107 protein-coding genes, 1 tRNA gene, 1 other RNA gene and 1 pseudogene (2 of these 110 only partly in view) are annotated in these 113464 nt (G+C 65.4%); 73 read left to right on the top strand and 37 right to left on the bottom strand.

What is annotated here, in order from left to right:
- Both AN401_RS16865 and AN401_RS16860 read left to right on the top strand, forming a co-directional pair.
- Positions 1-161 carry the 3' portion of an 8-oxoguanine deaminase gene (locus tag AN401_RS16865; protein WP_096779978.1) on the top strand. It extends 1183 nt beyond the left edge of the window, so only the last 161 of its 1344 coding nucleotides appear in the window; the start codon falls outside the window, past its left edge; it ends in the stop codon at positions 159-161.
- Between the two features lie 100 nt (positions 162-261).
- The gene (locus AN401_RS16860; protein ID WP_094040903.1) at positions 262-966 is read left to right on the top strand and encodes a phosphatase PAP2 family protein; all 705 of its coding nucleotides are present in this window, start codon (positions 262-264) and stop codon (positions 964-966) included.
- On the opposite strand, the gene AN401_RS16855 is transcribed toward AN401_RS16860, so the two are convergent.
- Complete coding sequence (locus tag AN401_RS16855; RefSeq protein WP_094040900.1) at positions 963-2147, bottom strand: CinA family nicotinamide mononucleotide deamidase-related protein; 1185 nt, start codon at positions 2145-2147, stop codon at positions 963-965. The two genes, AN401_RS16860 and AN401_RS16855, sit on opposite strands and share 4 nt — an antisense overlap.
- A 142-nt stretch (positions 2148-2289) precedes the next feature.
- On the opposite strand from AN401_RS16855, the gene metA reads away from it, so the two are divergent.
- A complete protein-coding gene (metA, locus tag AN401_RS16850) occupies positions 2290-3243 on the top strand; it encodes a homoserine O-acetyltransferase MetA (protein ID WP_094040899.1) in 954 nt (317 codons plus the stop codon).
- Between the two features lie 30 nt (positions 3244-3273).
- Here the strand turns inward: metA and AN401_RS16845 are convergent, their stop codons facing one another.
- Complete coding sequence (locus AN401_RS16845) at positions 3274-4563, bottom strand: cation:proton antiporter (RefSeq protein ID WP_094040898.1); 1290 nt, start codon at positions 4561-4563, stop codon at positions 3274-3276.
- Positions 4564-4805: 242 nt separating this feature from the next.
- Between AN401_RS16845 and metH the strand changes: the two genes are divergently transcribed.
- Both metH and AN401_RS16835 read left to right on the top strand, forming a co-directional pair.
- Positions 4806-8486: a methionine synthase gene (gene metH, locus AN401_RS16840; protein ID WP_094040897.1), complete on the top strand. Its 3681-nt coding sequence runs from the start codon at positions 4806-4808 to the stop codon at positions 8484-8486.
- 224 nt (positions 8487-8710) lie between these two features.
- Positions 8711-9946 (top strand): serine hydrolase, encoded by a 1236-nt coding sequence (locus AN401_RS16835; RefSeq protein ID WP_094040896.1) that lies wholly within the window; start codon positions 8711-8713, stop codon positions 9944-9946.
- Between the two features lie 608 nt (positions 9947-10554).
- On the opposite strand, the gene AN401_RS16830 is transcribed toward AN401_RS16835, so the two are convergent.
- Together AN401_RS16830 and AN401_RS16825 are read right to left on the bottom strand one after the other, a co-directional pair.
- Positions 10555-10866 (bottom strand): NGG1p interacting factor NIF3, encoded by a 312-nt coding sequence (locus AN401_RS16830; protein ID WP_094040895.1) that lies wholly within the window; start codon positions 10864-10866, stop codon positions 10555-10557.
- A 17-nt stretch (positions 10867-10883) separates the two neighbouring features.
- Positions 10884-11450, bottom strand: coding sequence for a PhnA domain-containing protein (locus tag AN401_RS16825; RefSeq protein WP_096779977.1), 567 nt, complete (start codon positions 11448-11450; stop codon positions 10884-10886).
- Between the two features lie 131 nt (positions 11451-11581).
- Here AN401_RS16825 and AN401_RS16820 point away from each other — a divergent pair, with 131 nt between their 5' ends.
- From AN401_RS16820 to AN401_RS16805, 4 genes are read left to right on the top strand one after another with little or no spacing between them, the layout of a single operon-like run.
- Positions 11582-12691, top strand: coding sequence for an MlaE family ABC transporter permease (locus AN401_RS16820; protein WP_096779976.1), 1110 nt, complete (start codon positions 11582-11584; stop codon positions 12689-12691).
- Positions 12688-13464, top strand: a complete 777-nt coding sequence (locus AN401_RS16815) for an ABC transporter ATP-binding protein (RefSeq protein ID WP_094041443.1) — start codon at positions 12688-12690, stop codon at positions 13462-13464. The genes AN401_RS16820 and AN401_RS16815 overlap by 4 nt, the downstream gene beginning before the upstream one ends.
- A gap of 2 nt (positions 13465-13466) precedes the next feature.
- The gene (locus AN401_RS16810) at positions 13467-14381 is read left to right on the top strand and encodes an MlaD family protein (protein WP_096779975.1); all 915 of its coding nucleotides are present in this window, start codon (positions 13467-13469) and stop codon (positions 14379-14381) included.
- The gene (locus AN401_RS16805) at positions 14378-14980 is read left to right on the top strand and encodes an ABC-type transport auxiliary lipoprotein family protein (protein WP_096779974.1); all 603 of its coding nucleotides are present in this window, start codon (positions 14378-14380) and stop codon (positions 14978-14980) included. Before AN401_RS16810 ends, AN401_RS16805 begins: the two co-directional genes overlap by 4 nt.
- Positions 14981-14987: 7 nt before the next feature.
- On the opposite strand, the gene AN401_RS16800 is transcribed toward AN401_RS16805, so the two are convergent.
- Both AN401_RS16800 and AN401_RS16795 read right to left on the bottom strand, forming a co-directional pair.
- Positions 14988-15926, bottom strand: a complete 939-nt coding sequence (locus AN401_RS16800; protein WP_096779973.1) for a PA2778 family cysteine peptidase — start codon at positions 15924-15926, stop codon at positions 14988-14990.
- Positions 15926-16321, bottom strand: a complete 396-nt coding sequence (locus AN401_RS16795) for a PA2779 family protein (protein ID WP_198401757.1) — start codon at positions 16319-16321, stop codon at positions 15926-15928. The genes AN401_RS16800 and AN401_RS16795 overlap by 1 nt, the downstream gene beginning before the upstream one ends.
- A gap of 279 nt (positions 16322-16600) precedes the next feature.
- Between AN401_RS16795 and AN401_RS16790 the strand changes: the two genes are divergently transcribed.
- From AN401_RS16790 to AN401_RS16780, 3 genes are read left to right on the top strand one after another with little or no spacing between them, the layout of a single operon-like run.
- Complete coding sequence (locus AN401_RS16790; RefSeq protein ID WP_096779972.1) at positions 16601-17275, top strand: ABC transporter ATP-binding protein; 675 nt, start codon at positions 16601-16603, stop codon at positions 17273-17275.
- Positions 17262-18065 (top strand): ABC transporter permease, encoded by an 804-nt coding sequence (locus AN401_RS16785; protein WP_096779971.1) that lies wholly within the window; start codon positions 17262-17264, stop codon positions 18063-18065. The genes AN401_RS16790 and AN401_RS16785 overlap by 14 nt, the downstream gene beginning before the upstream one ends.
- Positions 18066-18068: 3 nt before the next feature.
- Positions 18069-18839, top strand: a complete 771-nt coding sequence (locus AN401_RS16780; protein WP_096779970.1) for a glutaminyl-peptide cyclotransferase — start codon at positions 18069-18071, stop codon at positions 18837-18839.
- On the opposite strand, the gene AN401_RS16775 is transcribed toward AN401_RS16780, so the two are convergent.
- Together AN401_RS16775 and uvrA are read right to left on the bottom strand one after the other, a co-directional pair.
- Complete coding sequence (locus tag AN401_RS16775; RefSeq protein ID WP_096779969.1) at positions 18821-20539, bottom strand: PglL family O-oligosaccharyltransferase; 1719 nt, start codon at positions 20537-20539, stop codon at positions 18821-18823. The two genes, AN401_RS16780 and AN401_RS16775, sit on opposite strands and share 19 nt — an antisense overlap.
- Before the next feature lie 41 nt (positions 20540-20580).
- On the bottom strand, positions 20581-23409 hold the full coding sequence (gene uvrA, locus AN401_RS16770) for an excinuclease ABC subunit UvrA (protein WP_096779968.1): 2829 nt from the start codon (positions 23407-23409) through the stop codon (positions 20581-20583).
- A 145-nt stretch (positions 23410-23554) separates the two neighbouring features.
- Here uvrA and AN401_RS16765 point away from each other — a divergent pair, with 145 nt between their 5' ends.
- From AN401_RS16765 to AN401_RS16755, 3 genes are all read left to right on the top strand, one after another.
- Complete coding sequence (locus AN401_RS16765; protein WP_094040634.1) at positions 23555-24928, top strand: MFS transporter; 1374 nt, start codon at positions 23555-23557, stop codon at positions 24926-24928.
- Positions 24929-24942: 14 nt separating this feature from the next.
- Positions 24943-25533 carry a single-stranded DNA-binding protein gene (gene ssb / locus AN401_RS16760; protein WP_094040633.1) on the top strand — a complete coding sequence of 197 codons (591 nt, stop codon included), beginning with the start codon at positions 24943-24945 and terminating at the stop codon, positions 25531-25533.
- Positions 25534-25745: 212 nt separating this feature from the next.
- A complete protein-coding gene (locus AN401_RS16755) occupies positions 25746-27659 on the top strand; it encodes an EAL domain-containing protein (RefSeq protein WP_094040632.1) in 1914 nt (637 codons plus the stop codon).
- On the opposite strand, the gene AN401_RS16750 is transcribed toward AN401_RS16755, so the two are convergent.
- Entirely contained in the window at positions 27654-28565 is a 912-nt protein-coding gene (locus AN401_RS16750) for a 1-aminocyclopropane-1-carboxylate deaminase/D-cysteine desulfhydrase (RefSeq protein WP_094040631.1), read from the bottom strand. The two genes, AN401_RS16755 and AN401_RS16750, sit on opposite strands and share 6 nt — an antisense overlap.
- 181 nt (positions 28566-28746) lie before the next feature.
- On the opposite strand from AN401_RS16750, the gene AN401_RS16745 reads away from it, so the two are divergent.
- The 9 genes from AN401_RS16745 to AN401_RS16705 all read left to right on the top strand — a co-directional run bounded on the left by AN401_RS16745 (position 28747) and on the right by AN401_RS16705 (position 39657).
- The gene (locus AN401_RS16745; protein ID WP_094040630.1) at positions 28747-29790 is read left to right on the top strand and encodes a rod shape-determining protein; all 1044 of its coding nucleotides are present in this window, start codon (positions 28747-28749) and stop codon (positions 29788-29790) included.
- A 36-nt stretch (positions 29791-29826) separates the two neighbouring features.
- The gene (mreC, locus tag AN401_RS16740) at positions 29827-30699 is read left to right on the top strand and encodes a rod shape-determining protein MreC (protein ID WP_096779967.1); all 873 of its coding nucleotides are present in this window, start codon (positions 29827-29829) and stop codon (positions 30697-30699) included.
- Entirely contained in the window at positions 30696-31184 is a 489-nt protein-coding gene (mreD, locus tag AN401_RS16735; protein ID WP_094040628.1) for a rod shape-determining protein MreD, read from the top strand. The genes mreC and mreD overlap by 4 nt, the downstream gene beginning before the upstream one ends.
- Positions 31185-31186: 2 nt before the next feature.
- Positions 31187-31762, top strand: a complete 576-nt coding sequence (locus AN401_RS16730; RefSeq protein ID WP_094040627.1) for a Maf family protein — start codon at positions 31187-31189, stop codon at positions 31760-31762.
- 69 nt (positions 31763-31831) lie between these two features.
- Positions 31832-33301, top strand: coding sequence for a ribonuclease G (gene rng, locus AN401_RS16725; protein WP_094040626.1), 1470 nt, complete (start codon positions 31832-31834; stop codon positions 33299-33301).
- Positions 33301-37059, top strand: coding sequence for a YhdP family protein (locus AN401_RS16720; RefSeq protein ID WP_096779966.1), 3759 nt, complete (start codon positions 33301-33303; stop codon positions 37057-37059). Before rng ends, AN401_RS16720 begins: the two co-directional genes overlap by 1 nt.
- Before the next feature lie 20 nt (positions 37060-37079).
- Positions 37080-37907: a carbon-nitrogen hydrolase family protein gene (locus tag AN401_RS16715; RefSeq protein WP_096780397.1), complete on the top strand. Its 828-nt coding sequence runs from the start codon at positions 37080-37082 to the stop codon at positions 37905-37907.
- Positions 37904-39349 (top strand): metalloprotease TldD, encoded by a 1446-nt coding sequence (gene tldD, locus AN401_RS16710; protein WP_094039218.1) that lies wholly within the window; start codon positions 37904-37906, stop codon positions 39347-39349. Before AN401_RS16715 ends, tldD begins: the two co-directional genes overlap by 4 nt.
- 116 nt (positions 39350-39465) lie before the next feature.
- The gene (locus AN401_RS16705; RefSeq protein WP_142995587.1) at positions 39466-39657 is read left to right on the top strand and encodes a hypothetical protein; all 192 of its coding nucleotides are present in this window, start codon (positions 39466-39468) and stop codon (positions 39655-39657) included.
- Between the two features lie 54 nt (positions 39658-39711).
- Here AN401_RS16705 and yjgA read toward each other — a convergent pair whose 3' ends face one another.
- Positions 39712-40233 (bottom strand): ribosome biogenesis factor YjgA, encoded by a 522-nt coding sequence (gene yjgA / locus AN401_RS16700; protein ID WP_094039216.1) that lies wholly within the window; start codon positions 40231-40233, stop codon positions 39712-39714.
- A 102-nt stretch (positions 40234-40335) separates the two neighbouring features.
- Between yjgA and pmbA the strand changes: the two genes are divergently transcribed.
- A complete protein-coding gene (gene pmbA / locus AN401_RS16695) occupies positions 40336-41676 on the top strand; it encodes a metalloprotease PmbA (RefSeq protein WP_094039215.1) in 1341 nt (446 codons plus the stop codon).
- Between the two features lie 350 nt (positions 41677-42026).
- Here pmbA and mgtE read toward each other — a convergent pair whose 3' ends face one another.
- From mgtE to AN401_RS16640, 11 genes are read right to left on the bottom strand one after another with little or no spacing between them, the layout of a single operon-like run.
- On the bottom strand, positions 42027-43388 hold the full coding sequence (gene mgtE / locus AN401_RS16690; protein WP_094039214.1) for a magnesium transporter: 1362 nt from the start codon (positions 43386-43388) through the stop codon (positions 42027-42029).
- Positions 43389-43417: 29 nt separating this feature from the next.
- Complete coding sequence (locus AN401_RS16685; protein ID WP_094039213.1) at positions 43418-43693, bottom strand: HPr family phosphocarrier protein; 276 nt, start codon at positions 43691-43693, stop codon at positions 43418-43420.
- Positions 43680-44546: an RNase adapter RapZ gene (gene rapZ / locus AN401_RS16680; RefSeq protein ID WP_094039212.1), complete on the bottom strand. Its 867-nt coding sequence runs from the start codon at positions 44544-44546 to the stop codon at positions 43680-43682. Before rapZ ends, AN401_RS16685 begins: the two co-directional genes overlap by 14 nt.
- A gap of 11 nt (positions 44547-44557) precedes the next feature.
- A complete protein-coding gene (ptsN, locus tag AN401_RS16675; protein ID WP_094039211.1) occupies positions 44558-45004 on the bottom strand; it encodes a PTS IIA-like nitrogen regulatory protein PtsN in 447 nt (148 codons plus the stop codon).
- Between the two features lie 2 nt (positions 45005-45006).
- Positions 45007-45294, bottom strand: coding sequence for a ribosome hibernation promoting factor (gene hpf / locus AN401_RS16670; RefSeq protein ID WP_094039210.1), 288 nt, complete (start codon positions 45292-45294; stop codon positions 45007-45009).
- Positions 45295-45318: 24 nt separating this feature from the next.
- Entirely contained in the window at positions 45319-46752 is a 1434-nt protein-coding gene (locus AN401_RS16665; RefSeq protein ID WP_094039209.1) for an RNA polymerase factor sigma-54, read from the bottom strand.
- 52 nt (positions 46753-46804) lie between these two features.
- On the bottom strand, positions 46805-47530 hold the full coding sequence (gene lptB, locus AN401_RS16660) for an LPS export ABC transporter ATP-binding protein (protein ID WP_094039208.1): 726 nt from the start codon (positions 47528-47530) through the stop codon (positions 46805-46807).
- Between the two features lie 3 nt (positions 47531-47533).
- The gene (gene lptA, locus AN401_RS16655; RefSeq protein ID WP_232513340.1) at positions 47534-48028 is read right to left on the bottom strand and encodes a lipopolysaccharide transport periplasmic protein LptA; all 495 of its coding nucleotides are present in this window, start codon (positions 48026-48028) and stop codon (positions 47534-47536) included.
- Position 48029: 1 nt separating this feature from the next.
- A complete protein-coding gene (lptC, locus tag AN401_RS16650) occupies positions 48030-48578 on the bottom strand; it encodes an LPS export ABC transporter periplasmic protein LptC (RefSeq protein WP_096779965.1) in 549 nt (182 codons plus the stop codon).
- On the bottom strand, positions 48575-49129 hold the full coding sequence (kdsC, locus tag AN401_RS16645) for a 3-deoxy-manno-octulosonate-8-phosphatase KdsC (RefSeq protein ID WP_408645777.1): 555 nt from the start codon (positions 49127-49129) through the stop codon (positions 48575-48577). Before kdsC ends, lptC begins: the two co-directional genes overlap by 4 nt.
- Complete coding sequence (locus AN401_RS16640; protein ID WP_096779963.1) at positions 49126-50100, bottom strand: KpsF/GutQ family sugar-phosphate isomerase; 975 nt, start codon at positions 50098-50100, stop codon at positions 49126-49128. Before AN401_RS16640 ends, kdsC begins: the two co-directional genes overlap by 4 nt.
- Positions 50101-50303: 203 nt before the next feature.
- Here AN401_RS16640 and mlaF point away from each other — a divergent pair, with 203 nt between their 5' ends.
- From mlaF to murA, 7 genes are read left to right on the top strand one after another with little or no spacing between them, the layout of a single operon-like run.
- Positions 50304-51101 carry a phospholipid ABC transporter ATP-binding protein MlaF gene (gene mlaF / locus AN401_RS16635; protein ID WP_094039203.1) on the top strand — a complete coding sequence of 266 codons (798 nt, stop codon included), beginning with the start codon at positions 50304-50306 and terminating at the stop codon, positions 51099-51101.
- The gene (gene mlaE, locus AN401_RS16630; RefSeq protein ID WP_094039202.1) at positions 51095-51874 is read left to right on the top strand and encodes a lipid asymmetry maintenance ABC transporter permease subunit MlaE; all 780 of its coding nucleotides are present in this window, start codon (positions 51095-51097) and stop codon (positions 51872-51874) included. The genes mlaF and mlaE overlap by 7 nt, the downstream gene beginning before the upstream one ends.
- A gap of 6 nt (positions 51875-51880) precedes the next feature.
- Positions 51881-52354, top strand: coding sequence for an outer membrane lipid asymmetry maintenance protein MlaD (gene mlaD / locus AN401_RS16625; protein WP_094039201.1), 474 nt, complete (start codon positions 51881-51883; stop codon positions 52352-52354).
- 24 nt (positions 52355-52378) lie between these two features.
- Positions 52379-53020 carry a phospholipid-binding protein MlaC gene (gene mlaC, locus AN401_RS16620; protein WP_176442021.1) on the top strand — a complete coding sequence of 214 codons (642 nt, stop codon included), beginning with the start codon at positions 52379-52381 and terminating at the stop codon, positions 53018-53020.
- Entirely contained in the window at positions 53017-53301 is a 285-nt protein-coding gene (locus tag AN401_RS16615) for an STAS domain-containing protein (RefSeq protein WP_096779962.1), read from the top strand. The genes mlaC and AN401_RS16615 overlap by 4 nt, the downstream gene beginning before the upstream one ends.
- A complete protein-coding gene (locus AN401_RS16610; protein ID WP_094039198.1) occupies positions 53288-53548 on the top strand; it encodes a BolA family protein in 261 nt (86 codons plus the stop codon). Before AN401_RS16615 ends, AN401_RS16610 begins: the two co-directional genes overlap by 14 nt.
- Positions 53549-53561: 13 nt before the next feature.
- The gene (murA, locus tag AN401_RS16605) at positions 53562-54821 is read left to right on the top strand and encodes a UDP-N-acetylglucosamine 1-carboxyvinyltransferase (RefSeq protein ID WP_096779961.1); all 1260 of its coding nucleotides are present in this window, start codon (positions 53562-53564) and stop codon (positions 54819-54821) included.
- Between the two features lie 519 nt (positions 54822-55340).
- Here the strand turns inward: murA and degS are convergent.
- Complete coding sequence (gene degS, locus AN401_RS16600; RefSeq protein ID WP_096779960.1) at positions 55341-56438, bottom strand: outer membrane-stress sensor serine endopeptidase DegS; 1098 nt, start codon at positions 56436-56438, stop codon at positions 55341-55343.
- Positions 56439-56533: 95 nt separating this feature from the next.
- Complete coding sequence (locus tag AN401_RS16595) at positions 56534-57892, bottom strand: DegQ family serine endoprotease (RefSeq protein ID WP_094039195.1); 1359 nt, start codon at positions 57890-57892, stop codon at positions 56534-56536.
- 208 nt (positions 57893-58100) lie between these two features.
- On the opposite strand from AN401_RS16595, the gene zapE reads away from it, so the two are divergent.
- The 8 genes from zapE to AN401_RS16555 all read left to right on the top strand — a co-directional run bounded on the left by zapE (position 58101) and on the right by AN401_RS16555 (position 64279).
- A complete protein-coding gene (gene zapE, locus AN401_RS16590) occupies positions 58101-59195 on the top strand; it encodes a cell division protein ZapE (protein WP_096779959.1) in 1095 nt (364 codons plus the stop codon).
- Positions 59196-59449: 254 nt separating this feature from the next.
- A complete protein-coding gene (gene rplM, locus AN401_RS16585; RefSeq protein ID WP_094039193.1) occupies positions 59450-59878 on the top strand; it encodes a 50S ribosomal protein L13 in 429 nt (142 codons plus the stop codon).
- A gap of 15 nt (positions 59879-59893) precedes the next feature.
- Positions 59894-60286, top strand: a complete 393-nt coding sequence (gene rpsI / locus AN401_RS16580; protein WP_094039192.1) for a 30S ribosomal protein S9 — start codon at positions 59894-59896, stop codon at positions 60284-60286.
- Positions 60287-60573: 287 nt separating this feature from the next.
- Complete coding sequence (gene petA, locus AN401_RS16575) at positions 60574-61164, top strand: ubiquinol-cytochrome c reductase iron-sulfur subunit (RefSeq protein WP_094039191.1); 591 nt, start codon at positions 60574-60576, stop codon at positions 61162-61164.
- Positions 61165-61166: 2 nt separating this feature from the next.
- Positions 61167-62384 carry a cytochrome b gene (locus AN401_RS16570; RefSeq protein ID WP_094039190.1) on the top strand — a complete coding sequence of 406 codons (1218 nt, stop codon included), beginning with the start codon at positions 61167-61169 and terminating at the stop codon, positions 62382-62384.
- Entirely contained in the window at positions 62381-63115 is a 735-nt protein-coding gene (locus AN401_RS16565; protein WP_094039189.1) for a cytochrome c1, read from the top strand. Before AN401_RS16570 ends, AN401_RS16565 begins: the two co-directional genes overlap by 4 nt.
- An 88-nt stretch (positions 63116-63203) precedes the next feature.
- The gene (sspA, locus tag AN401_RS16560) at positions 63204-63833 is read left to right on the top strand and encodes a stringent starvation protein SspA (RefSeq protein ID WP_094039188.1); all 630 of its coding nucleotides are present in this window, start codon (positions 63204-63206) and stop codon (positions 63831-63833) included.
- An 11-nt stretch (positions 63834-63844) separates the two neighbouring features.
- Entirely contained in the window at positions 63845-64279 is a 435-nt protein-coding gene (locus tag AN401_RS16555) for a ClpXP protease specificity-enhancing factor (RefSeq protein ID WP_198401915.1), read from the top strand.
- Positions 64280-64322: 43 nt separating this feature from the next.
- Here the strand turns inward: AN401_RS16555 and dolP are convergent, their stop codons facing one another.
- The 4 genes from dolP to AN401_RS16535 are packed head-to-tail and all read right to left on the bottom strand — an operon-like array spanning position 64323 to position 67567.
- Entirely contained in the window at positions 64323-64901 is a 579-nt protein-coding gene (gene dolP / locus AN401_RS16550) for a division/outer membrane stress-associated lipid-binding lipoprotein (protein WP_096779957.1), read from the bottom strand.
- A gap of 2 nt (positions 64902-64903) precedes the next feature.
- Positions 64904-65494, bottom strand: coding sequence for a D-sedoheptulose-7-phosphate isomerase (locus AN401_RS16545; RefSeq protein ID WP_094039185.1), 591 nt, complete (start codon positions 65492-65494; stop codon positions 64904-64906).
- An 8-nt stretch (positions 65495-65502) separates the two neighbouring features.
- Positions 65503-65868, bottom strand: coding sequence for a YraN family protein (locus AN401_RS16540; RefSeq protein WP_096779956.1), 366 nt, complete (start codon positions 65866-65868; stop codon positions 65503-65505).
- The gene (locus AN401_RS16535; protein WP_157772298.1) at positions 65840-67567 is read right to left on the bottom strand and encodes a penicillin-binding protein activator; all 1728 of its coding nucleotides are present in this window, start codon (positions 67565-67567) and stop codon (positions 65840-65842) included. The genes AN401_RS16540 and AN401_RS16535 overlap by 29 nt, the downstream gene beginning before the upstream one ends.
- Positions 67568-67738: 171 nt before the next feature.
- Between AN401_RS16535 and rsmI the strand changes: the two genes are divergently transcribed.
- From rsmI to rraB, 23 genes are all read left to right on the top strand, one after another.
- Positions 67739-68578: a 16S rRNA (cytidine(1402)-2'-O)-methyltransferase gene (gene rsmI / locus AN401_RS16530; protein WP_094039182.1), complete on the top strand. Its 840-nt coding sequence runs from the start codon at positions 67739-67741 to the stop codon at positions 68576-68578.
- 42 nt (positions 68579-68620) lie between these two features.
- Positions 68621-69006: RNase P RNA component class A (rnpB, locus tag AN401_RS16525), an RNA gene on the top strand.
- Between the two features lie 235 nt (positions 69007-69241).
- Positions 69242-69700, top strand: coding sequence for a division/cell wall cluster transcriptional repressor MraZ (gene mraZ, locus AN401_RS16520; RefSeq protein ID WP_094039181.1), 459 nt, complete (start codon positions 69242-69244; stop codon positions 69698-69700).
- Positions 69701-70645, top strand: coding sequence for a 16S rRNA (cytosine(1402)-N(4))-methyltransferase RsmH (rsmH, locus tag AN401_RS16515; protein ID WP_096779954.1), 945 nt, complete (start codon positions 69701-69703; stop codon positions 70643-70645).
- Positions 70642-70956: a cell division protein FtsL gene (gene ftsL / locus AN401_RS16510; protein WP_176442019.1), complete on the top strand. Its 315-nt coding sequence runs from the start codon at positions 70642-70644 to the stop codon at positions 70954-70956. The genes rsmH and ftsL overlap by 4 nt, the downstream gene beginning before the upstream one ends.
- Positions 70957-70958: 2 nt before the next feature.
- Positions 70959-72704 carry a penicillin-binding transpeptidase domain-containing protein gene (locus AN401_RS16505; protein WP_096780396.1) on the top strand — a complete coding sequence of 582 codons (1746 nt, stop codon included), beginning with the start codon at positions 70959-70961 and terminating at the stop codon, positions 72702-72704.
- A complete protein-coding gene (gene murE, locus AN401_RS16500) occupies positions 72688-74160 on the top strand; it encodes a UDP-N-acetylmuramoyl-L-alanyl-D-glutamate--2,6-diaminopimelate ligase (protein WP_096779953.1) in 1473 nt (490 codons plus the stop codon). Before AN401_RS16505 ends, murE begins: the two co-directional genes overlap by 17 nt.
- Complete coding sequence (locus AN401_RS16495; protein WP_096779952.1) at positions 74157-75497, top strand: UDP-N-acetylmuramoyl-tripeptide--D-alanyl-D-alanine ligase; 1341 nt, start codon at positions 74157-74159, stop codon at positions 75495-75497. Before murE ends, AN401_RS16495 begins: the two co-directional genes overlap by 4 nt.
- Positions 75491-76573 (top strand): phospho-N-acetylmuramoyl-pentapeptide-transferase, encoded by a 1083-nt coding sequence (gene mraY, locus AN401_RS16490; protein WP_094039177.1) that lies wholly within the window; start codon positions 75491-75493, stop codon positions 76571-76573. The genes AN401_RS16495 and mraY overlap by 7 nt, the downstream gene beginning before the upstream one ends.
- Positions 76574-76576: 3 nt before the next feature.
- On the top strand, positions 76577-77875 hold the full coding sequence (gene murD / locus AN401_RS16485) for a UDP-N-acetylmuramoyl-L-alanine--D-glutamate ligase (protein ID WP_096780395.1): 1299 nt from the start codon (positions 76577-76579) through the stop codon (positions 77873-77875).
- Positions 77872-79047 carry a cell division protein FtsW gene (gene ftsW, locus AN401_RS16480; RefSeq protein ID WP_094039176.1) on the top strand — a complete coding sequence of 392 codons (1176 nt, stop codon included), beginning with the start codon at positions 77872-77874 and terminating at the stop codon, positions 79045-79047. Before murD ends, ftsW begins: the two co-directional genes overlap by 4 nt.
- Complete coding sequence (gene murG / locus AN401_RS16475; protein WP_096779951.1) at positions 79044-80117, top strand: undecaprenyldiphospho-muramoylpentapeptide beta-N-acetylglucosaminyltransferase; 1074 nt, start codon at positions 79044-79046, stop codon at positions 80115-80117. Before ftsW ends, murG begins: the two co-directional genes overlap by 4 nt.
- Before the next feature lie 15 nt (positions 80118-80132).
- Positions 80133-81596, top strand: coding sequence for a UDP-N-acetylmuramate--L-alanine ligase (murC, locus tag AN401_RS16470; protein WP_096779950.1), 1464 nt, complete (start codon positions 80133-80135; stop codon positions 81594-81596).
- Positions 81593-82510 (top strand): D-alanine--D-alanine ligase, encoded by a 918-nt coding sequence (locus AN401_RS16465; protein WP_096779949.1) that lies wholly within the window; start codon positions 81593-81595, stop codon positions 82508-82510. Before murC ends, AN401_RS16465 begins: the two co-directional genes overlap by 4 nt.
- Position 82511: 1 nt before the next feature.
- Positions 82512-83279 (top strand): cell division protein FtsQ/DivIB, encoded by a 768-nt coding sequence (locus AN401_RS16460; protein WP_096779948.1) that lies wholly within the window; start codon positions 82512-82514, stop codon positions 83277-83279.
- Positions 83239-84495 (top strand): cell division protein FtsA, encoded by a 1257-nt coding sequence (ftsA, locus tag AN401_RS16455; protein ID WP_094040301.1) that lies wholly within the window; start codon positions 83239-83241, stop codon positions 84493-84495. Before AN401_RS16460 ends, ftsA begins: the two co-directional genes overlap by 41 nt.
- Before the next feature lie 42 nt (positions 84496-84537).
- Positions 84538-85677, top strand: coding sequence for a cell division protein FtsZ (gene ftsZ, locus AN401_RS16450; RefSeq protein WP_094040302.1), 1140 nt, complete (start codon positions 84538-84540; stop codon positions 85675-85677).
- Between the two features lie 97 nt (positions 85678-85774).
- On the top strand, positions 85775-86698 hold the full coding sequence (gene lpxC, locus AN401_RS16445) for a UDP-3-O-acyl-N-acetylglucosamine deacetylase (RefSeq protein WP_094040303.1): 924 nt from the start codon (positions 85775-85777) through the stop codon (positions 86696-86698).
- 65 nt (positions 86699-86763) lie between these two features.
- Positions 86764-87612 carry a M23 family metallopeptidase gene (locus AN401_RS16440; protein ID WP_096779947.1) on the top strand — a complete coding sequence of 283 codons (849 nt, stop codon included), beginning with the start codon at positions 86764-86766 and terminating at the stop codon, positions 87610-87612.
- A 54-nt stretch (positions 87613-87666) separates the two neighbouring features.
- The gene (secA, locus tag AN401_RS16435; protein ID WP_096779946.1) at positions 87667-90408 is read left to right on the top strand and encodes a preprotein translocase subunit SecA; all 2742 of its coding nucleotides are present in this window, start codon (positions 87667-87669) and stop codon (positions 90406-90408) included.
- A 164-nt stretch (positions 90409-90572) separates the two neighbouring features.
- Positions 90573-92240, top strand: a complete 1668-nt coding sequence (locus AN401_RS16430; RefSeq protein WP_094040306.1) for a methyl-accepting chemotaxis protein — start codon at positions 90573-90575, stop codon at positions 92238-92240.
- A 116-nt stretch (positions 92241-92356) separates the two neighbouring features.
- Positions 92357-93076, top strand: a complete 720-nt coding sequence (locus AN401_RS16425; protein ID WP_094040307.1) for a 1-acylglycerol-3-phosphate O-acyltransferase — start codon at positions 92357-92359, stop codon at positions 93074-93076.
- A gap of 159 nt (positions 93077-93235) precedes the next feature.
- On the top strand, positions 93236-93580 hold the full coding sequence (gene rraB / locus AN401_RS16420; RefSeq protein ID WP_094040308.1) for a ribonuclease E inhibitor RraB: 345 nt from the start codon (positions 93236-93238) through the stop codon (positions 93578-93580).
- Here the strand turns inward: rraB and AN401_RS16415 are convergent, their stop codons facing one another.
- A complete protein-coding gene (locus AN401_RS16415) occupies positions 93581-94105 on the bottom strand; it encodes a GNAT family N-acetyltransferase (protein ID WP_096779945.1) in 525 nt (174 codons plus the stop codon).
- Between the two features lie 140 nt (positions 94106-94245).
- Here AN401_RS16415 and AN401_RS16410 point away from each other — a divergent pair, with 140 nt between their 5' ends.
- Both AN401_RS16410 and AN401_RS16405 read left to right on the top strand, forming a co-directional pair.
- The gene (locus tag AN401_RS16410) at positions 94246-96513 is read left to right on the top strand and encodes a DUF6351 family protein (protein ID WP_096779944.1); all 2268 of its coding nucleotides are present in this window, start codon (positions 94246-94248) and stop codon (positions 96511-96513) included.
- Positions 96514-96545: 32 nt separating this feature from the next.
- Positions 96546-96953, top strand: a complete 408-nt coding sequence (locus tag AN401_RS16405; RefSeq protein ID WP_094040311.1) for a hypothetical protein — start codon at positions 96546-96548, stop codon at positions 96951-96953.
- A gap of 2 nt (positions 96954-96955) precedes the next feature.
- Here AN401_RS16405 and AN401_RS16400 read toward each other — a convergent pair whose 3' ends face one another.
- Positions 96956-97768, bottom strand: a complete 813-nt coding sequence (locus AN401_RS16400; protein ID WP_094040312.1) for a helix-turn-helix domain-containing protein — start codon at positions 97766-97768, stop codon at positions 96956-96958.
- Between the two features lie 353 nt (positions 97769-98121).
- On the opposite strand from AN401_RS16400, the gene AN401_RS16395 reads away from it, so the two are divergent.
- From AN401_RS16395 to ada, 4 genes are all read left to right on the top strand, one after another.
- A complete protein-coding gene (locus AN401_RS16395; protein ID WP_096779943.1) occupies positions 98122-99519 on the top strand; it encodes an aspartate ammonia-lyase in 1398 nt (465 codons plus the stop codon).
- A 1-nt stretch (position 99520) separates the two neighbouring features.
- Positions 99521-100531 (top strand): type I asparaginase, encoded by a 1011-nt coding sequence (locus AN401_RS16390; protein ID WP_094040314.1) that lies wholly within the window; start codon positions 99521-99523, stop codon positions 100529-100531.
- A gap of 125 nt (positions 100532-100656) precedes the next feature.
- Positions 100657-100884 (top strand): glycine zipper 2TM domain-containing protein, encoded by a 228-nt coding sequence (locus tag AN401_RS16385; protein WP_198401756.1) that lies wholly within the window; start codon positions 100657-100659, stop codon positions 100882-100884.
- 142 nt (positions 100885-101026) lie between these two features.
- A complete protein-coding gene (ada, locus tag AN401_RS16380; protein WP_096779942.1) occupies positions 101027-102109 on the top strand; it encodes a bifunctional DNA-binding transcriptional regulator/O6-methylguanine-DNA methyltransferase Ada in 1083 nt (360 codons plus the stop codon).
- A 4-nt stretch (positions 102110-102113) separates the two neighbouring features.
- On the opposite strand, the gene AN401_RS16375 is transcribed toward ada, so the two are convergent.
- The 7 genes and pseudogenes from AN401_RS16375 to pepA form a co-directional block, all read right to left on the bottom strand.
- The gene (locus tag AN401_RS16375; RefSeq protein ID WP_096779941.1) at positions 102114-102662 is read right to left on the bottom strand and encodes a CAP domain-containing protein; all 549 of its coding nucleotides are present in this window, start codon (positions 102660-102662) and stop codon (positions 102114-102116) included.
- A 75-nt stretch (positions 102663-102737) separates the two neighbouring features.
- Positions 102738-103178: an OmpA family protein gene (locus AN401_RS20210; RefSeq protein WP_232513468.1), complete on the bottom strand. Its 441-nt coding sequence runs from the start codon at positions 103176-103178 to the stop codon at positions 102738-102740.
- The gene (locus tag AN401_RS16365) at positions 103084-104451 is read right to left on the bottom strand and encodes a diguanylate cyclase domain-containing protein (RefSeq protein ID WP_096779939.1); all 1368 of its coding nucleotides are present in this window, start codon (positions 104449-104451) and stop codon (positions 103084-103086) included. Before AN401_RS16365 ends, AN401_RS20210 begins: the two co-directional genes overlap by 95 nt.
- A 3-nt stretch (positions 104452-104454) precedes the next feature.
- Positions 104455-104984, bottom strand: a pseudogene (locus AN401_RS16360) (YfiR family protein).
- A 147-nt stretch (positions 104985-105131) separates the two neighbouring features.
- A complete protein-coding gene (locus AN401_RS16355; protein ID WP_096779938.1) occupies positions 105132-107984 on the bottom strand; it encodes a valine--tRNA ligase in 2853 nt (950 codons plus the stop codon).
- A 4-nt stretch (positions 107985-107988) separates the two neighbouring features.
- On the bottom strand, positions 107989-108435 hold the full coding sequence (locus AN401_RS16350) for a DNA polymerase III subunit chi (protein WP_094040154.1): 447 nt from the start codon (positions 108433-108435) through the stop codon (positions 107989-107991).
- Between the two features lie 2 nt (positions 108436-108437).
- Entirely contained in the window at positions 108438-109949 is a 1512-nt protein-coding gene (gene pepA, locus AN401_RS16345; protein ID WP_096779937.1) for a leucyl aminopeptidase, read from the bottom strand.
- 154 nt (positions 109950-110103) lie between these two features.
- On the opposite strand from pepA, the gene lptF reads away from it, so the two are divergent.
- A complete protein-coding gene (lptF, locus tag AN401_RS16340) occupies positions 110104-111219 on the top strand; it encodes an LPS export ABC transporter permease LptF (RefSeq protein WP_198401755.1) in 1116 nt (371 codons plus the stop codon).
- Positions 111219-112289 (top strand): LPS export ABC transporter permease LptG, encoded by a 1071-nt coding sequence (gene lptG, locus AN401_RS16335; RefSeq protein ID WP_094040157.1) that lies wholly within the window; start codon positions 111219-111221, stop codon positions 112287-112289. The genes lptF and lptG overlap by 1 nt, the downstream gene beginning before the upstream one ends.
- A gap of 90 nt (positions 112290-112379) precedes the next feature.
- On the opposite strand, the gene AN401_RS16330 is transcribed toward lptG, so the two are convergent.
- Complete coding sequence (locus tag AN401_RS16330) at positions 112380-112874, bottom strand: RDD family protein (RefSeq protein ID WP_094040158.1); 495 nt, start codon at positions 112872-112874, stop codon at positions 112380-112382.
- Positions 112875-113052: 178 nt separating this feature from the next.
- Here AN401_RS16330 and AN401_RS16325 point away from each other — a divergent pair.
- Together AN401_RS16325 and rlmD are read left to right on the top strand one after the other, a co-directional pair.
- A tRNA-Leu gene (locus tag AN401_RS16325) sits at positions 113053-113137 on the top strand.
- 76 nt (positions 113138-113213) lie between these two features.
- Positions 113214-113464, top strand: the 5' portion of a protein-coding gene (gene rlmD, locus AN401_RS16320) for a 23S rRNA (uracil(1939)-C(5))-methyltransferase RlmD (RefSeq protein WP_096779935.1). The gene runs 1087 nt beyond the window's last position; only the first 251 of its 1338 coding nucleotides appear in the window; its start codon is at positions 113214-113216; the stop codon falls past the right edge of the window.

Here is a 113464-nt window from a genome sequence, read left to right as displayed (position 1 = left end):
GTGCCGGCGATCCCCTGGCGGCCCTGGTGCTCTGCGGTGCCCGGCAGGCGGACAGGGTCATGGTCGCGGGCCGCTGGCGGGTGACCGATGGCGCCATCTGCGGTCTCGATCTCGAGGCGCTCAAGGCGCGGCAACGGGAACTGTCGGTGTTGCTGCGTTAACCATAAGGGGGCCAGTGGTGCCCCCTTTTCCGTGATCCGACCTGCAATTCTCTTCCCCATCTGGTATAAACGGCCCCATTTAATGGAGGGCGATATCACCATGCAATGGGATCTCAAAGGCTGGGCGGCGCTGCACGCCCTGGCGCTGTTACTGTTTTTTTCCTGGTTTCTCGGCTACTGGCAGGGGCTGGACGAAGGGGTGTTCTGGCTGTTCAACGGCTGGCTGGTGACGGTGCCCGGCTGGGCGGAATTCGTGGCCTTCGTCAACCAGCGCTGGATCGACGGCGCCGTGGCCCTGCTGATGGCCCTGTTCGTGTTCCGCCACGCCTGGACGGTGTCCGGCCGGGAACGGGCCCGCATCTGCTGCCTGCTGTTGATCATGGCCGGCTGCTTTTCCATCCAGGCGGCGGCGGGCAAGGCCCTGCCCATCGAGCGTCCCAGCCCGACCCTGGTATACGAACAGGCGGAACGAGTCAGCCAACTGGTGCCGCATATCAAGGCCAAGGACGCCTCGGGCGACTCCTTCCCCAGCGACCACGGCATCGGCTTTGCCACCTTCCTGCTGTTCGCCGTCTACCAGTTCCCCCGCCGCTATCTCTATGTGGTGGTGCCCCTGGTGCTGGCCCTGGCCATGCCGAGGGTGATGTCGGGGGCCCACTGGCTGACCGACTTCCTCTGCGGTTCCGTGCCCCTGGCCCTGATCACCGCTGCCTGGCTGTTCCATACCCCCCTGGCCCGCAGGGTGATCGAGCTGGCCACGGGCCTGGTCGAGGGGCTGCTGCGGCGCCTGCGCCTGATCGGCTAGGACGCGGAAGCCAGGACAAGCCGCTCGCTGCAGGGCAGGATATCGTAGTCGATCATCACCTCCTGGCCCTGCAGGTGGCGGCGCAGCATGTCGAGCGCCACAAAGGCCAGCAGGCGGCGGCGGGAGAGGGGATCGCGGAAATGCAGTTTCAGGGTCTGCACCTGGCAACTCTGCTCGGTGAGCAGGGCCACCGGTACGCCCTCGGGCCCTTCCGCGCCCACGGCCAGTGCCAGGGGACGGGCACTGCGCTGCAGCCAGAGACCCAGATCCTCGGCGTTGTCGGGCAGGCCGCTCAGGTAATGGCCCTCGAATTCGGCGGTGATGGTGCTGATGGTATCCGTCAGCCGGCCGCCGCTGGCCTCTTCGAACAGGGTCAGCTCCTGCTTATGCAGCAGGGGGCCCAGGCTGGTGGCGAAGTTCAGTTCGTCCCGGGCCACCAGGTGGGCGCCCACCTCTGCCAGTAACTGGGCTTCCGCCGCGGCGATGGCGGCGACGTCGTCCCGCTCGATGATCAGCTTGAGCTCTATGGTCGGCAGGTTGGCCCGGTAGCCGAGGGTGATGCCGGACGGCCAGGACTGGTTGTCGAGGCGGTCGCTCAGGCCTGATTCGGACAGGCCGAACAGGAAGAAGCGGCGCACCTGGTTGCTGCCCCGGCCACCGAACTGACGTTGCATACGGGGCAGGATTTCCTCTTCCACCATTTTCTTCAGCTCGGAGGGGACGCCCGGGGTAAAGATAAAGGTGGCCCTGTTGAGCCTGACGGCGAAGCCGCAGGCGGTGCCGATGGGGTTATCCACCAGCTCGGCGCCCCGGGGCAGCATGGCCTGCTTGATATTGCTTTTGGGCATGGCCCTGTTGCGGCTGGCGTACTTCTGTTCCATCACCGCCAGCCAGTGCTCGTTCAGCTCCAGGGGAACGCCGGCGGCGGCGGCCATGGCTTCGGCGCTGATGTCGTCCGAGGTCGGGCCCAGGCCGCCGTTGACGATCACCAGATCGGCCTCATGGCTGCGTTGCTCGAACAGCGCCACCAGATCGGCCTTGTCATCCCCCAGGGTAAAGCGGCGCCTCACCTGCCAGCCCTGCTCCAGCAGGCGCTGGGACAGCCAGGCCGCGTTGGTATCCACTATCAGCCCGGTCAGTACTTCGTCGCCGGTACTCACCAGCTCAATCACAGGTTCCATATCGTTGTCCTCGAGATGCCTTGACGGGATTCTAACGCAACTTCCATTTCCGGCCCACGGCAGGGATGACAAGCACCGCTGCTTTGTTGTAGATTTCTAGATGTCTAGACTTTCTTACCGATACTGTGCATGGAGTGAGCAAATGCCCATCAGAATTCCGGATCGCCTGCCTGCGGCCAACGTCCTGACTCAGGAAAATATCTTCGTGATGACGGAAACCCGTGCGGTCAACCAGGATATCCGCCCGATGCGGGTGCTGTTGCTCAACCTGATGCCGAAAAAGATAGAAACCGAAAACCAGCTGCTGCGCATGCTGTCCAACTCGCCGTTGCAGATAGGGGTGGACCTGCTGCGCATCGACGACAGGCCCTCCAAGAACACGCCCCAATCCCACCTGGAGCATTTCTACTACGATTTCGAGCAGGTGAAGGACGAGTTCTACGACGGCCTCATCATCACCGGTGCCCCCCTGGGCCTGACCGACTTCTGCGACGTGGTCTACTGGGACAAGATCGAACAGATAGTGGCGTGGGCCAAGAGCCACGTCACCTCCACCCTCTTCCTGTGCTGGGCGGCCCAGGCCGGCCTCAAGATCCTCTACGGCCTGGACAAGCAGACCCGGCTGGAGAAACTGTCCGGGGTTTACGAGCACCAGAACCTGGCCCAGTTCGAGCCCCTGGTGCGCGGTTTCGACGATGCCTTCCTGGCACCCCACTCCCGTTATGCGGATTTCCCCCTGGATCTGATCCGGGAGAAGACCAACCTCAAGATACTGGCCGGCTCGGAGCAGGTGGGGGTCTACCTGGCAGTGAGCCCGGATCGGCGCCAGGTGTTCGTCACCGGCCACCCGGAGTACGACGCCGATACCCTGCATCAGGAATACATGCGCGATCTGAGCGCCGGCATCGAGCCGAAGATGCCGGAGAATTACTACCCCGGTAACAATCCGGACAACGCGCCTCGGGCCACCTGGCGCAGCCATGGCCACCTGCTGTTTTCCAACTGGCTCAACTACCACGTCTACCAGCTGACGCCCTACGATCTGAGCACCCTGAGCGCGGCCGGCGATACCCTGACCAAAGACTGGGAAGAATAACCGGGGGGCGATTCGCCCCCTTGCCGTCCCTTATTCGATGGGAAAACCGGCCTTTTCCGCCGCCTTGGCCTTGTTGATCATGGGGGTGATGGTCATGCCCTGAACGATGATCGAGAAGATGACGATGGCATAGGTCATCATCAGGATCAGATCCCGCAGCTCCACCTGGCCGCTGCTGCCGAGCTTGACCCCGGCGGGGATGGACAGCGCCATCGCCAGGGACAGGCCGCCGCGCAGGCCGCCCCAGGTGAGGATGCGCACCGAATACTTGTTGTAGGCCCGGAAACGGCGAAAGCCCAGGTAGGGCAGGGCCACGCTGGTGAAGCGCCCGGCCAGCACCAGGGGAATGGACAGCAGCACCAGTATCCAGGCCTGCCAGTGGAATTCCACCAGCAGCATGGCCAGGCCGATCAGCAGGAACAGCAGGGCGTTGAGGAATTCGTCCAGCAGGTGCCAGAAGTGATCCAGGTGTTTCCGGCTCTGCTCGGAAAAGCCGGTATAGCGGGTCCAGTTGCCGATCATGATGCCGGCCACCACCATGGCCAGCGCGCCGGACACCCCCAGCACGTTGGCCAGGGCGAAGCCGGCGGTGGGCACGCACAGGGTCATCAGCAGTTCCATGGAGCCGTCGTCGGTGGCGCTGATCATGATGTGGGACATCAGTCCGAGCAGGGCGCCGAACAGGATGCCGCCGATGGCCTCGTGGGTGAACAGGGCCATCACGGAGCCGAAGCTGGCCTCGTTGCCGCTGAAGGCCACGGCGAAGATGGTCAGGAAAATGACCAGGCCGATGCCGTCGTTGAACAGGGACTCCCCCTCTATCTGGATGGCGATCTGCTCCGGCGCCCCCAGCTTTTTCACGATGGCCAAGACGGCGATGGGGTCGGTGGGGGAGATCAGGGCGCCGAACAGCAGGCAGTAGATAAAAGGCAGGGGGATGGTCGCCACATAGGCCAGCAGCCAGAGGCCCACGGCCACCACCAGGGTGGAGATCAGCACGCCCACTATCACCAGGATGGAGATTTCCCACTTCTGGCTCTTCAGCGCCGGCAGGTTGATGCCCAGGCCGCCGGCGAACAGCAGAAAGCCGAGGATGCCCTGCAGCAGGAACTCGCCGAAGTCCACCGTCTTGACCACTTCTACCGCGTGTTGCTGCAACTCGGGCCAGGTGGTTTTGCCCAGGATCAGCATCAGGATGGAGATGCCTAGGGCTCCCGAGGTGATGGCGATGGTGGTCTGGATTTTCATGATGTATTGATTGACGAAGGCGATGGTAATCGCCATGGCCGCCAAAAAACACAGGGTGTAATAGACACTCATAGAGGCACTTCCGATCGTTATTTTTAGGGTTGCAAGCTGGGTTGGCCGGTCTGCGCCGGCTGCCCCTAGTTTGCCTAAGCGCACCCGTTTTCCCTAGTGAAAACTGTGGTTAAATTACGTCTTTCCCGAAAATACCGGGGCGCTCCTTGCGGTCGGCCTTGTAGATGGCTGGATTTCCAACCGCCGGTTTTGTGGTAGCATGGGGGCCGCATACAGGAATCAGGTTGTTACAGGAGTCAGCAGTGTCCAGATCCCCGGTTTTTTCCCAGCTCGAACAGGCCCTGGCCGAACGGATCCTCATCATCGACGGGGGCATGGGCACCATGATCCAGTCCTACCGGCTGGACGAGGCCGCCTACCGGGGTGAGCGCTTCGCCGACTGGCCCTCGGATCTCAAGGGCAACAACGACCTGCTGGTACTGACCCAGCCGGAGATCATCGGCCAAATCCACAGCGATTACTTCGCCGCCGGTGCCGACATCATCGAAACCAACACCTTCAACGCCACCACCATCGCCATGGCCGACTACCAGATGGAAAGCCTGGCGGCGGAGATCAACCTGGAGGCGGCGCGGCTGGCGCGCCGGGTAGCGGACGAGTGGACCGCGAAAGAGCCGCACAAGCCGCGCTTCGTGGCCGGGGTACTGGGTCCGACCAACAGAACCGCCTCCATTTCGCCGGACGTGAACGACGCGGGCAAGCGCAACGTCACCTTCGACCAGCTTGTCGAAGCCTACACCGAAGCGGCCCAGGCCCTGATCGACGGCGGTGCCGATCTGCTGATGATCGAGACCATCTTCGACACCCTCAACGCCAAGGCGGCGGTGTTCGCCATCGAGGGGCTGTTCGACCAGATGGGCGTGCGCCTGCCGGTGATGATCTCCGGTACCATTACCGACGCCTCCGGCCGTACCCTGTCGGGCCAGACCACCGAGGCCTTCTACCACTCCCTGCGCCATGCCGAGCCGCTGTCTTTCGGCCTCAACTGCGCCCTGGGGCCGGACGAGCTGCGCCAGTACGTGGCCGAGCTGTCCCGGGTGTGCGAGACCTACGTGTCGGCCCACCCCAACGCCGGCCTGCCCAACGCCTTCGGTGAATACGATCTGGACGCCGCCGAGATGGCCGGCCATATCCGCGAATGGGCCGAGAGCGGTTTCCTCAACCTGGTGGGCGGCTGCTGCGGCTCCACCCCCGAGCATATCCGCGCCATGGCCGAGGCGGTGGCCGGCATCAAGCCGCGCGCCCTGCCCGAACTGCCGGTGGCCTGCCGGCTGTCCGGCCTGGAGCCGGTGCTGATCACCCCCGAGAGTATCTTCGTCAACGTGGGCGAACGCACCAACGTCACCGGCTCGGCCATGTTCAAGCGGCTGATCAAGGAAGAGCAGTACGACAAGGCGCTGGAGGTGGCGCTGCAGCAGGTGGAGAACGGCGCCCAGATCATCGACATCAACATGGACGAGGGCATGCTCGACGCCGAGGCCTGCATGACCCGCTTCCTCAACCTGATCGCCGGGGAGCCGGACATCGCCCGGGTGCCGATCATGATCGACTCCTCCAAGTGGGAGGTGATCGAGGCCGGCCTCAAGTGCATTCAGGGCAAGGGCATCGTCAACTCCATTTCCATGAAGGAAGGGGAAGAGAAATTTATCGAGCAGGCCCGGCTGGTGCGCCGCTACGGCGCCGCCGTCATCGTGATGGCGTTCGACGAGGTGGGCCAGGCCGATACCCGGGCACGCAAGTTCGAGATCTGCGAACGCGCCTACCGGGTGCTGGTGGACAAGGTCGGCTTCCCGCCGGAAGACATCATCTTCGACCCCAACATCTTCGCCGTGGCCACTGGCATCGACGAGCACAACAACTACGCGGTGGACTTTATCGAGGCGGTGAAGGACATCAAGGATAACCTGCCCCACGCCATGATCTCCGGCGGCGTGTCCAACGTGTCCTTCTCCTTCCGCGGCAACGACGCGGTGCGCGAGGCCATCCACGCGGTGTTCCTGTACCACGCCATCAAGAACGGCATGGACATGGGCATCGTCAACGCCGGCCAGCTCGCCATCTACGAAGACATCGAGCCCGAGCTCAAGGCCAGGGTGGAGGCGGTGGTGCTCAACAGCCACGACGGCGCCACCGAGGAACTGCTGGAGATCGCCGAGCGCTACCGGGGCAGCGGTGGCCAGCAGGCGGACGCCCGGGATCTGGAATGGCGCAGCTGGCCGGTGAACAAACGGCTGGAGCATGCCCTGGTGAAGGGACTGACCGACTTTATCGAGGACGACACCGAAGAGGCCCGCCAGCAGGCGGCGCGCCCGCTGGAGGTGATCGAAGGCCCGCTGATGGACGGCATGAACGTGGTCGGCGATCTGTTCGGCGAGGGCAAGATGTTCCTGCCCCAGGTGGTCAAGTCGGCCCGGGTGATGAAGCGGGCGGTGGCCTACCTGCAGCCCTATATCGAGGCGGGCAAGGAGGCGGGCCAGAGCAACGGCAAGGTGGTGATGGCCACGGTCAAGGGCGACGTGCACGACATCGGCAAGAACATCGTCGGGGTGGTGTTGCAGTGCAACAACTTCGAGGTGGTCGACCTCGGGGTCATGGTGCCCTGCGAGACCATCCTCAAGACCGCCCGGGAAACCAACGCCGACATGATCGGCCTGTCCGGCCTGATCACCCCGTCGCTGGACGAGATGGTGCACGTGGCCAAGGAGATGCAGCGCCAGGGCTTCAAGATCCCGCTGCTGATCGGCGGCGCCACCACCTCCAAGGCCCATACCGCGGTGAAGATAGAGCAGAACTACGACGAGCCGGTGGTCTACGTGGCCAACGCCTCCCGTGCCGTGGGTGTGGTGCAGACCCTGCTGAGCGCGGAAAACAAACCCGCCTTCGTCGAGCGGCTCAAGCAGGAATACGAGGTGGTGCGGGATCAGCACGCCCGCAAGAAACCCCGCACCCAGCCGGTGACCCTGGCCGAGGCCAGGGCCAACAAGGTGGCCATCGACTGGCAGGCCTATACCCCGCCGGTGCCGGCCAAACCGGGCATCCACGAATTCCGTGACGTGCCCATCTCGGTACTGCGGGAGTACATCGACTGGACTCCCTTCTTCCTCACCTGGTCGCTGGCGGGCAAGTTCCCCCGCATCCTCGAGGACGAGATAGTGGGCGAGGAGGCCAAGCGGCTGTTCGCCGACGCCAACGCCCTGCTCGACCGGCTGGCGGCGGACGGCGAGCTGCGCTGTGCCGGCGTCATGGGATTGTTCCCGGCCAACAGCGTGGAGGACGACGTCGAGGTCTACACCGACGAGTCCCGCAGCCAGGTGCTGCATACCCTGCGCTTCCTGCGCCAGCAGACCGAGAAGAAAGACGGCTTCCCCAACTACTGCCTGGCCGATTTCGTGGCCCCCAAGGGCACCAAACCCGACTATATCGGCGCCTTCGCGGTGACCGGCGGCATCGGCGAGGACGACATCATCCGCCGTTACAAGGAAGCCCATGACGACTACAACGCCATCATGGCCAGCGCCGTGGCCGACCGGCTGGCGGAAGCCTTCGCCGAATACATGCACCTGCTGGTGCGCCGGGAATACTGGGGCTATGACCCGGACGAGGCGCTCAGCAACGACGAGCTGATCCGCGAGAAATACCGGGGCATCCGCCCGGCACCCGGCTACCCGGCCTGCCCGGAGCACACCGAGAAGGGCACCCTGTGGCAGCTGCTGGACGTGGAAGAGCGCATCGGCATGAAGCTGACCGAATCCTTCGCCATGTGGCCGGGGGCGGCGGTGTCGGGCTGGTATTTCTCCTATCCGGACACCCGCTACTTCGCGGTGGCCCGGATCCAGGAGGATCAGCTGCTCGACTACGCTGCCCGCAAGGGCATGAGCCGGGTCGAGGCCGAGAAGTGGCTGGCGCCCAACCTGAGCGACTAAGGGAGCGGAAAAAGGCGCCTGCGGGCGCCTTTATGCTAAATATTGTACCGGACCGACTCCCCGCCGGTGGCGGCGACGTGTATGCTTGTAATAATAATGAAGACCATCGAGGGACCGGTGTCTTGCCTGGCCTTTGTCGATGGGATCTGCGGGAAAGGCTGGACAGAATTCGGGCGATAACGTAGCTTCTGCCGGCTTTGTTCAATCTCTGGGAGGAGCCCTCCATGTTTGCCGTAAGAAACGCCGGAAAAGCGGGATTTCTGTTCCTGGCCGTTTTGCTGTTGTACTCCCTGTTCAACCAGGCGCAGGCCAATCCGCGCTACGCCTCCATCGTGCTCGACGCGGACAGCGGCGAGGTGCTGCATGCCTCCAATGCGGATGCGACCCGCTATCCTGCCTCGCTGACCAAGATGATGACCCTGTACATGCTGTTCGAGTCGATGGAAAAGGGGCTCATGACCCTGGATACCGCCATGCCGGTATCGGCCCACGCCGCCTCCATGCCCCAGACCAACATCTCGCTCAAGGCGGGGGACAGGCTCAAGGTGAGGGATGCCATTCCGGCGCTGATAGTGCGTTCCGCCAACGACGTGGCATCGGTGGTGGCCGAGGCGCTGGGGGGCACCGAGCGCGCTTTTGGCGCCATGATGACGGAAAAGGCGAAGGCGATGAAGATGACCTCGACCACCTTCCGCAACGCCTCTGGCCTGCCCGACGCGGGGCAGACCACGACCGCCCGGGATCTGGCGATACTGTCGGTGCGGCTGATGAAGGATTTTCCCCAGTATTATCACTACTTTTCCACCCAGTCCTTTACCTACAAGGGCCGGACCTATACCAGCCATAACCGCATGATCCGCAATTACGCCGGGGTCGACGGCATGAAGACCGGCTTTATCCGCGCTTCCGGCTTCAACGTGGCCACGTCCGCGGTCAAGGATGGCCGGCGTCTGATCGGGGTGGTGATGGGCGGGCAGACCGCCCAGTCGCGGGACGCCCACATGGCCTCGCTGCTGGATCGGGGGTTCGAGCGGGCCACCCAGCTCGCCAAGGCCTCGCCCGAGGCAACCAGGCCGGCCGCCAACCTGGTGGTCAGTACCGACACGGTACGCCAGGTCGTACGGCAGGAGCAGCCGGTAACGCGGGCGCCGGCGGTGCTGCAGCGCACCTCCCAGACCTTCCCGGTCGAGCAGACCATGATCACCGATGAACTCGGTTGGGCGGTACAGATCGGCTCCTTCCGGGTGCCGGAGCAGGCCCGGGAAAGGGCGTCCGATGCGGCCCGCCGATTGGCCGACGTGGAGCTGGCCCAGATCGCGGTGAGCGAGGTGGAGATCAGCAACCGCAAGTTGTTCCGGGCCCGGCTGGTGGGGTTGCAGGAAGGCCAGGCCAAAAGCGCCTGCCAGCGCCTGTCCCGCCAGGGCATGGATTGCCTGGTGGTCCGCCTGAGCGGCAGTTGACACAAGGCCGGCCCGTCGCCCCGACACGGGGGCGGGCCGTTAACCTTCGGAGACAAGCGAAGCGCCTCCGTCAGGGGTACAAAGAAAAAGGGGCAACATCATGTTGCCCCTTTTCCTGTCGTCTTGACGGTTCAGTCCCTAAACCCAATTGCTCCCTGCAATCCCTGACTTCACCTTAATCCTTAAGGTCATCCTCTTCCCGATCCGTCGGTGTGTCCTGTTGGTCGTCCTGACCGCGTGCCATCCTGACCCGCTTTGCCATCTCCATCCGGGGAGGTGTCCCTTGCCGCATCCTGCGGAGTTCCTGTCGCCTTTCCTGGCGGCCCGTCATCCTGACCGGCTTCCTCGCTCCTTGCGGGAGGCATAATAGCCCAACGGCGGCACCGCTCAAGGCGGCAAACCTGACCCCATCTGGGCCGAATAGGCGAGGGTTGAAGTCAATGCATTGATATATATAAATAAAATTACCGTGCTGCGACCTTTCTTGCGGGCAGAAAGCGTTTTTTCTGTCGTGGCCTTGAGAGATCTCTTACAAGGCGACGGGGTTATTCGCCAGCAGCGCCTGGCCGGCCTGGTGGCGCAGCAGCCAGGAGGCCGCCGCTACCGGATCAGAGGTCGGCCAGGGGCCAGGCGTCGAAGGCGGGCTCTTCGTAGGGGTGGGCGGCGCGCAGGGCGGCGACGGCCGCCCGGATCAGCCGGTCTTCGCACACCAGCTCGACCCTGACCTCGGCCACCCGCTCCAGCTCGCCGGGCTGGCCGAGAAAGGGGTTGGCCCCGGCCAGGGGACGGAACTGGCCCTGCCCCCGGGTTTCGAAGCAGCACTCCGCGTAGTCGCCGATCCGGCCGGCACCGGTGGCGAATACCGCCGCCTTGACCGGTTCCAGGTGGGATTCGGGCACGAAGAACACCAGCTTGTACATGGCTAGCTCCCGGCTGCTCAGGCCTTTTTCAGGAATTTGGCCACCAGCACGATTTGCACGCCGTTGACCTTGCCTTCGATATGCTCCGGATTATTGGTCAGGCTGATGTTCTTGACCAGGGTGCCGCGCTTGGCGGTGAAGCCCGCGCCCTTGACCTCGAGATCCTTGATCAGGGTGACCGCATCGCCGGCCTGCAGCCGGGTGCCGTTGCTGTCGAGGGTCGGCTCGCCGTCGTCTTCCTCCGCGGCCAGGCCGGCCTCGGCCCATTGCTGCACTTCCGGCTCCAGGTAGAGCATGTCCAGCAGATCCCGGGCCCAGACCTCGCTGGACAGCTTTTTCAGGGTGCGCCAGGCCAGTACCTGCACCGCCGGCACCGGGCTCCACATGCTGTCGTTGAGGCAGCGCCAGTGGTTGTGATCCTGGGGGCTGTCCAGCTCGCCCTGGCAGCGGGCGCACAGCAGGGCGCAGTGATCGGCACTGTCGGCGGCCCTGGGGGCGACCGCCAGCAGGCTCAGGACATCGCTGGCGCCGCACAGTTCACAACGGTCGCCGCTGCGTTCCCGCAGTTGTTGTTCTATGGTCATGGTTCTGGCTCTTGTGGCAATGAAAGGGGGCGCAGATTCTAGCATAAAACCGGGCTCCGGTTGTGGTTATCCATGGAATGGCAGACAATGCAGCTTCGTATGAGTTTATTTTTCGGGCAGGCCCGGACGAGATGACAGCCCCCCTGATCCTGGAAGCCGATCCAATACCCCGTGTCCGTTTGCACGGGGACTGGACCCTGGCCCGCTACCGGCAACTGAGCCAGCTGCGGTTGGCCGCGGAGACGACACCGGCGCAACTCGATGCCGCCGGCCTCACCGCCCTGGACACCGCCGGGGCCGCCCAACTGGTACGGCTGCTGGGGGCGGAGCAACTCGGCCGACTGCTCCCCGACGCCAGTGGACTGTCGGACGAGCGCCGGGCCCTGCTGCGGGCGGTGGCCGAGGCCATGGCCGGCCGGGAGCCGCCGCCGGGGCCGGTGCGCCGCTGGAGCGACGGCCTGGTCCGGCTGGGTGCCCTGGTGGCCGGCGCCGGGCGGCAAGGGCTGCAGCTGCTCGGCTTTATGGGGCTGACCCTGAGCACCCTGATGGTGCTGTTGCCCAGGCCGGGCCGCTGGCGGCCGACCGCCCTGGTGGCCCAGATGCACCAATGCGGCCTCAACGCCGTGCCCATCGTCGCCCTGCTGACCTTCCTGGTGGGGGCCGTGGTGGCCTTTCTCGGCGCCACCGTGCTGGCCAACTTCGGTGCCACCATCTATACGGTGGATCTGGTGGCCTATTCCTTCCTGCGCGAGTTCGGGGTACTGCTTACCGCCATCCTGCTGGCGGGGCGTACCGCCAGCGCCTTCACCGCCCAGATCGGCGCCATGAAGGTCAACGAGGAGCTGGACGCCCTGCGCGCCCAGGGGCTGGATCCGGTGGAGCTACTGGTGTTGCCCCGGCTGCTGGCGCTGCTGCTCACCCTGCCGCTGCTGACCTTTATCGCCATGCTGTCGGGCATGGTGGGCGGTGCCCTGGTGGCCCTGGTCTCCCTCGATATCTCCCTGGCCCAGTACCTGGCCATAGTGCACGAGGTACCGGTGCGGCACCTGCTGGTGGGACTGGGCAAGGCGCCGCTGTTCGCCCTGCTGATCGCCCTGATCGGCTGCCTGGAGGGCTTCAAGGTCGGCGGCAGCGCCCAGTCGGTGGGCGAGCACACCACCTCCAGCGTGGTGCAGTCCATCTTCGTGGTGATACTGCTGGACGCCATCGCCGCCCTCTTCCTGATGGAGATGGGCTGGTGAGCCGGGAGACGGTGATCCGCATCCGCGGCCTGGACAACCGCTTCGGGGAGCAGGTGGTGCACCAGGGGCTGGATCTGGACGTCTACCGGGGCGAGATCCTGGGAGTGGTGGGCGGCTCGGGTACCGGCAAGTCGGTGCTGCTGCGCTCCATCGTCGGCCTGCGCCGGCCCAGCGGGGGGAAGGTGCGGCTGCTGGGGCAGGATCTGCTCGCCCTGCCGGAACGGGAACGGGCCCGGCTGGAGCGGCGCCTGGGGGTACTGTTCCAGAACGGCGCCCTGTTCTCCTCCCTGACGGTGACCGAGAACATCGCCCTGCCGCTGATCGAGCACGCCGGCCTGCCCCGGCCGGAGGCGCAGTATCTGGCCGAGGTCAAGCTGGCCCTGGCCGGCCTGCCGGCCGGAACGGGGGAGCGCTATCCGGCCCAGCTGTCCGGCGGCATGGTCAAGCGGGCGGCCCTGGCCCGGGCGCTGGCGCTGGATCCGGATATCCTGTTCCTGGACGAGCCCACCGCCGGCCTGGACCCGATCGCGGCGGCTGCCTTCGATCGCCTGCTGCTGACCCTGAGGGACGCCCTCGGACTGACGGTGTTCCTGGTCACCCACGATCTCGACACCCTCTACACCAGTTGCGACCGGGTGGCGGTGCTGGCCCGGCGGAAAGTGCTGGTGGCGGATCGACTGGACGCGGTGGCCGCCACCGATGACGACTGGATCCGCGACTATTTTCACGGCCCGCGCGGACGCGCCGCCCGGGCCGCGCAACGGAAGGAGTGACCATGGAAACCCGGGCCCATCATGTACTGATCGGGGTCTTTACCCTGGCGGTGGCCGCGGCCGTGCTGCTGTTCGCGCTCTGGCTGGCCAAGGCCGGCGGCGAGCGGGATGCCCGCCGCTACGATATCCTGTTCCGGGAGCCGGTGTCCGGTCTGTCGGTGGGCAGCGCCGTGCAGTACAGCGGCATCCGGGTGGGGGAGGTGGAACGCCTGACCCTGGATCCGGACGATCCCCGCCAGGTCTGGGCCCGGGTGCGCATCGCCGGCGATGCGCCGGTCAAGACCGACACCCGCGCCCGCCTGGCCCTGACCAACATCACCGGCGCCGCCCACATCGAGCTAAGCCAGGGTTCGCCGGAAAGCCCGCTGCTGGCCCGGGACGACGAGATCCCGGTGATCGTCGCCGAGCCTTCGCCCCTGGCCCGACTGCGGCTCAACAGCGAAGAGCTGCTGCTCGCCATCACCACCCTGGTGGACAACGCCAACCGTATGCTGTCGGAGGACAACGCCCGCCATCTGGGCCGGGTGCTGGCCAACCTGGACGCCACCACCAGCACCCTGGCGGCCCAGCAGGACAGCCTGGCCGCCGGCCTGCAAAGCCTCGCCGCCGCCGGCGACCAACTGCAGCGACTGTTGGCCCGGCTCGATGCCCAGGCCGGCCGCCACGGCGAGCCCATGCTGGCCAGCGCCGCCGCCGCCCTGGCCAACCTGGAGCGGACGAGCCGCCGGCTGGACGCCCTGCTGGCCGACAACCGGCCGGCCCTGGACGGGGGCCTGCAGGGCCTGGCCGAGCTGGGACCGGCCATCCAGGAACTGCGCCGCACCCTGGCCACCCTGGGCGACATCGCCCGCCGGCTGGAGCAGGATCCCGCCGGCTACCTGCTCGGCCGCGACGACATCGAGGAGTTCAAGCCATGATCCGGGTCCTGTTTTGCCTATCGTTGTCCATCCTGCTGGTGGCCTGCAGTGTATTGCCCGAGCCCACTCCCGTGGCCCTGTACCGGCTGCCTCCGCCCGGCCAACCCCCGGCGGCCGAAGTCCGGAAAGGAACTCAGCTGGCGGCGCTGCGCTTGGCCCAGCCCGCCGCCACCGATGCCCTGGGCGGCAACCGCCTGCTGGTGCTGACCGCGGACCACCGTTACCAGGCCTATCCCCGGGCCCGCTGGGCCGCACCCATGCCGCTGCTGTGGCGGGACTGGCTGCTGGATGCCTTCTGGCGCGACGGCCGGGTGGCCCGGCTCAGCAGTGACGGCGACGGCCTGCAGGCCAGGCTGGAGCTGGGCGGGGTGCTGCGCGCCCTGAACGTGGAGATGCGGGAGGGAGGTCCGGTGGCGGTGATCCGCTACGACGCCCGGCTGGTGGACACCGGCAGCCGGCGGATCCTGGCCAGCCGGCGGTTCGAGGCCCAGGCGCCGATGGCCGGCCCTGCCGAGGCGGAGGCGGTGGCCGCCCTGGGCCGGGCGGCGGATCGCCTGGCGAGGGAACTGATCGACTGGAGCCTGGCAGCAGCCCCTTGATGGACCCTTACTCGGACGGCAGCGCCGCCAGGGCCTGCCGGGCCCGGGCCTGGAAGGGGCCTTCCAGCGCGACGGCCCGGGTCAGGGCCGCGGCGGCGTCCCGCGGCCGGCCCAGGGCGGCCTGGAGTAATCCCAGGTTGAGCCAGGCCGCGGCCAGTTGCGGATCCTGCCGGGTCGCCTGGCGGAAGGCCGCGATGGCGGCATCGTTGTCTCCGCCGCCGTGGTGGGCGTTGCCCAGGGCGAACCAGCCCTGGGCATGGCCGGGCCAGCGGGCCGTCAGCGCCTGCCAGGCCGGCAGGGCGGCCTCGGCGCCGGCCACCTGTTCGAAGGCGGCGATGCTCTCCGCCGCCTGGGCCGGCGACAGGGTTGCCGGCAAGGTGCCGGGCGGCAGGGCGACCATGGCCCAGCGGCCGCTGCGGGCCCAGGTGGCATCGAACCGGCCCATGGCGATGGCTTGCCGGGCCTGCTCGCCGCTGTGGTGGATCAGCAGCTGCCGCTCCCGGTCGTAGCCGGTGACCACGGCGTAATGCCACAGGGGCCAGGCGGGCAGGGACAGGTTCTGCAGCACCACCACCGGGTGGCCGGCGGCCAGTTCGCCGAGCAGGCCGTCGAAGCCGCCCGGCAGGGGGTAGGCGATACGGCCATGGCGCCGCGCTGCGGCCAGCATTTCCGGTTGCACGCTGCCCTGGCGTCCGGGCAGGAACAGCTGGGGGATCAGCTCGTCGATCCCGACCGGCACGCCGCTGGCGTTCAGCACCATGGCGAGGGAGGCGGGACCGCACTGGTAGTCGCGCTGGCCGTGGAAGGGCACGCCGCCGACGTGGGCGCTGGCCGGCAAGGTCTGGGCGGCCCCGGGAGAGAGCGCCGGGGTGCCGGCGCAACCGGTCAGCAGCAACAGCAGAACGCCCGCCAGGCGGGCGTTCCAACGGCACAGGGGCGCTGTCATCAGCGGGTGAAGGGGAAGACCTTGGTCAGCCCCAGCAGGTCGGTGACCAGCAGTATGATAAAGACGGTGAGCAGGGCCCCGACCACGGCGTTGGCCCCGGCCGGCATGCTGTCCAGCCGTTCCGCCATCTGGCGGACTTCACTGTCCGACAGGGCAGCGACCCGGGCTTCCACTTCGGCCGGCTCCACGCCCAGCCCAACCAACTGGTCGCGCACCTCGGTGCGGGCCAGCAGCTCGCGGATCCGCTCGCGGTCGGCGTTGACCTGCTCGGTGGCCAGCAACTGCTGGGTGGAGACCAGGGCGACCGGCTGGGCCTGGACCGTCAGCGGCATGCTGCCCATGACCAGCGAAAGGATCAGGACGGGGTTAATGATTCGGCAGCTTCGTTGCATCATGGGTGTTCTCCTTGAAGGTAGCGAGACCGGGCGCGGCCGGGCGGAAGGGCCGTCCGGGCTCCATGCCGTCTCTCGATCAGTAGTATAGTCATAGCGGATGAGGCGGATTCTGATGAATACACTTTGGAAAGCAAGAGGAAGCCGGTGCCGGGAAGCGGTGGCCAATCCGGCCGCAGGCCCCATGCCAGGCGGGTTGTCGGGGAGTGGGAGCCGGTTTCTGGTCGGGTGCGGTTGCGACAGCAATGGACCCATGGCGGTGAATGGCGGGAGGAAACCTCGATGAACAAGGAACGGGAGGCGCCCCCGGCCAGACGGAACGAGGCGGGTACTTGCCCGGCGGCGGAAACGCCGGCACCGCTGCGCTTGGCCGAACTGGTGGTCGGCGAGCTGGCGCCGGTGTCCCTGACGGTGGCCCCCGGCGAGATCCTCTGCCTGTCCGGTCCCTCCGGCTCGGGCAAGAGCCGGCTGCTCAGGGCCATTGCCGACCTGGATGCCCACGGCGGCGAGATCTGGCTGGGGGAGCTGTGCCAGTCCCGGGTGAAGGGGCATTGCTGGCGGGGTTGGGTGATGCTGGTGCCCGCCGACAGCCAGTGGTGGGGGGAGCGGGTGGGGGACCACCTGGGCCGGGGGCTGGACGGCCAGGGCGAGGCGCTGGGCTTTCCGGCCGGGGTGGAGGACTGGCAGGTGAGCCGGCTGTCGTCCGGCGAAAAGCAGCGACTGGCCCTGCTGCGGGCCTGGTCCCGGCAGCCCCGGGCGCTGTTGCTCGACGAGCCCACCGCCAATCTGGATCCCCAACTGACCGGCAAGACCGAGGCCTGGATCCGCCATTGGGCCAGGCAGGCCGGCTTGCCGGTGATCTGGATCAGCCACGATCCGGGCCAGATCGCCCGGGTGGCGGATCGCCACTACCGGATCCACGACAACCGGCTGGAGAGAGACCATGGGAGTGATTGAACTGAGCTGGTGGCAACTGGCCCTGGCCGCACTGATGATAGTGGCCCTGGCCGCCTGTACCTTCGCCGCCCGGCTGGAAGTGGGACGCAGCCTGCTGGTGGCCGCCCTGCGCACCGTGCTGCAACTGGCCCTGATCGGCCTGGTGCTGGAGGTCCTGTTCGCCACCTCGGCGCTGCACTGGGTGGCGCTGATGGCCACCGCCATGCTGCTGATCGCCGGGCGGGAGGTGATGGCCCGGCAGAAACGGCGGCTGACCGGTGGCTGGAGCTTCGGCATCGGCACCCTGGCCATGCTGCTGTCGTCGTTCACGGTGACGGTGCTGTCCCTGACCCTGATCATCGGGCCCGATCCCTGGTATACCCCCCAGTACGCCATTCCCCTGCTGGGCATGATGCTCGGCAATACCATGACCGGGGTGGCGCTCAGCCTGGACCGGCTGACCGAAGGGGTCTGGCGTCAGCGGGCCCTGATCGAGGGCCGGCTGATGCTGGGCCAGTGCTGGCAGGAGGCGGTGGGGGATCTGCGGCGGGACGCCATGCGCGGCGGCCTGATCCCCACCATCAACGGCATGGCGGCGGCCGGCGTGGTCAGCCTGCCGGGCATGATGACCGGCCAGATACTGGCTGGCAGCCCGCCGGCGGTGGCGGTGAAATACCAGATACTGGTGATGTTCGCCATCACCGCCGCCACCGGCTTCGGCACCCTGCTGGCGGTAACCCTGGCCAGTCGCCGGCTGTTCGACGAGCGCGAGCGGCTGCGCCTCGACCGGCTGGCGCAGCCGAGGGGATAAGGGATGAAGGCGTTGCTGCTGTTGCTGTTCGTCCTGCTCGGCTGGGGACGGGGCCAGGCCGAACCGGTCGAGCGGCTGGAGGTCGAGGTGCTGGCGGTGTTGCCCCGTGCTGCCGATGCCTTTACCCAGGGGCTGCTGTGGCACCGGGGGCGCCTGTACGAGAGCACGGGGCGTTATGGTCACTCCGGCCTGCGGGAACTGGACCCGCACAGCGGCGAGGTGCGGCGGCGGGTGGATCTCGCCGACGGCCTGTTCGGCGAGGGACTGGCCCTGGTGGAGGATCGGCTGATCCAGTTGACCTGGCGCGAGGGGCTGGCGCTGATCTGGCGGCGGGACGACTTCGCCCTGGTGGCGGCCCATCACTACCAGGGCGAGGGCTGGGGCCTCTGTTACGACGGTGAGGTGTTGTGGATGAGCGACGGCTCGGCCTCGCTGCAGCGCCGGGACGCCGGCGACTTCACCCTGCTGGGACGGTTGGCGGTGACCCTGGACGGTGAGCCCCAATACCGGCTCAACGAGCTGGCCTGCGTGGGGGAGCATGTCTATGCCAACATCTGGCACGACCACCACATACTGCGTATCCACAAGGCGAGCGGCCGGGTCGACGCGGTGATCGACGCCTCCGCCCTGCTGCCCCTGAGTGAGCGGCCGGCGGACAGGGAGGCGGTGCTGAACGGCATCGCCTGGGATCCCGGGCAGGGGGTCTTTTATCTCACCGGCAAGCTCTGGCCCAGGTTGTTCAGGGTGCGTTTCGTTCACTCCTCCCCGGATTGAGCCCCTTCATCCAGTGAGCGTAATGCCTGGCTGATATTGTCTTCCCGCAGCAGGGGCTCCATGGGGTAGTAATGGCGGGCCAGTTGCAGCAACTGCTCGGCTTCCTGCTCCCGTTCCAGCCGGTTCAGGGCCAGCACCATGTTGTAGTAGATATTGGCCCTGGGCGTGTGGCGCACGAACTCCTGGCCCCAGTCCAGGTAGGCCTGCAGCGCCTGGTTGTCCTGCTGGGCCGTGCCCACCGTCAGCCGCAGCGACATGGCGTTGAATTCCAGCCGGGTCAGCCAGGCCATGGGGTTGCTGGCGGCCAGCAGCAGCGCCGGCTCCTTGGCGCCGCCGCGTTCGTACTGGGTCACCACCCGGGCGGTCTGCAGCCCGGTGAGCATGAAGGGCACCACCAGCGCCGGCAGCAGCAGGGCGGCGAAGCGGGCCAGCAGCCGGGGCCGGTAGGGCCTTTGTTCGGCTTCCCCCAGCCACAGATCCGCCCAGTAGAGCAGCAACAGCAGGCCGATCCAGTGGGCCAGGGAGTGGTAGAAGGGATATTCGGTCTGGCTGTGCAGGGCGATGGGCCATACCAGGGACGTCAGGGCCAGGGCCTGGCGCCAGGGGGCCCGCACCAGCAACCGCAGGAACATCAGCGCCACCAGCAGCATGGCCAGCACCGGCAACAGGCCGCCTTCCACCCCCCAGTACAGCAGCTCGTTATGGGGGTGGTCCAGGTTGGGCTCCATCGGCGGCAGGGTCGACAGCAGTTCCCGCTGGGCATTGTAAAACTCCATGAACTGGCGCTCGAAGTCCCCGTAGCCGACCCCGGTCCAGGGATGCTGGGCGATAAGCCACAGGCTCTGCAGCCAGTAATGCCGGCGCACGCCCGGGTTGGTATAGACCTCGAGGCCGCGCTGCGCCCCGTCCACCAGCGCCAGGGACAGGAGGCCGAGCGCCAGGCCCAGGGCGGTGAGGGCCAGCAGCCCCAGGCAGGTCTTCCGATCCTTCTGCCAGGCCAGGGGCAGCAACAGCAGCACGCCCACCAGGCCGCCGAGCTGGCCGACCCGGGATTGCAGCACCAGCAGCAGCAGGGCGGTACCGGCGATCACGGCGCCCAGCCAGAGCTGCCGTACCGGCGGGTGCGATCGCCTGTCCTCCAGCCAGAGGTACCAGGCCAGCACCAGGCCGGTGGCCATGAAGCTGGCCATGACGTTGGGCTGCTGGAAGATGCCGTAGGGCCGGTTGCGCTCGGTGTTGTAGCCGATCCAGTTGCCCGGGGTCAGCAGGTAGTACTGCACCAGGCCGAGCAGCAGCTCCAGGCTGACCGCCGCCAGCAGCAGGTACAACAGGCGCCAGCGGGCGGCCTGGTCGAAGCGGCACTGCAGCAGGGCAAACCAGAACAGCAGGCCGCCGGCCAGGCCGGCCAGGCGGGGCAGGGCATGATCGGCCAGCGCCTGGCCGGGGTAGAGCAGGGGCACCAGCAGCAGCAGGAAGGCCAGCCAGCACCACAGATGGAAGCGGCTGTAGTGCACCGCCTGGTTGAGGGTCAACTGCCACAGGCCGAGCCCCGTCATCAGGGCCACGAAGATCCAGCCGACCATGTTGAAGGGCAGATAGAGACCGGCCCCGCCGGGGTTGTGCATGAAGAAGTGCATGCCGCCCAGCATCCAGGCGGCGAAACACCAGAACCAGAGGTAGGGTAACGAGAGACGGGTCATCCTTGACTCCTTGTCCGCCGCCCCGGAGGAACGGCCTGTGGCTATCGCCCTTTCAGCATAGGCCGTAAAAACCGGGCGGTGTGGGATGATTCATGCCCGGCCACCTGCTCCGGGGTGCCGGCGACCAGTATCTGGCCGCCGCCGCTGCCGCCCTCGGGGCCCAGATCCACTATCCAGTCGGCGGTCTTGATCACGTCCAGGTTGTGCTCGATGATCACCACCGTATTGCCGTGATCCCGCAGCCGGTGCAGCACCTGCAGCAGCAGCTGGATGTCGTGGAAATGCAGGCCGGTGGTGGGTTCGTCCAGGATGTAGAGGGTCTGGCCGGTGTCGCGCTTGGACAGCTCCCGGGCCAGCTTGACCCGCTGGGCCTCGCCGCCGGACAGGGTGGTAGCCGACTGGCCCAGGCGGATATAGGACAGGCCCACGTCCATCAGGGTCTGCAGCTTGCGGGCGATGGCCGGCACCGGGGCGAAGAAGTCGCAGGCCTCCTCCACCGTCATCTCCAGCACCTCGTGGATGCTCTTGCCCTTGTAGCGGATTTCCAGGGTTTCCCGGTTGTAGCGCTTGCCCTTGCACACATCGCAGGGCACGTAGACGTCGGGCAGGAAGTGCATCTCTACCTTGATCACCCCGTCGCCCTGGCAGGCCTCGCAACGGCCGCCCTTGACGTTGAACGAGAAGCGGCCCGGCTTGTAGCCGCGGGAACGGGCCTCCTGGGTGCCGGAAAACAGCTCGCGGATGGGGGTGAAGATGCCGGTGTAGGTGGCCGGGTTGGAGCGGGGGGTACGGCCGATCGGGCTCTGATCGATGTCCACCACCTTGTCCAGCCGGTCCAGGCCGAGGATCTCCCGGTAGGGGGCCGGCTGGCTGACGGTGGCCTTGTTCAGCTCCCGGTGGGCCAGCGGGAACAGGGTGTCGTTGATCAGGGTCGACTTGCCCGAGCCGGACACCCCGGTGACGCAGGTCATCAGCCCCAGCGGCAGTTTGAGGTCGACGTTTTTCAGGTTGTTGCCCCGGGCGCCCTTGAGTTCCAGCCAGTGCTCGCCCGGCGGGGTGCGCCGTTCGGGCACGGCGATCCGTTCCCGCCCCGACAGGTAGGCGCCGGTGAGCGAATCCGGGTTGGCCATCACCTCGGCCGGGGTGCCCTGGGCCACGATTTGGCCGCCGTGCACCCCGGCGCCGGGGCCGATGTCCAGCACATGGTCGGCGGCGCGGATGGCGTCCTCGTCGTGTTCCACCACGATCACGGTGTTGCCCAGATCGCGCAGGTGGGTGAGGGTGGCCAGCAAGCGCTCGTTGTCGCGCTGGTGCAGGCCGATGCTGGGCTCGTCGAGCACGTACATCACCCCCACCAGGCCGGCGCCGATCTGGCTGGCCAGGCGGATGCGCTGGGCCTCGCCCCCGGACAGGGTCTCGGCGCTGCGCGACAGGCTGAGGTAGTTGAGCCCCACGTTGACCAGGAAGCCGAGCCGCTCCACGATTTCCTTGAAGATCTTGTCGGCGATCTGCGCCTTCTGGCCGGTCAGTTCCATGCGGGTGAAGAAGGCGTGGGCCTCGCCGATGGCCATGTCGGTGACCTGGGGCAGGTTGTGGTCGGCCACGAACACGTGCCGCGCCCCTTCCTTCAGCCGGGTGCCCTGGCAACTGGGGCAGGCGCGGTTGGTCTGGTACTTGGCCAGTTCCTCGCGCACCGAGTTGGACTCGGTTTCCCGGTAGCGCCGCTCCATGTTGTGCAGTATGCCCTCGAAGGGGTGCTTGCGCACCAGCACGTCGCCCCTGTCGTTCATGTACTTGAACTCGATGCTGGTGCGGCCCGAGCCGTACAGCACCGCCTTCTGGATGTCTTTCGGCAGTTGCTCGAAGGGCTGCTCCAGATCGAAGCCGTAGTGGTCCGCCAGGGACTTGAGCATCTGGTAATAGTAGTAGCTGCGCCTGTCCCAGCCACGGATGGCGCCGCCCGCCAGGCTCAGCTCCGGGTTGCTGATCACCTTGTCCGGGTCGAAGATTTGCTGCACCCCCAGGCCGTCGCAGCTTTCGCAGGCGCCCGCCGGGTTGTTGAAGGAGAAGATGCGCGGCTCCAGCTCGGCGATGGAATAACCGCACTCGGGGCAGGCGAAGTTGGCGGAGAACACCAGGGGGGGCTCGTCCGGCTCGTCCATGGCCACCACCGAGGCGATGCCGCCGGACAGCTCCAGTGCGGCTTCGAAGGACTCCGCCAGCCGCAGTTGCAGATCCTCGCGCACCTTGAAGCGATCCACCACCACTTCGATGGTGTGTTTCTTCTGCAGCTCCAGGGTGGGCGGATCCGACAGATCGCACACCTCGCCGTCGATACGGGCGCGGATGAAGCCCTGGGCTGCCAGGTTGTCGAGCAGCTTGCTGTGTTCGCCCTTGCGGTTGCGTACCACCGGCGCCAGCAGCATCAGCCGCTTGCCCTCGGGCTGTTCCAGCACCTTGTCCACCATCTGGCTGATGGTCTGGGCGGCGAGCGGCAGGGCGTGGCTGGGGCAGCGGGGCTCGCCCACCCGGGCGAACAGCAGCCGCAGGTAGTCGTAGATTTCGGTGATGGTGCCCACGGTGGAGCGCGGGTTGTGGGAGGTGGACTTCTGCTCGATGGAGATGGCCGGCGACAGCCCCTCGATATGGTCCACGTCCGGCTTTTCCATCAGCGAGAGGAACTGGCGGGCGTAGGCGGACAGGGACTCCACATAGCGGCGCTGGCCCTCGGCGTAGAGGGTATCGAAGGCGAGGGAGGACTTGCCCGAGCCGGACAGGCCGGTGATCACGATGAGTTTGTCCCGGGGCAGTTCCAGGTTGATGTTCTTCAGGTTGTGGGTGCGGGCTCCGCGGACTTCGATGTTATCCATCTGCAGCTTGACCTCGGTGTAAATTCGACCGGCTAGTATGGCACTGGATGAATAGACAGCCAAGGGGACGATAGGGATTAATCTTGACAGTGCCTCCGTGCTAAACTAGCCGCCTTTTGAGCAAATTGATGGCGGAAGGATATTCATGAGCGACGAGCAAGGCTTCAGCCCCGAGGAGCGGCGGGCCTCGTTTACCCTGGCGGGCATTTTCGGCATGCGGATGCTGGGGTTGTTTATGATCATGCCGGTATTTGCGCTCTACGGTCAGGATCTGATCGGCTTCTCGCCGTTGTGGGTCGGCCTGGTCATCGGCGCCTACGGCCTGACCCAGGCGCTGCTGCAGATCCCCGCCGGCTGGCTGTCGGACCGCATCGGCCGCCGGCCGGTGATCTACGCCGGCCTGGCGCTGTTCGCCCTGGGCTCGGTGGTGGCGGCCCTGTCCGACTCCGTCTACGGCGTGGCCATCGGCCGGGTGCTGCAGGGCAGCGGCGCCATCGCCGGCGCCATACTGGCGCTGGCCGCCGACATCACCCGGGAGGAGCACCGCACCAAGGCGATGGCCATCATCGGGGTGTGCATCGGTATCTCCTTCGCCCTGGCCATGGTGGCCGGCCCCCTGCTGGCGGCCTGGTTCGGCCTGCCCGGGGTGTTCTGGACCACGGCGCTGCTGGCGCTGCTGGGCATGCTGATGGTGCATTTCCTGCTGCCGGCCTCGGCCAGCAAGGGGCAGATCCGCGACGTGACCGCCGCCCCCGAGTTGTTCGGCCGGCTGCTGAAGGACAAACAGCTGCTGCGGCTCGACTTCGGCATCCTGCTGCTGCACCTGACGCTCACCGCCGTGTTCGTGGCCTTTCCGCTGACCCTGCTCGACGCCGGCCTGGCGGCGGAGCGGCACTGGTGGCTGTACCTGCCGACCCTGTTGCTGTCCTTCCTGCTGATCATCCCCTTCCTGATCCTGGGTGCCCGGCGCAACCTGAACAAGCAGCTGTTCCAGGCCTCCATCCTGGTGATGATGGTGGCCCTGGTGCTGATGGCGGTGGGCCAGGGCCAGCTGTGGCTGCTGGCCCTGGCCATGCTGCTCTACTTCACCGCCTTCAACTTTATGGAGGCCTCGCTGCCGGCCTTTTTGTCGATGCTGGCGCCGGCGGGGGCCAAGGGCACCGCCATGGGTATCTATTCCACCAGCCAGTTCTTCGGCGCCTTTCTCGGCGGCGTGCTGGGCGGCGTCCTGTTCCAGCAGCTGGGCGGTGGTGGCGTCTTCCTGCTGGTGGCCTTCAGCATGGCGTTCTGGTTCTGGCTGGCGGCGGGCATGGTCAATGTCAGTCAGGTGCGGTCTCATATCCTGCCCATCGGTGTTAATATAGAAAACAAGGATGCCCGCGAGCTGCTGTTGCAGCGGCTGATGGCCCTGCCTGGCGTGCATGAAGCCCTGATTATCCCCGAGGAAGGGGCCGCCTACCTCAAGGTGGACGGGAAAATTTTTGAACTGGATCAGGCCCGGCGCCTGATCAACTTGTGAGTACGGAGCGAGTTATGGCCAATAGAGGCATCAATAAAGTCATACTGATCGGCCACCTGGGCCAGGATCCCGAGGTGCGCTACATGCCCAACGGCAACGCCGTGGCCAACATCACCCTGGCCACCAGCGAGACCTGGCGCGACAAGCAGACCGGCGAACAGAAGGAGCGTACCGAGTGGCACCGGGTGGTGTTCTTCGGCAAGCTGGCGGAGATCGCCGGCGAATACCTGCGCAAGGGTTCCCAGGTCTACGTGGAAGGCCGGCTGCAGACCCGCAAGTGGCAGGATCAGGGCGGCCAGGATCGCTACACCACCGAAGTGGTGGTGGACATGGGCGGCGTGATGCAGATGCTGGGCGGACGCCCCCAGGGTGGTGGCCAGGGTGGCCAGGGGGGATGGAACCAGGGCGGGCAGCCCGCCGGTGGCCAGTACGGCGCCGGCCAGCAGGGCGGCCAGGGCAACTGGGGCCAACAGGGTGGTCAGCCCCAGGGCGCCCCTCAGGGCCAGCCCTATGCTCAACAGGGCCAACCGGCCAGCAAGCCCCAGAGCCAGCCGCCGGTGTACAACGAGCCGCCGATGGACTTCGACGACGATATCCCGTTCTAGGATCTCGGCACCGTCGCGATAGTGTTTTCAAGGCCCTGTACATGCAGGGCTTTTTATCGCCTGCTTGCGCCAGCTGGTGGCATAATGCCTCCTGGTTTCCGACCGGCACCACTATAATGAGATGCGCCTGTTGTATCCATGCCCCCGAGTCTGCGATAACAACGACATAATAAGGAAAAACCGGGAGCCTCCGGCTTTATCAGGGATCAGGAATGAAATTTACCAGTCAGTTTATTGCCACTATCACTCTGTGCGTGCTGGCGGCCGTGCTGATGGTGCTGGTGGGGGCCGGGATCAGCTTCTACCAGATGGGCTCCGCCTATCAGCAGCGGCAGGTGGACGCCGTGGTCCGGCTGGTCGACGAAGGCTGGCGGGCCGGCACCGAACAGCAGGACAGCATAGACCGCTGGCTGCCGGCCCTGCTCGACGTCAACGACATCATCGACTTCTCGGTGCTGGATGGCCAGCGTATCCTCTACCGTTACCAGGCGGAGAGCCGGCTGTCGGCCAGTGAACTGTCCCTGGAATACCGCCGAAACCTGATGGCGCATCCGGATCTCAGTGTGCGCCTGGTGCTGCGTCCCCCTTTCTACGATATCGATCACTCCCTGGCGGCGGTCTCCGGGCTGACCGCCGCCATCCTGCTGGTGTTCGTCGGGCTGCTGTTCAGCCTGCGCTGGTTCCGCCGCCAGCTGCGTGGCGCCGAGCTGCTCGATCTGCGCGGCCAGCTGATCCTGGACGGCAAGCTCGGACTGCTGCAGCACAATCCCCAGGAGGAGTGGCCACACCATGCCAGCCAGGCCCTGGACAAGCTGCTGCGGGAGTTGAAGGATGCGGGCAAGGAACGCAGCCGGTTCGACACCTTTATCCGCGCCAATGTGTTCGTGGACAAGAAGATCCGCATCGGCAACCGGGTGTTCTTCGACAACCGCCTGGATGCCGCCCTCAACGATCCGGCCAGCCATTCGGGGGCTCTGCTGCTGGTGGAGTTGCAGGATCTGGAATACATCAACTACAACCTGGGCTACGAGCGGGGCGACGAGCTGCTGTCGTCCGCCTCCGTCTACCTGGGGCACCTGATCCGCCGTTACCCGGGCGCCCTGCAGGCCCGCTATACCGGCAACACCTTCGCCCTGCTGTTTCCCAACCTGGTGGAGAGCGAGGCGCTGGAGGCGGCGCGCCAGGTGATGAAGCTGCTGCAGCGCCTGCACTGGCCCGACGACATCCGCGAGCCGGCGCTCTTTATCGGCGGCGTCTGCTTCCGCTATGGCGAACCCCTGAACCAGGTGGAGGAAGAGGCCGAACTGGCCCTGCGCAGCGCCGCCCTGCAGGGCGGCGACGGTTACTTCATGTATTACAAGGGCGTCACCGAGGAGAACAGCGGCAAGGGCACGGTGCGCTGGCGCACCCTGCTCGGCCGCCAGCTGGAGCAGGATCTGATCCGGCTGGATCGGCAGGGCATCTACACCGGGGAGCAGCCGGAGCCGGTGATCCACGAACTGCTGGCCCGCATCCACGATGAGCAGGGCCGGGAGCTGTCGGCCGGGCACTTCATTCCCATGGCGGAAAAATGCGGCCTGCTGCAGGAGCTGGACAGGGCCATCATGCTGCGCTGCCTGACCCTGTTGCAGGAGGGCGATCGACGCTCCACCCTGGCGGTGAACATCTCCGCCGCCAGCCTGCTCAACCGGGGTTTTCATCGCTGGCTGATCTTCGAGCTGATCCAGTTGCCCAAGTCCCAGCTGTCCGAGCTGGTGATCGAGCTGTCGGAAGCCCAGGTCAGCCGCCACTTCCAGGCGCTGATCAAGCCGCTGCGGGCGCTCAAGGCCCTGGGCTGCCGGCTGGCGGTGGATCACGCGGGCCAGGACGTGGTCAGTACCCAGTACATCAGGGACTACGAGCTGGACTACCTCAAGCTGCATCCCAGCCTGGTGCGCGATATCGACCACAAACCGGTCAACCAGATGGCGGTGCGCAGCCTGGTGGGCAACTGTGCCGGGGGCCGTACCCGGGTGATAGCGGTGGGGGTGGAAACCCAGGCCGAGTGGGAATGCCTGCACCAGTTGGGCGCCTACGCCGGCCAGGGCTATTACTTCGCCCGCCCGGAGCGGTTCGAGCTGCTATAGGCCGCCGCGCGCGCCCTGCAGGCCGCCGGTGTGTAGAAAAATCAGGGAGCTGCCGGAGGGATAGCAGCCGGCTTCGATATCCCGGAACAGCCCCAGCATGGCCTTGCCGCTGTACACCGGCTCCAGGGGAACCGCCAGCGCGGTGGCCAGCTCAAGGATACGCCGTCTGTCCTCGGCCGGGCATTTGGCGTAGCCGCCGCCGTGATGCTCCAGCCGCAGTCGCCAGCCGGCGTCCGCCAGTGCCGCCGGACAGAGGTCGCCGATCGTTTCCGCCAGCCAGCCGGCCCCTTTCAGCACCGCGTAGCCGGTGAGCCGGGTGCCCGCTGGTCGGGCTTCGATCAGCCCCGCCAGGGTGCCGCCGCTGGCCACCGGCAGTATCAGTTCGTCCGCCGCCGGCAGTTCCCGCCACAGCTCCGCCACCCCCGGCAGTGCCAGTCCGGTGCTGCCACCTTCGGGGATCAGGTAGTGGCCCGGGTAGTCGGCAGCCAGGGTCGCCAGCCAGTCCGGGTCCTGGCGGCGGCGATAGTCCTGCCGGCTGACGAAGCGCAGCGCCATCCCCCAGGCGGCGGCATCGCTCAGGGTCGGGTTGGCGGCACTGGCCGGCTCGCCGCGCACTATCCCCACAGTGGGCAGGCCGAGCTCCCGGCCGGCGGCGGCCAGGGCGTGCAGGTGGTTGGACCAGGCGCCGCCGAAACTGAGCAGGCCCGTCGCCCGCTCCGTCAGCGCCTGGCGCAGCACATATTTGAGCTTGCGCCATTTGTTGCCGGAAAGGCGCGGGTGCAACAGATCATCCCGCTTGATCGATAGCCGGATCCCGTGCCGCCGCAGCAGGGGATGGTGGAGTGGCTGCAGGGGCGAGGACGTCGCCCCGAGGTACAGCCGTTGCCAGGCGTGAAGATCCGACACTGAATGGACGATAAAAAATAAAACTGGGGATGATGGGCAAGTGTAAGGAACTTATCACTTTATTGAAACTCATATCCGCCGGTGGGCGGCTTTGGCCAAGGTTGCGCCTTGCTAGGAACAGGCCGCATTGGTAAAGTTAGCCGAATTTTCCGGTTTCTCAATCCAGGATCCCCTTCAGCATATGTTCAAGAAGCTCAGAGGCATGTTCTCCAACGATCTGTCGATCGATCTGGGAACGGCCAACACCCTCATCTACGTCAAAGATCAGGGCATTGTCCTGAACGAGCCCTCGGTCGTAGCCATCCGCCAGGAAAGATCCGGTTCGGCGCAAAGCGTCGCTGCCGTCGGCCACGCCGCCAAGCAGATGCTGGGGCGGACCCCTGGCAACATCGCCGCCATCCGTCCGATGAAAGACGGCGTCATCGCCGACTTCTATGTTACCGAGAAGATGCTGCAGCACTTTATCAAGCAGGTGCATGACAACAACTTCTTCCGCCCCAGCCCGCGGGTACTGGTGTGCGTGCCCTGCGGTTCCACCCAGGTAGAGCGCCGGGCGATCAAGGAATCCGCCCTGGGCGCCGGCGCCCGGGAGGTCTACCTGATCGACGAACCCATGGCCGCGGCCATCGGCGCCGGCCTGCCGGTGTCCGAGGCCACCGGCTCCATGGTGGTCGACATCGGCGGCGGCACCACCGAGGTGGCCATCATCTCCCTTAACGGCGTGGTTTATTCCCAGTCGGTGCGCATCGGCGGTGATCGCTTCGACGAGTCCATCATCAACTATGTGCGCCGCAACTACGGCTCCCTGATCGGGGAAGCCACCGCCGAACGCATCAAGCACGAAGTCGGCTCTGCCTACCCGGGCGACGAGGTGCTGGAGATCGAAGTCCGTGGCCGCAACCTGGCCGAGGGCGTGCCGCGCAGCTTCACCCTCAACTCCAACGAGATCCTGGAAGCCCTGCAGGAGCCGCTGACCGGCATCGTCAGCGCCGTCATGGTGGCCCTGGAGCAGTCTCCGCCCGAGCTGGCCTCCGACATCTCCGAACGGGGCATGGTGCTCACCGGCGGTGGCGCCCTGCTGCGGGATCTGGATCGCCTGCTGATGGAAGAAACCGGCATTCCTGTCGTCGTGGCCGATGATCCCATGACCTGCGTGGCCCGGGGGGGCGGCAAGGCGCTGGAAATGATCGACATGCACGGCGGGGATCTGTTCCATTACGATTGATGACAAGGCCGGCGCCGCCGGCCTGCCTGTCCGCCTATGAAACCGATTTTCGGCCGTGGTCCTTCCTTGCCCATCCGCCTGGCGCTGGCGGTGGTGGCCTCGTTGGCGCTGATCGTCGCCGACAGCCGCTATGCCAGCTTCAACGAGGTCAAGGTCTACCTCAATTCCCTGGTCAGCCCGCTGCAGTACATGGCCAACAGCCCCCGTATCCTGCTCGATTCCGCTTCCACCCAGCTGATGTCGCGCCAGGCGCTGCTGGCGCACTCCCAGCGGATGGAGCAGGAGCTGTTCCTGCTGCGGGACGATCTGCTGCGCCTGCGCCACCTGGAGCAGGAAAACCAGCGGCTGCGCGATCTGCTGGGTTCCCCGGTGCGCTACGACACCCGCCGCATGGTGGCGGAGATCATGGCGGTGGACACGGATCCCTTCTCCCACCAGGTGGTGATCGACAAGGGCAGCCTGCAGGGGGTGTTCGAAGGCCAGCCGGTGCTCAACGAGCAGGGCGTGGTGGGCCAGGTGATTTCCGTGGGCAAGACCACCAGCCGGGTGCTGCTGATCACCGACATCAGCCACGGCATACCGGTGCGGGTGGCGCGCAACGACATCCGGGCCATCGCCAGCGGCAGCGGCCAGCTCGACAGCCTGCGGCTGCACAACATCACCCGCAACACCGATATCCGGGAGGGGGACGTGCTGCTCAGCTCCGGCCTGGCCGGGCGTTTTCCGGAGGGCTATCCGGTGGGGCGGGTCAGCCGGGTGGGCTATGAGGAAGGCCAGCCCTTCGCCGATATCCGGGTACAGCCCTTCGCCGCCCTGGACCGGGTACGCTACCTGCTGCTGCTGTGGCCCGCGCCCAGGGTGATCGATGTGGACGAGGGCCTGGTGCAGACCGAGGAATCCCGCTCATGACCGCCTTTTCCTTCAGGGGACGGCTGGTGATCTGCACCAGCCTGCTGCTGGCGCTGATGCTGTCCATCCTGCCGTTGCCGGAGCTGATCGCCCCCTTCCGCCCCGACTGGCTGCTGGTGACCCTGATCTACTGGAGCATCGCCCTGCCGCACCGGGCCAATGTCGGCACCGCCTTCTTCACCGGCCTGCTGCTGGATTTGCTGCTCGGCTCGGTGCTTGGGGTGCACGCCCTGGCGCTGGTGATCCCCGTCTACCTGGCCGCCTCCCAGTTCCAGCGCATGCGCAACTATTCGGTGTGGCAGCAGGCCTTCGTGGTCGGCGCCCTGGCCATGCTCAACAAGCTGCTGATCTTCTGGGCCGCCTACATGAACCGGGAGATCCAGCTCGATTACCATTACTTCTGGTCCATCGTCAGCAGCATGGTGTTCTGGCCCTGGATCTTCCTGCTGCTGCGCAAGTGCCGGCGGCAGTTCGCCCTGAGCTGAAGATGGAACCGCTTTTCTACCTCGCCTCCGCCTCGCCCCGCCGCCGGGAGCTGCTGGCCTTGCTGGAGCAGCCCTTCGAACTGGTGCTGCCCGACGTCGAGGAGCGCCGCCGGCCCGGTGAAACCGCCGTCGACTACGTCCAGCGCCTGGCCCGGGACAAGGCGCAGGCCGGTGCCGCCCTGGCGCCCCGGCCGTTGCCGGTGCTGGCCGGCGACACCATAGTGGTGGTGGACGGCGAGGTGCTGGAAAAACCCGAGGGCAGGGCGCATGGCCTGGCCATGCTGCGCCGCCTGTCCGGCCGCAGTCACCAGGTGATGACCGCCATGGCCCTGGCCTGGAACGGGCGCTGCGAGGGGGTGCTGGTCACCACCGAGGTGACGTTCCGGCCGATGACGGAGGCGGAGATGGCACGCTACTGGGACAGCGGCGAGCCGGCGGACAAGGCCGGCGGTTACGGCATCCAGGGCCTGGGCGGCCGCTTCGTGGCGCGCATCGACGGCAGTTACAGCGCCGTGGTGGGCTTGCCATTGGTGGAAACCGAGGCCCTGCTGCGTTCTTGCGGCGTTTTGTCGGCCTGATCCCCACTGCGGCCGCCTGTTCTGTGGTAGCTTAAGGCTATTCCCACTTTCTCCATTGGCGGAGTTTTCATGTCTGCAGAACTGATTATCAATATGACCCCCGCGGAAACCCGGGTGGCGCTGGTGGAAAACGGTATCCTGCAGGAAGTGCACGTGGAACGCCAGGCAAGGCGCGGCATCGTCGGCAACATCTACAAGGGCAAGGTCAGCCGGGTGTTGCCCGGCATGCAGGCCGCCTTTGTCGATATCGGCGGCGAACGGGCGGCCTTCCTGCACGCCTCCGACATCGTGCCCCACACCGAGTGCGTGGACACCAAGGAGCAGGCCCACTTCCAGGCCGGCAACATCGCCGAGCTGGTGCGCCAGGGCCAGGACATCATGGTACAGGTGGTTAAGGATCCGCTCGGAACAAAAGGCGCCCGCCTGACCACCGACATCACCCTGCCGTCCCGCTACCTGGTGTTCATGCCCGGCAGCGCCTATGTGGGGGTGTCCCAGCGCATCGACTCGGAGCAGGAGCGGGAGCGGCTCAAGGCACTGGCGGCCAGCTACGTGGACGAGCTGGGCGGCTTTATCATCCGCACCGCCGCCGAGGGCATCGGCGAGTCGGAGCTGGCCCAGGACGCGGCCTTCCTCAAGCGGCTGTGGCGCAAGATCCTGGAGCGGCGCGGCAAGTACCCGTCCTGCTCCATGCTGTACGAGGATCTGGGGCTGGCATTCCGCATCGTGCGCGACTTCGTCGGCACCGAGCTGGACCGGATCCGCGTCGACTCCCGCGCCACCTGCGAGTCGCTCAGGGCCTTCGTCGACGAGTTCGTGCCCGAGCTGTCCGGCAAGATCGAGTACTACCAGGGCGAGGCGCCCATCTTCGATCTCTACGACGTGGAGAACGAGATCCAGCGCGCCCTGGACCGCAAGGTGGAGCTCAAGTCCGGCGGCTACCTGATCATCGACCAGACCGAGGCCATGACCACGGTGGACATCAACACCGGCGCCTTCGTCGGCCACCGCAACCTGGAAGAGACCATCTTCAACACCAATATCGAGGCCACCCAGGCCATCGCCCGCCAGCTGCGGCTGCGCAACCTGGGTGGCATCATCATCATCGACTTCATCGACATGTACGACGAGGATCACAAGCGCCGGGTGCTGCACAGCCTGGAGCTGGCCCTGAGCAAGGACAGGGCCAAGACCAACGTCAACGGCTTCTCCCAGCTCGGGCTGGTGGAGATGACCCGCAAGCGCACCCGGGAAAGCCTGGAGCATGTGCTGTGCGGCGAGTGCCCCGAGTGCCACGGCCGCGGGCGGGTGAAGACGGTGGAGACGGTGAGCTACGAGATACTGCGCGAGATAACGAGGGTCAACAAGGCCTATGACGCCGACAAGTTCGTGGTCTACGCCTCCAGCGCCGTGGCCAGCGCCCTGCAGGAGGACGAAACCCACATGCTGGCGGAACTGGAGGTGTTTATCGGCAAGCAGGTCAAGGTGAGCAGCGAGCCCCTTTACAACCAGGAACAGTTCGACGTGGTGATGATGTAGTGATCAGGCGGAGTCTAAGCTGGGCCTGGTTGGGCCTGGCGGCGTGCGCCGTGGTGCTGGCCCTGCTGGTGACCCTGCTGCGCTTCGGCTCCCCCTGGCTGGCGGCCTGGCAACAGCAGTGGCTGAACCGGCTGCTGAGCGAGCAGCAGCTGACCCTGGAGGTAGGGCGGCTGGGATTGTCCTGGCAGGACTACGGCCCGCTGCTGGTGGTCGACGAGGTCAGCCTGCACCGGGCCGAGGGGCCGGCCATTACCCTGCGCCGCGCCCTGGTGGATCTGCACCTGTGGCAGAGCCTGCATCAGTGGCGGCCGGTGCTGAACGAACTGACCCTGGAAGGGCTGCGCCTGCCGCTGGAGCCGGCTGCCGGCGCCGCCAGCGACGGTGATACCGATCTGGCCTTTCTGCGCCGCCTGGCGCTGGAAGGGGTAGAACGCTTTTCCCTGCAGGACGCCCTGCTGGTGTTCGGCACCCCCGAGCAGGATCTGCTCGAACTGCACATTCCCGAGTTGCGCTGGCACAACAGCCCCGGCCTGCACCAGGGCCAGGGCCGGCTCGGCTTCGGGCCCGAACCGCACCAGCAATTCAGCCTCAAGGGACGCTTCGAAGGGGCTCCCGAACAGTTGGACGGCGGCTTCTACCTGCTGGCGGATCGGGTGGACGCGGCCGCCACCATCGCCCGCATCCGTCCCGACGACGACGATATCGGCGCCGAGCTGTCCTTCGAGCTCTGGCTGGACTGGCGCCGGGGCGCGCTCGATGCCGGCCTGCTCCGCCTGGGCCAGAGCCGGCTGCACTGGGGCGAGGATCACCAGGTGGCCATCGACGGCGGCCGGGTGCAGTGGCAGCCGGCCGAGGGCGGCTGGCAACTGGCCAGCGAAGGCATCGACATCAGCGTGGACGGCGAACCCTGGCCCAGTTGGCGAATACAGCTGGATCGGCAGGATGACAGGGTGCATGGCTACCTGGATCGGCTGACCTTCACCGACCTGGCGCTGCTGGCCCAGTGGGGCGAAAGTTTCTGGCCCGGCGCCGCCCGCCAGTTGGCGGGCATCGCGCCCGAGGGCGAGCTGTCCGGTCTCTATTTTTCGTCCCGGCCGGACGGCAGCGACTGGCAGGTGCGCGGCGAACTGAACGAGGTCAGCACTCAGGCCTTCCAGTGGGTGCCCCGTACCCGGGGGTTGCAGGGCGACTTCCTGGTGACGCCGGCGCGGGGCCGGCTGAGGCTGCGCCAGCAGAACGCCGCCGATTGGGTGTACCAGTCGGCGTTCCGGGCGCCCTGGCCCATGCAGCGGCTGGATACCGAACTGCACTGGCAGCGCCAGCCCCAGGGCTGGCTGCTGTGGAGCGACCGGGTGCAACTGGAGACCCGCGACGTGGCCCTGCAGGGGTGGTTCAGCCTGCAGTGGCCGGAGCAGGGGGCGCCCCTGCTCAGCGCCTCGGCGGAGGTGGATCTGGCCCGGGCGGAGCAGGCCTTCGGCTATTTTCCCGAGCCCCTGATGGGCACCCCGCTGGTGGACTATTTGCAAGGCGCCATCCGGGCGGGCCGGGCGGAGCGGGCCGAGGTGCTCTGGTATGGCCGGCTGGACGGTTTCCCCTATGCGGACGGCAGCGGCCTGTTCCAGGCCCGGGTGCCCCTGCGCGAGGCCGAGTTCCGTTTCGACCCCGGCTGGCGTCCCCTGACCGATCTCAGCCTGGATCTGCTGTTTGAGAACGACGGTCTCTATATGACCGGCCCCGCCGGCAAGCTGGGCGAGGTGGACGCCGCCGATATCGAGGCCCGTATCGCCCCCCTGAGCAAGGCCGCCAGCCTGCGGCTCAGCGCCGGCATCCGGGGCGAGGGGCAGGCGGTGACCCATTACCTGCAGCAGTCGCCCCTGGCCGGCTCCGTGGGCCAGACCCTGCAACGGGTGCGGGTGTCGGGACCGCTGGCCGGGCGTCTGGCCCTCGATATTCCCCTCAGCGGTGGCCAGGTCGGCGTGGACGGCCGGGTCGACTTCGACCGCAACAGCGTCGACATCATCCCGCTGTCGCTGCCCTTGCGCCAGGTTCGCGGCCGGCTGGACTTCGATGCTCGCCAGACCCGCTTCGAGGGGCTTGAGGCGGAGTGGGCCGGCCAGCCGCTGACGCTGGATTACCTGGGCGAGGTCAGTGAGGACGGCTACCAGGTCGGACTGGCGCTGCGCGGTCGGGCCCTGAGCCGGGAGCTGGCCCGGCGTTACCCGCCATTGCAGGCACTGGGGGGCGAAACCGACTGGCGGGGTCGCCTGACCCTGGCCCTGCCCGAAACGGGCCGATTTTCCTATCGTTTTGAGGCGGACAGCCAACTGGACGGGCTGGCGAGCGACCTGCCCGCGCCCCTGGCCAAGGCGGCCACCGAGTCCCGGCCAGCCCGGCTGAAGGTGGATGGCGATGCCGGCCGGGCGGAACTCGAACTCGCCCTGGGCGACGACATCCGCGCCCAGGGCGAGCTGAGGTTCGAGCCCGAGGAAATCCGGGTTTCCCGGCTGTGGCTGTCGGCCGGGGGCGCCGAGTCTTCCGCCCCCCGGGCACCCCTCGATGTCGCCCTGCGCCTGCCCGAGCTGCCCCTGGACGACTGGCTGTCCCTGCTGGCGGCGGACTGGCAGCCGCAGGGGAACGGCGCTCCTGTCGGGCTGCGCTGGCCGGAACGTTACCGGCTGGCGGCGCAGGCCACCGAGGCCCGGCTCTGGCGCCAGCCTTTCAACCAGCTCGGCCTGTTGCTCGAGCCCGACGGCCAGGGACGCCGGCGCCTGAGCGTCCGGGCCGAGCAGGCCGAAGGCGAGGTGTGGTGGGGCGGTGAAGGCCCGGTCCGGGCCGAGCTGGCACGGTTGTGGCTGAACCCGGCGCCAGGTGACGAGCGGCTGGGCCGGCAGGCCGACGGCATCAGCCCGGGACAACTGCCGGCGCTCGAGGTCGACTGCCGGGACTGCCGCTGGCGCGAGTTGGCCCTGGGCCGGCTGAGCTTCCGGCTCGAGCCTCTGTCCGGGCAGAACGGGGTGCAGTTGCACGAGCTGAGCCTGGAGGGCCCGCTGTTGCAGGCCAGTGCCCATGGCCAGTGGCTGCAGCACCAGAGCGGTAACCTGAGCCGGCTGGAATGGCAGGGGGCGACGCCCTCCCTGCAGCGGCTGTGGCAGGGGCTGGGCCTGGACTCCCCCTTCAGCGAGACCCGGGCCAGCCTGGCTGGGCAACTGCGCTGGCTGGATCTGCCCTGGCGCCCGGACCGGGCCAGCCTGAGCGGCAGCCTTCAGGCCGAGACCGGGGCCGGGGTATTGACCGAACTGAGCGACAAGGGGGCCGGCCTGCTGTCGGTGCTCAGCATGGAGTCGGTGCTGCGCCGGCTGCGCCTGGATTTCCGCGATGTGTTCGAGCAGGGATTCTACTTCGATCGCATCAGTGCCAGCGCCGAGCTGCGGGACGGGGTGCTGCACAACGAGGATTTGCTGCTGAACGGGGCGGCCGGCGATTTGCGTGGCCGGGGGCGGGTCGACCTGGTGGCGGAGGAGCTGGACTACCGGCTCGATTTCACCCCCAACCTGACCGGCAACCTGCCGGTGCTGGCGGCCTTCGCGGTCACCCCCGTCACCGGTCTTTACGTCTTTGCCCTGTCCAAGGTGCTGGGTCCCGTGGTAGATGTATTCACTCGTATCCGTTATCGGGTCAGCGGTTCCCTGGCCCAGCCGCAAATCCAGGAGCTGGGACGGGAGCAGGAGCGCATGGAGCTGCCTGGCAATGGCGAATAATGAAGAATAAGGAGAACACCATGGAACTGGTGGCGATACAATTGAATGCCGGTCCCGAGTGGCCGGCCAACCAGGCCAGGCTGGAAACACTGCTGCGGCAACTGCCGCCGAGCCGCCCGCTCCTGGTGCAACTGCCGGAAAACGCCGTGGTGTTCGGCGGTCGGAAAGCGGCCTGGCAAGTGGCGGAACCCCTGGGCGCGGGGCCGGTGCAGGAGACCTTTTCCCGCTGGGCCCGTGAGCTGGGGATCTGGCTGGTGGTGGGCTCCATACCGACCCGGATCGAGGGCAGCGACAAGCTGCACTCCACCAGCCTGGTCTATAACGATAAAGGGGAGCGGGTGGGCCACTACCACAAGGTGCACCTGTTCGACGTGGAGGTGGCCGATGGCCACGGCCGTTATCAGGAGTCGGCCACCTATGCCTCCGGCGATGCGCTGTGCCTGATCGACAGCCCCTTCGGCCGCCTGGGGCTGTCCATCTGCTATGATGTGCGCTTTCCCGAGTTGTACCGGGCCCTGCGCGAACAGGGCGCCGAGATCCTGATGGTGCCCGCGGCCTTTACCCGGGTCACCGGCCAGGCCCACTGGCTGCCCCTGCTGCAGGCCAGGGCCATCGAGAACCAGTGCTATGTGCTGGCGGCGGCCCAGTACGGGGAGCACAGCGGCGGCCGCCAGACCTGGGGGCACTCCCTGATCCTGGACCCCTGGGGGGAAATCCAGGCCTGCCTGCCCAAGGGCGAAGGACTGATCGTCGCCCCCCTGGACCCGCAGCGGCTGGCCAGGATCCGCAGCCAGATGCCGGTGGCCCAACATGCCCGCCTGAGCGCGGTTTGGAGAAACAAAGCATGAGTATTGAACAGATCAACCGCAACCTGCTGGCCCCCAACGACCTGGACATGGCTCTGCTGGATGCCCAGCTGGCTCGTTTGTGCAGGCACCAGATCGACTTTGCCGATCTTTACTTCCAGAACAGTGTGCACGAGTCCTGGGTGCTGGAAGACGGCATCGTCAAGGACGGCAGCTACAACATCGAGCAAGGCGTGGGAGTCAGGGCCGTCAGCGGCGAGAAGACCGGGTTTGCCTATTCGGACGAGCTGACCGCCGCCGCCCTGAGCCAGGCGGTGAGTGCCGCCCGCGGCATCGCCGAGCACGGTGGCGACGGTCGTTTCCAGATTGGCCGGGAGCAGCCGGTGACGGCCCGCTACCTGGGGCTCAATCCCCTCGACAGCCTGGGGCGGGAGCAGAAGATCGCCCTGTTGCAGCAGATGGACGCCTTCGCCCGCAGCCTGGATCCGGCGGTGACCCAGGTGATCGCCTCCATCTCGGGGGTCTACGAGGAGATACTGGTGCTGGCCACCGACGGCACCCTGGCCACGGATCTGCGGCCCCTGGTGCGGCTCAACTGCTCGGTGCTGGCGGAGCGCAACGGCCGGCGGGAGCGGGGTGGCAGCGGTGGCGGCGGCCGGGTCGGCTACGACTATTTTCTGGAGGAGGTGGACGGCCAGCCCCGCGCCCTGGGCTATGTGAAGGAGGCGGTGCGCCAGGCTCTGGTCAACCTGGAGGCGGTGGACGCCCCCGCCGGCACCATGCCGGTGGTGCTGGGCGCCGGCTGGCCCGGGGTGCTGCTGCACGAGGCGGTGGGCCACGGCCTGGAAGGGGACTTCAACCGCAAGGGCTCCTCCGCCTATGCCGGCCGCATCGGGGAGCGGGTGGCATCACCGCTGTGCACCATAGTGGACGACGGCACCCTGGCCAACCGGCGGGGCTCGCTCTCCATCGACGACGAGGGCACCGCCAGCGGCTACAACGTGCTGATCGAGAACGGCATCCTCAAGGGCTACATGCAGGACAAGCTCAACGCCCGGCTGATGAAGATGGCGCCCACCGGCAACGGCCGGCGCGAATCCTATGCCCACCTGCCGATGCCGCGCATGACCAACACCTACATGCTGCCCGGCGAGACACCACCGGAAGAGATCATCAAGAGCGTGAAAAAGGGTATCTATGCGCCCAATTTCGGCGGCGGCCAGGTCGACATCACCTCCGGGCGCTTCGTGTTCTCCGCCTCTGAAGCCTATCTGATCGAGGACGGCAAACTGACCGCCCCGATCAAGGGCGCGACCCTGATCGGCAACGGCCCCGAGGCCATGAGCCAGGTGTCCATGGTGGGCAATGATCTGGCCCTGGATACCGGGGTTGGCGTCTGCGGCAAGGACGGCCAGAGCGTGCCGGTGGGGGTGGGACAGCCGACCCTCAAGCTGGACCGGATGACCGTCGGGGGCACCCAGTAACCGGGCCGGTTAATTGTTAACCAGTGGTGAAAAGCCTTTTTCTGTGCGATTCGGGCGGGGGCAAGGGTCTAATCATTGTTGCCGCAGGTGCGGCAGCGGAATGGGAGGCCATAAAGATGAAAACCTTGCTATCGATAGCCTTTGCCTCTGTTCTTGGGTTGATGTTGATGCCGGCGCAGGCCGGAGTAGTGCTGGATATGCAGCAGCCCGTAGTGCAGGAAATGGCAACAAGGGGCGACGGTGTAGATAACCGTGAATGTGCAATACAGAAACGAATGGGTAAAAAACCGGCGGATATGTGTTTCTAGGCGCTGATGTTACCCGGTAACGTTCAACGGGAGCCGCGGCTCCCGTTGTGTTGTTCAGGGTTCCAGCTGCTGCTTGAGGTACTGGAACAGTTCCCGGTAGGCCTTGGGCGGTAGCCCGGCGGCCAGTTCCTTCCGGCCCTGGCGTGCCAGCTGGCGCAGTTTCTGCCTATCCAGCTCCCGGTATTCCGCCAGCAGGGCATCCACGCCCTTGTCCCCTTCCTTGATCAGCCGGTCCCGCCACAGCTCCAGCTTGTGGAAATGGGCATTGGCCACGGCGCTCTTGTGGTCGAAGGCGGCCAGGGCCTCCTGAATGGCGGACACGTCCCGGCTGCGCATCAGCTTGCCGATAAACTGCAGGTGCCGGCGCAGGGCTTCCCGCTTATTGCCGAGCCTGTGTGCCAGGGCGATGGCGTCCTGCAGTTCTTCGTCCAGGGGTACCTTGGCCAGCTCGCTGGGTTTGAGTTTAACCAGGGACTCGCCCAGTTGCTGCAGGGCGTGGCTTTCCCGCTTCATTTCGCTCTTGCTGACCCATTCGATCTCGTCGTCGTGATCGGGGTGCTCGTCGTGGTGGCGCATGGCGTTTCCGTTTCAACAAAGATTTACATATATAGTACCAGCTTCTCCCAAGGGGCGCAGGGGTCTGTTATGCTAACTCCAAACAGAGCCAGCGATTTCATTATGACCCCCGAAGAGATTCAAACCGAACAGAGCCAGCTCGAACTGGCGGTAGAGCAAGCCCTGGATGCGGCCAAGCGGCTCGGGGCCGAGTCGGCGGAAGTATCCATCAGCAAGCAGACCGGCCTGTCGGTCAATACCCGCAACGGCGAGCTGGAAAACATCGAGTTCAACAAGGACGGCGCCCTCGGCATCGCCGTTTACCGGGGCGGCCGCAAGGGCTCGGCCTCCACTTCGGACCTGCGTCCCGACGCCATCGCCCGCACCGTGGCGGCGGCCCTGGATATCTCCCGCTACACCACGGCCGATCCCTTCGCCGGCATCGCCGAGGCCGCGGAACTGGCCTGGGACGCTCCGGAGCTGGCGCTGTGCTTTCCCCATCCCCTGGAACCGGCGGACGGCATCGAGCTGGCGCTGCGCTGCGAGCAGCATGCCCTGGGTCGGGACAGCCGCATCAAGCAGTCGGACGGCGCCAGTTTTTCCAGCAACCTCGGCATCAAGGTGTACGGCAACAGCCATGGCTTCGTCAAAGGCTATGCGGGCAGCCGCTTCGGCCTGAGCTGCGTGCTGATCGGCGAGCAGGACGGCGACATGCAGCGCGAGTACGGCTACACCTCGGCGCGCAGCTTCGAGGATCTCTGGACCCCGGAACGGGTGGCGGACGAGGCGGTCAGCCGCACCCTGGGCCGCCTGGGCGGGCGCAAAATCGGCACCACCCAGGCGCCGGTGCTGTTCCATCCGGACGTGGCCTCGGGCCTGTTCGGCCACCTGGTGATGGGGATCAGCGGCGGCAACCTTTACCGCAAGTCCTCCTTTTTGCTCGATGCCCTGGGCACTCGCATCTTCCCGGACTGGCTCGACATCCACGAGCAGCCGCACCTGGACAAGGGCCTGGCCAGTGCTCCCTTCGACAACGAGGGCGTACGCACCCACGACCGTCATATCATCGAAGGGGGCGAACTCAAGAGCTACCTGCTGACCAGCTACTCGGCGCGCAAGCTGGGGCTGCCGCTCACCGGCCACGCCGGCGGCATCCACAACTGGCGGGTGTCGAGCAGCGGCCAGAGCCTGGAGCAACTGCTTAAGCTGATGGGCACCGGCCTGCTGGTGACCGAGATGATGGGCCAGGGGGTCAATATCGTCACCGGCGACTATTCCCGCGGCGCCGCCGGCTTCTGGGTGGAGAACGGCGAAATCGCCTACCCGGTGGAGGAGATCACCATCGCCGGCAACCTGAAGCAGATGTTTGCCGGTATCCAGGCCATCGGCACCGACGTGGAAACCCGCTCCAGCCTGCAGACCGGCTCGGTGCTGGTCGACAACATGAAGATCGCAGGGCAGTAAAGAAAGCCGGAAGCGAGAAGCTGGAAGCTATAAGAAAGGGCCTATGCGGCCCTTTGTCGTCCCTATTGCCCGCAGCTGCCTGCTGGTATCACCCTCAGATGGCATCGGGGCTGGAAAGAGGCTACAGGGATCGCCTCCGCCGACCGTCACCTGCCAGGGGGCGCGAAGCGCCTTGCTCCGCCGCCAGCATCGCGAAGCGATGATACGGCGGTTTCCGCGACATTCGGCAGGTGCGAGCCTACATGGACGTACTTGCGGCGTGTCGGCGGAGGTGGCCCTGTTGCCTCTTCTCTACGTCAAATCAGGCAGCCAGACCTTGTGACTACAAGCCAGGCTTCCAGCATCCAGCTTTAGTTCAGCAGGATCAGCGTCGCAAGGCCCAGAAACGACAGCAGGCCGACGATATCGGTGATGGTGGTCAGGGCCATGGAGCCGGCCAGGGCCGGGTCTATGTTGAGCTTGCGCATGGCCAGGGGGATCATGGCGCCGGCCATGCCCGCCACCGACAGGTTGATGAACATGGCCGCCGCTATCACCAGGCCTATCTGCCAGCTGTCTTTCCACAGGCTGACCACCACCGCTATCATCAGCGCCCACAGCATGCCGTTGATCAACCCCACCATGGCCTCCTTGGTCAGCAGCCAGCGGGCGTTGCTGTCGCCGATGTGGCCCACCGCCATGCCGCGGATCACCAGGGCCAGGGTCTGGTTGCCGGCGATGCCGCCCATGGACGGCACTATGGTCATCAGGATGGCCAGGGTGGCCAGCTGGTCCAGGGTAGCCTCGAACATGTTGGACACGCTGGCGGCGGCCAGGGCGGTGCCCAGGTTGACGGTCAGCCAGACCGAACGGCGGCGGGCGCTGGTCAGCACGGGCGCGAAGGTGTCTTCATCGTCGGCCATCTTGGCCATGCCCATCATGGAGTGTTCCCCTTCCTCCCGGATGATGTCCACCACGTCATCGATGGTGATGCGGCCCAGCAGGCGGCGTTCCTCGTCCACCACCGGCGCCGACAGCCAGTCGTGGCGTTCGAACAGGTTGGCCACCTCGGTGTCGGACATGGTCAGCGGAATGGCTTCCACCGAGGTGTCCATCACTTCCGCCACGGTGGCGGTGGGCGCCTGCACCACCAGGCTGGCCAGGGGCATGTCCCCCAACAGGCGGTTGTGCTGATCCACCACATAGAGGGTATCGGTGCCGTCGGGCAGTTCGCTGTGGCGGCGCAGGTAACGCAGCACCACGTCGATGGTCACGTCCGGGCGCAGGGTGATGAACTCGGTGTTCATCAGCGAGCCGGCGGTGTCTTCCGCATAGGACAGGGCCTGCTCGGCCCGCTGCCGGTCCTGCTCGTCCATCCGGTCCAGCACCTGGCTGAACAGCTGCTCGGGCAGATCCCGCAGCACATAGGCCAGATCGTCCGACTCCATGTCCTCCAGGGCGATGGCCAGCTTGTCCGGATCCATCAGCCGGATGATGCCGTCCCGCACTTCTTCCGACAGCTCTTCCAGGATCTCGCCGTAGTCGTCGGGATCGATCAGCTGCCACAGTACCTTGCGGCTGGGGGAGGGGGAGGATTCGAGCAGCCAGGCCACGTCGCCCGGGCGCATCTGCTGCAGCATGCGCCGTACGTGCACGAACATGCCGCTGTTCAGCGCCTGGGTGATGCTGTCCAGCTGATCCGGTGTCCTGGGGTGGTCTAATGGCTCGGTCATCCGGGCTCCGGGGCGAGGGGAGGAGGGGGTTATTCGGATTCGTTGAAGCGGTCGGCCACCAGCCGGGCCACGGCCTCCATCGCCGCCTCCGCGTCCGGGCCTTCGGCCACCACCCGGATGGCGTGACCCTGGGCGGTCTCCAGCATCAGCAGGCCCATGACGCTGTTGGCCGGCGCCTGTTTGTCCTGGTTGCAGACGGTGACGGTGGCGTCGAACTGCTGCGTCAGTTGCACCAGCTGGATGGCGGCCCGGGCGTGCAGCCCCAGCTTGTTGACGATTTCCAGATCCCGTTCAATTCTCGGCATTGCGTTTTTCCAGTGTTCTGTGTCGAAGTTGCACGCTCTTGCCCATCTGCCGGAATACCCGGGCCAGCTGTTCGGCGAGGAACACCGAGCGGTGCTGGCCGCCGGTACAGCCGATGGCCACGGTGACGTAGCTGCGGTTGTTGCGCTCCAGGTGCGGCATCCAGGTGATCAGCAGGTTTTCTATCTGCCACAGGTATTTCATCACCTCGGGCTGGCCGGCCAGGTAGTCGGCCACCGGCTCGTCGCGGCCGGTGAAGGGGCGAAGCTCGGCAATCCAGTGGGGATTGGGCAGGAAGCGGGCGTCGAACACGAAGTCGGCGTCCTTGGACACCCCGTACTTGTAGCCGAAGGATTCGAACACCCAGTTCAGCTCCTTTTCCTTCTTGCCGAGGATGCGCTCGCGGATGATCTCACTCAGATCGTGGATGCTTAAGGCCGAGGTATCGATGCGCAGATCCGCGTCCGAGGACAGGGGCGCCAGCAGGTGGGTCTCCTCCCGGATGGCCTCATCCAGGGTCAGGCTGTGGCGGGACAGGGGATGCAGCCGGCGAGTGTCGCCGAAACGGCGGATCAGCGCCGCGTTGTCGGCATCGATAAAGATGCTGGAGAGGGAAACGCCTTCCATGGCCCTGACTTCGGCCAGGCAGGCTTCCAGTTTGTCGGGGCTGTCAGGCAGGTTGCGCACGTCGATGCTGACCGCCACCTCGCCCGGCCTGTGCCGGCGCATCTGCACCAGATCCGGCAGCAGTTCGACGGGCAGGTTGTCGACGCAGTAATAGCCCAGGTCCTCGAGTACCCGCAGGGCCACGGTTTTACCCGAGCCGGAGCGACCGCTGACGATCACCAGTTGCATGGCGCTTGTCCTCAGGCGGAGATCATGATCTGATAGAGTTCGTCATCGCTGCCGGCCTGGCGCAACTGCTTGCATACCTGCTTGTTGCTGAGCTTTTCGGCGATCAATGACAGTGTCTTGAGGTGCTGTTTGCACTCCTGCTCGGGGACCAGCAGGGCAAAAACCAGGCCGACCGGCTGGTTGTCGATGGCATCGAACTCCACCGGCTCGGCGAAAGTGAGTAATACGGCGGTCGCCTTGTTGTCATCGCTGATACGGCCGTGGGGAATGGCGATGCCATTGCCGATGCCGGTGCTGCCCATCTTTTCCCGGGCCAGCAGGCAATCGAACAGCTGCTGGCTGCTGATGTTCAGGTGCTGGGCGGCCAGCTCGCTGATGATTTCCAGGGCACGTTTCTTGCTCGTGCAGGGAACTGCACTGCGGGTGCAGTCCCTGCTCAGTATGTCGGCGACTTCCATGGTTATTTTTGCTTGAGCTTCTCTTTGTGTTTGATGATCTGGCGATCCAGCTTGTCGATCAAGCCGTCGATGGCCGCATACATGTCTTCGTGCTGGGAGTTGGCGAAGACTTCGCCGCCGCTGACGTTCAGCTTGGCTTCGGCGATCTGCTGCAGTTTTTCCACGTTGAGGATGACGTGCGCATTGGTAATGTGGTCGAAGTGACGCTCCAGCTTGGAAAATTTGCTGTTCACATAGTCACGCAGTGAGTCTGTGATTTCCACATGGTGTCCAGTCAGGTTTATTTGCATAACGTCTTCCTTCTTGGTCTGCCTTTAAACCAGGCGTTTACGCTGATTGGAAGGGGGGATGGCCAGTGACTCCCTGTACTTGGCGATGGTCCGCCTGGCCACCTGTATCCCCTGTTCGGCCAGCAACTGGGCGATCTTGCTGTCGCTCAGCGGCTTGGCCGGGTTTTCCGCCCCGACCAGTTTCTTGATCAGGGCGCGAATCGCCGTCGAGGAGCACTCCCCGCCGTCGTCGGTTCCCACGTGGCTGGAGAAAAAATACTTCAGCTCGAACACCCCCCGGGGGGTGTGCAGGAACTTCTGGGTGGTCACCCGCGAGATGGTGGACTCGTGCATTTCCACCGCCTCGGCCACATGGTTCAGCACCATGGGCTTCATGGCTTCCTCGCCATACTCAAAGAATGCCTGTTGTTGCTCGACAATACAATTGGCAACCTTGAGCAGGGTCTCATTTCGGCTTTCCAGGCTCTTGAGAAACCACTTGGCGTCCTGCAGGTGGTTGCGGATGAACTGGCCGTCCTCGCTGTTGCGCGGCTGCCGGGCCATGGCGGCATAGGTCTGGTTGAGGCGGACCTTGGGCATGGCCTCGGGGTTGAGCTCCGCCACCCAGGCACCGTTGCGCTTGGTTACCACCACGTCCGGGATCACGTATTCGGAACTGCTCTGGATGACGGTGTGGCCGGGCCTGGGCTCCAGCTGCTGGATCAGCGCCAGCACCTCCTTGAGTTCCTCCTCCTTGAGCCTGGCCTTGCGCTGCAGGGTGCGGTAGTCCCGGTTGCCGAGCAGATCCATATGCTGGTTGATCACCTCCCGGGCCTGCTGCAGCCAGGGGGTCTCGGGCGGGAACTGCTCCAGCTGGATGCGCAGGCATTCCTGGACGTTGCGGGCCGCCACCCCGATGGGATCGAAGTGCTGGATGCGCTTGAGCACCGCTTCCACCTCGTCCGCCTCGATCTCCAGCTCGTCGCCGGCCACCGCCTCCAGGATATCGGGGACGTCTATGGTGAGGTAACCGGCCTCGTCGATGGCATCGATGATGGCCAGGGCGATGGCTTGGTCGGTATCGCTGAAGGGGGTGAGGCGCATCTGCCACAGCAGGTAGTCCTGCAGGGTTTCGGTGGTCTCGCCCTGGTAGACGGTGTCCTCGGCGCCTTCGGGCAGGCCGCCGCCGGCGCCCGGGGAAGCGGTATAAAGCTCCTCCCAGTTGGTGTCCATGGGCAGGTCATCGGACAGCTGGCTCTGCTCCATGGCGGTGTCGGCGGCCAGCTGTTCTTCGTGGCGGGGCTCGGCCACATCGATGCTTTCCGGCTCATCCTGCTCCAGTAACGGATTGCTCTCCAGGGCTTGCTGGATCTCCTGCTGCAGTTCCAGGCTGGAAAGTTGCAGCAGGCGGATCGCCTGCTGCAACTGGGGCGTCATGGTCAGCTGCTGGCCCAAACGTAACTGAAGAGTTGGCTTCATCTTTTAAAAAAGTCCTTCTATATCGACCGCACTGTCATGATGCGGGGCCTGCTCAGAGGCTGAATTGTTCACCCAGATAGACTTTCTTGACCTGCTCGTCGGCGAGGATCTCGGCCGGGGTGCCGGCGGCGATGCGGTGGCCGTGGCTGACGATATAGGCCCGTTCGCACACATCCAGGGTTTCCCGTACATTGTGATCGGTAATTAGCACGCCGAGGCCCCGATCGCGCAGGTGCAGTATGATTTTCTTGATGTCGATCACCGAAATCGGATCCACCCCGGCGAACGGCTCGTCCAGCAGGATGAAGCGGGGGTCGGCCGCCAGGGCCCGGGCGATCTCCACCCGCCGCCGCTCGCCGCCGGACAGGCTCATCCCCAGGCTGTCGCGGATATGGGTAATATTAAACTCTTCCAGCAATTGCTCCATTTTCTCGCCGCGGCCGGCGGCGTCCAGATCCTTGCGGGTTTCCAGCACCGCCATCAGGTTGTCGGCCACGCTCAGGCGACGAAAGATGGAGGCCTCCTGGGGCAGGTAGCCGATGCCGGCCCGGGCCCGCAGGTGCATGGGCTGGAGGCTGATGTCCTGGTCGTCGATGGTGATGCTGCCCGCGTCCCGCTGCACCAGCCCCACTATCATGTAGAAGGAGGTGGTCTTGCCGGCGCCGTTGGGGCCGAGCAGGCCGACGATCTGACCGGTGTTGACGGTCAGGCTGACGTCGGCGACCACCTGGCGTCCCTTGTAGCTTTTCTGCAGGCCCCGTGCTTTCAGTGTCGCCATGGTTCAGTCCTGGCCCTGCTCGTTCAGGTTCTGCAACTGCTCGGGCAGGAAGATGGTGGTCACCCTGTCCTGGCCACCCTGGCTTTCCGCCTCCATCTGCTCCCGGTCGATGTGGTAGCGGATGCGGTAGCCGGTGACGATGTTGTCGTTCTGGGTAAGCTTGGCATCCTGCAGCAGGGTGATGGTGCGGGCGCGGATGTCGTAGTGGATCTCCCGGGCCTCGGCGTGCACCGGCTGGCCGTTGTCCAGGATCTGCTGGTAGGTGGCCGGGCTGCCCTGGGCGGTCATCGACTGCAGGCCCTGTTCGGTGCGGATCACCACCAGGCGGTCGGCACGCACGTCTATGGTGCCCTGCTTGACCACCACCCGGTCGCTGAAGGTGACCTTGTTCTCGGCCAGTTCCACCAGCTGGCGGCCGGCGTCTATGGTCACCGGCTGGCGGAAGTCCGACTCCCTGGCCTCGGCCAGGCCCAGGCCCAGGGCCAGCAGGCCGCCCATGCTAAGGATTGAAGTAAGTTGCCCGGGTTTCATGCAGTAGTTCCACCGTTTGTTGATCAAGGATGCCCAGCAGGCCCTGGCCCTGGGCCTGGTAGTGCGGGCTGCTCAGCTGGACGTCCCGGTTGGAGCGCAGCTGGTTGTTGATGAAGTCCAGTTCCAGGTATTCGGTGGTCAGGGTTTCCACCAGGGCATCCGGAAGCAGCCCCCGGCCGACCACGTTGCCGACCATCACCGCGTTGTCGCCGGTGTTGATGATGCCTTCATCCCCCTGCAACCGCCACTGGGGCTGGCCGTCGGGCGAATAGAGCAAGATAACAGGTTTTTCCATCAGGGTCATGGACAGCGGGTCGTAGTACTCGGCGTAGTCCGCTTCCAGCCCCCGGTAGGGCAGCCCGAGCCGGTTGTACTGGATGCTGGCCAGCCCCCGGGCCACGAAATCCGGCTGGTAATCCTGTTCGCCGAGCGGGCCCGGGCCCGCGGGTCTGAACCACTGCCAGGCGATCAGGGCGGCGAGGAAGAGGCCGCCGAACAGCCAGCTCTGGCGGCTCATAGGCTCATACCCCTGGCGTTGGCCAGTTCGCCGCGGGATTCCAGGATCAGATCGCAAACTTCGCGCACGGCGCCATGGCCGCCATGGATGCGGGTGACGTAGTCGGCGCCCCGCAGCACCAGGGGATGGGCGTCACAGACCGCCACGCCCAGGCCGCAATCGCGCATCACCGGCAGATCGACCACGTCGTCGCCGATATAGGCCACCTGTTCCGGCGCGAGCTTGAGGGTGTCGAGCAGGGCCTTGTAGCTGTGCATCTTGTCGCCCTGGCCCTGGTAGACGTGGCGCACCCCGAGGGAGGCCATGCGCTCGCTGACGATGCGCGAGTCCCGCCCGGTGATCACCGCCACCTGGATGCCGGCGTTGAGCAGCGCCTTGATGCCGAAGCCGTCCTTGGTGCAGAAGCTCTTGTATTCCTCGCCCTGGTTGCCCAGGTAGATCATGCCGTCGGACAGCACCCCGTCCACGTCGCAGATCAGCAGGCGGATCCCGGCCAGCCGCTGCCAGACGGCGTCGGCGACGGGACCGTAAAGGCTCTGTTGCTCCATCAGATCACCCCCGCCCGTAACAGGTCATGCATGTTGAAGGCACCCACCGGCCGGTTTTCTTCGTCCACCACCAGCAGGCCGCTGATTTTTTTCTCTTCCATCAGTTTGACCGCTTCGGCCGCCAGCATCTGGGCCCTGGCGGTGGTGCAGCGGCGGGTCATGACCTGCTCTATGGTGGTGTGGTGCACATCTATCTTGTGATCCAGGGTGCGGCGCAGGTCACCGTCAGTATAGATGCCGACCAGTCGCTCCTGCTCGTCGACCACGGCGGTGAAGCCGAGCCCGGTGCGGCCGATCTCCAGCAGCGCCTCGATGATCAGGGTATGGGGGCGAACCCTGGGCACCCGCTCGTCCTTGTGCATCAGGTCGCCGACCCGCAGCAGCAGGCGCTTGCCCAGGGCGCCGCCGGGGTGGCTCAGGGCGAAGTCGTCGGCGGTGAAGCCCCGGGCTTCGAGCAGGGCCACCGCCAGGGCATCGCCCATCACCAGGGCGGCGGTGGTGCTGGCGGTGGGGGCCAGGCCGAGCGGGCAGGCTTCCTGCTCCACCCGGGTGCACAGGTGCACGTCGGCCTCCCGCGCCATGGTGGAGCCGGGATTGCCGGTCAGGCAGATGAGCTTGAGGCCGCGGCGCTTGAGCACCGGCAGCAGGGACAGGATCTCGTCGCTTTCGCCGGAATTGGACAGGGCCAGTACCACGTCGCCCTGGCCTATCATGCCCAGGTCGCCATGGCTGGCCTCGCCGGGATGGACGAAAAAGGCCGGGGTGCCGGTGCTGGCCAGGGTGGCGGCAATCTTGTTGGCGATATGCCCCGACTTGCCCATGCCGGTAACGATGACCTTGCCCTGGCAGCGAAACATCAGCCGGCAGGCGGCATCGAAATCCTGATCAAGATATTGATAAAGGCCGTCGATGGCCGCCTTTTCAATATCCAGCACGCGACGGGCGGTTTTACGGTAATCAAATTCGGCTGACATAGCTCTCTCCACACCTTAGGCGGCGCCATTATAGAAAAGCTCGGGCCGATAAGCGACTGGTGCGGCGAGGATTCTGGCCCCCTGGCGGCCTGGCCGGCCCTTCCCGGACAGGGGGTGGCGCAGTTCCCCAGGAAAAAGCGCCGGCTCGGTTGCCCATCCCTCGGGGAACCCATACAATTCTTTCTTTTTTTCGGGGGATCAGTTTGAGCCAGAGCCTTGTCGAGATACGGGATCTTTGTTTCAGCCATGGAGAGCGCACCCTGTACGAGCGGATCAGCCTGCGGATCCCGCGCGGCAAGATCACCGCCATCATGGGGCCGAGCGGCATCGGCAAGACCACGCTGCTGCGCTTGATCGGTGGCCAGATCAAACCCGACAGCGGCGAGGTGCTGTTCGACGGCGAGTCCATTCCGTCCCTGAGCCGCTCCCGGCTGTACCGGGTACGCCGGCGCATGGGCATGCTGTTCCAGAGCGGGGCCCTGTTCACCGGCCTGTCGGTGTTCGATAACGTGGCCTTTCCGCTGCGTGAGCACAGCGGCCTGCCCGAGGCCATCATCCGTACCCTGGTGCTGATGAAGCTGGAGGCGGTGGGGCTGCGCGGCGCGGCGCGCCTGTATCCGGCCGAACTGTCCGGCGGCATGGCCCGGCGGGCCGCCCTGGCCCGGGCCATCGCCCTGGATCCGGACCTCATCATGTACGACGAGCCTTTCGCCGGCCAGGATCCCATCAGCATGGGCGTGCTGGTCAAGCTGATCTCGGAGCTGAACAAGGCCCAGGGGCTGACTTCCATCATCGTCACCCACGACGTGGACGAAGTGATGAGCATCGCCGATTACGCCTATATCATCGCCAACCGGCAGGTGGTCGCGGCGGGCACGCCGGCCGAGCTGCAGCAACACCGGGACCCCCAGGTTGTCCAGTTTTTGCAAGGCCAGGCGGACGGGCCCGTTCCTTTTCACTACCCGGCCCCCTCATTCAGAGAGTCGTTGAAGCTATGTTGATTGAATTGATCGGGCGGCTGGGGCAGCAGGGCGTGACCGCCGTGACCGCCCTGGGGCGGGCCGGCTTTATGCTGTTGCATGCCCTGCTGGGCCGTCCCCAGCCGAAGAAGCATTTTCCGCTGCTGGTGCAGCAACTGCAGGTGGTGGGCGTGCAGTCGGTGGCCATTATCCTGGTGTCCGGCCTCTTCATCGGCATGGTGCTGGCCCTGCAGGGCTACAACGTGCTGGTGGACTTCGGTGCCGAGGGCAGCCTGGGGCCCCTGGTGTCGCTGTCGTTGCTGCGCGAGCTGGGCCCGGTGGTGACCGCCCTGCTGTTCGCCGGCCGGGCCGGTTCGGCCCTGACTGCGGAGCTGGGGCTGATGAAGGCCACCGAGCAGCTCTCCAGCCTGGAAATGATGGGCATAGATCCCCTGCGGCGGGTGGTGGCACCGCGCTTCTGGGCCGGTTTCATCAGCATGCCGCTGCTGGCCTTCATGTTCAGCATCGTCGGCATCTGGGGCGCCAAGCTGGTGGGTGTCGACTGGCTGGGGGTGGACGAGGGCGGTTTCTGGTCGGCCATGCAGGCCGCGGTGGACTGGCAGGAAGACATCATGCAGGGCTTTGTCAAGAGCCTGGTGTTCGCCCTGGTGGTGACCTGGATTGCCCTGTTCAACGGTTTCGATGCCCGTCCCACGGCGGCGGGCATCAGTCAAGCGACCACCAAGACAGTGGTGCATTCATCTTTGGCGGTGCTGGGGCTCGATTTTGTGCTGACCGCCGTCATGTTCGGGTAGACAATAATGAAATACAGCAAACTGGAATTCAGCGTCGGCTGCTTTATGCTGGCCGGGATAGGTGCCCTGCTGCTGCTGGCATTCAAGGTGGCGGGGGTGAGCCTCAACCACCAGGGGGAAACCTATACCCTCTATGCCAAATTCGATAATATCGGCGGCCTCAAGGTCCGCTCTCCGGTCAAGGTGGGCGGCGTGGTGGTGGGCCGGGTCAGTCAGATCGGCCTGGATCCCCGGGATCAGGTACCGGTGGTGACCCTGGTGCTGAACAGGGAGGCCGGCGAATTCGCCGAGAGCAGCACCGCCTCCATCCTCACTTCCGGGCTGCTGGGCGAGCAGTACCTGGGGCTGAACCCCGGTTTTGCCGACGAGGAGATGGGCATCGGCATGCTGCGGGACGGCGACACCATAGCCCATACCCAGTCGGCGCTGGTGCTGGAAGAGCTGATCGGCAAGTTTATCTATTCCATCGGTAACAACTGATCCGTGGGACAATCCTGAGGAGTGATGATGAAGAAGATACTGATTTCCTGGCTGCTGGCCCTGGGTACCCTGTGGGCCCCCCTGACCGCCTCGGCCACCTTTTCCGACCCCTACACCCTGATGAGTGAAGTGGCCCAGAACACCTTCGATCGCCTTAACCGGGAGCAGGCCCAGATCAAGGCCAATCCCGAGCACCTGCGCACCATAGTGCGGGAGGAGATGCTGCCGGCGGTGGACGTACGCTTTTCCGCCTTCCGGGTGATCGGCAACCAGCTCAACAACACCACCCCGGAGCAACGCGAGCGCTTCGTGGATGCCTTCAGCGACTACCTGGTGGTGACCTATGCGGACGCCCTGGCGGCCTATAACGACCAGACCCTGGACATCGGCCGCGGCCGGGTAGCGGAAGGCGAGCGCCTGGTGACGGTGCCGGTGAAGGTGTTGGAGCCGAACAAGCCGGACATCATGGTGGAATTCAAACTGCGTCAGAACACCCGCACCGGCGAGTGGCGGGTATTTGACATGGTGGCCGAGGGCATCAGCCTGCTGTCCGCCAAGCAGACCGAACTGAGCGGCCTTATCCGCCAGAACGGCATCGATGCGGTAACCCGCCAGTTGCAGGACCACACCAAGAAGCCGGTCACGCCGCTGGAACGGCCTCAATGAGGCTGGAACGCGCCCTGACCCGGGACGAGCTGCCAGCCTACTGGGCGGAGCGGCACTCCCTGTTCACCCTGGAGCGGGTGGAACTGAGCGCGGTGGAACAACTGGATTCGGTGGGCCTGGCCTTCCTGGTGCAATGGAGCCAGGCCCTGGCCGCCGAGGGCAAGACCCTGACCCTGTCGTCGCCACCGGCCAGTTTCTACCCCCTTGCCGATTTATACGGGGTCGGTTCCCTGTTCGAACTGACCGACAACCCTTGCGGGAGCAAAAATGGATCTGAATAACGAAGTCGAGCGGCTGTTGCGGGAAGCCCTGTCCCTGGACGAGCTTTATGTCAAAAGCGAAGGCAGCCATTTCGAAGTGATTGCCGTATCTGCGGATTTTGCCGACATGAGCCGGCTCAAGCGCCAGCAGGCGATCAACGGTCCCTTGATGGAGCTGATCGCCCAGAACGCCATCCACGCACTGACCATCAAAACCTTTACTCCCGAGCAGTGGGCCCGGGAGCGAAAATTTATCATGCCGTCCTGACGTAGGAGCCGAGATGGACAAATTCAAGATTCAGGGACCTTGCCGCCTGGCGGGTGAGGTCACCATATCCGGCGCCAAGAACGCGGCCCTGCCGATACTGTTCGGGACCCTGCTGTGCGACGAGGCGGTGCACCTGACCAATGTACCCCGGCTGAAGGACGTGGATACCACCCTGCAGCTGCTGGCCTCCATGGGGGTGACCGTCAGCGTCAACGGTGACGTCACCGTGCTGGCCGGGGCCGTCAACAGCCATGTGGCACCCTACGAACTGGTGCGCACCATGCGCGCCTCGATCCTGGCCCTGGGCCCCCTGGTGGCCCGCTTCGGCAAGGCGGATGTGTCCCTGCCCGGCGGCTGTGCCATCGGTGCCCGTCCGGTCAACCTGCATATCCATGGCCTGGAGCAGATGGGCGCGCGCATCCGGGTGGAGGACGGCTACATCAAGGCGCGGGTCGACGGCCGCCTGAAAGGCGCTCATATCCTGATGGACATGGTCAGCGTCACCGGCACCGAAAACCTGATGATGGCGGCGGTGCTGGCCGAGGGCCGCACCATTATCGAAAACGCGGCGCGCGAGCCGGAGGTGGTGGATCTGGCCCACTTCCTCAACGCCCTGGGCGCAAAAATCCAGGGCATCGGCCAGGATACCCTGATCATCGATGGGGTCGAGGCCCTGCACGGCGGCGATTACCGGATCCAGCCGGACCGGATCGAAACCGGCACCTTCCTGGTGGGCGCGGCCATCACCGGCGGCGACATCACCTGCCGCAACACGGATCCCCACCTGCTGGAAGCGGTGCTGGTCAAGCTGAAGGACGCGGGCGCCCTGGTGGAAACCGGCGAGGACTGGATCCGCCTCGACATGAGCAACCGGGTGCTCAAGCCGGTGGACATCAAGACCGCGCCCTACCCGGCCTTTCCCACCGACATGCAGGCCCAGTTCACCGTGCTCAACGCCGTGGCCAAGGGGGTGGGGCGGGTCACCGAAACCATCTTCGAGAACCGCTTTATGCACGTGCCCGAGCTCAACCGCATGGGCGCCAATATCGAACTCAACGGCAACCTGGCCATCTGCGGCGACACCGAGCAGCTGACCGGTGCCACCGTCATGGCCACGGATCTGCGCGCCTCTGCCAGCCTGGTGCTGGCCGGTTTCGTCGCCCAGGGCACCACCATAGTGGACCGCATCTACCATATCGACCGGGGCTACGAGGACATCGAGGCCAAGCTGTCCGGCCTGGGCGGCAAGATAGAGCGGATCAAAGGCAACTAAAGCCGGAAGCCGTAAGCTAGAAGCGATCAACTGCCCGAGTGGGCTGTTGAACAAGTAAAAAGGGAAGACAATCTTTGTCTTCCCTTTTTTGTATGTTCAGTCTGCAATAATGGGCTTCCAGCCTGGCTTTTAGTCACAAGTTTTTGTTGACTTTAGATCAGCAAAACATCGGCCAAAGCGCACAGCTCCTCCGGCACGCCGTAAACCCCTCCCTGGGGGCTCCGCCGCGCCCTCCCTGGCGCGGAGGGCCGGCGGAGCTGCGCCCTTTGTCCTCTCTGTCGCCCCGATGCCGCCTGCTGGCACCATCTTCAAACGGCGTCGGGGCTTGAAAGAGGCAACAGGGATGGCCTCCGCCGACCGTCACATGCCAGGGATGGCATGTGCGAGCCTACATGGATGTACTTGCGGCGTGTCGGCGGAGGTAGCCCTGCTGCCTCTTCTCTGCGCTGAATCAGACAGTCGGACTTGTGACTAAGAGTCAGGCTTCCAGCTTCCAGCTTCCAGCTTCCAGCGCTCGCGTCAGCGCAGCCGCTGGAAGCGGCTGTCTTCCTCTATGTTCACCTTCAGGGTCAGGCTCTGCCCGGCCCGCAGCAGGGTAATGTCGATCTGGGTGCCGGGGCGGGTCTCGGCCACCAGATCCATGGCATGGCGGGCATTGACGATGGCCTTGCCGTCGATCTCCAGCAGCACGTCCCCGGCCTGTATGCCGGCCTGCTCCGCCGGCCCGCCCGCATTCACCGCATCCACATAGATGCCGGAGCGCTCGCCCAGGTTGAGCAACTGGGCCATCACCAGTGGAATGTCGGCACCGCCGATGCCCAGGTAGCCGCGGATCACCCGGCCGTGCAGGATCAACTCCTGCATGATGCGATGGGCCAGGGCGTAGGGAATGGCGAAGTTGATGCCGTAGCTTTCCTGGTGGGCCAGGCTCTGGAAGGAGGCGGTATTGATGCCCACCATTTCGCCGTAGACGTTGACCAGGGCCCCCCCCGAGTTGCCGGCGTTGATGGCGGCGTCGGTCTGCAGCAGGTCCTGGCGGCCATTGCTGTCCGGCCCCATGCTGGACAGGCCGGTGCGGCCGGTGGCGCTGATGATGCCCTGGGTGATGGTCTGGCCAACGTTGTAGGGGTTGCCGATGGCCAGCACGATGTCCCCGACCTTGGGGTTGAGGTTGGGATCCTGGGGGATCACCGGCAACTGGTTGGCTTCTATCTTCAATACCGCCAGATCCGTGGGCACGTCGAAACCGGTGACCTCCCCGGCGATGATGCGGCCATCCTGCAAGGCCACCACCACCTGATCCGCATCGGCGATGACGTGGTAGTTGGTGAGCACATAACCCTGCTCCGACATAATGACCCCGGAGCCCAGGCCGGTGGCGCTGAGCTCGGGCGCCTCGGTGCCGCGCTGGAAGCTGCGGGTGTAGATATTGACCACGGCGGGCCCGGCCCGGCCGGCGGCATAGGAGAAGCTGGACACGCCCACCTGCTGGTTGCGCCACCAGTGCTCGAAGGGTTGGGTACGCAGCTGAGGAAACAGCAGCAGCAGCAGCACGGCCATCAACACCCCGGTAAGGGTGGACTGGAGCAGGAATTTGAACAAGGAGGCTGACCGCATGGGTTGACGTGATGGCCGTAGAATGACCCCAGCATAACATAAAGCGCCGGGGTTGGGAGTCTGCACCTGGGCAGACTCCCTTCGGCATCAAGCGGTTACCTGAGCACCAGGTAGATGGAGGAGTTGCCGCGCTGGATATTGAGCGCGATCACCGCAGGCTTGCCCTGGATGATCTGGCGCAGATCATTGAGGTTGCGCACCCGCTGGCGGTTGACTCCGATGATGATGTCGTCCTTCTCCAGTCCGGACAGGGCCGCCGGGGAGCGGGCCGTGACCTCGGTGATCTTGACCCCCTGCACCGGGTCGCCGCTGCCGGTATTGGCCAGGGCCGCTCCTTCCAGGGACTCGTGCAGGGTGTTGGCCTGGATATTGGCTTCGTCGGCCCGGGTCAGGGTCACATCCACCTTCTGCTCCTTGCCGTCCCGGAACAGGCCCAGGCTCACCGTCTTGTCCGCACCCATGGTGGCGACCTTGGCCCTCAGTTCGCTGAAGGAGCGGATCGGCTGGCCATCCAGGCTGATGATGATGTCGCCGGCCTGCAGCCCGGCCTTGGCGGCGGCGGAGTTTTCCAGCACCTGGCTGACGAAGGCGCCATGCTGGCTGCGGTAGCCGAAGGTGCGGGCCAGCTCGGAAGTGAGTTCGCCGCCCATCACCCCCAGGACGCCACGGCGTACCTCGCCGTATTCGAGGATCTGCTCGGCCAGGTTCTTGACCATGTTGGCGGGAATGGCGAAACCGATACCGATATTGCCCCCGCCCGGCCCCAGGATGGCGGTGTTGATGCCGACCAGCCGGCCTTCCAGATCGAGCAGGGCTCCGCCGGAGTTGCCGGAGTTGATGGCGGCATCGGTCTGGATGAAGTTTTCCAGGTTTTCCACGTTGAGGCCGGAGCGTCCCAGGGCGCTGATCACGCCGGTGGTGACGGTCTGGCCCAGTCCGAAGGGGTTGCCGATGGCGATGGCGAAGTCGCCGACCCGCAGGCGATCGGAATCGGCGAATTCGATTTCCACCAGATCCTTGGCGTCCACCTTGAGCAGGGCGATATCGGACTGCTTGTCGGCACCGATCAGCTCAGCCTCATACTCCTGGCCATCGATCAGGGTGATCAAGATCTTGTCGGCATCTTCGATCACGTGGTTGTTGGTGATCACATAACCCTGTTTCGCATCGATGATGACGCCGGAGCCCAGGGCCTGGAAGGGCCTTTCCTGGATCTGTTCGTCCGGCATGTTGGGGCCGAAGAAGAAACGGAAGGGCTCGGGCAGTACCTGGCGGCTGACCTTGCTGCCGGAAACCGAGATGTTGACCACGCCGGGGCTGACCTTTTCCACCACCGGGGCCAGGCTGTTGATGTTGGAGCCGGCCCCGAAGGGCAGGGCGGCCTGGGCGACAGGCAGTACCGCCAGCCCCAGGGCGAGGGCCAAGGCGGAAACAAGGGGGAGACGACCTTTCATGTGCATGCTCCTAACTCGAGAGGGTATTCAGGGAAATTGTTCAATCTGACCGGGACAGGGCGACAAGAGTTCCGGTATGGCCACAATTACTTATCACCATTAATTGTGCCTTTTGCATGGAAGATCAAGCCCCTGCCGCCGGCTGGGGCTTGCCCGGCGGGGGACAGGGCATTTACACTGAGCCCCCCTGTCGTTTTTGTATACCCTAATGACCCCGAGCGAAAAATACCAGGCAGATCTCAGCCGTACCGATTTTGTCCGCGATGCCGCCCAGGCCATGGCCGTGTCCCACCTGCAGCGGCTGTTCGATGAGCTGAACCGGCCCCGGGAGGAGCCCAGACTCAGCCTGTGGCAGAAACTGACCGGCAAGCAGGTGCCGCAGCAGGCGATCAGGGGGCTTTACTTCTGGGGCGGCGTCGGCCGCGGCAAGACCTACCTGGTGGACACCTTCTACGATTGCCTGCCGTTCGACAACAAGCTCCGGGTCCATTTCCACCGCTTCATGGGGCGGGTGCACGACGAGCTGAAAACCCTCAAGGGTCAGTCCGATCCGCTCAAGGTGGTGGCCGAGCGGCTGGCCCGGGAAGCGAGGGTGATCTGCTTCGACGAGTTCTTCGTGTCCGATATCACCGATGCCATGATACTGGGAACCCTGTTCCAGTACCTGTTCGGCCATGGGGTCATACTGGTGGCCACCTCCAATATCCCGCCGGACGAGCTCTACCGCAACGGCCTGCAGCGCGCCCGTTTCCTGCCGGCGATAGCGCTGATCAAGGAGAACTGCGAGGTGGTCAACGTCGATTCGGGCGTGGACTACCGCCTGCGTACCCTGGAGCAGGCGGAGATTTATCATTCGCCCCTGGACGCCCAGGCCAAGACCAACCTGGAGCAGTATTTCGCCCGCCTGACCAACGAGCCGGGCAGTTGGGGGGGGAGCATCGACATCAACCACCGCCGGCTGAAGACCATAGCGGAAGGGGACGGGGTGCTCTATATCGATTTCCAGGAGTTGTGCTGCACGGCCCGCTCCCAACTCGACTATATCGAGCTGGCGCGCTGCTACCATTCGGTGCTGCTGGCCAACGTCATGCCCATGGGACTGGACAGCGACGATGCCGCCCGGCGTTTTATCGCCATGGTCGACGAATTCTACGAACGCCACGTCAAGCTGATCATCTCGGCGGCGGTGCCGATGGAGCAGCTCTACGGCCAGGGCCGGCTCAATTTCGAGTTCAAACGCTGCCTTTCCCGGCTCACCGAAATGCAATCCCATGAATATCTTGCCAGGGAGCACCTTCCTTAGTCACAATATGCGCCCCCGTGATCCGGGCATGATCGCGGGGAAGGGGCGGGCGGGCCGGCTAATTTCAATGGGCATTGAAATTAGCAGGTGATTTTTAAGGCAACTTTACCTATAATCGCCCGGCCCACGTTACACAGCCACCGATAAGGTGGCATCACAGTAAGCAGACTGGTGCTCGAAGGGGTGCAGGTCTGGTCGTGTTTTGCGCATCTGCGCAAGTGTAGGATTCATTATTCAGTAATTTGGGTTCATCCATGAAAACTTTTGTTGCTAAGCCAGAAACCGTAAAGCGTGACTGGTATGTTGTTGATGCAGAGGGCAAAACTCTGGGTCGTCTGGCCACCGAGATAGCTCGCCGCCTGCGTGGTAAGCACAAGCCGGAATTTACTCCCCACGTTGACTGCGGTGACTACATCATCGTGATCAACGCCGAGAAAGTTCAGGTAACCGGCAATAAAGCCGAAGACAAGATCTACTACTCTCACTCCGGTTTCCCCGGTGGTATCAAGTCCATCAGCTTCGAGAAGCTGATCGACCGCAAGCCCGAGATGGTCATCGAGTCTGCCGTTCGCGGCATGCTGCCCCGTGGCCCGCTGGGTCGTGCCATGTTCCGCAAGATGAAAGTCTTCGCGGGCAGCCAGCACAACCACGCTGCGCAACAACCTCAAGTACTGGACATCTAAGACGGGATTAGGCAAATGGCAGAAACTCAATACTACGGTACCGGTCGTCGCAAGAGCTCCACTGCGCGCGTATTCGTAAAGCCGGGCAGCGGTAACATCGTTATCAACAAGCGCTCACTGGATCAGTATTTCGGTCGTGAAACCGCCCGCATGGTGGTACGTCAGCCGCTGGAACTGGTCGAGATGACCGAGAAACTGGACCTGTACATCACCGTTGCCGGTGGTGGCATCTCCGGTCAGGCCGGCGCTATCCGTCACGGCATTACCCGTGCCCTGATGCAATACGACGAAACCCTGCGTGGCGCCCTGCGCAAGGCTGGCTTCGTGACTCGCGACGCCCGTCGCGTCGAGCGTAAGAAAGTCGGTCTGCACAAAGCGCGTAAGCGTCCCCAGTTCTCCAAGCGTTAATTGGGATTGCAGTTTTGTATATCAAAAGCCCGGGTTCACCCGGGCTTTTCTGTATTGGGTGCCATGGGTCGAATTCACCAATAATCTGTTGTTTTACAACAAATTATCTTGCTAAATAACAGCTTTTCGGCCCTTTCCCCGTCCTTGTAAAAGACAGCGCTTTTCTTTAGAATTTCGGGGTTTTTTTGTGGCAATTGAAACCATAATATCCGCCGCGGTTGTCACAAGCACGCTCAATGCATGGAACGAACAATAAACGCGCGGAGACCAAATGGGAGAGTTTTTGGATGAGCAATGCGCCAGTTGATACCGGCCGTCGCAGATTTCTGACCTGGTCCACCACAGCCGTGGGTGGGGTCGGAGCTGTCTTTGCCGCAGTGCCCTTTATCGCATCGTGGAACCCCAGTGCCAAGGCGAAAGCGGCCGGGGCTCCGGTAGAAGTAGACGTCAGCAAGATGGAACCCGGTCAGTTGATCCGGGTGGAGTGGCGAGGCAACCCGGTATGGGTCGTGCGCCGGACCCAAGAGATCCTGGATGGCCTGCCCAAGCACGACAACCAGCTGCGGGATCCCAATTCCGACGAGCCGCAGCAGCCGGAATACGCCCAGAACGCGTATCGCTCGATCAAGCCGGAACTGTTCGTGGCCGTGGGCCTGTGCACCCACCTGGGCTGTTCGCCGACCTACCTGCCCAACACCTTCGGTGAGCAGGTACAGGGCGTGAGCGCCGGTTTCTTCTGCCCCTGCCACGGCTCCAAGTTCGACATGGCCGGACGAGTGTTCCAGGGCGTTCCCGCCCCGCTGAACCTGGTCATCCCCCCCTATTACTATGTCAACGATACCACCATCCTGGTCGGTGAAGACAAGGAAGGAGCCTAACCATGCTGGGTAAACTCGTAGCCTGGATCGACGAGCGCATTCCGATGACGGCGACCTACAACAAGCATGTAGGTCAATATCCCGCGCCGAAAAACTTCAATTTCTGGTACTTCTTCGGCTCCCTGGCCATGCTGGTCCTGGTCAACCAGATCCTGACCGGCATCTGGCTGACCATGAACTACAACCCCTCCGGTGAGGGCGCTTTCGCCTCCATCGAGTACATCATGCGCGACGTGGAGTACGGCTGGCTGCTGCGTTACATGCACTCCACCGGGGCCTCCGCCTTCTTCGTGGTGGTCTACCTGCACATGTTCCGCGGCCTGATCTACGGTTCCTACCAGAAGCCGCGCGAGCTGCTGTGGATCTTCGGCATGCTGATCTTCCTGGTGCTGATGGCGGAAGCCTTCATGGGCTACCTGCTGCCCTGGGGCCAGATGTCCTTCTGGGGGGCCCAGGTCATCATCTCCCTGTTCGGGGCCATTCCGGTGATCGGCGACGATCTGACCCTGTGGATCCGCGGTGACTACGTTATCTCCGGCGCCACCCTGAACCGCTTCTTCGCGCTGCACGTCATCGCCCTGCCGCTGGTGCTGGTGCTGCTGGTGTTCCTGCACATCGTCGCCCTGCACGAAGTGGGTTCCAACAACCCCGACGGCATCGACATCAAGAAGAACAAGGACGAGAACGGCTGGCCGAAAGACGCCATCCCCTTCCATCCCTACTACACCGTCAAGGACGTGGTGGGCGTGGCCGGCTTCCTGTTCATCTTCGCCTTCGTGATCTTCTTCATGCCGGAAGGCGGCGGCTACTTCCTCGAGGCGCCCAACTTCGAGGCGGCCAATGGCCTGAAGACGCCCGAGCACATCGCGCCGGTGTGGTACTTCACCCCCTTCTACGCCATCCTGCGGGCCGTGCCCGACAAGCTGATGGGCGTTATCCTGATGGGGCTGTCCATTGCCGTGCTGTTCGTGCTGCCCTGGCTGGATCGCTGCAAGGTGCGCTCCTTCCGCTACCGCAGCAAGCTGCACCTGCTGAATATCGTGCAGTTCGTCATCTGCTTCATCATTCTGGGTATCCTGGGCGCGCTGCCGTCCACGCCGGCACTGACCCTGCTTGCCCAGGTGTGTTCGTTCGGCTATTTCGCCTTCTTCGTCCTGTTGTTCTTCTACAGCAAAAACGAGAAAACCAAGCCGCTGCCAGAGAGGGTTACGTTCAAATGAAGAAGTTAATCATCGCCGTCTTTGCCCTGCTGCCCTCGCTGGTGATGGCCGCCGGCGCCAGCGTACCGCTGGACAAGGCCAACTACGATCTGCGCGACCAGGCTTCGCTGCAGAACGGGGCCAAGCTGTTCATGAACTATTGCGCCGGTTGTCACAACACCCAGTACCAGCGCTACAACCGGGTGGCCGAGGACTTGGGCATTCCGGAAGACATCATGCAGGCCAACCTGATCTTTACCGGTGCGCCCATCGGTGAGTTGATGCGCAGCGCCATTCCCGAACAGGATGCCGCCAACTGGTTCGGTGCGCCGCCGCCCGACCTGACCCTGGTGGCCCGGGTGCGTGGTGCCGACTGGCTCTATACTTACCTGCGTTCCTTCTACAAGGACGACAGCCGTCCCTTCGGTGTGAACAACCTGGTGTTCCCGTCCGTGGGCATGCCTCACGTGCTGGAACCGCTGCAGGGCAGCGCCCGGCTGGAAACCGTGACCCGCATGGTCGATGGCCATGAGGTGGAAACCCCGGTCGGCATCAAGGCCGATGGCAACGGCGAGATGACGGCGGAAGAATACGATCACGCCGTGCTGGATATCGTCAACTTCCTGGTGTACTCCGGCGAGCCGATGAAACTGGAACGTCAGCGCCTGGGCTACTGGGTGCTGGGTTTCCTGGCCATCTTCTTCGTCTTTGCGTATCTGCTGAAGAAAGAATATTGGCGTGACGTACACTGATTAGACATTGTCTAAGCTAAACAGGGGAGCGGCAATGGGGCTAACATGCTTCCATTGCCGTTCCCATTTATGATCTGCGGAGGATTCAATGGCAGTTGCGGCCAACAAGCGTTCCATCATGACGTTGTTTTCAGGTGCTGACGACATCTACAGCCACCAGGCGCGTATCGTCCTGGCGGAGAAAGGGGTCAGTGTGGAGATCAGCCAGGTCGAGCCTGGCAGCCTGCCCGAGGACATGCTGGAGCTGAACCCCTACGGCACAGTGCCGACCCTGGTCGATCGGGAGCTGGTGCTTTACGAGTCTCGCATTATCATGGAGTACCTGGACGAGCGCTTTCCCCATCCGCCCCTGATGCCGGTGTATCCGGTGGCCCGGGGCAACAGCCGGTTGATGATGCATCGCATCGAGCAGGACTGGTATTCCCTGGTCGAGCGCATCCAGCGCGGCGATCGGGCGGAAGAGGCCCGCAAGGAGCTGCGCGAGGCGCTGCTGGCCATCGCCCCGGTGTTCGCCGAGTATCCCTACTTCATGAGCGAGGAGTTCAGCCTGGTGGATTGCTACATGGCACCCCTGCTGTGGCGGCTGCCCTCCCTGGGGATAGAGCTGTCCGGGCGTGGCGCCAAGGAAATCAAGGCCTACATGATCCGGTTGTTCGAGCGGGAGTCCTTCCAGGCGTCCCTGACCGAGGCCGAGCGCGATATCGGCGGCAAGGTATAACCATGGACCAGATGACGCCCAGCCGGCCCTATCTGCTGCGTGCCTTCTATGACTGGCTGCTGGACAACGAGCTGACGCCGCACCTGCTGGTGAATGCGGAGGTGCCCCACACCATGGTGCCCCCGCAGTATGTCAAGGACGGTCAGATAGTGCTGAGTATCGCCCCGCAGGCGGTGGTGGGGCTGCAGATGGACAACGAGGCGGTCAGTTTCAATGCCCGCTTCGGGGGTTCTCCCTTCCAGGTCTATATTCCGCTGGCGGCCATCGTCGCCATCCAGGCCCGGGAAAACGGCGCCGGCACCTTTTTCCCGCCGGAGCCGGCCTATGAGGAATGGCTGGCCGCGGCCAGCGCCCCCCAGGAGGACGAAGCCACCCCGCCGGAAATGGGGGAGGCCCAGCCATCCAGTGGCAAGAAGGGCAAGCCCAACCTTCGGGTGATCAAATAAAAAAACGCAGCCATCAGGCTGCGTTTTTTTACCGGGGCCGATATCAGGGCGCGGCCTGGATAAATTCGAAGACGGTGATAACCCGGGCCACGCCACTGATACTCCGGGTCAGTTGCACCGCTATGTCCGCTTCCTTCTGGGTGACCAGGCCGATCAGGAAGACCTCCGAATTTTCGGTGACCACCTTGATCTTGGTGCCGTCGATGTTCTTTTCCGCCAGCAGGGTGCTCTTGACCTTGGAGGTCAGCCAGGTGTCCTGGCTCCGCGCCGCCAGCGAAAGGGGCTGCCCCAGGCGGACCTCGTTGTAGACCTCGGCCACGCCGGGCACGCCCCTGACGATCTCTTCCGCCTGGCGCCGGTATTCCTCGGTGGGCGTCTGGCCGATCAGCAGGGTCTTGGCATTGGTGGTGACCACCGCCAGCCGGCTGTCGTCCCACAACGGCTTGGTTTCACCCAGGCGGTGCAGGGCGCGCATGTCGATGGCCTGGTCGCTGACCTGGGTCGATACCGGCCGGCGATCGACTGCCGCACCGACACCGGTGCCGGCACCGGCCACCATGACGCCGGCACAGCCCTGCAGCAGTACGGCGGTGCCGAAGCACAGCAAGAGTCGAGCTTTCATGGTCAATCCTCCTGTTTGGGAAAGAGGGTGCGATCGATAAGATCGCACAGGCAATGCAGGGTCAGCAGGTTGACCTCGTGAATGCGGGGCGCGCGCAGGGCGGGTACCCGGATCTCCACGTCGTTGGGGCCGAGCAGGCCGGCCAGCTCGCCGCCGTCGCCGCCGCTCAGGGCCACTATGGTCATGTCCCGGCTCAGGGCCGCCTCCGCCGCCTTGATCAGGTTGCGGCTGTGGCCACTGGTGGAGATCACCACCAGCACGTCGCCGGCCTGGCCCAGGGCCCGGATCTGGCGGGCATAGGCCTCGTCGAAGTGCTGATCCACCGAGATGGCACTGATGCTGCTGGTGTCCAGGGTCAGGCAGAGGGCGGGCAGGGCCGGGCGCTCGGTTTCGTAACGGTTGATAAGCTCGCTCACGAACAGCTGGGCCAGGGCGTTGGAGCCGCCGTTGCCGCAGACCAGCAGCTTGTGGCCGTTGAGCAGGCACATCACCATCATCTGGGCGGCCGCGAGTATGTCGTCGGGCAGCGCCTCGGCGGCGGCGATCTTGGTCTGGATGCTTTCGGTAAAGCTGGCTTTGATTTCTTCCTGCATGGGACTCCTTAAAAGGCGTTGGGGATCCAGTCGATATGGCTGCCGTCGCAGGCGATCAGATCGAAACGACAGGACTGGCGGGATTCGTTCAACCCCTGAGACTGCAAGTAACTGAGGGCGGCCCGGCGCAGCCGCTGCTGCTTGGTGGCGGTGACCGAGGCGAGGGCACCGCCGTAGTGGTTGCTCCGGCGATAGCGTACCTCCACGAACACCAGGGTGGTACCGGTACGCATCACCAGATCGATTTCCCCGAGCTTGCACTGGTAGTTGCGCGCCACCAGGCAGAGCCCCTGGCCGAGCAGGAATTGCTCGGCCCGGCGCTCGAACTGCTCGCCCCGGGCCCGGCTAGTTCCCGCCGGGTAGCCAGGTGCCATTGCGGTATTCCATCCATTGCAGGCGGCGCTGCAGCACCCCCTGGGGCGACACCGACAGCTCGCCGGTCAGGGCCGGCACGGCGGGGGCTCCCTGGCGCAGCTGGGTCAACTGCGGGATCAGGGCCAGGGCATCGTAGCCGAAGGCGAACAGCCGCTGCCAACTGATGCCGGCATTGGGCCACAGGCTTTCCACCTCCTCCCTGAGTTGCGGCGCCCCATCGAAGATCCAGGGCATGTCGGCCAGTTGCAGACCGTTGAGTTCGCTCATGGGCGCCTCGTCGTCCGGCACATAGCTGCGGGAGGTGACGTAGGTGGGCAGGCGGGCGGCCCGGCTGTCGCGCACGAAATCGAAGTAGGGCAGTATCACCCGGGTTTCGGTGGCGTTGGTCACCATGAATACCGAGTCGATGGGCTCCGGCGCACCGGTCCAGGCGCCGTCGCCGAGGGGTTGGATAACACCGGCGGCGGCCGGGGGCGGGGTGCCGGTGCTGGCCAGGGCGCGGCGCACGTCCGACTCTATCGAACCCTGACCGGCGAAGTAGGCCAGAATGGCGGGGCGACCGCTCTGCTGCTGCCAGCTCTGGCCGAACTCGGTGGCGACCCGGCGGCCCAGTTCGTTGTTGGGGGCGAACACCAGGGGCTGGCGATGGCCCTGGTCCCACATGTGGCGGGCGGCCTCGGCGGCTTCCGCCTCCGGTGACAGGGCGAAGTAGTAGAAGTGCGGCAGGCCCGGCTGGTAGGCGGGCAGATTGAGGGCCAGCACCGGCATGGCCGGATCCAGCCCGAGCAGGGCCTCGACCTCTTCCTTGAGCAGGGGGCCCAGGATGAAGTCGGCGCCGGCCTGCTGCACCTGCTGGTAGAGGCCGGCCATGTCACGACCGTTGGTGTCGAAGAAGCTGAGGCGCGAGCCCTGGCCCTGGTGGGCGCTCAGGATGCCGTTGCGGATGGCGTCGGCCTGCTCCGCCAGGCGGCCCGACAGCGGCAGCAACACGGCGATATGGGCGGGCTGGTAGGCGCTGGTGGCGAGCTGCTCCGCCGGGGCGCCGGCCAGGTAGGCCTGGCCGGGATGATCCGGGTAGGTGGTCCGCCAGGATTGCAGTTGCCACTGCCGTTGCGCCGGCTGCAGGTTGCCGTTGTTGAGGATGGCCATCAGCCGGAACCAGCCGTTGGCCTGGTCGCTGTTGCCCGGACCCTGGGCCTGGCGCAGGCTCTGGGGCGAAAGGGGTTGCAGCAGGCGATGGATATGCTCGCGGTTGGCCTCCCGATCCCCGCCGCCGAGCAGCTCCTGCCGCTCGATCAGCGCCTTGGCGGCTTCCAGCGGTTGTTGCCGCTGTTCCAGGGCATTGGCTTGCAGCAGCAGGTAATAGATGGTGCCGCTGCGGGTAAGCTGGCTGCTGTCGAGGGGCCCCAGCAGCTGCAGGGCCGCTTCCGGATTATCCTGGGTCAGCGCCAGGGCGCCTTCCAGCAGCACCAGGGTGGCCTGCTGCGGGGGGGAGGCCTGGCGGCGCAGCAGGTCCAGCTGCTGGCCCGCGGTGGCGCCGTCCCCCTGCTGCAGGGCCGCGCGTATCGCCAGTACCCGCCAACTGAAGGCGTCCGGCTCGGGTGCGCGCTCGGCAAAGTCCTGATACTGGTCGGCCGGCCGGTCGACCAGGCTGAACATGTCCGGCGCCGGCGGCGGCGGTTCCTTTGGCTGCAGCATACCGCTGCCGCAGGCCATCAGGACGGAGGAAAGCACCAGGGTGCACAGCAGTCGTGTTACACTGTCGCGTTGATATTGTGTCGCCAATCCCATTTATCCCAAGCTGTGTCATTCTGGTCCTAAGTGTAATAGGGCCAGGACGGTGAAACAATTGCTTGCACAGGAGTTCCCATGAGCCAAGCGGCCGCACTTTATATTGTGCCCACCCCCATCGGCAACCTGAATGATATCAGCCAGCGCGCCCTGGAAACATTGCAACGGGTTGATCTTATCGCCTGTGAGGATACCCGCCACACCGCCAAGCTGCTGTCCCATTACCAGATTAGTACGCCGACCTGGGCGCTGCATGATCACAATGAACAGCACAAGGCGGAACAACTGGTCGGGCGCCTGCTGAATGGCCAGAGCATCGCCCTGGTGTCCGATGCGGGCACGCCGCTTATCAGCGATCCCGGTTATCACCTGGTCAACCACTGTCGCGAAGCCGGTGTCCAGGTCATCGCCCTGCCCGGACCCTGCGCGGCCATCACCGCCCTGTCGGCCGCCGGCCTGCCCACCGATCGTTTCGCGTTCGAAGGATTTCTGCCGGCCAAGGACAAGGCTCGCCTCGACAAGCTGGAAAGCCTGAGGGACGAGGGCCGTACCCTGGTGTTCTACGAGTCACCCCGTCGCCTGCTCGACACGGTCGAGGCCATCATCTCGGTGATGGGAGAGGCGCGGCGCCTGGTGGTGGCCCGCGAGCTGACCAAGACCTTCGAGAGCATCCACAGCCTGCCGGCCGGGGAGATGCTGGCGTGGCTGCGCCAGGATGACAACCGCAGCCGGGGGGAGATCGTACTGATGGTGGCAGGTCACAGGCCCGACGGCGATGCCCTGCCGGCCGAGGCCCTGCGTACCCTGGCGCTGCTGCGGGCCGAGCTGCCCCTGAAGAAGGCGGCGGCGCTGACCGCCGAGATCCACGGCGTCAAGAAGAACGCCCTGTATAAATACGGGCTGGATCACCTGGAATAAGGCTGCTGGCATCGGTGCGGGGACTGGTGTACACTCCGCCCCGGAGTTGGCCGGGTAATCGCTGCTCCGTCGTTGTGCCTCCGGGCAGACGGGCGGAGGGGAGGAAAGTCCGGGCTCCACAGGGCAGGGTGCCAGGTAACGCCTGGGGGGCGCGAGCCTACGACCAGTGCAACAGAGAGCAGACCGCCGATGGCCCGCAAGGGATCAGGTAAGGGTGAAAGGGTGCGGTAAGAGCGCACCGCGCGACTGGCAACAGTTCGTGGCACGGTAAACTCCACCCGGAGCAAGACCAAATAGGCCTCCTACAGGCGCGGCCCGCGCTGGAGGCGGGTAGGTTGCTTGAGCCAGTGAGCGATTGCTGGCCTAGAGGAATGATTACCGACCGAGCTTGCTCGGTACAGAACCCGGCTTACAGGCCGACTCCATTATTTTTTAAAAAAACGCAGCCCGGGCTGCGTTTTTTTGTTGCGGCCTGCGGCGGTGCCACTTTATTTGCACATTTCCTGATAAAGCCGTCGACTAATCCCCCGGATGCATATCTTTGTCTTCCTTTGTCGCCAACTTCCATTTCCTCGCTTGAAAAGCTTGAGTCCCCTCCTTACACTTGAGCGTGGTGGGAAAAAGTGGATTTTTGTGGAATAAAATAGATTTCAAGGACTCAGAATGCTGCGTGGTGCTCACGCCATCAGCCTGGATACCAAGGGCCGGTTGGCAATACCGACACGATTCCGGGACTCGTTGCGCGATGAGTGCGAGGGGATGCTGGTATGCACCATCGATATCAGCAATCCCTGCCTGCTGCTTTACCCCCTGGCCGAATGGGAACTGATAGAAAAGAAACTGCGTGTGCTGTCGAGCACCCATCCGCAGGAGCGGCGCCTGCAACGGCTGTTGCTGGGCCATGCCGCCGAATGCGAACTGGATGGCCAGGGGCGTTTCCTGGTACCGGGGCCGCTCAGGCAACACGCGGGACTAGAAAAAAAAATCATGCTGGTGGGGCAGCTCAACCGCTTCGAAATCTGGGACGAAACCCGCTGGCAACAACAAATTAGCGATGATTTGCAGGCCCTTCCGCAAGAAGGCTGGGAGTCATCGGAACGATTGCGGGACTTTTCTCTGTAAATGAGTCAACAACAGGCACACATCACCGTATTGCTGGACGAAGCCGTGGCCGGCCTGAATATCAGGCCGGACGGTGTCTATGTGGACGGCACCTTCGGCCGGGGTGGTCATTCCCGCCATATCCTGTCCCAACTGGGGCCCAATGGCCGGCTGCTGGCCATCGACCGGGATCCCCAGGCCATTCTCGAAGCCCGGAAGATAGCGGATCCCCGCTTCATGATATTGCACGGCCCCTTTTCCCGCCTGGCCGAGATGGTGGATGAGCAGGGACTGACGGGACGCATCGATGGCGTCCTGCTCGATCTGGGCGTGTCGTCGCCCCAGCTCGACCAGGCCGAGCGCGGCTTCAGCTTCCAGAAGGACGGCCCGCTCGACATGCGCATGGACCCCACCAGCGGTCAGAGTGCCGCCGACTGGCTGGCCCAGGCGGACGAGGCGGACATCGCCTGGGTGCTGAAGACCTTCGGCGAGGAGAAATTCGCCCGCAAGATAGCCCGCGCCATCGTCCACGACCGGCAGCAGACCCCCTTTACCCGGACCCGCCAGCTGGCGGAGATGATCGCCCGGGTCAGCCCCAGCCGGGAGAAGAACAAGCACGCCGCCACCCGCAGCTTCCAGGCGATCCGCATCTATATCAACAGCGAGCTGGAGGAGATAGAGCTGGCCCTCAACGGCGCCCTCAAGGTGCTGGCGCCCGGCGGCCGGCTGTCGGTGATCAGCTTCCATTCCCTGGAAGACAGGCTGGTCAAGCACTTTATCCGCAAACAGGAGAAAGGCCCCGAAGTGCCGCCGGGACTGCCCCTGACCGAGGCCCAGCTTGCCGGCGGCCGCTTGTTAAAGAGTGTCGGCAAGGCGATGAAGCCCTCGGCGGCAGAAGTCGAAGCCAACCCGCGGGCGCGCAGCTCGGTGCTGCGGGTGGCACAGCGGCTGGAGACGCCGGCGTGATCGAGGGACGCATCAACCTGGCGAGGGAAATCGGCCAGGATCTGTTGCGGCACAAGTGGCAACTGCTGCTGGCGGTGCTCACCCTGGTGTCGGCGCTGGCGGTGATAGTGATCACCCACGGCACCCGCCAGTTGACCGGTGAGTACAACGAACTGATGGCGGAGCAGGACCGGCTGGACATCGAGTGGCGCCACCTGCTGCTGGAGCAGAACACCCTGATGGAGCACAGCCGGGTCGAGGCCCTGGCCCGGGACAAGCTGAAGATGCACCGGCCGGCGCCGGCCCAGGAAAAACTGGTGACGCAACGATGAAGATGAAAAGGCGCAATGCCACCAAGAAAGAACCCATGCTGCTCGGCTGGCGTTTCCTGACCGTGTGCGGCGTGATCCTGTTCGCCTTCGTGGCGCTGTTCGCCCGGGCCGCCTGGATCCAGGTGGTGTCGCCGGATCGGCTGCGGATGGAGGGGGATCTGCGTTCCCTGCGCACCGCGGTCAGCAGCACGACGCGCGGCATGATCATGGATCGCAACGGCGAGGAACTGGCGGTGTCGGTGCCGGTACAGGCGGTGTGGGCCGATCCCAAGCAGATCCACGAAGAGATGAGCCTGCGCAAGGAGCAGGCCTGGCAGGCCCTGGCCGAGGTGTTGGGGGTGCCCCGCGAAACCCTGCTGGCCCGGGTGCAGGATCCCAAGCGCCGCTTCGTCTACCTGCAGCGCCAGGTGACCCCGGCGGTGGCCGAGTATATCCGCAAGCTCCGTCTGCCCGGGGTGCATTTGCGGCCGGAAGAGCGGCGCTTCTATCCCACCGGCGAGATCAACGCCCATCTGGTGGGCATGACCAATATCGACGGCGCCGGTATCGAAGGCATAGAGCGGGCCTTCAACGAATGGCTCACCGCCCAGCCCGGTGAGCGCCGGGTGCGCAAGGACAGGACCGGCCGGGTGGTGGAAGACCTGGGGGTGGTGTCGGAAGGCCGCGAGGCCAACCATATCCAGCTGACCATCGATCAGCGCATTCAGGCCCTGGCCTATCGCTCGCTCAAGCGCGCCTCCGAGTTTCACCGCGCCACCTCCGCCTCCCTGGTGATGCTGGACGTCAAGACCGGCGAAGTACTGGCCATGGTTAATACCCCCTCCTTCAACCCCAACAACCGGGGCCAGTACCAGAGCTTCCGCGCCCGCAACCGGGCGGTGACCGACACCTACGAGCCGGGCTCCACCCTGAAGCCGCTGATCGTGGTCAGCGCCCTGGAAAACGGCATCATCAGGGCGGATTCCATCATCGACACCAACCCGGGCTGGGTAAGGCTGGGCGGCAAGCGGGTGTCCGATACCCGCAACCTGGGGGCCATCAGCGTGGAAACGGTGCTGCAGCGCTCCTCCAACATGGGCATGGTGCGCATGGCGTTGCAGGAAACCCCCGAGCAGTTGCTCGATACCCTCTATCGCTTCGGCCTGGGCATCGACTCGGGCATGGGGCTGGTGGGCGAGAGCACCGGCATGGTGCCCCAGCGGCGGCGCTGGTCCGATATCGAAAAGGCGACCCTGTCGTTCGGTTACGGCGTGACCGTAACCCCGCTGCAACTGGCCCAGGCCTATGCGGTGCTGGCCAACGGCGGGGTGCGCTATCCCCTGACCATCGTCAAGCGCAGCCAGCCGCCGGCGGGCGAGCAGGTGATACCGCGCCAGCATGCGGACGACGTGCTGAAGATGATGGAAAGCGTCATCGGCCCGGGCGGCACCGCCCGCCAGGCCGCCATTCCCGGCTATCGGGTGGCGGGCAAGACCGGCACCTCGCGCAAGGCCATCGCCGGCGGTTATGGCAGCGACTATGTGGGCGTCTTTGCCGGCATGGCGCCGGTCAGCAACCCCCGCCTGGCGATGGTGGTGGTGATCAACGAGCCCCAGGGCGATGAATACTACGGCGGCCAGGTGGCCGCGCCGGTGTTCGCCGAAGTGATGAGCGGCGCCCTGCAGTTATTGAATATCCGCCCGGACGCGGCGACCGAAGAGCAGTTCCAGCTGGCAGGACAGGAGGCGAAGCGTGGCCCTCACACTTAGAGATCTGGCGGTGCCCCTGGGGCTGTCGGCCCCGGCCATTCCCATCGACGCCATCACCCTCGACAGCCGGGCGGCCGCTCCCGGTTGTCTCTTTATCGCGGTCAAGGGCCACCGGCTGGACGGCCGTCAGTTTATCGACCAGGCCCTGCGGCAGGGCGCGGCGGCGGTGTTGTTCGAGGTGGACCATCCGGAGCAGGCCGGTCTCAACCACCAGGATCATCGCCTGCTCGGGGTGTACCGGCTGTCCCGTCAGCTGTCGCTGCTGGCGGGGATTTTTTACGGCGATCCCTCCGCCGATCTGCAGCTGGTGGGGGTGACCGGGACCAACGGCAAGAGCACCGTCACCCAGCTCATCGCCAACTGGAGCTGCCTGCTGGGCACCCAGGCGGGGGTCATGGGCACCCTGGGCAACGGCCTCTACGGCCGGCTCAGGGCGGCGGTCAATACCACCGGCTCGGCGCTGGCGGTGCAGGCCGAGCTGGCCGCGCAGCTGGCGGCCGGCGCCAAACGGGTGGCGATGGAGGTGTCTTCCCACGGTTTGCATCAGCACCGGGTGGCCGCGCTGGATTTTGACGTGGCGGTGTTCACCAACCTGAGTCGGGATCACCTGGACTATCACGGCACCATGGCCGAATACGGCGAGGCCAAGCGCCAGCTGTTCGAGCTTTGCCGCCAGGCCCGGGTGATCAACGCCGACGACCCGGTGGGCCGGCGCTGGCTGCGCCTGTACCCGGATGCCATCGCCTATAGCCTGCACGGCCGGCTGGCGGATTTCGACGGGCGCCAGCTGGTGGCGGAAACGGTACATTTTTATGGCGGTGGCCTGAAAGTGACCATTAACTCCGACTGGGGGAATGGTGTATTATCCGCCCCCCTGATGGGACGTTTCAACGTGGCCAACCTGCTGGCGGCCATGGCCAGCCTGCTGGTTCTGGGTGAGTCCTTTGATGAGTTGCTGGCCACGGCCCCCCGGCTGTCCGGGGTGGCCGGGCGGATGGAACCCTTCACCGCCCCCGGCAAGCCGCTGGTGGTGGTGGACTACGCCCATACGCCGGATGCGCTGGAGCAGGCGCTGCAGGCGCTGCGCCAGCATTGCCGGGGCCGTCTCTGGTGCCTGGTGGGCTGCGGCGGCGATCGGGACCAGGGCAAGCGGCCGCTGATGGCGGCGGCGGCGGAGGCCGGCGCCGACAGGGTCATCCTGACCGATGACAATCCCCGCACCGAGGCGCCCGAGGCCATCATCGAACAGATGCGGGCGGGATTGCTCGAGCCGGAAGCGGCCCTGGTGATCCATCAGCGGGCCGAGGCCATCCGCCAGGCCATAGCGCAGGCGGGCGTGGACGATATCATTTTGGTGGCAGGCAAGGGCCACGAGGATTATCAGATAGTGGGTACTCACAAGATGCATTACAGCGATCGGGAAACCGTGGCCGCCCTGCTGGGGACTGTCGCATGATACCGCTCAGCCTCGAGCAACTGGCCCAGGCGTCCGGCGGCGAGCTGCGTGGTGCCGACGGCACCATACTGGCGGTGACCACCGACAGCCGCCAGCCCATGGTCGCCGGCTGCCTGTTCGTGGCGCTGGCCGGCGAGCGCTTCGACGGCCATGACTTCGCCGTCCAGGCGGTGGCGCAGGGGGCCGCCGCCCTGCTGGTGGAGCGCTGGCTGGAGCTGGATCTGCCCCAGATCAAGGTGGCCGATACCCGGCTGGCGCTGGGCGTGCTGGGCGGTCTGGTGCGCGATCAGAGCCAGGCCCGCTTCCTGGCCATCACCGGCAGCTGCGGCAAGACCACGGTCAAGGAGATGGCGGCCGCCATACTGCGCCAGAAGGGCAAGGTGCTGGCCACCCGGGGCAATCTCAACAATGAGATCGGGGTACCCCTGACCCTGTGCGAACTGACCCCGGACACCGAATTCGCGGTGGTGGAGCTGGGCGCCAACCACATCGGCGAAATCGCCTGGACCAGTTCGCTGACCAGGCCCCATGTCGCTCTTATCAACAATGTGGAAGCCTCCCACCTGGAAGGCTTCGGCTCCCTCGAGGGCATCGCCCGGGCCAAGGGCGAGATCTACGACGGCCTGGAGCCGGAGGGCGTGGCCATCGCCAACGGCGACAGCCCCTTCTGCGCCCTGTGGAAGGAAAAGCACCCCCTGGTTTACTTCGGCGAGCACCGGGAATACGAGGCCCGCCAAATCGGCCTGGACAAGGCGGGCTGCGCCCACTTCCGCCTGCTGACTCCAAAGGGAGAAGTGGCGGTGCAGCTGCCGGTGCCCGGCAAGCACAACGTGGCCAACGCCCTGGCTGCCGCCGCCGCCACCGAGGCGCTGGGGGCGACCCTGGAAGAGATCGCCGCCGGCCTGGCTGCCTTCGGCTCGGCCAAGGGCCGCCTGCAGGTATGGACCCGGGGCGGACTCACCCTGCTCGACGATACCTACAACGCCAGCGTCGCCTCCGTGCTGGCGGGGCTGGATACCCTGGCCAGCCTGCCCGGCCACCGCATCTTCGTGTTCGGCGACATGGCGGAGCTGGGCGACTACAGCCGTGAAATGCACACCAGGGTGGGCGAACACGCCCGCAAGCTCGGCATCGATCTGGTGCTGACCGTGGGCCGGGACAGCAAGGACACGGCGACGGCGGCCCATGGCCGCCATTTCGAGAACAAGCAGCAGCTGTGGCCGGAGCTGGCCGCGGCGCTGGCACAACACAACAAGGTGGTGGTTTTGGTCAAAGGTGCGCGCAGCGCCCGGATGGAAGAAGTGGTCCGGGCCATTCAGGAGGGTGAGGCATGCTAGTCTGGCTGGCGGAATGGCTGACCCCCCATTTCAGCTTTTTCAACGTCTTCTCCTATCTCACCTTCAGGGCGGTGGTGTCCATCCTGACCGGACTCTTCGTCTCCCTGTGGATAGGTCCGCGCCTGATCCGCCGGTTGCAGATGCTGCAAATCGGCCAGGTGGTGCGCAACGACGGCCCCGAATCCCATTTCAGCAAGGCCGGCACTCCCACCATGGGCGGCCTGATGATCCTCATCGCCATCTTCGTGTCGGTACTGCTGTGGGCGCGCCTGTCCAACCCCTATGTGTGGGTGGTGCTGTTCGTGCTGGGCGCCTTCGGCGCCATCGGTTTCGTCGACGACTACCGCAAGGTGGTGCGCAAGAACACCGACGGCCTGATCGCCCGCTGGAAGTACTTCTGGCAGTCGGCGGCGGCCCTGGCGGCGGCCGTCTTCGTCTACTGGATAGCCCGGGATCCGGCCCAGACCCAGTTGGTGGTCCCCTTCTTCAAGGACGTCATGCCCCAGCTCGGCCTGCTGTTCATCGTGCTCAGCTACTTCGTCATCGTCGGCTCCAGCAATGCGGTCAACCTGACCGACGGCCTGGACGGCCTGGCCATCATGCCCACCGTCATGGTGGCGGCCGGCTTCGCCCTGGTGGCCTGGGCTACCGGTAACGTCAACTTCGCCGCCTACCTGCACATTCCCTATGTGGCCCACGCCGGCGAACTGACGGTGGTGTGCACCGCCATGGTGGGAGCCGGCCTGGGCTTCCTCTGGTTCAATACCTTCCCGGCCCAGGTGTTCATGGGCGACGTGGGCTCCCTGGCCCTGGGCGCGGCCCTGGGCGCCATCGCCGTGCTGGTGCGCCAGGAATTCCTGCTGGTGATCATGGGTGGCATCTTCGTGATCGAGACCCTGTCGGTGATCCTGCAGGTGGGCTCCTACAAGCTGCGCGGTCAGCGGATTTTCCGCATGGCGCCCATCCACCACCATTACGAGCTGAAGGGCTGGCCCGAGCCCAGGGTGATAGTCCGCTTCTGGATCATCACCCTGATGCTGGTGCTGATCGGCCTGGCCACCCTCAAGGTGAGATAAATGATGCTGCCGGAACGCATAGTGATCATCGGGTTGGGGCAGACGGGACTTTCCTGTGTGCGCTATTGCCTGGAGCGGGGGCGCCGCCCGCTGGTGATGGACACCCGTGCCCGGCCGCCGGGGGCGGAACAACTGCCACCCGGCATCGATTGCCGCTTCGGTGCCCTCGACGCCGCCAGCCTGCTGGCGGCGGACTTGATCGTGGCAAGCCCCGGCGTGCCCCTGGCTACCCCCGAGGTGCGCCAGGCGCAGGCTGCCGGGGTGGAAATCGTGGGCGACGTGGAGCTGTTCCTGCGGGAATGCCGGGCCCCGGTCATCGCCATCACCGGCTCCAACGGCAAGAGCACCGTTACCACCCTGGTGGGCGAGATGGCGGCCGAGGCCGGCCTGGCGGTGGGGGTGGGCGGCAATATCGGCACCCCGGCGCTGGATCTGCTGGCCGGGCCGCTGGAGCTGGCGGTACTGGAGCTGTCCAGCTTTCAGCTGGAAACCACTCCCGGGCTGGCGGCGCTGGCCGCCACCGTGCTCAACATCAGCGAGGATCACCTGGATCGCTATGATTCCCTGGCCCACTACCGGGACACCAAGCTGGGTATCTACCGGGGTGCCGGCCTGTGCGTCTACAACCGGGAAGACGACCAGACCCGGCCGCCGGCCGGTAGCCCGGCGGTCGGTTTCGGCCTGGACGCACAGGAATACGGCCGGATCGAGCAGGGGGGCGAGCTTTGGCTGAGCCGCCATGGCGAGCCGGTGCTGCCGGTGTCGGCGCTGCGCATCCTCGGCGCCCACAACCAGCTCAACGCCCTGGCGGCCATGGCCCTGGCGGACCGGGCCGGTATACCGCGCCAGGCACAGCTGGCGGTGTTGCGCCGTTTCGGCGGCCTGCCCCACCGCTGCCAGTTCGTGGCCGAGAAAAACGGGGTGCGCTGGCTCAACGATTCCAAGGCCACCAATGTGGGCGCCACCCTGGCGGCCATCGCCGGGGTGGCCGAGGCGGTGCCCGGCCGGTTGTGGCTGATCGCCGGCGGCCAGGGCAAGGGTCAGGATTTCGGCCCGCTCAAGCCCCTGCTCGAACGGCGCATCGCCGGCATGGCCTGCTTCGGCCAGGACAGGGCGGCGCTGCTGCGGCTGGGCGGCAACACCCGGGAAGTGGCCGATCTGGCCGGGGCCGTGGCCTGGTGCGCCGAACGGGCGGCCCCCGGTGACTGGGTGCTGTTCGCCCCGGCCTGCGCCAGCCTGGACATGTATCCCAATTACCAGGCCCGGGGCGATCACTTCATGGCCCTGGTGGAGGCGTTATGAAGCTGTTGCCCTCCTTCGGTACCGACTGGCTGCTGCGTCCCTCCCAGGGGCTCGTCTACGATCGCCAACTGGTGGTGCTGGCGCTGTCGCTGATGGCCATCGGCCTGGTGATGGTGTCCTCCGCCTCCATCGCCGAGGGCATCAACGTCGGCAATGATCCCTTCTATTTCGTCAAGCGCCACGGCGCCTTCCTGCTGATCTGCCTGATGCTCGCCAGCCTGATGCTGCAGGTGCCCATGGCGCGCTGGCAGCAGTTCAACGCCAGCTTCCTGATCCTGGCGCTGCTGCTGCTGGTGGCGGTATTGCTGCTGGGGCGCAATATCAACGGCAGTACCCGCTGGCTGGCCCTGGGACCCATCAACGTGCAGCCGGCGGAGATCGCCAAGCTGGCCCTGTTCACCTTCCTGGCCGGCTACCTGGTGCGCAAGCAGGAGGAGGTGCGCGGCCAGTGGCGCGGCTTCCTCAAGCCCCTGGCGGTAATGGGCGTGATGTCGGTGCTGCTGCTGATGCAGCCGGATCTGGGCTCGGTGGTGGTGCTGTTCGTCACCACCATCGGCATGCTGTTCCTCGCCGGCGCCCGGCTCAGCCAGTTTGTCAGCCTGATCGTGCTGGGCGTCGGCCTGGTGGGTTTCCTGATCATCACCTCGCCCTACCGGATGCGACGGGTGACGTCCTTCCTCAACCCCTGGGAGGATCCCTTCGGCAGCGGCTATCAGCTGACCCAGTCGCTGATGGCCTTCGGCCGTGGCGGCTGGTTCGGCGAGGGCCTCGGCAACTCCATCCAGAAGCTCGAGTACCTGCCCGAGGCCCACACCGACTTCGTATTCGCCATCCTCGGCGAGGAACTGGGCTTCAGCGGGGTGCTGCTGGTGTTGCTGCTGCAGGCCTGGCTGGCGTTCAAGGCGCTGCACATCGGGCAGAAGGTCTTGATGGGCGGCCGCCAGTACGAAGGCTACCTGGCCATGGGCATCGGCATCTGGTTCAGCTTCCAGACGGTGGTCAACGTGGGCGCGGCCTCGGGCCTGCTGCCCACCAAGGGCCTGACCCTGCCCCTGGTGAGCTACGGCGGCTCCAGCCTGCTGGTGATCAGCACCGCCGTGGCCATACTGGTGCGCATCGACTTCGAGTGGCGGCGGGACAATATGCAGGCCAGACAACGGGAGGTGGCATGAGTGCTGACAAGACCCTGCTGGTGATGGCGGGCGGCACCGGAGGCCATGTGTTCCCGGGGCTGGCGGTGGCGGATCTGCTCCGGGCCGAGGGCTGGCACATCCACTGGCTCGGCACCGCCGAGCGGATGGAAGCCCAACTGGTACCCAGGCACGGTTATCCGCTGCACACCATCGACATCGCCGGGGTGCGCGGCAACGGCCTCAAGCGGCTGCTGCTGGCGCCCTTCCAGATCCTGAAGGCGGTCTGGCAGGCGCGGCGGGTGCTGCGCCAGGTCCGGCCGGCGGTGGTGCTGGGCATGGGCGGCTTCGCCGCCGGCCCCGGCGGCGTGGCCGCCCGACTGGCGGGCATTCCCCTGGTGCTGCACGAGCAGAACGCGGCCGCCGGCCTGACCAACCGCCTGCTGGCGAAGTTTTCCCGGCGGGTGCTGATGGCCTTTCCCGGCGCCTTTGCCGAGGGCGACCACGCCCTGGTGGTGGGCAACCCGGTGCGCCCGGAGGTGGTGGCCCTGCCGGCGCCCGCCGAGCGCATCGATACCTCGCCCCAGCCGCTGCGGCTGCTGGTGGTGGGCGGCAGCCTGGGCGCCAGGGTGTTGAACGACACCCTGCCCGAGGCAGTGGCCCTGGCCGGCAACGTTCGGGTCCGGCACCAGACCGGCCGTGGCAATGCCGAGGCGGTGCGTGCGGCCTATGAGGCACGCGGCATCGAGGCCGAGGTGAGCGATTTTATCGACGACATGGCCGCCGCCTACGGCGAGGCCGATCTGGTGGTGTGCCGGGCGGGGGCGCTGACGGTGTCGGAAATCGCCGCCGCCGGCCTGGGCGCCATCTTCGTGCCGCTGCCCCATGCGGTGGACGATCACCAGACCAAGAATGCCCGCTCCCTGGCGGACCAGGGCGCGGCCCTGTTGCTGCCCCAGTCCGAGCTCAGCGCCGAGGGGCTGGCGGCGGAACTGATGCAACTGGCCGGCAACCGGGAACAGCTGCTGGCCATGGCCAGCCGGGCCCGGGCCCTGGCGATTACCGATGCGGCGGAGCGGGTAGCGGACTGCCTGCGCACGCTGGCGAAATAACACTGAGAGAATGGCATGACCAAGGTTGAACTGGCGAAACTGAGAAGCATCATCCCCGAAATGAGACGGGTGCGGCGTATCCACTTCATCGGCATCGGCGGTGCCGGTATGGGCGGTATTGCCGAGGTGCTGGCCAACGAGGGCTACGCCATTTCCGGCTCCGACATCGCCTACAACACCGTGACCGACCGGCTGGCGGCCATGGGCGCCACCATCTACCTGGGCCATGCCGCCGAACAGGTGGAAGAGGCCAGCGTGGTGGTGGTGTCCACCGCCATCAAGGCCGACAACCCCGAGCTGCTGGCGGCGCGGGAGCTGCGCATCCCGGTGGTGCGCCGGGCCGAGATGCTGGCCGAGCTGATGCGCTTCCGCCACGGGGTGGCGGTGGCCGGCACCCACGGCAAGACCACCACCACCAGCCTGGTGGCCAGCATCTACGGCGAGGCGGGCATGGATCCCACCTTCGTCATCGGCGGCCTGCTCAACAGCGCCGGCTGCAACGCCCGCCTGGGCAGCAGCCGTTATCTTATCGCCGAAGCGGACGAGAGCGACGCCTCCTTCCTGCACCTGCAGCCCATGGTGTCCATCGTCACCAATATCGAAGCCGACCACATGGATACCTACGGCGGCGACTTCAGCAAGCTGGAAGGCACCTTTATCGACTTCCTGCACAACCTGCCCTTCTACGGCTTGGCGGTGCTGTGCATCGACGATAACGTCATCCGCGGCCTGCTGCCCCGGGTGGCCCGCCAGTTCGTGACCTACGGTTTCGCCGAGGACGCCGACTACCGGGTGGAAGACTTCACCCAACAGCAGGATCACAGCACCTTCAAGGTGTGCCGCCCCGACGGCAGCTGCCTGGATGTGCAGCTCAACCTGCCCGGCCGCCACAATGCCCAGAATGCGGCGGCGGCCATCGCCGTGGCCTGCGAGGACGGCATCGACGACGAGGCCATACTGGCGGCCCTGAAGAAGTTCGAAGGGGTGGGCCGGCGCTTCCAACAGTACGGCGAGTTCGATACCGGGCGCGGCCGGGTCAAGCTGGTGGACGACTACGGCCATCACCCGAGCGAGGTACGCGCCACCCAGAACGCGGTACGGGCCGGCTGGCCCGAGCGCCGGCTGGTGACCATCTACCAGCCCCACCGCTACAGCCGGACCCGCGATCTGTACGAGGATTTTGTCGAGGTGCTGTCGAAAAGCGATGTGCTGATCCTGCTGGAGGTGTACAGTGCCGGCGAGGCGCCCATTCCCGGGGCCGACAGCCGGGCCCTGTGCCGCACCATCCGCAGCCGTGGCCAGCTGGAACCCATCTACGTGGCCAGCCCCGACGAGGTGCCCGCCGTGCTGGCGGATCTGTTGCAGGACGGTGACCTGGTACTGACCCAAGGCGCCGGCAACGTGGGCGGCCTGGCGCGCAAGCTCGGCCAACTCAAGTTATCCATAGCGGCGATGAAACAACAGGGGGAACAGCTATGAGTCAGTTCGGCAAGGTTGCGGTGTTGTACGGCGGGCGCTCCGCCGAGCGGGAAGTCTCCCTGCGTTCCGGCGCCGCCGTGCTGGCCGGCCTGGAGCGGGCCGGGGTGGATGCCCATGGCATCGACACCCGGGACTACCCGCTGTCCCGGCTGAAGGAAGATGGCTTCGAGCGGGCCTTTATCGTGGTGCACGGCCGGGGCGGGGAAGACGGCACCCTGCAGGGGGCGCTGGAACACCTGGGTATTCCCTACACCGGCTCCCGGGTGCTGGGTGCGGCGCTGGCCATGGACAAGATCCGCACCAAGCAGGTCTGGCAGGCCATGGGCCTGCCCACTGCCGAGTTTCGGGTGGTGCATAAAAACGACTTCAATCCGGGCGACGCGGCGGTGCTGCTGGCCCAGTTTCGCGGCCCCGTGTTCGTCAAGCCGTCCCACGAGGGCTCCAGCATCGGCATGACCAAGGCCACCGATGCCGCCACCCTGGCCGATGCCATCCAGGAAGCCTTCCGGTTCGACGACGAGGTGCTGATCGAGAGCTTTATCGAGGGCGACGAATACACCGTCAGCATCCTGGGCGAGCGCGCATTGCCGGCCATCCGGCTGCGCACGCCCCATGACTTTTACGACTACTCGGCCAAGTATCAGTCCGGCGATACCCAGTACCTCTGCCCCTGCGGCCTGAGCGAGGAGGATGAGCGGGAGCTGGGCGAGCTGTCCCTGGCGGCGTTCAGGGCGGTGGCCGCCAGCGGCTGGGGCCGGGTCGACCTGATGCGGGATCGCCAGGGCCAGTGGTGGCTGCTGGAGGTGAACACGGTGCCGGGCATGACCGAAACCAGCCTGGTGCCCAAGGCGGCGAAGGTGGCCGGCCTGTCCTTCGACCAGCTGGTGGTCAGGGTGCTGGAGATGGCGTACTGAAATGGCCAGGGTTGAGACCCGTACCCGGCTGGAGTTCATCGGCGGCCTGGGCTTTTTCCTGGTGGTGCTGGCGGGCCTGTTGTGGGCCGGCGGGCACTTGCTGATGTGGATGACGGCGGCCAACCAGTTGCCGGTCAACCATCTGCTGATCCAGGGAGAGCACCGTTACCTGAGCCGGGATGAGGTGCGGGAGTCGGTGCTGGAGTTGCCCGAGGTGGGCAACTTCCTCACCCTGGAGGTGGACCGGGTACAGCAGCAGTTGCTGTCGCTGCCCTGGGTTTACCAGGTATCGGTGCGCAAGCAGTGGCCCGATACCCTGAGGGTCTATATCGTGGAGCAGCCGGTGGCGGCGTTGTGGAACCAGGACGCCATGGTCAACGCCCATGGCGAGATATTCAGGGCCGAACACGGCGAGCTGGAGCTGGTGTCCCTGTCCGGGCCGGACGACGAGGCCGGGCGGGTACTGGAGGAATACCGGTCCCTGCAGCGGTTCCTGCAACCGAGGGGCTACGAGATCGAGCGGGTCCATCTCACCCCCCGGCGTTCCTGGGAGCTGACCCTGACGGGCGGGGTGCGGCTGATCCTGGGGCGGGACGATATCGAGACCCGGTTGCAACGATTTATTGATGTCTACCCGGGCATCGTCGGGCGGGAACGGGTGGCCTACCTCGACCTGCGCTACGATACCGGGCTGGCAGTGGGATGGAAGCAGGACGAAGAGACTGATAATGACCAAGAGCGCGGAACGAAATCTGATCGTCGGGCTTGATATCGGCACGGCCAAGGTAACGGCCCTGGTGGGCGAAGTGCTGCCGGACGGCGACCTGAACATCATAGGTCTCGGCAGCCACTCCTCCAAGGGCATGGACAAGGGCGGCGTCAACGACCTGGAGTCGGTGGTCAAGTCGCTGAAACGGGCGGTGGACGAGGCGGAGATGATGGCGGACTGCCAGATCACCTCCGTCTACCTGGGCCTGTCGGGCAAGCACATCGAGTGCCGCAACGAGACCGGCATGGTGCCGGTGTCCGACGAGGAAGTGACCCAGGAAGACGTGGACAACGTCATCCACACCGCCAAGTCGGTGCGGCTGTCCGACGAGCACCGGGTGCTGCATGTGCTGCCCCAGGAGTTCTCCATCGATTTCCAGGAGGGGATCAAGAATCCCATCGGCCTGTCGGGGGTGCGCATGCACGCCAAGGTGCACCTGATCACCTGCCACAACGACATGGCGCGCAACATCGAAAAATGCGTGGAGCGGTTGGGCCTGCGAGTAGACCAGCTTATTTTCAGCGCCTTGGCATCCAGTTACGCGGTGCTGACCGACGACGAGAAAGAGCTGGGTGTATGCGTAGTCGACATCGGCGGCGGCACCATGGACATGGCGGTGTTCACCGGCGGCGCCCTGCGCCACACCAAGGTGATCCCCTATGCGGGCAGCACCGTCACCAGCGACATCGCCTATGCCTTCGGCACCCCGCCGCTGGATGCGGAAGCGATCAAGGTACGGCACGGCTGCGCCTTCAGCCGGCTGGTGAGCAAGGAAGACACCATAGAGGTGCCCAGCGTGGGCGGCCGCCCGGCCCGCAGCCTGCAGCGCCAGACCCTGGCCGAGGTGATCGAGCCCCGCTACAGCGAGCTGCTCGGCATGATCAACCAGGAACTGAGCAAGGTGCAGAGCGAACTGAAAAAGGCCGGGGTCAAGCACCAGCTGGCCGCCGGCCTGGTGCTTACCGGCGGGGCGGCCCAGATCGAGGGACTGGTGGAGTGCGCCGAGCAGATTTTCCAGTGCCAGGTGCGCATCGGCCAGCCGGGCGGGGTCAAGGGATTGTCGGATTACGTTGAGACACCGGTGTATTCCACCGCCGTGGGGCTGTTGCACTACGGCCGGGAACACCAGTCCATGCCTCAACAGGACTACAACAATAAGGCCAGCGTGACCGGGCTGTTGAAACGGGTCGGCAACTGGCTGCGTGGCGAATTTTAATCTTGGCAGGAATCAACCAAGAGCTAAAGCGGAGAGAGTCTTATGTTTGAACTGATGAATGATCACGAGCAGGAAGCCGTCATTAAGGTGGTGGGCGTGGGTGGCGGCGGCGGTAACGCCGTCGAGCACATGGTGCGCGAGAACCTGGAAGGCGTGGAGTTCCTGGCCATCAATACCGATGCCCAGGCCCTGCGCAACTCCAGCGCCAGCACCACCCTGCAGGTCGGCAGCGCCATTACGAAAGGCCTGGGCGCGGGTGCCAATCCGGAAGTGGGCCGGGACGCGGCGCTGGAAGACAAGGACGCCATCCGCGACCTGTTGGACGGCGCCGACATGGTGTTTATCGCCGCCGGCATGGGTGGCGGTACCGGCACCGGCGCCGCGCCGGTGGTGGCGGAAGTGGCCAAGGAGCTGGGCATCCTCACGGTGGCGGTGGTGACCAAGCCCTTCGCCTTCGAAGGCAAGAAGCGGATGAACTACGCCCAGCAGGGCATCAACGAGCTGGCCAAGCACGTCGACTCGCTGATCACCATTCCCAACGACAAGCTGCTCAAGGTGCTGGGCCGCGGCATCTCCCTGCTGGACGCCTTCAAGGCCGCCAACAACGTGCTGCTGGGCGCGGTGCAGGGCATCGCCGAGCTGATCACCCGCCCCGGCCTCATCAACGTCGACTTCGCCGACGTGCGCACCGTGATGCGGGAGATGGGCACCGCCATGATGGGTACCGGCAGCGCCACCGGTGAAGACCGCGCCGAGGAAGCCGCCGAGAAGGCCATCTCCAGCCCGCTGCTGGAAGACGTGGATCTGGCCGGTGCCCGGGGCATACTGGTGAACATCACCGCCGGCCTCGACATGACCATCGAGGAGTTCGAAACCGTGGGCAACGCGGTCAAGGCCTTCGCCTCCGAGAACGCCACCGTGGTGGTGGGCACCGTCCTGGATCCGGAGATCACCGACGAACTGCGGGTGACCGTGGTGGCCACCGGCATCGGCGCCGAGCGCAAGCCCGACATCACCCTGGTGAAGTCCGGCTCCAGCCGTGACGACAACGGCATGCGCCGGATGGACAGCGTGCGGGAAGAGCAGGCGGGCAAGCTGGCGGTCAACGCCGACAGCACCCAGGCCAAGAGCGATCTGGACTACCTGGATATCCCGGCCTTCCTGCGCAAGCAGGCCGACTGAGAAAGGCTCTCAATTGGCGTAGGCGGATTATTGTGCTAGCATGTCTGACCATTTGAATTTGGTTCGGACCGGGCCTTTTTGACTTGCGGGTACCCCTATGATTAGACAACGAACCCTGAAAAATACCGTGCGGGCCACCGGAATCGGCCTGCATTCCGGGCACAAGGTGCAGATGACCTTCGTCCCTGCGCCGGCCAACACAGGTATCGTGTTTCGTCGTACCGATCTGGATCCCCAGGTGGAGATCCGGGCCGATGCCGCCCTGGTCAGGGACACCATGCTGTGCACCGCCCTGGTCAACGAGCAAGGCGTGCGGGTGTCGACCATAGAGCACCTGTCGGCGGCGCTGGCCGGCCTCGGCATCGACAACCTCTATATCGAGGTGGACGCGCCCGAGGTGCCGGTGATGGACGGCAGCTCCCATCCCTTCATCTACCTGCTGCAGTCCGGCGGCATCCGCGAGCTGAACGCGCTCAAGCGCTTCATCCGCGTCAAGCAGCCGGTACGGGTGGAAGACGGCGACAAGTGGGCGGAGTTCCGGCCTTACCGTGGCGGCTTCAAGATGGATCTGACCATCGACTTCAAGCACCCGGTGTTCGAAGGCCAGAGCCAGCACCTGGTGCTGGATTTTTCCGGCGCGGCCTTCGTCAAGGAGCTGAGCCGGGCCCGGACCTTCGGCTTTATGCGCGACATCGAGTACCTGCATTCCCAGAACCTGGCCCTGGGCGGCAGCCTGGAAAACGCCGTGGTGCTGGACGACTACAAGGTGCTGAACGAAGACGGCTTGCGCTATCCCAACGAGTTCGTCAAGCACAAGATGCTGGACGCCATCGGCGATCTCTACATGTGCAACCACAGCATCCTGGGCGAGTTCCGCGCCTACAAGACCGGCCACGCCCTGAACAACAGCCTGCTGCGGGCCTTGCTGGCCAACGCCGAGGCCTGGGAAATCGTGACCTTTGGCGAGCAGGGTGCCGAATCGCCGATCCGTTACTACGACAGCGCCTTCAGCCCCGCCTGACCTGCCCCGAACACGCCGGCATCTCTCCGCGCCGGCGTGTTTTGTTTTTTTCCTCCGTAGTGTAAATGATGACCAATCCCACTCTTGCCGTCGCGCCCTCGCGCCCCCTGTTCCACCGGTTTTTCATGGTGCTGGCGCTGTTGCAGCTGCCGCTGGCCCTCTACCTGTACAGCCAGTGGCAGAACACCCAGCAGCACAATCAACAGCTCGCCCGCCAGCTGGAGCAGCAGCAGCGCAGCCAGCAACTGCAGCTCAAGCGCATCGGCCAGCGCCTGGGCCAGCTGCAGGCGGAGCTGGGCCAGTTGACGGCGGTCGGCCAGCGGCTGGTGAACGACTACGATCTGGGCGACGAAATCAGCCTGCAACGGCCGGATCCCAATCTGCTCAAGCGGCCCTTCAGCGGCTTTGCCGATCTGCACCAGGGCCTGGCCCGGCTGTCGGCGCAGTCCAGGGAGCAGGGCATGACCCTGGCCGCCCTTGAATCTCTGCTGCTCAATCTCCATATAAACGAAATTACCCGGATCCAGGGACATCCGGTGCCAGAGGGCGGTGTTCGTCTCAGTTCCGGTTTCGGCCAGCGGCGGGATCCCTTCACCGGCCGCACCCGCTGGCACAAGGGCGTGGATTTTTCAGGTAAACTGGGGCAGCCGATCGCCGCCACCGCCGCCGGCGTGGTCAGCACGGTCGAGCATCACCCCGCCTTCGGCGGCCTGGTCGAAATCAACCATGGCCAGGGCTGGATCACCCGTTATGCCCATGTGGATACCAAGCTGGTCGAGGTGGGTGAATACGTGGAAAAGGGCCAGCATATCGCCCTGATGGGCCGGACCGGCCGGGCGACCGGGGTCCATTTGCATTACGAGGTACTGAAGGGGAACAAGCAGCTGGATCCGGCGCGCTTTCTGCCCAACTAGTTTTCGGCCCCGCCCGGGTGGGGCCTTGTCTTCCAACATCACTATTGGCCAAGCATGATTACCAAACTCTTCACCAAGATAATCGGTAGCCGTAACGACAGAACCCTCAAACGGTTGCGCAAAGTTGTCAATGAAATCAATGCCATGGAGCCCAAGTTCGAGGCCCTGTCCGATGCCGAGCTGCAGGCCAAGACCGCCGAGTTCCGCGCCCGCCTGGAGCAGGGGGAGACCCTGGAGCAGTTGCTGCCGGAAGCCTTCGCCACGGTGCGCGAGGCCTCCAGGCGCGTGTTCGAGATGCGCCACTTCGACGTGCAGATGATCGGCGGCATGGTGCTGCACCACAACCAGATCGCGGAAATGAAAACCGGCGAGGGCAAGACCCTGACCGGGACCCTGCCGGTCTACCTCAACGCCCTGACCGGCCGCGGCGTGCACGTGGTGACGGTGAACGACTACCTGGCCCGCCGGGACGCCGAAGCCAACCGGCCGCTGTTCGAGTTCCTCGGCCTGACCGTGGGCTGCAACCTGCCGGGCATGGGCCACCAGGAAAAACGCGATGCCTACGCCTGCGACATCACCTACGGCACCAACAACGAATTCGGCTTCGACTACCTGCGCGACAACATGGCCTTCACCCCCCAGCAGCGGGTGCAGCGGCCGCTCTACTACGCCCTGGTGGACGAGGTGGATTCGGTATTGATCGACGAGGCCCGTACCCCGCTGATCATCTCCGGCCCGGCGGAAGACAGCTCCGAACTCTATATCCGCATCAACACCCTGATCCCCAAACTGGTCAGGCAGGACAAGGAAGACACCGAAGAATACACCGGTGACGGCCACTACACGGTGGACGAGAAGAACAAGCAAGCCCTGCTCACCGAAACCGGCCAGATCTTCGTGGAGGAAGAGCTCAAGCGCATGGGCCTGCTGGCGGAGGAGGACTCCCTGTTCTCCGCCGGCAACATAGTGCTGCTGGCCCACGTCAACGCCGGCCTGCGCGCCCATACCCTGTTCGAGCGCAACGTGGACTACATAGTGCAGGACAACGAGGTGATCATCGTCGACGAGCACACCGGCCGCACCATGCCGGGCCGGCGCTGGTCCGAGGGCCTGCACCAGGCGGTGGAGGCCAAGGAAGGGGTCAAGATCCAGAACGAGAACCAGACCCTGGCCTCCATCACCTTCCAGAACTATTTCCGCCTGTACGAGAAGCTGGCGGGCATGACCGGCACCGCCGATACCGAAGCTTTCGAGTTCCAGCATATCTACGGCCTGGAGACGGTGGTGATCCCCACCAACAAGCCGATGATCCGCAAGGACATGGGCGATCTGGTCTACCTGACCGCCGCCGAGAAGTACAAGGCCATCGTCGCCGACATCAAGGACTGCGTGGAGCGGGGCCAGCCGGTGCTGGTGGGCACCGTTTCCATCGAAAACTCCGAACTGCTGTCCCGCATCCTCAATCAGGAAGGCATCAAGCACCAGGTGCTCAACGCCAAGTTCCACGCCAGGGAAGCGGAAATCATCGCCCAGGCCGGCCGGGCCGGCACCGTGACCATCGCCACCAACATGGCGGGCCGTGGCACCGACATCGTGCTCGGCGGTAACTGGATGGCGGAGATCGAAGCCCTGGGCGAGGCGTCTCCCGAGCAGATTGCCGCCATCAAGGCCGACTGGCAGCGGCGCCACGAAGTGGTGATCAATGCCGGCGGCCTGCACATCATCGGCACCGAGCGCCACGAGTCCCGCCGTATCGACAACCAGCTGCGCGGCCGGGCCGGCCGCCAGGGCGATCCGGGTTCCAGCCGTTTCTACCTGTCGATGGAAGACGCCCTGATGCGGATTTTCGCCTCCGAGCGGGTCACCACCATGATGAAGAAGCTGGGCATGGAAGAGGGCGAAGCCATCGAGCACCCCTGGGTGACCCGGGCCATCGAAAACGCCCAGCGCAAGGTGGAAACCCGCAACTTCGATATCCGCAAGAACCTGCTGGAATTCGACGACGTGGCCAACGACCAGCGCAAGGTGGTGTACGAGCAGCGCAACGAATTGCTGGATTCCGGCGACATCAAGGAGACCATAGAGGTCATCCGCGACGACGTGCTGAGCGCCGTGGTCGACGAGTACATCCCGCCCCAGTCGCTGGAGGAAATGTGGGACGTGCCCGGGCTGGAGCAGCGGCTGAAGGGAGATTTCGCCCTGGATCTGCCGATTTCCGGCTGGCTGAAGCAGGACGAAAAACTGCACGACGAGCAGATCCGCGAGCGCATCCTGGCGGCGGCTTCCCAGGCTTACGCCGACAAGGAGGCGGTGGTGGGGGCGCCGGTGCTGCGCCAGTTCGAAACCTCGGTGATGCTGCAGACCCTGGACACCCTGTGGAAGGAGCACCTGGCGGCCATGGATCACCTGCGCCAGGGCATCCACCTGCGCGGCTACGCCCAGAAGAACCCCAAACAGGAATACAAGCGCGAGTCCTACGAGCTGTTCACCCAGTTGCTGGACAACCTCAAGCGGGAGGTGATCAGCATCCTCAGCCGGGTGCGGGTGCAGACCCAGGAAGAGGTGGAGGCGGCGGAGGCCAAGCGGCGCGAGGCGGCCGAACGCCTGCCCCAGAGCTACAGCCATGCCGAAGCGGAAAACCCGCTGGCCGACGGCCAGCCGGCCAGGGCGGCAAGCCCGCAGGCGGGGGCCGAGGCGGCGCCCTTCGTGCGTGACGGAGAGAAGATCGGCCGCAACGATCCCTGTCCCTGCGGCTCGGGCAAGAAATACAAGCAGTGCCACGGCAAGCTGAGCTGAGCCCGCACACCAGTCAGAGAAGCCGCCTTCGGGCGGCTTTTTCATGTCCGCTCCCCGCCGGCCTCATCTGTATATTTCACTTTGGTTACAATTGGAGCATAATTGTGCGATATTATGTATCCAATATTGTTTACTTTTTGTCTATCTGGGGTGGGAGAACAACAATGACGGGCGATTTGACCCTCAAGGGCATTATCCGGCTGATTTTCGGGGTGGTGCTGACCTTTGCGCTGGTGCTGGGCGGTGCCCTCTACCTGCTGCTGCAGTCCCAGCAGGGCGTTCAGCAGGCCCAGCAGAAGAAATTCGACTATTTCAACTCGGCCAACCTGCTGCGGATGATGTCCTCCGAATTGACCTCGCGTATTCGCAACCATGTGGCCACCGGCTCGGATCGGGAGCTGGCCGCTTACCATAACGTGCTGGCCATGACGGAGGGGAAGCGCCCCCGGGTCGATGGCCGAACCCTCTCCAACGAGCAGATGCTGCTGGGCATGGAGCTGACCTCCGAGGAGCTGGCGCTGCTGGAAAAAGGCCGCCAGGCCACCCTGGTCATGGCCCGGCTGGAGGATGAGGCGATCCGGCTGATGGTGGCCGGTCATGAGCAGGAGGCGCGGCTGAAGGTGTTCAGCAGCGCCTATGATCAGCAACGGGATCTGATGCTGGAATCGGTAAACCAGTTCATCACCCTGCTGCTGCACCGGCTGGACGCGGAGATCGCCGTCGCCGAGGCGCGCAACCGGCTGATGGTGACGGTGATGGTGGCCATGTCGCTGCTGCTGGTGGTGCTCAGCCTGATCCTGGGCTGGACCCTGAGGCGCGCCGTGCTGCAGCCCCTGGGCGCCGAACCCGGCGAGATGGAGCGGGTGGCCAGTCATATCGCCGCGGGCGATCTCAGCCTGCGCTTCGCCTCGGGCACCCAGGGGGTCTATGGCAAGCTGCACCATATGACCGACAAGCTGCGTGAACTGATCGGCCAGATCAACCAGTCCAGCGCCAGCCTGGCCTCGGCGGCGGAGGAAACCTCGGCGGTGTCGCTGCAGACCAGCAGCAACCTGAGCCGCCAGCAGCAGGACACCGAACAGGTGGCCACCGCCATCAACCAGATGTCCGCCACCGTGCAGGAAGTGTCCCACAATACCGGCCAGGCGGCCGAATCCGCCCGTTCCGCTCACGAAGCGGCGGAGCAGGGCAAAAAGGTGGTGCAGCAGACGGTGGCCTCCATCAGCCGGCTGGCGGAGGACGTGGCGTCCACCGGCCAGGTGGTGCAGTCCCTGTCCGACAGCAGCACCCGGATAAGCTCGGTGGTGCAGGTGATCCAGGAGATTGCCGACAGAACCAACCTGCTGGCGCTGAACGCCGCCATCGAAGCGGCCCGGGCCGGCGAGCAGGGACGGGGATTCGCGGTGGTGGCCGAAGAGGTGCGCAACCTGGCGGCCCAGACCCAGCAGTCGTCCCAGGAGATAGTGGCCACCATCACCCGGCTGCAGGCGGATGCGGAGCAGGCAATGGCCGCGATGATCAATGGCCGCGGCCAGGCCGAGCAGACGGTGGCCCAGGCGCGGGAGGCGGAGCAGGCACTGGAGCTGATCAGCCGGGCGGTGCAGACCATTCACGACATGAACACCCAGATTGCCAGCGCCGTGGACGAGCAGGCGGCGGTGACCGAGGACATCAGCCGCAATATCTCCAATATCCACGCCATGGGCGGGGAGACCGCCGCCGGCGCCGATCAGACCGCCAGCGCCAGCCGCGAACTGGCCCAACTGGCCGAGCAGTTGCAACTGGCGGTGCAGGGCTTCCGCCTGGAGCGGGGCGAGCCCGGATTGTCCTGAGCGGCACCGGCCGAGGTGGGTGCGCCCGCCTCGGCCTGCCCCGACCAGGGCGGCCGGCCTTGTTCCCTCCGGGTCCCCTCAGTATACTGCTGCCTCTCTTAACGCGAGGTTCCTTCATGTTGAAGTTGCTGCGGCTGCTAGTGCTGGCCCTGGCCATGATAGTGGTCTTTGTACTGGGCACCCTGTTGTGCCTGCTGCGCCCCCGTCACCCCAACAACGTCTACCTGCTCGGCCGGCTGTTCCACAAGGCCTGTCCCCTGGTGGGGCTCAAGATCAGGATCCGCGGACTGGAGCACGTCGCGGGGCTCGAGTCGGCGGTCTATATCGCCAACCACCAGAGCAACTGGGACATCATCGTCCACCCGGGGGTGGTGATGCCGCGTACCGTGGCCATCGGCAAGAAGGCGCTGTTCTGGATCCCCCTGTTCGGCCAGCTGTTCTGGCTGAGCGGCAACCTGCTGATCAACCGGGAAAACAAGGCCAAGGCCGCCGGCACCATAGGCACTGTGGTGGACAAGATCCGCCACAACCGCATGTCGATCTGGATGTTCCCCGAGGGGACCCGCAGCCAGGGCAAGGGCCTGCTGCCGTTCAAGACCGGCGCCTTCCATATCGCCCTGCAGGCCCGGGTGCCCATAGTTCCCATCGCCTGCTCCAGCTACTTCGGCCAGGTGGATCTGAACCGCTGGGACAACGGCGAGGTGCTGATCGATATTATGCCGCCCATCGATATCGAGCCGTACGAGCCGGCCCAGCTGCGCGAGTTGCTCAAGCACAGCCGCCAGCTGATCGCCGAGCGCATCGAGGCGCTGGACAAGGAAGCGCGCCGTCCCTAAGAGCCTGTTTGAAATCTTTTGTACCTGGCCAAAGCGTGCTGCTCCGCCGACACGCCGTAACCCCCTCCCTGGGGGCTCCGCCGCGCCCTCCCTGGCGCGGAGGGTCGGCGGAGCCTCACCCTTTGTCCTCCCTAATGCTTTACGGCCCAGGAGCCCTCTATGAGTGAACAGCAAGACTGGCGGGAAGAAACCCGCGAGATAATCGCCTCCCTGCTGGAGGACGGCAGCAACCCGGATGCGGAATACAGCATAGAGCATCATTTCTCCGGCCAGGACTTCAACCGCCTGGAGAAGGCGGCGGTGGACTGCTTCAAGGCCGGCTTCGAGGTGACCGACGCCGAAGAGCTGACCCTGGAGCGGGGCCAGGTGCTGCTCTGCTTCGACGCCATCAAGGATGGTCCCCTGACCGAGGAGGCCATCATGGCCCAGGTGGCGCAGCTGCTGCCGATTGCCGAGAAATACGGCATCGACTACGACGGCTGGGGCACCTACTTCGAGGAGTGATCAGCCGAGGGGGCGCATCAGGGTGAGTTCGCAGTCGTGGTGGCCGGTATCGCCCAGCCGCTCACAGGGGGTGAACCCCAGGCGCCGGTAGAGCGCCAGCGCCTCTTCCAGGCAGGCGGTGGTTTCCAGGTAGCAGTACCGGTAGCCCAGCCGTCGGGCCTGATCCAGCACCTGCTGCGCCAACTGCCGGCCCAGCCCCAGGCCGCGGGCCGGGGCCGCCAGGTACATCTTCTGCAGCTCGCACACCCGCGGGTGGCCCGCCACCGGCCCCAGTCCGGCGCCGCCCAGCAGCTGTCCCGCTTCGTCCGTCACCACCCAGTAGCCCGCGCCGGGCTTGTCGTAGACCTCCGAGAGCCGGTCCAGCTGGGGATCGGCCACGCTGAAGCCCCGGTCCGCGGTGAGGCCGTATTCGGCCGAGACGACGCGGATCAGGGCCGCCAGGGCGGCATCGTCCCGCCGCGCCAGGGGCCTGAGCCGCAGGCCCTGTCCGGGGCGTGAGACGAGCAAGGAAAGGGGATTGTCCATCGGTAACTCCTGTTGCTGGCATGGCGCCACCATAGCCGCTTTATAACGCCGTGCAAGGAGATTTTTATCGTGCCATGCCGGGTAGGCGGCGGCGCCATTGGCTAACCTTAATGCCAGGCAGGATAAAAAAGGAGAGCGCCATGGACCAGGCCCGCACCCTATCCCTGTTGGTGCCGCTGGCCCTCGTCGTCGCCCTGAGCGGGTGCGGCGAGATCCAGGCCCGGCTGGGCCGGCACCTGTTGCCGGAGCCGCCCGAGCTGGTGGTGGAGGCCCTGCCACCCGGCTACGATCCCGCCGCGCCCCGAGCGCCCTACGGCGGCCCCCACTCTTCCCTGGTTTCCCTGGATCTGTCCGCCTTCGACTTTCCCGTGCTCCCGGGCCAGGTGGGGCCGGTGGATACCTCCCTCGGCCCCCTGCAGTATCCCTTCGCCTGCAATACCGAGGATTCGGACCTGGGCCAGCCGCTGGTGGACAACCGGGAAGGCATCGGCATGCCGGTATTCGAGGAGCTGGACGGGGTCAAGGACAAGCGACGCCTGCTCGGGCACAGCAAGGACTGCCTGCTGCCGACCCGGGTGGATTACTACTACAAGGTGGAGGGACGGGACGACTTCAGGCCTTGGCCCGATGAGGACATACCGGAGGATCTGGCCTGGCTGGACTGGCGGGGCCAATCCATTCCCTTCGTGTTGCGGGTGGAGCGGGGCACCATCAACCGCTTCATCTACGTGATCGCCATGCTGGCGGATCCCGAGGCGCCGGTCACCGACACGCACAGTCCCTACTGGAATAAAAAGCTCATCTATCACTTCAAGGGCGGGGTGGGCATCGGCAAGCGCCAGGGGCGCATGAGCCTGGGCAGCATCGGCGGCCGGCTCGTCACCCAGCTGGCCCAGGGCTACGCCCTGGCCGGCTCCAGCGGCAACGTCACCAGCAACCACTACAACATGTGGCTGGCGGCCAACACCGCCGAGCTGGTCAAGGCCCAGTTCGAGGCACGTTACGGCAGGCCCGACTATACGGTGGGCATCGGCGGCTCGGGCGGGGCGGTGCAGCAGTACCTGATCGCCCAGAACAAGCCCGGCCTGCTCGACGCCCTCATTCCCCAGTACAGCTACCCGGACATGATCACCCAGAGCATCTGGGCCCTGGACTGCGAGCTGCTGGAGTACTATTTCGACGTGACCGCCCGGGACAACCAGCGCTGGCAGGTGCAGGAAAACCGGGGCCTGGTGATGGGCGTGGCGGCCAGCAGCGAGGTGGAGCACGAGTTCAAGAAATACTACCGCTGGGCGCGGATGGCCGGCCTCGGCCTGCGCCTGCCCGGCCTGCCGCCGGGGGCGACCGAGTGCTCCAAGAGCTGGCGTGGGCTGGCCCCCCTGACCAACAACCCCCACTATTCCCACCGGGCCCATCATTACGCGCCGGCGGTGGCCAGGCAGGAACGTTTCAGCCACTGGCACGATCTGGCCCATGTCTACGGGGTGGGGGAGGACGGCTACGCCCACCGTACCCACGACAACACCGGCGTCCAGTATGGCCTGGATGCCCTGGTGCGGGGGCAGATCAGCCCGGCCGAGTTTTTCCACCTGAACGCCAATATCGGCAGCTGGAAGGCGCCGAAAGACATGGCCCAGGAAAAACTCTGGGTGCTGACCGGGGATGACAGCCTGGCGGACGTATCCATATGGAGCGATCATAACATGCAGAAGACCCCGGGCAGCCCGGTGCCGCTGCGGGTCTTCGCGCGCAACCAGGTGGATCTGGTCAAGACGGCGCCCCGTAGCCGGGGGCACCTGGCCGCCATCGCCGCCGCCTACCGTTCCGGTCATGTGTTCCTGGGCGATATCGACATACCGGTGATCGACCTGCGCCACTATCTGGACAACGAGCTCGACATGCACCATTCCTACGCCACCCTGTCGTCCTGGTTGCGGATCAGGGCGGCCCGGGGCAACACCGATAATCTGGTGATCTGGCAGAGCGGCAAGCCCTACAACCCCAGCGACAAGGCCTTCGAGGTACTGGATGAATGGCTGACCACGGGGCAAAGGCCGGCCTCGGCCCGGGATGCCTGCTGGACCGACACCGGCGAGCTGATCGCCGAGGGCGAGCATGTGTGGAACGGCGCCTGGCGGGGGGATGCGAGCACCGGCGCCTGCCTGGCCCATTACCCCCCCTACCGATCGCCGCGCAACGTGGCGGGCGCGCCCCTGACCGGCGAGCTGTTCAAGTGCGCCCTGGTGCCGGTGAGCGAGGCGATCATCCGGGGCTTTTATGGCGGGCTCGACATGCGCCCCCACCTGGCCATGCTGGAAAAGGTGTTTCCCGAAGGGGTGTGCGACTACAGCCGGGGCGATGTGGCGCGCCCGTCGGACGCTGAGCTGGGGCTGGCGCCCGTGCTATAGTGGCGTCATGCAACAAGCCGGAGAGCACGAGAGTGGAGCAAAGCGAAGACGCGCACGCCCTGCTGTGGGACGAATACAAATACCGCCACGATCATATCTGGAAGAAGCTGTTCCAGATCACCATCGCCGTGGTGCTGCTGGGGGCCGTGCCCTACCTCAAGCCCGACATCACCCGGGTGCTGCAGGGCTGGATCCTGATCGCCCCCCTGCTGGGCACGGTATTATCCCTGATCACCCTGTTCCTGATGCACTTCGAACTGGGCCTGTTCGCCAGGATCGCCGCCGCCCACCGCCGGCACCAGGAGGAGACTGGCCTGATCCGCCACAGCCCCCATCACTATTTCCGCTACCTGGTGATGATCTACGTGGCCTTCCTGTTCCTGGTCAGCCTGGCCAACGTGGCCGTGGTACGGCTGCTGTGGCTGGGGCAGGTGGCCTGACATCAGAAACAGTGGCGGGCACGGAAGTGATGCTCTCCCGGCGCCATCTCGTTGCGGATGGCGGCAAGCACGGCCGGCGAGATCTGGCCGCCGTCCGCCTCGAAGGTACTGCACAGCCTGAGGGTGCGGCGGATGTCCACCCGGTGGCCCAGGTACTCGAACACCACCCGGGTGCAGCTGGGAATGCGCTCGCCGCTGGCCGAGGCCCCCAGGCGCAGGCCGCTGAGCCGGCCCACCCGGCTCTTGAAGGTAGGGATGAGAATGGTCTGGGTCAGCTGGTTGCAGGTCAGCGACTCGTAGTCCACCAGGAAGATGCGATCCGCCAGCAGGTGGGCCATGCCCAGATATTTGCTGTGGTAGACCCGCTCGCCGGGGCTTTGCTGCAGCCGCTCGGTGCGCTGGTAGTAGACGCGGCCGTCCCGCTTCTCCAGGCACACCAGGTTGCGCAGTATCTTGCCCGGAAAGGCCATGGAATAGTGGTATTCGAAGTAGTAGCCCAGGTACTTGTCGAGCCCCTGGGAGTTGGCCTGCAGCAGATCCAGGTGGCGGTATTCCGGATGTTCCTCCGCCTCTTCCCGCGGCCGGGGCCGCACCTGGATCAGCAGCTCGAACTGGCTGTGGGGCATCAGGATCTCGTGCTCCTCCACCCCGAAGAAGTCGCACAACCGGCGCAGGCTGTGGGCCGAGGGCTTGTAGCGCCCGCTCAGGTAGCGGTTGAACTGGGGCCGGTTGACCTTGAGCTTGCGGCACACCTCGGCCACCGACTTGTAGTAGCTGCACAGCAGGCGCAGGTTCTTGGCGAAATCGTGATGCATAGGGACTCCGGGAAAACTGCGCCCAGTGTACCCAAAGTCGGTTTCCTGCAACAGAGTGCGCCTGTATCTGATTGATGCAGCCAGTGCGTCAGACAGCGCCACTTTGCTACAGGGCGCCAAATTCCCCGTCAGCCCCCCTTGTTGCTGTAATAACGCCAACAGATGAACCTGTGCGAACGCGCTCAGGCACCGGAAGGCACAGCACGCCGACACGCTGTGAATACATCCCTGTACGCTCGCACATGCCATCCATGGCATGTGACGGTCGGCTTAGCTGTATCCTTCCGTTGCCTGTTCGGTATCCCGGTCGTCTGACTCGTCAAACAACAGTGCAAGCCGGTGGGAGAAGCCAAATGCAAACACGTACCGAATACGATCTTCTGGGTGAACAACAGGTGCCGGCCGAGGCCTGGTACGGTATCCAGACCCAGCGCGCCAAGCAGAACTTCAACATCACCGGTGTGCCCATCAGCCACTTCCCCGAACTGATCCGGGCCCTGGCCATGGTCAAGGCCGCCGCCGCCCGCGCCAACCACCAGCTCGGCCTGCTGCCCGGCCACAAGGCCGAGGCCATCGAGGCCGCCTGCGCCGACATTATCCGTGGCGAGCTGCACGACCAGTTTATCGTGGATCTGATCCAGGGCGGGGCCGGCACCTCCACCAACATGAACGCCAACGAGGTGATCGCCAACCTGGCCCTGAGCAAGCTGGGGCACGAGCGCGGCCGGTACAAGGAGCTGCACCCCAACAACGACGTCAACCGCTCCCAGTCCACCAACGACGCCTATCCCACCGCCGCCCGCCTGGCCATCGTGTTCGCCGCCCAGCCGCTGAAGGAAGCCATTGCCGGCCTGCAGCACAGCCTGGCCGACAAGGGCCGTGAGTTCGCCCATATCCTCAAGATGGGCCGCACCCAGTTGCAGGACGCCGTGCCCATGACCCTGGGGCAGGAGTTCGAGGCCTTCGCCGTCAACCTGGGCGAGGAAGAGGCACGCATCGACGACGCCTGCCGCCTGCTGTGCGAGGTCAACCTGGGCGGCACCGCCATCGGCACCGGCATCAACGCCCATCCGCGCTACGCCCGCCTGGCGGTGAACGAGCTGGCCGACATCACCGAGCTGCCGGTGAGCCTGGCCGGCAACCTGGTGGAAGCCACCTCCGACATGGGCGCCTTCGTCACCTTCTCCAGCGTGCTCAAGCGGCTGGCGGTGAAGCTGTCCAAGCTCAGCAACGACCTGCGCCTGCTGTCCAGCGGCCCCCGCACCGGCCTGGGCGAGATCAGCCTGCCGGCCATGCAGCCCGGCTCCTCCATCATGCCCGGCAAGGTCAACCCGGTGATCCCCGAGGCCATGAACCAGACCGCCTTCCAGGTCATTGGCGCCGATCTGGCGGTGACCCTGGCGGCCGAGGCCGGCCAGCTGCAGCTCAACGCCATGGAGCCGCTGATCATCTACAACCTGCTCAACAGCTGCCGCATGCTGGGCGAGGCCATCCGCATGCTGGACGAGCGCTGCGTGCGCGGCATCGAGGCCAACGAAGCCCAGTGCGCCAGCCATGTGGCGAACAGCATCGGCATCGTCACCGCCCTGGTACCCCATATCGGCTACGACAACGCCAGCCGTATCGCCGGCCAGGCGCTGCTGAGCGGGGCCGGGGTGGCCGAGCTGGTGCAGAAGGAAGGGCTCTTGAGCGAGGCGCAACTGGCCGCCATCCTGAGCCCGGCGGCCATGGTGGCGCCGGTGGAGGCCTGAGATGGGACGGGTACTGATACTGCATACCGGCGGCACCATCGGCTGCCGGGCCTCCAGCGAGGGACACAAGCCGGATCCGGAGTTCGCCCGGCTGCTGCGCCGGCGGCTGGCGGACAGCGGCGAGCCGGAACTGCCCGAGTTCGACGTGATCGAGCTGCACCAGTTGATCGACAGCGCCAACCTGACCCCGGCCCACTGGGCCCAGATCGCCGGCCTGCTGGTGATCCACTGGCAGGACTACGACGGCTTCCTGGTGCTGCACGGCACCGACACCATGGCCTACAGCGCGGCGGCGCTGTCCTTTATGCTGCCGGGGCAGGACAAGCCGGTGATCTTCACCGGCTCCCAGATCCCCCTGTCCGAGCGACGCAGCGACGGCCTGGACAACGTCATCAACGGCTTGCACCTGTGCCAGCGGCCGGGGCTGGCCGAGGTGTGCATCTATTTCAACGGCCGGCTGCTGCGGGGCAACCGCACCACCAAGCTCAAGGCCACCGAGCTGGACGCCTTCGCCTCGCCCAACCATCCCCCCCTGGGGGTGGCCGGCATCCGCCTGGAGCCGGAGGCGGGCCTGCTGCTGCCGCCGACGCCGCTGTGCTTCCGCATTCCCGAGTTCGACCCCGAGGCGGTGACGGTGCTCAGCCTCTACCCGGGCATCAGCGCCCGGGCCGCCCGTGCCCTGCTCGACGACGAGCGGGTACGCGGCGCCGTCATGCTGAGCTTCGGGGTGGGCAATCCGCCCGACGCCAACACCGAACTGATGCAGGTGCTGGCAGCGGCGGTGGAACGGGGGCAGGTCATCGTCAACCGCACCCACTGCCTCTACGGCAAGGTGGATCAGGGCACCTATGCCACCGGCAACAGTCTAAACCGTATCGGCGTGATCCCCGGCGGCGACCTGACCCTGGAGGCGGCCTTCGCCAAGCTGCACTACCTGCTGGCGATGGAAACCGATCCCGGGCGGGTGCGCGAGCTGATGCGCCGGCCCCTGCGCGGCGAGATGAGCGCCTGAGCGACAGCAGTCTGCGCAGGGCGCGACCGGCGGCTGGGCGTCCGGGTCTCCGGCGGATACAATCAGGATAAGGGGCCGGTACCCGGGTGCCGGCGGGGCGAACAGACAGAGCCGAGGTAATGACCATGACCATCAAGACGAAACTGACGGGCGGCGCCCTCGCCGCCGTCCTGCTGCTGGGCCTGTCGGCCTGCGCCAGCATGTCCGAACGGGAACGCAACACCGCCATCGGCGCCGGCGTCGGTGGCGTGGCCGGCTCCGTGCTGACCGGCGGCAGCACCACAGGTACCATTGGCGGCGCCGTGGTGGGCGGGGTGATCGGCAACCAGATCGAGACCAAGGACAAGAAGTAATACCCACACCGGCATGGCGGGGCCCCGCCATGCCGCCTCTTTCCTCCACGCCCGGCGGGCGGATTCCAGCGCAAGAATCGGGGTGCCGGGCGGCGTCGACGGAGCTACAGTAAGGCCATTATCCCGCACCGAGGACCCGCCCATGAGCCGCCGCCATGCCGAAAACGCCGCACACATCATCCAGGATCCCCGCTGGGCCCAGGTAGAGGCCCGGGATCCGGCCGCCGACGGCCGTTTCTGCTACGGAGTGATCACCACCGGCGTCTACTGCCGTCCCTCCTGCCCGTCGCGCCGGGCCCGGCCCGAGCACATCCGTTTCTATGACTCGGCCATGGCGGCCGAGGCGGCGGGGTTCCGGCCCTGCCGGCGTTGCCGCCCAGAGCAGCCCGACCCGGGCGGCCGGCAGGCGCTGATCACGGCCCTGTGCCGCCATATCGAGCAGGCGGACCATAGCCCCACCCTGGCCGAACTGTCGGCCAGGGTGGGGCTCAGCCCCGGGCATCTGCAGCGCTTGTTCAAGGCCGGTACCGGGCTCAGCCCCAGGGCCTATGCCCAGGCCTGCCGGGCGGAGCGGGTGCGGCGGGCGCTGGCGCGGGAGCGGAGCGTGACCGAGGCCATCTTCGAGGCCGGCTACGGCGCCGGCAGCCGTTTCTACGAAGAAGCCGACCAGCTGCTGGGCATGCCCCCCGGGCGCTACCGCGCCGGCGGGGCCGGTACCGAGATCCGCTTCGCCGTCGGCCAGTGCAGCCTGGGGGCCATACTGGTGGCCATGAGCGACAAGGGCATCTGCGCCATCCTGCTGGGGGACGATGCCGAGGCCCTGCTGCGGGAGTTGCAGGAGCGTTTTCCCGCCGCCCGGCTGATCGGTGGCGAGACGGGGTTCGAGCAGTGGGTGGCCCGGGTGGTGGGCCTGGTGGAATGTCCCCGTCAGGGGCAGGATCTGCCGCTCGATATCCGCGGCACCGTCTTTCAGCAGAAGGTCTGGCAGGCCCTGCGGCAGATACCGGCGGGGGCGACCATCAGCTACGCCGAGCTGGCCCGGCGCATCGGCCAGCCGCGGGCGGTGCGGGCCGTGGCCGGGGCCTGCGCCGCCAATGCCCTGGCGGTGGCCATTCCCTGTCACCGGGTGGTACGCACCGACGGCGGCTTGTCCGGCTACCGCTGGGGCATCGCCCGCAAGCGGCAACTGCTGGCGCGGGAGGCGGAGCCTGCAGAAGAGGGTTGAGCCATCAGTAGGCCCTTTCTCCCAGGTAGTTGCCGGGCGGGTAGTAGTTGCATACCAGTATCAGGTTGTTGCCGCAGCTGGATGTGGCGCAGCCCAGCTCCCGGGTGGAAGGCCAGACCATCTGGGTGTAGTGGCCCACCACCGGCGCCAGCGCCCGGGTCAGGGGCTGGCCCCGGTAGTCGCGTTTTTCTTCCTCCCAGGCCCTGACCCCGTCCAGCTCGTCATAGAACCCCAGGGTGCCCAAGAAGAGGTTTTCGCCAAAGCCCGAGCCCTGGCTGTGCTCCAGGGCGCAGCGCCGGGCCAGTACCCCGGCCCAGCGTTCGGCCTGCTCGGTGGCGCGCGCCGACCAGCCCAGGGGGGCTGCCCCCACCTCGGCGCGGGCGGCGTTGTGGGCCGCCAGCAGCGCCCGGCGCTGGTCCTGGGTGAGCACGCCGGGGCCGGACAGCTCCGCTTCCCGGGACGGGGACGACGCGGGCGGGGGCGAGCCGGCCTCTCCGGCACCTGAGCAGGCCACCAGCAGCAGGGCGAGAACACAGGCGGTCACGAAGTTCATGGGATGCTCCGATGGATGGCTGTTTCTCCTAGCCTAGGCCGGTCTGCCATTTTCTTCCCGTCGCAGGCGGCGATGTCAGTCGGTAATCACGATGGCCACCCTGCGATTCTGGGCCCGCCCTTCCCGGGTGCGGTTGCTGGCGACCGGCTTGGTATCGGCCAGGCCGCGTACCTCCAGGTTTTGCCTGGGCATGCCGGTATCCACCAGCACCTCGGCCACCGATTCGGCCCGGAGCAGGGACAGTCGCTGGTTGTACTCCCGCGCGCCGTAGGAGTCGGTGTGGCCGTCAAGGCGGGCCCAGTCGATATCTACCGACAGCAGGGCCAGGCCTATCTGTTCCACCGTAGTCCGGCTGGCGGGAGTCAGGCTGGCCACTTCGTTGGCGAACAGCACCCGATCCGAGAGCCCCAGTTCCCATCCCTCATCGGTCGGCTGGAAGCCCTGCGCCTGCAGCAGGGCCTGCTGCCTGGGCGTCAGCCCGGTCGGGGTCTGGCAGGCGCTCAGCAACAGGCCCACCAGGGCCAGGGACAACAGTTTGCTCGTCTTCACTTTCACATGATCCTCGTGCTTGGTTATTGTTGTGGGCGGCCTCATATCGGGCCTGTTTTAGCCGATACATGGCCATGTCGGCCTGCTGCATCAGGGCATCGGCATTGTCGGCGTCCTGGGGGTACTGGGCCAGGCCGATGCTGAGGCTGCAGCGGAGCTCCCCTCCCTGCGGCAGGGAGATGGGAGCGCTCATGGCGCGGTGCAGGTCACGGATGATCTGCTCCGCTCCCCGCCGGGGAGTGGGCGGGGACAGCAATATGGCGAACTCGTCCCCGCCCAGGCGGGCGGCCACGTCATGGTAACGTTTTACCCGCTCGCGTAGCTGTTTCGCCACCGTCGTCAATATCAGGTCGCCGGCGGCATGGCCGTAGGTATCATTGATCTGCTTGAATTTGTTGCAATCCAGGTAGAGCAGCGCGAATTCGTCATCGCGCCGGCGGGAATACTCCACGGCCTGCCGCAGCCGGCGTTCGAACAGGGCACGGTTGGGCAGGCCGGTGAGACTGTCGTGGGTCGCTTGGTGTTCAAGCCTGGCTTTCTCGGTGTCCTGATGCTGCTGCCACTGCTGCAGTTCGTCGAGCAGGGCGTTGAAGTTCTGGTTAAGGGAGTGCAACTCGGCGATGTCGTCGTCGGGCAGGCGCCGGCTGAAATCGCGATGCTTGCGCACGGCATAGGCCTGCCCCGCCAACCGTTGCAGTGGGGTGACTATGTTGTCCAGCATCCGCCGGGACAAGAGGTAGGCGCCGAGGGCGCTGAGCAGCAAGCCGGCGAGCAGGGCCAGCAGGCTGTTGAGCAGAAATACCAGCAAGGCGGCACCATGGGCGTCCACCTCTACCTGGGCGATCTGGCGACCGGCATGGATCATGGACACCTTGACGCCTTCGGGCAGCAGCCATAGGGCCAGGCGGCGTTCCAGTTCGGCACGATGACCGCCCACGGGGCGTTGCCATTCGGCAAACAGCCTGCCGTCCGGCAGCCGGAGCCGGACCCGGCCAATCTGTTCCTCTCGGGCGATAAGTGCCAGATAGTCGTTGGCGGCGACCTCGTCTTCGAAGACTACCGCGGCTTCGGTGGTATAGCCGATGGCCCGGCCGACCAGTTCCAGGTTGTGCTCGGCATAGCCGCGCAGGGCGAGCAATATGGCGGGGGACAGGCAGAGGGCGGCGATGGTGATGCCGACCAGGGTCAGTTTCAGGTTGGCACGGCGTACTATCCGCCACAGGCTGGGACGACGACGCAAGGCTTATTCTCCTCGTGGGCGGGACAGGCGCAGCACCGCGGGATGGATGCGAATGCCGCTGCGGGCCAGGCTGTCCAGGTTGACGCTGAAGCCGACCCGGCTGTCCCTGATACCCAGGCAGAAAATACCTCCCAGGGCACACTCGGGATTGTTTTCCTCTATGGTGAGGACAGGCGCCTCACCCAGTCGCCGCGCCATCATCTGTCTGAGCTCGGGGGACAGCACCCCCAGATAGAGCAGGTCGCACTCCTGCTCAAGCCCGTGCTCTTCCAGCCCTATTCTCCGGCTCTCGATGGGAGTACCTGGGCCTTGTCCAGTTGCAGCAGAGCATCGGCGTATTCGGTGGGGGCGGCCACACACAGGCGCAGGGGAAACGGAGCCACCGGCCAGCGGCTGTAGCTCAGGATGTCGAGCACCGTCCTGGCTACCGCCAGGTTGCGTTGCTCGGCCTGTGTCTGGGGGGGGGCGGCATCGGCCAGAACCGGACTCGCCAGCAGCAGCGCAATGAGGTAGCCGAACAGCTGGGGCTTCATGTGACCGCGGATGCTCTCTTGTGGATTCAGATGAATAGTTTAACAACGGGGAGGACGATCGAACAGCTTGGCAGGGGAAAAATGGCATGTCCGGAGGAAGCAAGCTGCCCCGGGCGGAGCCGGGGCAGCTTGATGACAGGGTGGTGATCAGAGGCTTGCTATCTGCTCGCGCTGGGCCTGCAGCTTGGCCAGGGTGGCCTGGTAGTCGGCCAGCTTCTCCTGCTCCTTGGCCACCACCTCGGCGGGGGCCTTGGCGACGAAGCCCTGGTTGTTCAGCTTGCCTTCCAGCCGCTTGATTTCACCGCCGACCTTGTCCAGCTCCTTCTGCAGGCGCGCAAGCTCCGCGTCCTTGTCGATAAGTCCCGCCATCGGCAGCAGCAGCTCGGTGTCGCCGATCAACTGCTTGGTGGACACCGGTGCTTCTTCATCGGCGGCCAGCAGGGTGATGCTGTCGAGCTTGGCCATGGCCCTGAGGAAGGCGTCGTTGTCGGTGGCGCGGCGGGCGTCGTCCCCGGCCGGGCGCAGCAGCACGTTCAGCCCCTGGCCGGGGGGGATGTTCATCTCGGCGCGCAGGTTGCGGATGGACACGATAAAGCGCTTCACCCACTCCAGATCCGCCATCGCCTGCTCGTCTTCCAGCGCCGCATCGGCTTGCGGGTAGGCGGCCAGCATGATGCTGTCGCCGGCGCGGCCTGCGAGCGGGGCCACCCGCTGCCAGATCTCCTCGGTGATAAAGGGGATCATGGGGTGGGCCAGGCGCAGCAGGGTTTCCAGTACCTCGATCAGGGTCTTGCGGGTAGCGCGCTGCTCGGCCTCGGAGCCGTGCCACAGCACCGGCTTGGTCAGCTCCAGGTACCAGTCGCAGAACTGGTTCCAGATAAACTCGTAGAGCGCGTTGGCGGCCCGGTCGAAGCGGTAGCCGTCGAGCGCGGCGCGCACGTCCCGGATGGTGGCCTGCAACTGGGCCTGGATCCAGCGATCCGCCAGTGAGTACTGCAGTTCGCCGCCGTTCTGGCCGCAGTCCTGCTGCTCGGTGTTCATCAGCACGTAGCGGGAGGCGTTCCACAGCTTGTTGCAGAAGTTGCGGTAGCCGTCCAGGCGCTTCATGTCCCAGTTGATGTCCCGGCCGGTGGAGGCCATGGCGCACAGGGTGAAGCGCAGGGCGTCGGTGCCGTGGGGCTCGATGCCCTCGGGGAACTCCCTGCGGGTGTTCTTCTCGATCTTGGCGGCCAGCTGGGGCTGCATCATGTTGCCGGTGCGCTTGGCCACCAGCGACTCCAGATCGATGCCGTCGATCATGTCGAGCGGGTCCAGCACGTTGCCCTTGGACTTGGACATCTTGTCGCCGTTCTCGTCGCGGATCAGGCCGGTGACGTAGACGGTCTTGAACGGCACCTGGGGCTTGCCGTTCTCGTCCTTGATGAAGTGCATGGTCATCATGATCATGCGCGCCACCCAGAAGAAGATGATGTCGAAGCCGGTGACCAGCACGCTGGAGGGGTGGAAGGTCTCGAGCTCCGGGGTCCGCTCCGGCCAGCCCAGGGTGGAGAAGGTCCACAGCGCCGAGCTGAACCAGGTGTCGAGCACGTCTTCGTCCTGGCGCAGACTGACGTCATCGCCAAGGTGATGGGTGGCGCGCACCTCGGCCTCGTCCCGGCCCACGTAGACCTGGCCGTTGTCGTCGTACCAGGCGGGGATGCGGTGGCCCCACCACAGCTGGCGGGAGATGCACCAGTCCTGGATGTCGCGCATCCAGGAGAAATACATGTTTTCGTACTGCTTGGGCACGAACTGGATGTCGCCGTCCTCCACCGCCTGGGTGGCCACCTTGGCCAGGGGCGCGGCGCGTACGTACCACTGATCGGTAAGCATGGGCTCGATCACCACGCCGCCCCGGTCGCCGTAGGGCACGGTCAGCTCGTGATCCTTGACCCCGTCGAGCAGGCCCAGTTGTTCCAGCTCGGTCACCACGGCGGTGCGGGCCTCAAAGCGGTCCAAGCCGCGGAAGGCGGCGGGCAGTTCGGCGCCGTAGGCGTCGGACGGCTCGCCCTTGGTGGTGAACACCTCGGCCTGGTCGCGGATCTCGGCGTTGAGGGTGAGCACGTTGATCATCGGCAGGCCGTGGCGCTTGCCCACCTCGTAGTCGTTGAAGTCGTGGGCCGGGGTGATCTTGACGCAGCCGGTGCCCTTTTCCATGTCGGCGTGTTCGTCGCCCACTATGGGGATACGGCGGTTGACGATGGGCAGGATGATGTCCTTGCCGATCAGATCCTTATAGCGCGGATCTTCCGGGTTTACCGCCACCGCGGTGTCGCCCAGCATGGTCTCGGGGCGGGTGGTGGCCACCACCAGGTAATCCTTGCCGTCGGCGGTCTTGACGCCGTCGGCCAGGGGGTAGCGGAAGTGCCACATGTGGCCCTTCATCTCGCGGTTTTCCACCTCCAGATCGGAGATGGCGGTGTGCAGCTTGGGATCCCAGTTTACCAGCCGCTTGCCGCGGTAGATGAGGTCGTCCTCGTACAGGCGCACGAACACTTCCTTCACCGCGTTGGACAGGCCCTCGTCCATGGTGAAGCGCTCGCGATCCCAGTCCACCGAGGCGCCCAGGCGGCGCAACTGGCGGGTGATGGTGCCGCCGGATTCCTTCTTCCACGCCCAGATCTTGTCGATAAAGGCGTCGCGGCCGTAGTCGTGGCGGCTCTTGCCCTCTTCGGCGGCGATCTTGCGCTCCACCACCATCTGGGTGGCGATGCCGGCGTGGTCGGTGCCCACCTGCCACAGGGTGTTCTTGCCCTGCATGCGCTGGTAGCGGATCAGGGTGTCCATGATGGAGTCCTGGAAGGCGTGGCCCATGTGCAGGCTGCCGGTCACGTTGGGCGGCGGTATCATGATGCTGTAGGCATCTTTGCTGGTGTCGCCGTGGGCCTTGAAGTAGCCCTTGCTTTCCCATTGCTGGTACAGGGCCTGTTCGATGGCGCTGGGATTAAACGTCTTTTCCATGGTGTTATGCGTCTTCAGTTTGGGATGGTGCAGGTTCGGTGGTCAGTTCGACCCCGGCCTGACGATAGGCTTTAAAGCGTTCACGGGCCTGCTGCTTGCCGGCCTCGTCGGATGGCACGAAGTCATACAGCCGGCTGAAACGCCGGGCGAAGGCCGGGGCCTGGGGCGCCAGGTTGATCAGCACCGGCCTGGCGCCGTGAGGCGCCTGCGGGCTGATCACCACCGGCGCCCCCTGGCGCGGGCCTTCGCCTTGCAGGTTGTGGGCCACGAAGCTGTCCGGCTCCTGCTGCCACAGCCGCTCGTCCAGGGCTTCGGCCTGGGCCTGGTCGGCGGTGTGGATGAACACTCCCTCTCCCTGGCGGTAGCAGTCGGTGGCGAGCCGGCACACCAGCCGCTCCAGAAAGGTGGCGTCGGCATGGTCAGGCAGCAGGTAGAAACAGCCCCGGTTCATGTTCATTCTTCGGCGTTGTTGACGCCGGAGCGGTTCAACAGAAACTGGGTCAGCAGCGGCACCGGTCGGCCGGTGGCGCCCTTCTCCTTGCCGCTCTTCCAGGCGGTGCCGGCCACGTCCAGGTGCGCCCAGTTGTACTTCTTGGTGAAGCGGCTGAGGAAGCAGGCGGCGGTGATGGTACCCGCCGGCCGGCCGCCGATGTTGGCCATGTCGGCGAAGGGGCTTTCCAGCTGCTCCTGGTACTCGTCGCCCATGGGCAGGCGCCAGGCCCGGTCGCCGGCCTGTTCGGAGGCGTTGAGCAGCTCGTGGGCCAGGGGGTTGTGGTTGGCCAGCAGCCCCGAGGTGTGGTGGCCCAGGGCGATGATGCAGGCGCCGGTGAGGGTGGCCACGTCCACCACCGCTTCCGGTTCGAAGCGCTCGATAAAGGTCAGGGCGTCGCACAGCACCAGACGGCCTTCGGCGTCGGTGTTGAGGATCTCCACCGTCTGGCCGGACATGGTGGTGAGGATGTCGCCGGGGCGATAGGCGTTGCCGTCGGGCATGTTCTCGCAGCCGGCCAGCACCGCCACCACGTTGACCGGCAACTGCAGTTCGGCCAGGGCGTGCATGGTACCCAGCACCGCGGCGGCGCCGCCCATGTCGTACTTCATTTCGTCCATGCCGTCGGCCGGCTTGAGCGAGATGCCGCCGGCGTCGAAGGTCAGGCCCTTGCCCACCAGGGCGATGGGGCGGGCACCCTGGTCCGGGTTGCCCTTGTATTCGATCACCGACATCATGGCTTCGTTGTGGGAGCCGCGGGCCACCGCCAGGTAGGCGTTCATGCCCAGCTCGGCCATTTCTTCCTCGCCGATCACCCGGGTGCTGATGTTGTCGTAGGCGTCGGCCAGCTGGCGCGCCTGGGAAGCCAGGTAGGCCGGGTTGCACACATTGGGCGGCATGTTGGCCACGTCCCGGCAGATGCGCACGCCCTTGGACACGGCCAGGCCGTGCTGGATGGCGCGCTCGCCTATGGTCAGCTCCCGTCGCGTGGGCACATTGAACACCAGCTTGCGCAGCGGGCGGCGCGGCTCGGCCTTGTTGGTCTTGAACTGGTCGAAGCTGTAGAGGCAGGCCTGGGTGGTTTCCACCGCCTGGCGGACCTTCCAGTAGGTGTCGCGGCCCTTGACGTGCAGCTCGGTGAGGAAGCACACCGCCTCCATGGAGCCGGTCTCGTTCAGGGTGCTGATGGTCTTTCTGATGATCTGCTTGTACTGGCGTTCGTCCAGCTCGCGCTCCTTGCCGCAGCCCACCAGCAGCACCCGTTCGCCCAGCACACCGGGCACCTGGTGCAGCAGCAGCATCTGGCCGGCCTTGCCTTCCAGATCGCCCCGGCGCAGCAGGGAACTGAGGTAACCGTCGCTGATCTTGTCCAGCTGCTCGGCCACCGGCGACAGCCGGCGGGGTTCGAAGACACCTACCACAATGCAGGCGCTGCGCTGTTTTTCGGGGCTACCGCTTTTGACACTGAACTCCATGGATTCTCCTACAGCCTGAAGACAATGGGCGCCAGATGAACGATAATGATGGCCATCGCCAAGGCGCCGATCTTCGCGTACTTAATATACGAAAATCGTGATTTTACGCTTATTGTTAAGCGTTTCCATTAAAAAAGACAAGTTTACACTGGGATTGACGGTGATTGCATTCCGCTATTTGTTTCGGGAAACCCTGAAGACACAACTGGCCGTGTTGTTCGTCTTGCTGCTTATCTTTATCAGCCAGAATTTTATCGAGGTGCTGGGCGAGGCGGCCAGCGGCAAGATCCCCGGTGCCCTGGTGGGCCGGCTGCTGCTGCTCAACATGCCGGAAATGGCGACCCTGATGCTGCCGGTGAGCCTCTTTATCGGGGTGCTGTTCGCCCATGGCCGGCTCTATGCCGAGAGTGAAATGACGGTGATGAAGGCGGTGGGGATGGGGCCGGGCAAGATCATGCGGGCCACCCTGATCCTCGCCCTGTTCTGGATGGGCGTGGCCCTGGTCAACTCGCTCTGGCTCAACCCCTGGTCCAGGGAGCAGATCTACCAGATCCGCGACCAGGTGCAGTCGGATCCGGGCTTTGCGGTATTGCGCGAGGCCCGCTTTATGAGCCTGGACGGCGGCCGCATTGTGGCCTACGTGGAGGAACTCAAGCCGGACAGCGCCGGCGACCGGCTCAACCGTCTGTTCGTGGTGCAGCGGGGCCAGTCCCAGCAGGCGCCGAGCGTGGTGGTGGCCGACGGCGGACGCATCCATGAGCGCAACGGCGGCCAGTGGCTGACCCTGGAGGAAGGGCGGCGCTACAGCGGCAGCCCCGGCAACCGCCAGTTCGACGTGGCCGAATTCGAGGAATACAGCGCCTATATCCGCCCCGCCGAGGTGACCGCCTCGGAGCACAAGGCGGCGGCCAGCTCCAGTGCCGCCCTGTGGCGGTCCGGCGAGTTGCGGGACCAGACCGAACTGCAATGGCGCCTGGCCATGCCCCTGTCGGCCCTGGTGCTGACCCTGATGGTGGTGCCGCTGGCGGTGGTGAATCCGCGCCAGGGCCGCTACGCCAAGCTGCTGCCGGCCATCCTGCTCTACCTCGCCTATTTCCTGCTGCAAAGCGCCGCCCGCTCGGCGGTGGAGGCGGGTAGCCTGCCGCTCTATCCCGGGCTCTATACGGTGCCGCTGCTGTTCCTGTTGTTGGTGGCGTTGCCCCTCAACCTGCTGGAAACGGCCTGGTGGAACCGGATCCGGGAAAAACTCAAAGGGAGCAAAACCGCCTGATGTTCAGTATTCTCGACCGTTACATCGGCCGCACCGTGCTGATGTCCATCCTGTTGTGCGAACTGGTCCTGGTGGGGTTGTCCGCCATCATCCGTTACGTGGAGCAATTGCGCAGCGTGGGCGAGGGCAGCTATACCCTGCTGGCGGCCTTCTACTACGTGCTGCTGTCCATGCCCAAGGAAATCGTGCTGTTTTTCCCCATCGCCGCCCTGCTGGGGGGCCTTATCGGCCTGGGGCAGCTGGCCAGCTCGAGCGAGCTGGTGGTGATGCAGGCCTCCGGCAGCTCCCGCTTCAACATCGTGACCAGCGCCCTGAAGACGGCGCTGCCCTTGATGCTGCTGATTATGCTGGTGGGGGAATACGTGGCGCCGGTGGCCAAGCTGGCTGCGGATGACCTGCGCACCCAGTCCCGCTCCAACGGCCAGGTGGTGTTGTCGGTACACGGGGTCTGGGCCAAGGATGCCGAGGCCTATATCAATATCGGCCAGGCCCGGCGCGACGGCACCCTGAGCAATGTCACCCTCTATTATTTCGACGAGGACATGAAGCTCAGCCGTATCACCCAGGCGGCGCAGGCCGAATACGGGGACGACCAGTGGCAACTGCTCAACGTCACCCATACCCTGTTCAACCACGGGGTGGCCATTACCACCGAGCGGGAGCCGGCGTTGGCCTGGCGTTCCAGCCTGACCCCGGAGAAGCTGGGGGTGGTGTCCATCGATCCGGATGAGCTGTCGATGCGCGGCCTGTGGGAATACCGGGCCTACCTGGAAGAAAACGGCCAGGACGGCAGCCGCTACGCCCTGGAGTTCTGGCGCAAGGCGCTGCAACCGGTGATGGTGGTGGCCATGATGCTGCTGGCGTCGTCCTTCGTGTTCGGCGCCCTGCGCAGCGTGACCATGGGCGCCCGACTGCTGATGGGCATTTTGTTCGGCTTCGGCTTTTATGTAGCCAACGAGGTGTTCGGCCCCATCAGCCTGGTCTACGCGGTGCCGCCGGCGATCGGTGCCCTGGGGCCCAGCCTGCTGTTTATCGGGGTGGCGCTGTTTTTGCTGAATCGCCGGGCCTAGGTGTGAGGGCCTAGGCGTGAGGGGAGAGGGGATAGGCGTGGGGACTCCGCCTCACCCCTTCCGCCTCACCCCTCACTCCTCACGTACCTATCAATCCCGGCTCAACAGCTGCCGGTTCTGCTCCTTGGTCAGCACCACCACCTCGCAGTCGGCGATCCTGTCCTGCAGCGCAAGTTTGGTGCCCGGGTTGAGCCAGACCCAGAAATTGCCCAGCCCCAGCAGGGCGCTGACGGCCCGCATCAGGGCCTGGGTGATGCTCAGGCGGCTGCCGTCGGTGTTCTGCACCCGCAGGCGCCAGGCGCGCATGCCGATGGTCTGGCCGCTGGTATGCCAGAACCAGCAATAAAAGCCCAGCACCACCGCCAGCAGGTAGAGGCTGTACAGCCGGCTGGCGCCGAGCAGGGCGGCGGTGTCATCGTGCTGGCCCAGCCCGATCCAGCCCAGGGCCAGGGCCAGTTGGGTCAGGCCGAAACCGGCAAAGCCGGCCACCATCAACAGCGCCGCCACCACCAGCACGTCATACAGCCAGGCCCCCAGGCGACGCATCACGCCCGCCCTGGGCAGCCCTACATAAGAAGAAACCACCGCATATCACCCGTTTTGCCAAAAAGTGGCTGCATTCTAGCAAAAGCGGCAGCGCTGGTAACCGTTGCCTGTGCGGGCAATTAATGCGCAATCATCCGGCCAGCCTTCAGAATCCGCTTGCGGGGCCTGGGCGGATACGTATAATGCAAGCCGCTCACCCTGGTGAGCCTACCAAAGTGGCAGTGTGATGGAATTGGTAGACATGAGTGATTCAAAATCACTTGCCTTCGGGCGTGCCGGTTCGAGTCCGGCCACTGCTACCACTTAAACCCAGCATAGGCTGGGTTTTTTTGTTTTTGCTAAGCTGACAGCCAGCGTCAATTTTCAGAGTGCAGTCCCATGTTAAAACCCGGCCAGCAGGTTACCGTTTCCGTCCACAGCCTTACCGACAAGGGGGATGGCATTGCCACCCTGGGCGGGCGGCCGCTCTATGTCGAGGGTGTGCTGCCGGGAGAGCAGGCCGAGGTACGGCTGACCCTGGTCAAGCCCAACTTCTGCCACGGCCGGCTGGTGCGGCTGGTGCAGGCGGCGGCCTGCCGGCGCGAGGATTTCTGTCCCTACACCGCCTGTGGCGGCTGTCAGGTGCGGGT

This window comes from Zobellella denitrificans (assembly GCF_002407485.1).
GTDB classification, from domain to species: domain Bacteria; phylum Pseudomonadota; class Gammaproteobacteria; order Enterobacterales; family Aeromonadaceae; genus Oceanimonas; species Oceanimonas denitrificans.
This window is presented reverse-complemented; position numbering and strand designations above follow the sequence as displayed.

Coding starts and splice junctions, on each gene's coding strand:
- AN401_RS16665 (WP_094039209.1), bottom strand. CDS start 46,752: ATGAAGCCAACTCTTCAGTTACGTTTGGGCCAGCAGCTGACCATGACG.
- AN401_RS16820 (WP_096779976.1), top strand. CDS start 11,582: ATGACAGCCCCCCTGATCCTGGAAGCCGATCCAATACCCCGTGTCCGT.
- AN401_RS16845 (WP_094040898.1), bottom strand. CDS start 4,563: ATGAGTGTCTATTACACCCTGTGTTTTTTGGCGGCCATGGCGATTACC.
- AN401_RS16410 (WP_096779944.1), top strand. CDS start 94,246: ATGGACCAGGCCCGCACCCTATCCCTGTTGGTGCCGCTGGCCCTCGTC.
- AN401_RS16430 (WP_094040306.1), top strand. CDS start 90,573: ATGACGGGCGATTTGACCCTCAAGGGCATTATCCGGCTGATTTTCGGG.
- AN401_RS16830 (WP_094040895.1), bottom strand. CDS start 10,866: ATGTACAAGCTGGTGTTCTTCGTGCCCGAATCCCACCTGGAACCGGTC.
- AN401_RS16825 (WP_096779977.1), bottom strand. CDS start 11,450: ATGACCATAGAACAACAACTGCGGGAACGCAGCGGCGACCGTTGTGAA.
- AN401_RS16505 (WP_096780396.1), top strand. CDS start 70,959: ATGAAAAGGCGCAATGCCACCAAGAAAGAACCCATGCTGCTCGGCTGG.
- AN401_RS16835 (WP_094040896.1), top strand. CDS start 8,711: ATGTTTGCCGTAAGAAACGCCGGAAAAGCGGGATTTCTGTTCCTGGCC.
- AN401_RS16810 (WP_096779975.1), top strand. CDS start 13,467: ATGGAAACCCGGGCCCATCATGTACTGATCGGGGTCTTTACCCTGGCG.
- pmbA (WP_094039215.1), top strand. CDS start 40,336: ATGACCCCCGAAGAGATTCAAACCGAACAGAGCCAGCTCGAACTGGCG.
- AN401_RS16440 (WP_096779947.1), top strand. CDS start 86,764: ATGATGACCAATCCCACTCTTGCCGTCGCGCCCTCGCGCCCCCTGTTC.
- lptC (WP_096779965.1), bottom strand. CDS start 48,578: ATGAGCCGCCAGAGCTGGCTGTTCGGCGGCCTCTTCCTCGCCGCCCTG.
- tldD (WP_094039218.1), top strand. CDS start 37,904: ATGAGTATTGAACAGATCAACCGCAACCTGCTGGCCCCCAACGACCTG.
- ptsN (WP_094039211.1), bottom strand. CDS start 45,004: ATGGAAGTCGCCGACATACTGAGCAGGGACTGCACCCGCAGTGCAGTT.
- ftsW (WP_094039176.1), top strand. CDS start 77,872: ATGAAGCTGTTGCCCTCCTTCGGTACCGACTGGCTGCTGCGTCCCTCC.
- AN401_RS16350 (WP_094040154.1), bottom strand. CDS start 108,435: ATGAACCGGGGCTGTTTCTACCTGCTGCCTGACCATGCCGACGCCACC.
- AN401_RS16540 (WP_096779956.1), bottom strand. CDS start 65,868: ATGGCACCTGGCTACCCGGCGGGAACTAGCCGGGCCCGGGGCGAGCAG.
- AN401_RS16730 (WP_094040627.1), top strand. CDS start 31,187: ATGGAACCGCTTTTCTACCTCGCCTCCGCCTCGCCCCGCCGCCGGGAG.
- AN401_RS16400 (WP_094040312.1), bottom strand. CDS start 97,768: ATGCATCACGATTTCGCCAAGAACCTGCGCCTGCTGTGCAGCTACTAC.
- AN401_RS16715 (WP_096780397.1), top strand. CDS start 37,080: ATGGAACTGGTGGCGATACAATTGAATGCCGGTCCCGAGTGGCCGGCC.
- AN401_RS16640 (WP_096779963.1), bottom strand. CDS start 50,100: ATGTCAGCCGAATTTGATTACCGTAAAACCGCCCGTCGCGTGCTGGAT.
- AN401_RS16685 (WP_094039213.1), bottom strand. CDS start 43,693: ATGCCGAGAATTGAACGGGATCTGGAAATCGTCAACAAGCTGGGGCTG.
- zapE (WP_096779959.1), top strand. CDS start 58,101: ATGACCCCGAGCGAAAAATACCAGGCAGATCTCAGCCGTACCGATTTT.
- mreC (WP_096779967.1), top strand. CDS start 29,827: ATGAAACCGATTTTCGGCCGTGGTCCTTCCTTGCCCATCCGCCTGGCG.
- AN401_RS16460 (WP_096779948.1), top strand. CDS start 82,512: ATGGCCAGGGTTGAGACCCGTACCCGGCTGGAGTTCATCGGCGGCCTG.
- AN401_RS16425 (WP_094040307.1), top strand. CDS start 92,357: ATGTTGAAGTTGCTGCGGCTGCTAGTGCTGGCCCTGGCCATGATAGTG.
- murC (WP_096779950.1), top strand. CDS start 80,133: ATGACCAAGGTTGAACTGGCGAAACTGAGAAGCATCATCCCCGAAATG.
- AN401_RS16355 (WP_096779938.1), bottom strand. CDS start 107,984: ATGGAAAAGACGTTTAATCCCAGCGCCATCGAACAGGCCCTGTACCAG.
- murG (WP_096779951.1), top strand. CDS start 79,044: ATGAGTGCTGACAAGACCCTGCTGGTGATGGCGGGCGGCACCGGAGGC.
- mraY (WP_094039177.1), top strand. CDS start 75,491: ATGCTAGTCTGGCTGGCGGAATGGCTGACCCCCCATTTCAGCTTTTTC.
- AN401_RS16375 (WP_096779941.1), bottom strand. CDS start 102,662: ATGAACTTCGTGACCGCCTGTGTTCTCGCCCTGCTGCTGGTGGCCTGC.
- petA (WP_094039191.1), top strand. CDS start 60,574: ATGAGCAATGCGCCAGTTGATACCGGCCGTCGCAGATTTCTGACCTGG.
- rraB (WP_094040308.1), top strand. CDS start 93,236: ATGAGTGAACAGCAAGACTGGCGGGAAGAAACCCGCGAGATAATCGCC.
- rplM (WP_094039193.1), top strand. CDS start 59,450: ATGAAAACTTTTGTTGCTAAGCCAGAAACCGTAAAGCGTGACTGGTAT.
- AN401_RS16415 (WP_096779945.1), bottom strand. CDS start 94,105: ATGGACAATCCCCTTTCCTTGCTCGTCTCACGCCCCGGACAGGGCCTG.
- AN401_RS16385 (WP_198401756.1), top strand. CDS start 100,657: ATGACCATCAAGACGAAACTGACGGGCGGCGCCCTCGCCGCCGTCCTG.
- AN401_RS16745 (WP_094040630.1), top strand. CDS start 28,747: ATGTTCAAGAAGCTCAGAGGCATGTTCTCCAACGATCTGTCGATCGAT.
- AN401_RS16615 (WP_096779962.1), top strand. CDS start 53,017: ATGAGGCTGGAACGCGCCCTGACCCGGGACGAGCTGCCAGCCTACTGG.
- rng (WP_094040626.1), top strand. CDS start 31,832: ATGTCTGCAGAACTGATTATCAATATGACCCCCGCGGAAACCCGGGTG.
- lptG (WP_094040157.1), top strand. CDS start 111,219: ATGTTCAGTATTCTCGACCGTTACATCGGCCGCACCGTGCTGATGTCC.
- metA (WP_094040899.1), top strand. CDS start 2,290: ATGCCCATCAGAATTCCGGATCGCCTGCCTGCGGCCAACGTCCTGACT.
- ftsZ (WP_094040302.1), top strand. CDS start 84,538: ATGTTTGAACTGATGAATGATCACGAGCAGGAAGCCGTCATTAAGGTG.
- lptB (WP_094039208.1), bottom strand. CDS start 47,530: ATGGCGACACTGAAAGCACGGGGCCTGCAGAAAAGCTACAAGGGACGC.
- AN401_RS16535 (WP_157772298.1), bottom strand. CDS start 67,567: ATGCTGCAGCCAAAGGAACCGCCGCCGCCGGCGCCGGACATGTTCAGC.
- mgtE (WP_094039214.1), bottom strand. CDS start 43,388: ATGACCGAGCCATTAGACCACCCCAGGACACCGGATCAGCTGGACAGC.
- AN401_RS16790 (WP_096779972.1), top strand. CDS start 16,601: ATGAACAAGGAACGGGAGGCGCCCCCGGCCAGACGGAACGAGGCGGGT.
- dolP (WP_096779957.1), bottom strand. CDS start 64,901: ATGAAAGCTCGACTCTTGCTGTGCTTCGGCACCGCCGTACTGCTGCAG.
- AN401_RS16390 (WP_094040314.1), top strand. CDS start 99,521: ATGGGACGGGTACTGATACTGCATACCGGCGGCACCATCGGCTGCCGG.
- AN401_RS16800 (WP_096779973.1), bottom strand. CDS start 15,926: ATGACAGCGCCCCTGTGCCGTTGGAACGCCCGCCTGGCGGGCGTTCTG.
- AN401_RS16780 (WP_096779970.1), top strand. CDS start 18,069: ATGAAGGCGTTGCTGCTGTTGCTGTTCGTCCTGCTCGGCTGGGGACGG.
- secA (WP_096779946.1), top strand. CDS start 87,667: ATGATTACCAAACTCTTCACCAAGATAATCGGTAGCCGTAACGACAGA.
- AN401_RS16595 (WP_094039195.1), bottom strand. CDS start 57,892: ATGAAAGGTCGTCTCCCCCTTGTTTCCGCCTTGGCCCTCGCCCTGGGG.
- hpf (WP_094039210.1), bottom strand. CDS start 45,294: ATGCAAATAAACCTGACTGGACACCATGTGGAAATCACAGACTCACTG.
- AN401_RS16860 (WP_094040903.1), top strand. CDS start 262: ATGCAATGGGATCTCAAAGGCTGGGCGGCGCTGCACGCCCTGGCGCTG.
- AN401_RS16565 (WP_094039189.1), top strand. CDS start 62,381: ATGAAGAAGTTAATCATCGCCGTCTTTGCCCTGCTGCCCTCGCTGGTG.
- rpsI (WP_094039192.1), top strand. CDS start 59,894: ATGGCAGAAACTCAATACTACGGTACCGGTCGTCGCAAGAGCTCCACT.
- rsmI (WP_094039182.1), top strand. CDS start 67,739: ATGAGCCAAGCGGCCGCACTTTATATTGTGCCCACCCCCATCGGCAAC.
- lptA (WP_232513340.1), bottom strand. CDS start 48,028: ATGGGCGGCCTGCTGGCCCTGGGCCTGGGCCTGGCCGAGGCCAGGGAG.
- rapZ (WP_094039212.1), bottom strand. CDS start 44,546: ATGCAACTGGTGATCGTCAGCGGTCGCTCCGGCTCGGGTAAAACCGTG.
- AN401_RS16705 (WP_142995587.1), top strand. CDS start 39,466: ATGAAAACCTTGCTATCGATAGCCTTTGCCTCTGTTCTTGGGTTGATG.
- AN401_RS16570 (WP_094039190.1), top strand. CDS start 61,167: ATGCTGGGTAAACTCGTAGCCTGGATCGACGAGCGCATTCCGATGACG.
- AN401_RS16855 (WP_094040900.1), bottom strand. CDS start 2,147: ATGGAACCTGTGATTGAGCTGGTGAGTACCGGCGACGAAGTACTGACC.
- AN401_RS16765 (WP_094040634.1), top strand. CDS start 23,555: ATGAGCGACGAGCAAGGCTTCAGCCCCGAGGAGCGGCGGGCCTCGTTT.
- AN401_RS16395 (WP_096779943.1), top strand. CDS start 98,122: ATGCAAACACGTACCGAATACGATCTTCTGGGTGAACAACAGGTGCCG.
- degS (WP_096779960.1), bottom strand. CDS start 56,438: ATGCGGTCAGCCTCCTTGTTCAAATTCCTGCTCCAGTCCACCCTTACC.
- pepA (WP_096779937.1), bottom strand. CDS start 109,949: ATGGAGTTCAGTGTCAAAAGCGGTAGCCCCGAAAAACAGCGCAGCGCC.
- uvrA (WP_096779968.1), bottom strand. CDS start 23,409: ATGGATAACATCGAAGTCCGCGGAGCCCGCACCCACAACCTGAAGAAC.
- mlaE (WP_094039202.1), top strand. CDS start 51,095: ATGTTGATTGAATTGATCGGGCGGCTGGGGCAGCAGGGCGTGACCGCC.
- AN401_RS16795 (WP_198401757.1), bottom strand. CDS start 16,321: ATGATGCAACGAAGCTGCCGAATCATTAACCCCGTCCTGATCCTTTCG.
- AN401_RS16775 (WP_096779969.1), bottom strand. CDS start 20,539: ATGACCCGTCTCTCGTTACCCTACCTCTGGTTCTGGTGTTTCGCCGCC.
- AN401_RS16805 (WP_096779974.1), top strand. CDS start 14,378: ATGATCCGGGTCCTGTTTTGCCTATCGTTGTCCATCCTGCTGGTGGCC.
- lpxC (WP_094040303.1), top strand. CDS start 85,775: ATGATTAGACAACGAACCCTGAAAAATACCGTGCGGGCCACCGGAATC.
- AN401_RS16545 (WP_094039185.1), bottom strand. CDS start 65,494: ATGCAGGAAGAAATCAAAGCCAGCTTTACCGAAAGCATCCAGACCAAG.
- sspA (WP_094039188.1), top strand. CDS start 63,204: ATGGCAGTTGCGGCCAACAAGCGTTCCATCATGACGTTGTTTTCAGGT.
- murA (WP_096779961.1), top strand. CDS start 53,562: ATGGACAAATTCAAGATTCAGGGACCTTGCCGCCTGGCGGGTGAGGTC.
- rsmH (WP_096779954.1), top strand. CDS start 69,701: ATGAGTCAACAACAGGCACACATCACCGTATTGCTGGACGAAGCCGTG.
- mlaC (WP_176442021.1), top strand. CDS start 52,379: ATGATGAAGAAGATACTGATTTCCTGGCTGCTGGCCCTGGGTACCCTG.
- AN401_RS16610 (WP_094039198.1), top strand. CDS start 53,288: ATGGATCTGAATAACGAAGTCGAGCGGCTGTTGCGGGAAGCCCTGTCC.
- yjgA (WP_094039216.1), bottom strand. CDS start 40,233: ATGCGCCACCACGACGAGCACCCCGATCACGACGACGAGATCGAATGG.
- AN401_RS16465 (WP_096779949.1), top strand. CDS start 81,593: ATGAGTCAGTTCGGCAAGGTTGCGGTGTTGTACGGCGGGCGCTCCGCC.
- AN401_RS16495 (WP_096779952.1), top strand. CDS start 74,157: ATGATACCGCTCAGCCTCGAGCAACTGGCCCAGGCGTCCGGCGGCGAG.
- murD (WP_096780395.1), top strand. CDS start 76,577: ATGCTGCCGGAACGCATAGTGATCATCGGGTTGGGGCAGACGGGACTT.
- mlaD (WP_094039201.1), top strand. CDS start 51,881: ATGAAATACAGCAAACTGGAATTCAGCGTCGGCTGCTTTATGCTGGCC.
- AN401_RS16785 (WP_096779971.1), top strand. CDS start 17,262: ATGGGAGTGATTGAACTGAGCTGGTGGCAACTGGCCCTGGCCGCACTG.
- AN401_RS16555 (WP_198401915.1), top strand. CDS start 63,845: ATGACGCCCAGCCGGCCCTATCTGCTGCGTGCCTTCTATGACTGGCTG.
- ssb (WP_094040633.1), top strand. CDS start 24,943: ATGGCCAATAGAGGCATCAATAAAGTCATACTGATCGGCCACCTGGGC.
- AN401_RS16755 (WP_094040632.1), top strand. CDS start 25,746: ATGAAATTTACCAGTCAGTTTATTGCCACTATCACTCTGTGCGTGCTG.
- mraZ (WP_094039181.1), top strand. CDS start 69,242: ATGCTGCGTGGTGCTCACGCCATCAGCCTGGATACCAAGGGCCGGTTG.
- ada (WP_096779942.1), top strand. CDS start 101,027: ATGAGCCGCCGCCATGCCGAAAACGCCGCACACATCATCCAGGATCCC.
- mreD (WP_094040628.1), top strand. CDS start 30,696: ATGACCGCCTTTTCCTTCAGGGGACGGCTGGTGATCTGCACCAGCCTG.
- ftsA (WP_094040301.1), top strand. CDS start 83,239: ATGACCAAGAGCGCGGAACGAAATCTGATCGTCGGGCTTGATATCGGC.